A 115,343-nucleotide genomic window follows, 5' to 3' on the forward strand; every position below is an offset into this window, starting at 1 on the left:
CGCAATGCTATCGCCTAACTTAACGTCTGACATATCAAGCGTACCCGTTTCAACCGTGACGGTGATGTCTTCGCCCTTCGGCGTAATCGCAGCTAACTTGCCAACTGCTTCTACTATTCCTGTAAACATACTATTTCTTATCTAATTTCATTACGTTTTATGGTGGCGGTGATGCGAATGTCTACCCCAACCATACGAACGTCTGTAATGTTTAAATCTATGACGTCAGCCATAGCGCTTAACCCTAAAGCACCGATAAGCCCCCGACCATCGCTGCCCATGAGTTTTGGCGCAAGGTAAACAATGAGCTCATCTACAAGATTAGCCTTTATCATCGCACTCGCTAGCGTAGCTCCAGCTTCAACCCATAAGTGATTGATATGGTGCTCATCCGAGATACGTTTTAATGTCGTTGATAAGTCAATTTGGTCAGCGCTGTCCAATAGAGGGATACAGTCTCCATCAGAGCGAACAATAACTCGCTCTCCATCGGTATGGAACAGCTTGAGCGCATCAGTTAAACGGTTCTGACGATCTAAGATTACACGTACTGGTTGACGAAGCTCTTCTTGTAAATACTGCGCTTGAACACTATTAGGTAAGTCATCCCAGCGCACGTTGAGTGATGCATTATCATCAATCACCGTTTTGCTAGTAGAAAGAATGCCACCACTCATTGCTCGATAACGCTGCACATCTTGGCGGGCCGTTGGGGAGGTGATCCATTGGCTCTGACCATTATTGAGTGCGCTTTGCCCATCCAAACTGGCCGCCATTTTTAATTGAACAAACGGCATGCCTGTACGCATGTACTTTATAAAACCAGGGTTAAGGGCAAGGGCATCTTGCTCTAACAAGCCGATTTGAACTTCAATTCCGGCATCACGTAACATCTGGATGCCGCGACCTGCAACTTTCGGGTTTGGGTCTACCATGGCGCAAACCACACGTGCCACTTTCGCTTTAATCAGCTCTTCGGCACATGGCGGTGTACGGCCGTAATGAGAGCAAGGTTCTAGCGTCACATAAGCGGTTGCACCAACTGCTTTTTCACCCGCCATGCGCATCGCGTGCACTTCGGCATGCGGCTCACCAGCACGATGGTGATAGCCTTCACCGACAATTTCTTCATCACGAACGATGACACACCCTACATTTGGATTAGGGGCGGTGGTATAAATGCCACGTTTCGCTAACTTAATAGCTCGTGACATCATGGCGAAATCTAAATCAGAAAACGCGCTTTCAGGAGTGTGTTGAGTCATGAGCTACTCAGTCTTCTAGGCGGGCAATCTCTTCGCCAAACTCGCGAATATCTTCAAAGCTGCGGTAAACGGAAGCGAAACGAATGTAAGCCACCTTATCGAGCTCTTTGAGCTGGTCCATGACTAAATTACCAATCATTTCACTCGGAACCTCTCGCTCACCCGTCGCACGCAGTTGTGATTTGATCATACTGATCGCTAACTCTATAGAATCGGCACTCACTGGGCGTTTCTCTAAAGCGCGTTGAATACCGCCAACCATTTTATCTTCATCAAATGGTTCACGGTTGCCATTCGATTTGATCACTTTAGGCATCACTAACTCTGCGCTTTCAAACGTAGTGAAACGCTCGCTACACGCCAAGCACTGACGGCGACGTCGAACTTGATGGCCATCAGCCACTAAGCGGGAATCAATAACTTTGGTATCGTTCTCGGAACAAAAAGGACAATGCATATCACCTCCATATCTATACCAAAATAACCTCATGAGCAATCACGGATAACCACGCGTTCATGGTTATACGGACTCTATTAAAGCTATTTGGGTATAACGCTTTCAAACCGAAATAAAAGCTCATGTAGTGTAGCGGAATTGGTATGTTAGACAAAACAAAAAGGGGCGCAAAGGCCCCTTTTTCACTCAAGATCTCGTCGAATGTGTTAACTGCGTGCTAAGTAGTTCGCTTTACCAACCCACTTGTAGCTAGTTAGCTCTTCTAAGCCCATCGGACCGCGTGCATGTAGCTTTTGCGTAGATACTGCGACTTCTGCGCCAAGGCCAAATTGCGCACCGTCTGTAAAGCGCGTTGAAGCATTCACATAAACCGCCGCCGAACCGACAGAATTGATGAACAGTTCTGAGTTTTCCAAACTATTGGTCATGATCGCATCTGAGTGGCTCGCGTTATGGACACGCATATGAACAATGGCATCTTTCACATCAGACACAACTTTTACACCAAGAGTGTAGCTCAACCATTCCGTATCAAAGTCACCTTCAACAGCATCGCGAATTTGTGTTGCTTGAGGCATCAGTGCTTTTGCCTTAGGCTCTGTCACGAAGGTCACTTTATCGTTCATGCGCTCTACGATCATTGGTAGGAATTGCGCTGCAATTTTTTCATGCACGAGCAGCGTATCTAATGAGTTACACGCAGATGGACGTTGAACTTTAGAGTTCTCAACCACATTCAGGGATTTCTCTAGATCAGCGGATTCGTCGACAAAGATATGGCTGATACCAAAGCCACCAATAATCACCGGAATCGTGCTGTTTTCTTTACACATTTTGTGTAGGCCAGCACCACCGCGTGGAATGATCATGTCGACGTAATCGTCCAACTTAAGCAATTGAGAAACAAGCTCACGATCTGGTTTTTCAATGTACTGCACAGAAGCGGCTGGAAGGTTCGCCTTTGCGAGCGCAGACTGAATAACCTTCACTAATTCCATATTCGAGAAAAAGGTCTCTTTGCCACCACGTAAAATGCTTGCGTTGCCGGTTTTCAAGCACAACGCTGCGATATCAATGGTTACGTTTGGACGCGCTTCATAAATTACGCCCACGACACCAAGCGGCACGCGACGACGAGACAGTGACATCCCATTTTCCAGTACCTTACTGTCTATTTCGCTGCCTACAGGATCGTTCAAGCTAATGACGTTGCGAACATCATTCGCAATTGCAGTCAATCGTTCTTCATTAAGCAAAAGGCGATCGAGCAGCGCATCGGTTAAACCCGCTTCACGGCCAAGTTCGATGTCTTTAGCGTTTGCCGCCAAAATAGCAGCAGAGTTTGCTTCTAGCTCATCAGCAATGATGGCTAATGCTTGGTTTTTTTGCGCAGTTGACGCTGTCGCTAATTCGAAAGCTGCATCTTTAGCAGCTTTACCCATATTCGTTAAATCCACTTTGCTTCCCTCTAATTCTATTCCTGAATGACGACCAAATCATCGCGGTGAATCACCTCAGAGCCATAATCATGACCCAAAATAGAGATGATATCTTTACTGTGCTTACCCGTAATTTTAGTTAGGTCATCACTTGAGTAGGCGCTGATGCCACGAGCCACCAACTTACCGTGAGCGTTTGTTACACGCGCCACTTCGCCTCGTGCGAAGTCACCACTAACTTTGATGACCCCTTTAGCAAGTAGGCTACTGCCCTTGCCGACCACAGCATTGACTGCACCATCATCAATAATGATGTCGCCCGATGCCGCAGGTCCCGCTAGAATCCAGCGTTTACGGTTCTCTAAGGCTTCAGCGCAAGGTAGGAAGCGCGTGCCCTGAGGTTCAGCACTTAAAGAGTCAAAGATAACATTCGGCGCACTACCAGCAGCAATAATAACCTCTATACCTGCGCGGCGAGCGATGTCTGCGGCTTGCAGCTTCGTTGCCATACCACCAGTACCCAATGTTGTACCGCTTCCACCTGCGATTTTACGCAGCGTATCGTCGATGGTTTTTACTTCCTTGATAAGCTCTGCGTTCGGATCTCTACGAGGGTCAGCAGTAAACAGACCTTTTTGGTCCGTTAAAAGCAAGAGCTTATCTGCACCACATAAAATGCCTACCAAAGCGGAAAGGTTGTCGTTATCGCCAACTTTAATCTCGCTAGTCGCAACGGCATCATTTTCGTTTACGATAGGAACAATATCGTTCGCAACGAGCGCATTAATAGTGTCACGCGCGTTAAGGAATCGCTCACGATCTTCTAAATCGGCACGGGTTAGTAGCATTTGGCCGATCTTGATACCATAAATACCAAACAAAGACTCCCATGTTTGAATCAAGCGACTCTGCCCCACCGCGGCAAGTAACTGCTTACTCGCCATCTCGTTGGGCAATGCGGGGTAACCAAGATGCTCACGGCCTGCTGCAATCGCACCAGACGAAACCATTACGATTGAATGGCCTTGTTTTTTAAGCTCAGCACACTGGCGTGCTAACTCAACCATGTGTGCACGGTCGAGTGCCAGAGTGCCGCCTGTCAGCACACTTGTACCCAGTTTCACAACGACAGTTTGTGGTTGTGAAACAACTGCATTTTGTTGATTCGTTGTCATGATGTCTTCTGAAGTGAAAAACAAATAAAGAGAGGATGTTTTAACAATCAAATAGGGAATTAACAAGAGAAAAGGTGCGTTTTCGCACCTTTTTGTTTGGCATTAAATGAAAACAACCAAATTAAGCGAAATCGAAAGACTCCGTGTGATATTCGACTTCTAATTTGAAGTGTTCTTCTAAAGTATCAACCAGCTTTTGATGGAATGTGCTCTGCGTGAGATACACTTCCTCTACCACTTTTTTGGGAAGGGCTTCAGATACCCATTGCCCTTCTTTGTTGTACTTGCCAATATGATATTTAGCAGTAAAGCCTCCCTCGATGGATTCCAAATCCATCCACCAGCCCCAAAATTCACGCTTCTCAGGCGATTTTTTGTCGTCTACACATACAGATAAACAATCAAAATAATAGCGCCCTTCTTGCGATTGTGGTTCGCGCAGGTAAGGCCCTATCGCCTTCAACTTTGACATCAAGCGAAAGTGAGTCGGGCCCTGAGTCGTCTCTGACATATGAATCTCCGTTTTCATAGTTAAAAGTAAACACCCAAGAATGATTATTATTTTTAATTATCATGAGCTTATTTTTTGCTCAGATATATCACTCTTAACTAATTTAGGAGAATTGTCACCCTAATAATTCATCTTCTAGCCACTTTATGGCTAAATCGAGGGATTGCTCATATCCTTTTGTAATTGTTTTGGAACTGATTTTTTTTGCTCTACCATACTGGCTAAATAGAGCAACAAGTTGATTATCACTGTGTGGCGACACTGGATCGCCTTCAAGACTCAAAGCCAAAATAGGCACTTTGGTTTTTCGACTGCTCAGGAAGCCCTGAACCTTCAATGACCACGCCATCATCTGACCAGCCATGCTATTAATATCAACCGCATTTTTCCCCAAACGGGAAGCCAAAAGATCTAAATACATCTTCGGCATTTTTTGTAACTTCTGAGGGGAAGTAAAAATATCATGTACGGGTGCGCCTAGAGCGACACAAGCTTTGATCTTTTCCTGCTCGACAAAAGAGAGTCTGATCATGGCATTACCACCAAAACGAAACCCAACTAACCCCACTTTGTGATGATCAACCCAAGGTAGCGAGTAAAGCTCATTCAATACCGCTTGATGTAGGCAACTTGAATTCTCGGTCAAGGGCCAATGAGAGCTATGCCCTACTGAAGGCATGTCTACGGTTAACATCGCAATATCTCGCGGTGCAAGACGATTACGGAACAAACGCCACATGTCGGTTTGTAGAGTATCCAAACCAGCGCTCACCATGACCACAGGCAACTGTTTATCCGTTCTTGGTAAATGGAGGTTCGCGATGATTTTGCGATTTTGGTAAGGCACTTCAATTTGCTTGATGGTGTACTTAGTTTTTTCTGCGCCGTCAGAATACGCTTTGTTTGCCAGTACTTGAGCCTGCGATGCCAAATTGTCATTTTTTAAATGTGGGTAGCCTGCAATACTAAAACACAAAGAAGCAGTGAAGAGTTCATCCGCTGCCTCTTCTCCTTGCATTTCATTTGCTCGCTTCTGATGATCCATACCAAGCTTGATCCACTCAAATGTCCAGTTACCACTGTGATAACCCATTACAGTGTCTAACCAATCATCATTGGTTCGCGAGTGAGAAGATGAAGCAATTTTAGACAGTACGCCTTCCATTTCGATCGGAGACAATCCTTGCCAAGCCCATTGCAAGCGACGCAAATGACGATACCAAGCACGATCACCTTGCGCTTCTCGTTCATCAAGTATTTTTTTACTGGTCGGCATGTACTGGGTAAGCGCGGAGGTTTCTTTTGCTTGCTTATGTTTCACGAACAAAGTTTCGGAAAGATTTTTACTGACGTCTTCAGACATAGGAAGAACCCTAGGCTATTAGCATGATTTAATATCATAATAAAAAAAATGCCCCTATAAAGGGGCATTTCTCAATATTCTTTAACCGCGCTTATTTTTGCTTGCGGTTTACTGGCTCAGCATACTGGATTGACATATCCCAAGGCTGCTCGATCCAAGTGTCTTGAGCAATATCTACAACGTAATCATCCAGCAGCTCTTTGCCTGATGGTTTCGCACACACAGCGATCATTTTCGCTTTTGGATACATCTCACGTAGTTTGCGCGCTGTATCACCACTGTCTACTAGGTCTTCAACGATTAGGTAACCTTCGCCATCACCTTCAGGTGCTTTTAGTACCGTCATGTCGCGCTGATGATCATGGTCGTAGCTTGAAATACAGATTGTATCAACGTAACGAATACCCAGTTCACGAGCCAAAATAGCGCCAGGAACCAAACCGCCGCGGCTTACCGCCCAAATTCCTTTCCATTGCTCAGCTGGCATTTGTTTTTCAGCCAGTTCACGGCAGTAAGTCTGCATTGCATCCCAAGTGATAATGAATTTTTTACTCATTGTAATAACCTAATAATTTGAAAATATGCATCCTCAAAATCTAGCGAAGTCACTCAAAAGCGGAATGCTCACTAACTTCTCCAAAATGTTTGGAGACGAGGATTTCAAGCTGCGCAAACGATTATTCTACCGAAACACACCGCTAATACCAACGGTGATATCAAAATTCTCTGCCTATTCCGCAGAAAAACCGTCTTCTGTGAACAACGTAAAAAAGAAAAAGCCAGCGTGAATAAATCCACACTGGCTTTTTGCTCGAGAAATTAACCGACGAGGTATTTAACGATGAAGATGGCTGACATCACCCATACACTCATCGACACTTCACGGCCCTTACCGCTGAATAACTTGATCGCCGCGTATGCGATAAAGCCTAACGTGATACCTTCTGCAATCGAGAATGTTAGCGGCATAACTAAACAAGTCACAACAACTGGGGACGCTTCAGTTAGGTCACGCCAATCAATGCTTACTAGCCCAGACAGCATCAAGATCGCCACATAGAATAGCGCACCTGACGTTGCATAAGCAGGGATCATACCCGCAAGTGGTGAGAACAATAGAGCAAGTAGGAAGAGTACACCAACAACCACGGCTGTTAGACCAGTACGCCCACCCGCAGCCACACCAGAAACGCTTTCAATATAAGATGTCGTGTTAGAAGTACCAAGTAATGCACCTACTGACGTTGCTGTTGAGTCTGCAAGTAACGCTTTGTTTAAACGAGGGATGTTGCCATTCTCATCAGTTAGACCTGCTTTTTGAGAAACGCCAACGAGCGTACCTGCGGTGTCAAATAAATCGACAAATAGGAAAGCAAATACGACGGAAATCATGCCTACTTCAAACAAACCAGAGAAATCCAGTTGCATGAAAGTTGGCGCAATGCTTGGTGGCGTTGACATAATACCGCCCCACTGCACATCACCAAATAGAAGACCAAGCGCTGTAACGCCAAGAATAGCGATCATCACCGCACCTTTCACACCACGGTGAACCAATGCAATCGTAAGAAAGAAGCCAATCGCGGCCAATACAGATGGCAATGATGTGATCTCTCCCATAGAAACTAATGTCGCTGGGTTATCAACGACGATACCTGCATTTTTTAATGCGATAAACGCTAAGAAAAGACCAATACCAGCTGAAATACCTGTTCGTAGAGAATGCGGGATCGAGTTAATAATCCACTCACGGATCTTAAATACGCTTAAAAGAATGAACAGAAGGCCAGAAACAAATACAGCCGCCAACGCAACTTGCCACGTATAACCCATTCCTAATACAACAGAGTAAGTAAAAAATGCGTTCAGGCCCATTCCTGGTGCCTGTGCGATTGGGTAATTGGCAACAAATCCCATGATAAAACAGCCGATTGCGGCAGCAAGACAAGTTGCGACAAAAATGGCGCCACGGTCCATACCGGTATCCGACAGGATCGCTGGGTTTACAAAAATAATGTAAGCCATAGTTAGGAAGGTCGTAACACCTGCAATGATCTCAGTGCGCACATTTGTGCCATTTTCACTGAGTTTAAAAAGCCTCTCGAGCATGATCGAATCCTGTAAAGGTAAAAAGTAAACGGTTGCGTAATCGATTGGCGGGAATTATAAAGTTATCAAATAGCAAATTCTAGATAGAATCTTCACTCTAATGCGTTTTTTTTCTTTGGATATGAAACACATTCTCTAACCCATCAAAGCAAGTAAAGAAATATATTCTTATAAAACAATAGGTAACCCAGATAACACAGTTCTCTAAAAGAGAATAAAAACTGAGCAATGTACTAAACTTTCAGATGAAAAAGGCCCATTTTAAACATGGTATCTAACAGATTTGATGGAAAAGTCGATAAAACCGAAGAATGGGGAATAGAAGAAGGCTTTGATGGCAATAAGTGAGTCAGGAAGAGAAAATAGAGATAAAAAAACGCCACCCAATTTGGGTGGCGGTGAATCATGTCAGCACTATCACTGAAAAAAAATTCCAATTTATAGGGGTGAACAAACTGTTCGAGTCACATGCGTTGACTTCACTTAGTAGCCAAAGCTTGTTGGGTATACAAAGTTACCGGTGTAAACAGACTTGCTATTCCAGAACATTGTACTTGGTAAACCTTTCATAACTATCACCTTTTAAATCAATTAAACATTCGTTGATTTCTCGGTTCCTTGGAGGCGATAAAACGGACTCATCCTTTGAGCATTTCATTCTTCTCTCAGAAGCTGGTTACAAATATACCACAAAGAAATTTAATTACAAGCATTTTAGTGATTGGAATCACAAAAAATACATAAATTGACCTTTATCAAAGTTTATATGTAATTAAATTACAATTTTATGAATTGAAAAATAAAGCCACTTTCAGAATGTATGATAGAGAACACATAGTGCTTGTTATTGTATTCACAAACTGTGACAGTTCTGAGAGAAATCCTTGTGATCGCGACTACTCGTACTCCTTATCTGGTGGTATGCTAACGGCAATTTGAAGGCCAAATCGTCTAGCATTTAATGCTACCTTGACAACATTTTTACGGTATATATTTGGCAAAGCACATCAAAAGGAGTCCTCCGTGTCTGAGTTCCATTCTGAGATCAGTACCTTATCACCTGCTCCACTTTGGCAGTTTTTCGATAAGATTTGTTCTATCCCTCATCCATCGAAACATGAAGAAGCATTAGCACAGTACATTATCAACTGGGCAACAGAGCAAGGCTTTGACGTTCGCCGTGATCCAACCGGTAACGTGTTCATCAAAAAGCCCGCGACACCAGGAATGGAGAATAAGAAGGCTGTTGTACTTCAAGCACACATCGACATGGTGCCGCAGAAAAACGAAGACACTGAACACGACTTCACCAAAGATCCAATCCAACCTTACATCGATGGCGAATGGGTAACTGCGAAAGGCACGACGCTTGGTGCAGATAACGGTATTGGTATGGCTTCTTGCCTTGCTGTATTGGCATCTAAAGATATTAAGCACGGTCCACTCGAAGTTCTGCTGACGATTGATGAAGAAGCAGGCATGACTGGCGCATTTGGCCTTGAAGCTGGTTGGTTAGAGGGTGAGATTCTTCTAAATACAGACTCTGAGCAAGAAGGCGAAGTCTACATGGGTTGTGCAGGTGGCGTTGATGGCACCATGACTTTCGATATTTCTCGAGAATCAACGCCTGCAGGTTTTGTAACACGCCAACTGACGCTGAAAGGCCTAAAAGGTGGTCACTCAGGTTGTGACATTCACACAGGTCGCGGTAATGCCAACAAATTACTTGGTCGTTTCCTTGCCGGTCATGCTCAAGAGCTTGATTTACGTTTAGTCGAATTCCGTGGTGGTAGCTTACGTAATGCAATCCCTCGCGAAGCGTTTGTTACTGTCGCGCTTCCTGTCGAAAACCAAGACAAACTTGCTGAGCTGTTCAACCACTACACTGAGCTGCTTAAAACTGAATTGGGTAAAATCGAAACAGGTATCGTAACCTTTAATGAAGCGATCACGACTGACGCGCAAGTATTTTCAATCGCCGATCAGCAACGATTCATTGCGGCACTTAACGCTTGTCCAAACGGCGTAATCCGTATGAGTGATGAGGTGGAAGGCGTTGTTGAAACTTCTCTAAACGTTGGTGTGATCAGCACAGAAGAAAATAAAGTCACCGTGCTTTGCTTGATTCGTTCTCTCATTGACTCTGGCCGTAGCCAAGTGGAAAGCATGCTGCGCTCGATTACTGAGCTAGCAGGCGCACAAATTCAGTTCTCAGGCGCTTACCCTGGCTGGAAGCCAGATGCAGATTCCGAGATCATGGCAATTTTCCGTGATATGTATGAAGGCATTTACGGTCATAAGCCGAACATCATGGTCATCCATGCTGGTCTTGAGTGTGGCCTATTTAAAGAACCATACCCACACATGGATATGGTTTCTTTCGGTCCAACAATAAAATTCCCTCACTCTCCAGATGAGAAAGTGAAGATTGATACTGTTCAGTTGTACTGGGATCAGATGGTCGCGCTTTTAGAAGCGATTCCAGAGAAAGCATAATTCAATCACGAAAAATGACAAAGGGTGCCATACGGCACCCTTTTTTTGGTTTAGTTGAACCCAACTACACACGGTTTTGCGCGTAAGCGGCTAATTCATCCATTGAGGTTTGTGCAGCAACTTCACCATCAATGTAGTAAGTAACAAACTCACCATCGCGTACACCCATGAGTGTCGCCTTTTCACCGTTACTGTAAGTAATATCCATTTGAACAGTGTTCTCATCGATTTGCTGCATTCGCCCCTGCTCAATGACACGGTTATCCGCTAATGGTGCGATTGGTGCCGTCGTTAACGACTTATCTAACTGGTGATTGACATCAATGTAAGTATCTACCTTTGTATCGAAGATATGTGGCTTACCATTTAACGGGTTCTTACCCGTCCAAAATTCTAGAGAGTTAAACACGATATAATCCGCTGCGATCGCGACACCATAAACAGGCGCTAAAAGCATATTTAGACCACCTCGAGCGTAACGGTTGTCAACAGCTTTCAAGTTAAACCCCATAACATAACCTGTCACGGCATTACTACCTACGCAACCTGAAAGTGAAACTGCTACCGCAGTCAATGCACCAATTTTAGCAATTGCCTTTTTCATCAAAACCTCTAGTTAGAAAGTGTGAAACCTCAAATTCGGCGCGGATATTATCGGATAAAAAGTAGGGTTAAAAGTCCGTTTTTTTGTCCTCCATGAACAGTATTATTTTTAATACAGTCACATTTTTTAAGGCTATTATTGCGCACTCTTCTCTATGTCTTGTTATGTATTAAACTGATAGAAAAGATCATATTGAAAACAAAAACTTCACACATACCAAAATTTCACGCATGACGATTAAAGTAATTTGTCGTGTCCTTAATGAGAATGATTAGTGCGATTTTGCAGCAATTGTTACATTGCTGATGACGCATTTGACAGAGATGGTTTATGGCCAGAAGTAAAAAAAGCAAAGTATTTGAGCTCTTAGGACATCAAATACAACCAGGACAACGATTAGAGATCGAATTTGAAGCAGCGAAGCTATATACACATTCGCCTTTATCTATTCCTGTGGAAATCATCCATGGGAAACAAGAAGGACCAGTGTTAATGGTGAATGCCGCTATCCATGGTGATGAGCTTAATGGCGTAGAAATCGTTCGTCAGATCATTAACCAACTGGATCCACAAAAACTGAAAGGCACTGTCATTGCAGTACCTATCGTTAACGTTTTTGGTTTCATCCATAAATCTCGTTACTTGCCCGACCGACGAGATCTCAACCGTTGCTTTCCTGGCAGTGAAAAAGGCGCACTTGCATCTCGTATGGCACACGGGTTCTTTAACAACATTGCCAAGCGTTGTGACTACATTTTGGATCTACACACAGGGGCCATTCATCGCACGAACTTGCCACAGATCCGCGCAAACTTAAGCAACTCAGAAACTCTGCGTATTGCTCAAGCATTTGCAACGCCAGTGATTGTTGATTCAGCATTGCGTGATGGCTCTTTACGCAGTGAAGCAGAAAAATGCGATATTCCAGTGCTCACCTACGAAGCTGGCGAAGCATTGCGTTTTGATCCACTTTCGATCAGCGCTGGTGTACTCGGGGTTCGGCGCGTAATGCAAGCCATTGGTATGTTGCGAGCGAGCAGGAAAAAGCTGCCTGAGCCTATCATAGCGAAGTCCACCAGCTGGGTTCGCGCGTCAGGTAACGGCATTTTGCGTACTGTCGTTAATCTAGGAGACAAAGTAGAACAGGGTGAAACGCTCGCTTATATTAGCTCTCCTCTTGGTCATGACGAGATAGAACTAAAAGCCCCGAAGCGTGGTTTGGTTATCGGTCAACAAACATTACCATTGGTGAACGAAGGCGATGCAATTTTCCACCTTGCCTATTTTAACCAAGGTGATAATGCTTTAGAGCAAGCAGTCGAAAGCTATATTGAAGGCCTCACTGAATTCGATGCCGAGCCGCTGACCACCGGACAGATACCGTTAGAAACTCAGTAATTCCTACCAAGTAGGCGCCTGATTAGCTCAAAAGGAGCAACAGTGCTCGCACTATCTTGTTTAAAGCCAATAAGCTCAGCGTCCATGATGCTGGGCTTTTTGTTTTATGTACGCTAACGATACTTATCGTAGTTTCCACGAATGGATAAAAAACTTTACAATCCGTCGCAAAAACACATTTGATAATTAATCTCATTATCATTTATTAATCGTAATAATGTTCTTATAATCCGAGCTTCATAAAAACACTATAAATCATCAATATGAAACGATTAAAAAGTCATCCACTCAAAGTAAATCTCATTTCACTGGCTTTGCTCTTCCCTCTTTATTCATATGCCGAGACAGCGCCAAATGAAGAGCTTGAAGTCATAGGCGTTCGTTATGCCAAACCTATTACCATTGCTGAGCCTGCGCAAACCACCATTAATTGGTCAGAGATTGAAGAGCAACAGTACTCTAATTTTGCCTCAATGATCGATGCCGTTCCCGGTGCATCAATAGATGGTGGCGGTCGTTCTGGTGGCGAACGTATTAACATTCGTGGTTTTGATGATCCAAGCGATATCGCCGTGTTTGTCGATGGCGCTCCAATTGGCTTTCAACAATACCGCTACGGTACCTTCTTTTTTGATCCGTTCTTAATTGGCGAAGCAGAAATTATCAAGGGCGCGCACGACTATCGAGCACTCAACGGGAAGTTTGGTGGCTCCATTCGCATTAAAACCAAAAGTGTCGATGATCTCCTGTACGGCGAAAGAAACTTTGGTGCTCGCATCTCAAGTGCATACAACACCAACGGCGATGAGAACGCCTACACGCTAACACTCTATGGTAAAAACGATACTGGTTTTTATTTTCTAGCGAATGGCTCGGTAAAAGATTCTGATGACATTAAAGTCGGAGGTGGTGAAACGCTGGATTACTCAGGTTATGAGCAAGAAAACATGCTCGTAAAGGTCGGTTATGAAAACAACGATCACGAGTTTGAAATTAGCCACACTCGCTACAAAGATGAAGGTCGTAAACCTTGGGCTAACCGCCGCGGAAAAATGCCTAACATCACCGAATACAATATCAAGAAATACGGCTCATTAGAAAAAGCCCAATACGCTTACACCGTCGATAACAAATACACGGACAACACCACGACCATCTCTTACCACTACATGCCGACTAACCCGTATATTGATTTCAATATCAAAATGGCACGTTCCGAAAACGATCGTCATTGGGTTCGCCCTGACGTAGCATTCGAGAAAATGTTCGTTTCTGTTGGCAGTTACGGTCATGAGTCATGGCTGAGTTACGAGCGTGATTACGTTGATGTGTTTAACCAAGCGCAATTCGGAGATCACACTCTAGTCACTGGGCTTCAATATCAAAAAACCGATAGAGACTCGTTAGTATTCAACGCATCATACGACAGTAATGAAGCGAAAAACTACGGTTGGTACACCCCTTACTACGAACCATCTGGCACGCAGTCAATTTATGCCGCTTACATTGCTGATCACTATCAAGCAACAGACCGCCTAACAATCACACCTTCTCTGCGTTACGAATACATCAAGAGTGAAGGAAAAGGGAACGCAGCGCCGGATTATAATGATCCAGCTGCCGGACATGACTATGGTGAAACGACGCATAAAGGCTTTAGCCCACGTTTGGATATCGACTTTGATGCGAGCAATAATACGCGTTTAAACGCCTCCTACGCCTACGCTTTAAAAGCACCAACCGTTGATAACATCTACTCAGTGCAATATGCGCGAGCTACCGCTACGGCTACTGCTTTGAATCTGGACGTGTCTCGTATCCATGCTTATCAAGCAAGCGTTATCAACTTAACGGAAGGGCTGGTGAACTCTCGCGATAACCTCGCAACAGAGTTAACTATGTTCTATAACGATGTTAGCGACACAGTTGATATACGAACGGGCGAAAACCTCGACAAAAATACTACTGAGTTACAAAGCTGGAATACAAACCTAGATGGCTTTAAAAACTATGGCTTTGAGCTAATTTCACAATACCGGATTGAAGATTTCTACAGTAATTTCTCAGCAAGTTACATTCGCGGCAAAAACAAAGGTAGCCTATCTGACTCTACAGGTTCAGATGATGATCATCCTGATGTACCGCCATTAAACATTAATCTGGGTTTGGGTTACGAATGGATTCCTGGTTTACGTACGGGCTGGGAAGTCCGTTGGTATGATGCGCAAACCAAAACCAAGGCAAGCGGTAATAATTTAAAAGTGAAATCGCCAAGTGAGCAATACACGCTACAAAACGCTTACGTGGTTTGGGAAATACAACAAGTCGAAGGCTTGAGCGTTGGCGCGGTTGTGAAAAACTTAACCGATCGTTACTACGAAGCATACCTATCTAATGGCGTGCCTTCGCCTGGTCGCGAAGTCAAACTGCACCTCACTTATCAATACTAACCATACCTAAAAGATGCAGGGCAGACATTAACTGCCCTGTTATATCGTATCCAATGGCCATAATTGCACGCCGTTTTATTTATCAGTATTATCATTTCCTTTTGCTTGCATACACATTATGAACAATCTAAAAACACGGCTTCTTCTGATTTGCTTCTTCCCTGTAGGTAGCCTAGCGCAAGCTTCTGAGAACATTGCAGACTACTTACAAGAACAAAGCAAGCACCAAGTTTCAGAAGATTTTTACGCACAGCCAACAGCAAATAACCTGAATCTAGATGCAAAAACTAACTCTTTAACTTGGCACGAAGATGGTAAGCCGGATCACTGTCGTTACGCCAAGCAGCCCAAAGACGTCGCAACACATTTCGACTACGGTGAAGCAAACGATCTATCTGACGGCTTACAACACTTTGATTTACCGGAAAGACATTCTGCAAAGGTCAAATCGACACATCGCACTTATGCTAATAACCCTCACCTTCTTCCTGGCAATAAACAATTTGCAGCCCCTGAAGACGGCACGTTTAGCTTGTCCGTATCGTCGGATTGTTTTTAGCCGATATAAATAAAAAATGCCCTGAGACAAAACTCAGGGCATTTTCACTATTTGTTTGATGGGTAACGTCACCATCTCACCGATTTAAACTTATTCTTCGTCAGTGTCTACTTCGGTTTCACGTGCTTTGCGGGCTTCTTCTTTACGAACTTTTGCCGCTAGTTGTTCTGCTTCGCGCTCTTGACGTTGCGCTGCTTTACGCTCGTTACGAACCACTTGGTTTTGGATAAATCCAGCCAGTTCTTGTTCAGCCCAAGCTTGTGCTTTCTCTTCGCTGTCAAAGCCTGTTTCACGCTTTGATACTACAGTCTTACGAGATGTCACTTGGCGAGTGATTTCTGCGCTCCAGCCGTTACGTTTTTCAGTGACGCGGATAGCAAATTTTGGATTCTTAGACATTTCTTTAATTTCCTAAGGGATTTAGGGATCAATCAGGGATTCGGTCAACTTGATAACTCCATCTAAGCTGAGCTGTTTAACACCATCCCTTGGTAAGCGCGGTATTAGAGCATAAAAGTAATCTAAACGCTGCAAGTTTTTACGCTAGATAATAGATGACAAAGAAGAGGCAGAACAAAGCAACGTTTCGCCAAGTCACTAGAAAGAGCGACGAAGAAAAAAGAGTGATAAGAAAAAAGAAAGCGCTGGTCTCTCAACCAACGCTTTACTTAAGCTAGATTAACCTTGGTTAATTAACCGATATTCTTACGGGCATTTTGGAACATACGCATCCAAGCGCCATTTTCACCCCAACCTTCCGGAGCCCAAGAATTTGCAACTGTGCGGAATACGCGCTCTGGGTGAGGCATCATGATAGTTACGCGACCGTCTGCTGTTGTTAAACCGGTAATCGCGTTTGGCGAACCATTCGGGTTGTTCGGGTATTGTTGTGTTGGGTTACCGAGGTTATCCACGTAACGAACCGCAACCGTACCTGATGCTTCAATCGCTGCTAGGTGCTCTGTATCACGTACTTCTACACGCCCTTCTCCGTGGGAAACCGCGATTGGCATGCGCGAACCAGCCATGCCGTCGAAGAATACAGAATCAGATTTCTGTACTTCGACTAGGCTAAAGCGCGCTTCAAAACGCTCAGATTCGTTGCGAACAAAACGTGGCCACAAGTCTGCACCAGGGATCAGTTCTTTCAAGTTCGACAGCATCTGACAGCCGTTACACACACCTAAAGAGAACGTCTCTTCACGGTTGAAGAACGCTTGGAACTGCTCACGTGCTTGTGCGTTAAACAGGATAGACTTAGCCCAACCTTCACCCGCACCTAGTACGTCGCCGTAAGAGAAGCCACCACAAGCTACTAGGCCATGGTATTCATCCAGTACCGCTTGGCCTGTTAGGATATCGCTCATATGGATGTCGGTTGCTTCAAAGCCTGCTCTGTCAAACGCTGCTGCCATTTCGACGTGGGAGTTAACGCCCTGCTCACGTAGAATTGCCATCTTAGGTTTAGCACCTTTCGCAATGTACGGTGCTGCAACGTCTTCATTTACGTCGAAGCTGAGCTTAACGTTTAGACCCGGGTCAGAGTTGTCTTTCTTAGCTTCGTGCTCTTGGTCTGCACACGCTGGGTTATCACGTAGGCTTTGCATCTTATGCGTTGTTTCAGCCCAGATAACGCGTAGTTCGGTACGTGAACGTTCAAGCACAACTGCATCACCAGAAGTGATAACAAAGTCGTCTGAAGCTTCAACAGAACCAATCACATGTGAGCATGCCTCTAAGCCGTTTGCCGCCAGAGTAGATAGAACTGAATCTAGATCATCATTCTTAACTTGAACAACCGCACCTAGCTCTTCGTTAAATAGAACGGCCAGCGCATCGTCACCCAGCTCTGCGATGTTCGCTTTTACGCCACAGTGACCCGCGAATGCCATCTCAGCCAGTGTAACAAACAGACCGCCGTCGCCTTTATCGTGGTAAGCCACTAGCTTGTCATCACGTACTAACGCTTGCATTGCATCAAAGAAGCCTTTTAGCTGCTCTGCATTATCTACGTCAGCAGGTTTGTCACCCAGCTGTTTGTATACTTGTGCCAATGCTGTCGCACCTAAGCGGTTTTTGCCGTTACCCAAGTCAACAAGAACTAGAGAAGTCTTTCCTTTGTCAGTGCGTAGTTGTGGAGTCACGGTCTTACGTACGTCTTCCACACGGCCAAATGCCGTGATAACTAACGACAGTGGAGAAGTGACTTCTTTGCTCTCGCCGTTTTCTTCCCACTTGGTTTTCATCGACATGGAGTCTTTACCAACTGGGATAGTCAAACCTAACGCAGGACACAATTCTTCACCAACCGCTTTCACTGCTTCGTAAAGACCCGCATCTTCACCTGGGTGACCCGCTGGAGACATCCAGTTCGCAGACAGTTTAATGTGTTTAATATCACCGATGTCTGTTGCCGCAATGTTCGTTAGTGACTCACCAACGGCTAGGCGAGCCGATGCTCCAAAGTCTAGTAATGCCACTGGCGTGCGCTCACCCATCGACATTGCTTCGCCATGGTAAGTGTCGTAGCTTGCCGCTGTTACTGCGCAGTTTGCTACTGGTACCTGCCAAGGACCAACCATTTGATCACGAGCAACCAGACCCGTTACTGTTCGGTCACCGATAGTAATTAGGAATGTTTTTTCTGCAATAGCAGGAAGACGAAGTACGCGATCCACCGCTTCATTAAGCTCAATACCATCACGAACAATGGCAGGGCTTTCCACTTTTAGTGTGGTTGCGTCACGGTGCATCTTCGGTGGCTTACCAAGCAGGATATCCATTGGCATATCGATTGGCGTATTGTCGAAGTGAGAATCTTCTAGCGTTAGATGACGCTCTTCTGTCGCCACACCCACCACTGCATACGGTGCGCGTTCACGCTTACAGATTGCGTCGAATGCTTCCATGTTTTCTGGCGCTACCGCTAGAACGTAACGTTCCTGTGATTCGTTACACCAGATTTCCAGTGGGCTCATGCCCGGCTCATCGTTTGGTACATCGCGTAATTGGAACTTACCGCCACGCTCACCGTCGTCGACAAGTTCAGGCAATGCGTTAGAGATACCGCCTGCACCCACATCGTGGATAAATGCGATTGGGTTGTCGTCGCCTAACTGCCAACAACGGTCGATCACTTCCTGACAGCGACGTTCCATCTCTGGGTTTTCACGCTGTACTGAAGCAAAGTCCAGATCTTCTGCTGACTGACCAGATGCCATGGAAGATGCCGCGCCACCACCAAGACCGATGTTCATTGCCGGACCACCAAGTACGATGAGGCTCGCACCCACTGGAATCTCTTTCTTCTGTACGTGTTCATCGCGGATGTTACCCATACCACCAGCAATCATGATTGGTTTGTGGTAACCACGAATTTCTTCACCCGCATGAGAAGTGACTTTTTCTTCGTAAGTACGGAAGTAACCCAATAGATTTGGACGACCAAATTCGTTGTTGAATGCCGCGCCTCCTAGAGGACCTTCAAGCATGATGTCTAACGCATTCACAATACGACCCGGCTTGCCGAAGTCGGTTTCCCATGGCTGTTCAAAACCAGGAATACGTAAGTTAGAGGTTGTAAAACCAACCAGACCCGCTTTTGGCTTACCGCCGATACCCGTCGCGCCTTCGTCACGGATTTCACCGCCTGAGCCAGTCGATGCGCCCGGCCATGGAGAGATTGCCGTTGGGTGGTTGTGCGTTTCTACCTTCATCAAGATGTGCGTATCTTCATGGTGGTACGTGTATTGACGAGATTTAGGGTCAGGGAAGAAACGCCCCGCTTTAGAACCTGTCATAACGGCTGCGTTGTCTTTGTATGCAGACAGCACATAGTCAGGTGTCGTTTCAAAAGTGTTTTTGATCATTTTGAACAAAGACTTAGGTTGATCTACCCCGTCGATAGTCCAATCTGCGTTAAAAATTTTGTGGCGACAATGCTCTGAGTTCGCCTGAGCAAACATCATCAATTCAATGTCGTTTGGGTTACGCCCAAGCTTAGTAAAGTTCTCTACCAAGTAATCAATTTCATCTTCTGCGAGTGCCAAGCCAAGGGAAACGTTTGCCTCTTCAAGCGCAAGACGACCGCCAGCTAAGATATCAACATGTGCGACAGGCTTAGGCTCTGCAACAGTAAATAATGCTGATGCGGCTTCAAATTCTGTGAATACTGTTTCCATCATGCGGTCGTGAATTAACGCTTTAACAGCATCAGCTTGAGCTTCTGATAGAACAACTGAAGATTCGACATAATAAGCCGTACCACGCTCTAGACGTTTCACTTTCTCCAGACCACAGTTAACAGCGATATCGGTAGATTTAGAAGACCAAGGCGAGATAGTGCCAGGACGAGGCGTGACAAGAAGTAGAAGACCTTCAGGCTCATGCTCTTCGATGGTGGGGCCGTAAGTTAGTAACTTTTCAAGTTTTTCTAACTCTTGGTCATCAAGGTCTGACTTTAGATCGGCAAAGTGCATAAACTCGGCATAAATGCCAGTTACAGGCAGATCTTGTTCACGACAAAGTTCCAGTAGTTTATTAACACGAAACTCAGAAAGAGCTGGGGAGCCACGCAAAATTCTCATGTGCTTAGGTCTCTTATGCAATTGATTAAGGTGATATTGGAATAAATTCAGACACTTAAAATAAGCCCTGTCGAACCTATGCCGATTCCACCTCGTCATTGCGAGCGCATTATATAGTAATTGTTTTTGTGATGTAACACCAAAAGCAACCGTTTGCGTCATTTTTTTTGTCAAATTTGAATTACAACTAAAATGTCGATAAAACACACAATGTCACGTTATAAGTGTGTGATTCACTTTGCCCCATGAGCTCGCTTTGATATAAAGGCAAATAGAAATTTTCCAAGATGTACCTATTAATGCAAATAAGTCACTTCAACCGGCTCAAGCGCAGTGCTCTAATTTTAGTTTCTGTTCTTTTGCTCTCTGCTTGCCAGATTGAGTCGGAGCCCAAAAGTGAATTTGAAAAAATTCAAGAACGTGGTGTGCTTCGTGTTGGCACGCTAAACAATCAGCTTTCCTACTACATAGGTCCCGATGGTCCCGCAGGGTTGGATTACGAATTGGCGCGTCAGTTTGCGGAGCAGCTCGGCGTCAAACTCGAGATTAAACCAGCCTTTCGCCAGGCTGAGCTTTTTCCTGCTCTTAAGAAAGGAGATATCGATATCATCGCTACGGGTTTAAATCAAACGTCACAAGCAGTCAAACGATTTAGACCAGGCCCTGCCTATTATTATGTAAGCCAACAAGTGGTATATAAAAAAGGGCAACTTCGACCACGTGATATCGAACAACTCATTGAATACCAAGCCTCGAAAGACGACGAGTCCGACGAAGATACAAATGCAGGCGCTCAAACATTAAAGATCGTTGAACAATCGCAATATGTTCCGACCCTAACAGCGTTAAAGAAGCAGTATCCAGAACTTCAGTTTGAAATTGTTGGTGATGCTGACACGAGAGACTTACTCAAATACGTATCGAAGGGTGAGTTACGTTTTACTGTGACTGATTCGGTGGAACTTTCCCTAGCTCAACGCCTTTACCCCGATCTTGCGCTCGCGTTCGAACTTACAGAAGATCAACCTGTGTCTTGGTTTACTCGACGTTCTGAAGACGAAAGCTTGTATGCAATGCTGATAGAGTTTTTCGGTAACATCAAACAATCAGGAGAACTGTCCACCCTCGAAGAGAAGTACATTGGTCATATTGAAGCATTTGACTACGTTGATACTCGCGCATTCATTCGAGCTCTGGATGACAAATTGCCTAAGTGGGCACCTTTATTCCAAAAGTACAGCGAAGAGTTCGACTGGCGCTTAATTGCAGCATTGGCGTATCAAGAGTCACACTGGAAACCAACAGCAAAATCGCCAACGGGTGTTAGGGGGATGATGATGCTGACTCTGCCAACGGCGAAAAGCGTCGGGGTAACAAACCGTTTAGACCCTGAGCAATCTGTTCGTGGTGGTGTCGAGTACTTACGTCGCATTGTAGGTCGCGTGCCTGATAGCATCAACGAGCATGAAAAAATATGGTTTGCGTTAGCTTCATACAATATTGGTTACGGCCACATGATGGACGCACGACGACTCACCAAAGCACAAGGTGGCGATCCGAACGCTTGGGCCGATGTAAAAGATAGGCTGCCTTTACTGCGTCAGAAGCGCTATTACAGCCAAACTCGCTATGGGTACGCCAGAGGCGATGAAGCGCGTAATTACGTAGAAAATATTCGACGTTACTACCAATCCATCATTGGTCATGTCAGCCAACAGCCAGCGATTGATGAGAATAGCGATGACTTGCAAGTGATTCCGCCGCTCAACCCCGACATTTTGATATCGGGCGCAGTAGAGACCGTCGTAGAACAAGTCTCTGGCGCTTCTGACGTCACGGTTGAAGAAGACACCGAACAAGAAAGCATTGAAGAATAAACCCGCGGTAAACTAAAAAATGACGAGCCTATGAAGCTCGTCATTTTTGTTGAGTCCTAACGAAAACTTATCTAGACTCCAATATTCTGAGTGACACCAACCACACTCAACCATTCCTTTGGTTGGTCGCCTTTTCTTCATCGTTAGTAAAACTGATTGCTTTGTAACAGATTACTTTACAACCACATGGTTTAGCTCACTTGATGAAGCGGCGCTTTCGGCTACACTCTGCCGAAATAACGTCACTCCTATTATTAAGCATCGTATTGAAATTGTTTGCTGGCTCTGTGCAATGCAGAAGTCAAATGAAGAACGTTTAAACCATACAATGTTTAGTGCGATTATCGAGCCTATTGCCAAGCATCGATGAGCCGCACTTTACTGGTATAAGTCTTGTCTGCAGGAGGTTTTGAATATGAGAAGACGTAGAGTGCAGTCAAAGCGTTTAAATAACACAGTAGCTGCTATCCGACGTAAACGTAAACTGACATGTATGAAAAAGAAAGTAAGTTCACGTAATCGTGTTTTTGTACATTTAGTCAATCACTAGTGCGTCCAAGCAAACATCTACCACGTTGTAGGTGTTTGCTAGCCCTCACTACTCCTACTACCTTGTTCGCTCTCTCCATTTTCTAATGCTTTTTGTGCTTGCTTCTTCGCTTTAATTTCCTTTCGGCGGCGCTTAAAAAACGCTTGTAGCTGAGTACGGCACTCATCTTCTAGCAGCCCCTTTTCAATTAAGGCGTAATGGTAAGCGGCTTGACTTTCAAACAAATTAAGCACTGTTCCTGCTGCTCCAGCTTTTAAATCTGGCGCTCCAAAAACAACCCGCTTAACGCGGCTATGCAATAAGGCTCCGGCACACATTGGGCATGGCTCAAGTGTTACATATAACGTCGTATCCAGAAGGCGGTAATTTTCTAGCTTTTGGCCTGCTTTACGCAGCGTTTGGATCTCAGCATGTGCGGTAGCGTCATTAGTACCAATAGAGCGATTCCACCCCTCAGCGATAATTTCACCATCTTTGACAAGCACTGCGCCAACAGGTACTTCCCCCTCAGCTTCTGCTTGCTCAGCAAGCTCCATCGCTCTGCGCATAAACAATTCATCTTGAGGGGAAAACGGATGGTTAGACAAAGGAGGCTCCAAAGAAACAAAAAACGATTGAAGTCAGGAATTTTATCACCAACTTCGGTTTCACTACAGCAACACATCACGGGACAAAGTCTGCAACTCCAAAAAACTAGTTACAAGACCTATCGATGTTCGTTTTACGAGAACAAAAAAACGCAGATCGAAGACCTGCGCTTTTTGGCTGCCAATTAGCGGCTTTCACACCCTACACGTTTTTACATTGTGTAAGTGTAAGGAGCTTGAATGCCTAGCGGGATACCTACCATCCAATAAGCAACTAGGAAGATAGACCAACCGATCAGCATTGCGATCGAGAATGGCATCATTAGTGACGCAAGCGTACCGATACCAGCCGACTTCACATAACGCTGACAGTAAACCACAACAAGAGGGAAAAATACCATTAGAGGCGAAATGATGTTCGATACAGAGTCACCCACACGGTAAGCCGCCTGAGACAGCTCAGGCGAGATACCAACCGCCATTAGCATTGGCACTAGGATTGGACCAATTAAAGCCCATTTTGCCGATGCCGAACCAATAAGTAGGTTTACAGACGCGGTTAGAAGGATCATACCGATGATGGTCACTTCACCTGGTAGGTTCATCGCTTTTAAGCCTTCTGCGCCATACAACGCTAGCATCGTACCGATGTTTGACTGAGCAAATGCAGATAGGAACTGAGCACAGAAGAACGACATAACAATGTATGCGCCCATGGTTGACATAGTATCAGCCATCGCTTTGATAATGTCGTTGCTGGTCTTGAACGTTCCAGACACTTTACCGTAAACGTAACCAGGAATGATAAACAGAATAAAGATCAACGGCACGATAGATTTCATTATCGGTGCTGAGAAGGCTGTAATTTCACCTTCAGGCGAGCGAAGTGCTGATGTTTCTGGAATTAACGCTGCAACAAGTAAAGCAATACCCGCCATCATTGCCCAACCTGCATAACGGAATGCTTTTGATTCCAGTTCAGTAAATGAACCTAGGTTTGGCGCGGTTTCCGCATCATCATCAATTGGCATTTTTGATAAACGAGGCTCGATGATTTTCTCTGTCACGTACCAACCAATCCCCACAATAATGATAGAGGATAGGCCAGTGAAGAAGATGTTCGCTAATGGGTTAACCACATATTCAGGATCAAGAACCTGCGCCGCAGTTTGCGTAAAGCCAGCCAATAGCGGATCGATACCTGAAGGGATAAAGTTTGCAGAGAAGCCACCAGATACACCTGCAAATGCTGCCGCAATACCTGCTAAAGGGTGACGACCTGCCGCATGGAAGATAATACCGCCAAGAGGAATAACCAGAACATAGCCTGCATCTGCCGCAGTATGCGATACAATGGCAACCAAAATAAGCATTGGAGTAAGAAGCTTAGCTGGCGTGAAGTTCAGCATCTTCTTAAGACCCGTCGTAATAAAACCCGAAGAATCTGCAACACCCACACCTAGCATTGCGACAAGTACGATACCCAGTGGCGCAAAGCCAGTAAACGTCGTCACCATGTTAGCAAGGAAACTTGCTAGCGCTTCGCCCGTAAGTAAGTTGGTGATAGTAAGAGCTTCGCCCGTTCGAGGGTTTGGAAGATCGAATGATACATTCGACAAAAGTGCTGACGCCGCCCAAGTAATGATCAATGCCCAGAAGAACAAAATCGCAGGATCAGGAATTTTGTTACCTGTCCTCTCGATAAAGTTTAAAAAGCGCTCCATCCCGCTCGGCTTCGATGATGGTGCCTTATTTACAGCTTGGTTACTCATGGTAACTCCATAGTGAATGATGTTGGTGCCAAGGCCTATTTGAATAATTATAACGACCTACTATCCAACGAGTATTCTAGTAAACACTAATGGAGAAAGCACAAGGTTCTAGATTTTTTTTCATAATTGGAGACATATTTTGCAAAAACACCACTTCAATTAAACATAATAAAAACAGTAGAACATCAACTCAATTAACAGTTCAAAAACCATTTATTAACCGTGACAAATCCGGTATCAAACAGGAGTTACATCCGCATTTGTCTCAGCCCATGTATGCAATTGAACTTAGTTTTCGAATTCACTGTATTGTGAGATCATCGTTTTAAGCTGAACTGATCGCGTCTCGCCGATTCTATCCTTCCAGCTAGAGGTAATGGTGATAGTTTTCAGTGTTCCTGAAACCGTGGCAGCTGGAACTTCCCACTCGACGACATAAGATCCAGTAACAGAAGAGCCTGTTGCAATAGAAGCAAAATTTGCAGGTGTGATGGTAGACATCGCCGCAGAAGCACCACGCGTCCGGAACCATTCGAGCTGGTTTTCTGCTAGACGAAGTGCTTCAATACTTTTTATGGCATATTCGGATTCGCGTTCTAGATATACGTTTAGCTTCGTTAAACCTAGAGCCCCAACACCGATAAGTAGAAAAGAAATTAGAACTTCAAGAAGGTTAAAACCTTTTTGTTTAGAGATCATTCCAGGAGCCTTTTTTCCATCTAGGAATTGCATGCGCATTCCTTGAATTGTCTATCACATCTTTATTGTATCTAAAGTCCAAAGAATCGAAGAAAACCGCTGCCTGATCTTCACTATCAAAATATTGACCACCAGATACCGTAAAAGAACCATGCTGATAATAAGAAGCTATTGTCCTGTATGAGTCTTCTACAACACTTGGCACATGATTTAGGTGAGCATTGGCTTCGAACCCAACCCAATCCGCTGTTGTCGGGGTATAATCATGATTGAAATGAAACAAGACCCCTTTAAACTTATTTGATGTAGCGCCGGAGCTCGGTGGTCCCATCACGGAGAAAAGACCATCATGAATGAGCACTGTTACGCCATTGGTCGATGATGTAGCATTCACTAAATCATTGTATTCCGATTGCTTGATTTCACAGCTCCCTTCCACCCATAAATGATGCTTCCCTGACTGAATTTCTGCTGTTAAAGCAGCACCACAATTAGGTATACCATCAGCCACTGAGCCCGTCATAACATGAAATACACCATTATCTCGGACATCGTTATGCTCTTCAGCCTTTACTCCAAAGAAGGATTCAAATGGCTTTAAATCTGTATCTTGAGTAAAATCATCACCAGCACCAACCCCGCCAACACTAGATGAGAGATGACGGTTTGCCGTCGTGTTTGCACAATCTTTATTTGTAGGGTTGTTAAAATCGGCATAGGGAGACTCTCCATGAATTACGCCTTTATTATCAACTGAAGAGGAGTAAAAGCGCTTTTTATACCTTAACGCAATACACTCCCATCCATCGCTGCTCAATTCCCCTGGGTCTGGAGTAGAGAACGTTGCACTAGAATGAAAATAAATGTCGGCACTAGACTGCATTGCACCATAACTCAAGTTACCTCCCAAAATAATCTCCTTACTAATGCTTGTAAATCCAACATTAGAAGTAACCAAATACCCATTGGAAGTACTCGTAAAATTCGGAATCGTCCAAAGCCCTGAGCCACAATCTGTTATTACGGCAGGTACAATATTATTAACTCTAAATTGCGCCCATGCACATTCAACACCTCCTTCCGCTAACCAATGTGCTTGTCGAGATTTTATTTCGTTTTGCGCAACTTTTATTTGAAAAAATACACCTTTGGATGATGCTAATGATGCAATTAAAGCAAGTAATAAAAGTATAGAAGTCACAAGCAAAGTGGTATAACCGGAATAGCTATATTTAGATGTCATTGCCAATTCCTTTGTTTGATAGAAAACTCCGCAACTTCACTAAAGACTCCATCAATCGTTTTCAAACCTAACTTAACGCTCGTGACCGAACTTACATTTCCTCCATTAGTCACTGTTTCTGAACTAACGGTGAATTGGGTAACTTGGAAAATATCATCATCAAATAGAGAACGACAAAAATCTATACCATCAAAAGATAATATTTGTGTTTGAGACACAACGCCTTTTTCACATATAAAAAACCGAGTATCTCTCTTCTCATACTTAATATTTCGATAGTCTTCATTGGCAGCTGAGTCCTCTTTAAAATACACAAGCCCTACAGAAGAGGCGCCGCTCAGCATTATGGTTCCTGTAGCTCCGGATAATTTGAGTGAACTACCGTTCCCACCATCATAACCTGCCCTTTGAATATCTTCTTTCATAACAGATAAAGTGATATTCAGACCTTGCAATAAATTTAGCTCTAAGCTTTTTTCCTTTGCTGTTTTTTGTAAACTCAAGAATATAGAGCCCACTACACTAAGGACAATTAATCCAATTAAAGAACTAATCATCAATTCGATTAAAGAGCTACCTATTTGATAACGTTTGTTAGCACTGACGGTAATCATATAACTTAGCTCCAGAGTTACTACAAATTTTAATCCTTCCGGGAGGGTTGGAGAGCTTTGCTTGTAGTTTTATGTTTTGAGCATTGGTTGGGAAAAACTCTATATTTCCTCCTTGGGGTCGTCCACGGACCTCGTCGAAGCTTATTTTTTGATTATCGTAGCTGTGCTTCAAAGATAATTCAGAGTAGGCGGAGCCGGAAAGGCTTAAAATTACGCCCCCAGAGCCGCTAGACGAGTTAGTTAACTGTAGAGACCATGCACCTTGACTGACAACGACGTTTTTAGCCATAGAGAAATGTATATATAACTTTTGATTTCTCATTACCGCCTCGGACTTACTTTGGCTTAGAAAGCCAGCTAATTCAGTTGCTAATCGCTGCATTTGCACAGTTTGTGAAACACGGCTAAAGCTTGGAGCTGCAAACGCCAATATAATACTCAGTACAGCAACAGTAATAAGAAGCTCCAACAACGTAAACCCGCGAGGCATTTCCCAAATTCCTATGTAAACGGCAAAAGGGCCGTAATTCATCTTGCACAGATGCTATCACCTGCCAAAAATAGGCGGAAAAGTGAAAAGGAAACTACTCGTGATGATTCGAATTTCTCGTTGTAACGGCTACAAAAAAGGATTGAGAGGGATGACATTGATCGAATTACTGGTAGCTGTAGTGATTGTCGGGATCATTGCTGCAGTCGCATACCCCTCTTACACTAATCATGTAATCAAGTCTCATAGGACGGTTGCCTTGAGCGATCTTAGTCGAATTCAGCTAGAGCTAGAGACATCTTATGATGGTGGGTACGACTGGAGTCATATTCTCTCTGGAGGCACATGCACTCTATGTGACTCAGACACAAATAGATTTTCTTTCGATATTGCGAGCTCTGCAAGTACGGCCTATACCATTACAGCAACAGCAAAATCGGCTCTGGGACAAGACGACGACGAGTGCTTGACTGGTTCTAAAACGATTACTTTAACGTCAACAAATGTCGAAGAACCAAGTGATTGCTGGAATTAGGAAGAACACCGAGATGCAAAAAGGCCTGCATTTTAGCAGGCCTTTGTATTTGTGCTTTTCACCAACGTCTTAGCTGGTTAAATCATCAAAGAACTTTTTCACACCGTTGAAAAAGCCTTCTGATTTAGGCTTGTGCTTTGTCGCCGCTTCACCACCACAAGACTCTTCAAACTCTTTGAGCAGTTCTTTTTGGCGTGAGCTTAGGTTTACTGGTGTTTCAACAACCAACTTAACAATAAGATCACCAACACCGCCACCGCGAACGCCTTTCACACCTTTACCACGCATACGGAACATACGACCTGTTTGCGTTTCTGAAGGCACTTTTAGGCTTACGCGACCATCTAGGGTTGGTACTTCAACTTCACCACCTAGAGCTGCCATCGCAAAGCTTACTGGCACTTCACAGTATAGGTTGTTGCCATCACGCTCGAAGATATGGTGCTCTTTCACGTGCACTTGTACATACAAGTCACCCGCTGGTGCTCCCATTTCTCCCGCTTCACCTTCGCCAGATAGACGAATACGGTCGCCAGTATCAACACCTGCTGGGATCTTAACGTTAAGTGTTTTTGTTTTCTGCTTACGACCTTGACCATGACACTCATTACAAGGGTCTTTAATGATTTTACCTTTGCCGTGACAGGTAGGACAGGTTTGTTGCACTGCGAAGAAGCCCTGGCGCATCTGTACTTGACCATGACCATGACAGGTACCACATGTTTCAGCAGATGAACCTTTCTTCGCGCCACTACCATCACAGGTATCACAGTGTACTAGTGTCGGTACTTCGATCTCTTTCGTTACACCACGAACCGCTTCTTCTAGCGTCAATTCCATGTTGTAACGTAGGTCAGCACCTCGCTGGGCACGGTGGCCACCACCGCCACGACGACCACCACCAAAGATGTCACCGAATACATCGCCAAAGATGTCGCCGAAATCAGCACCGCCGCCGCCAAAGCCGCCGCCACCGAAACCACCGCCGCCTTGTTCAAAAGCTGCATGACCGTATTGGTCGTACGCCGCTTTCTTTTGAGGGTCGGTCAGAACTTCGTACGCTTCTTTTACTTCTTTAAACTTGTCCGCCGCAGAATCATCACCCTGGTTTCGGTCTGGGTGGAATTTCATCGCTAGACGCTTATACGCCTTTTTGATATCGCGCTCTGAGGCATCACGGCTTACGCCTAATACTTCGTAAAAATCACGTTTTGACATGTTCTTCGTCACCAGTTAATTACTACAAACGGCATCGATTCACCGCTTGGTGTTTGTATCGTTCTAGGTAAGTGCACTTGTCTGCAACATACTTAACTAGAAAGACAGCGTTTACAAACAGACGGGCGTAAGAGTTGCCCCAAACGCCCGCACACGAAGTCTTATCGACCCCAGATGGCTATGCAGCCATCTGGTTAAGAAATATTATTTCTTGTCGTCTTTAACTTCTTCGAACTCAGCATCTACAACGTCGTCTTCTTTAGACTGTGCACCTGCGTCAGCACCTTGTGCTTGCTGCGCTTGAGCTTGTTGTTGAGCGATTTCCATCAGCTTTTGAGAAGCAGTCATTAGTGCTTGAACTTTAGCATCGATAGCTTCTTTGTCTTCGCCTTTACGTGCTGTTTCTAGCTCAGAAATTGCTGCTTCAATCTTCTCTTTCTCTTCTGCAGGTAGCGCTTCACCAGCTTCTTCTACTTGCTTACGAGTACCGTGAATCATTTGGTCAGCTTGGTTACGTGCAGTTGCTAGCTCTTCGAACTTCTTGTCCGCTTCTTTGTTAGCTTCTGCTTCTTGAACCATTTTCTCGATGTCTTCATCGCTTAGACCGCCAGAAGCTTGGATAGTGATCTTCTGCTCTTTACCAGTCTGCTTGTCTTTCGCAGATACGTGTAGGATACCGTCCGCATCAAGGTCAAACGTAACCTCGATTTGTGGCATACCACGTGGTGCAGGCTGGATGCCTTCTAGGTTAAATTGGCCTAGAGACTTGTTGTACATCGCTTGCTTACGCTCACCTTGTAGAACGTGGATAGTTACCGCGCTCTGGTTGTCTTCCGCTGTAGAGAAAACTTGGTTCGCTTTAGTTGGGATAGTTGTGTTCTTCTCAACTAACTTAGTCATCACGCCACCCATTGTCTCGATACCTAGAGACAGTGGAGTTACGTCTAGTAGTAGTACGTCTTTAACGTCACCAGCAAGTACACCACCTTGAACTGCAGCACCCATTGCTACTGCTTCGTCAGGGTTTACGTCACGGCGCGCTTCTTTACCAAAGAACTCAGCAACTTTCGCTTGAACCATTGGCATACGAGTCTGACCACCAACTAGGATTACGTCAGTGATGTCGTTTACTGATAGGTCAGCGTCAGCTAGAGCTACTTTTAATGGTTCAAGAGAGCGTTGTACTAGGTCTTCAACTAGAGATTCTAGTTTTGCACGAGTCACTTTAATGTTCATGTGCTTAGGACCAGTTGCATCTGCAGTAACGTAAGGTAGGTTTACGTCTGTTTGAGAAGTAGAAGAAAGCTCGATTTTCGCTTTCTCTGCTGCTTCTTTAACACGCTGCATTGCTAGTGGGTCGTTTTTAAGGTTGATGCCTTGCTCTTTGTTGAACTCATCAACCAAGTAGTTGATTAGACGGTTATCAAAGTCTTCACCACCTAGGTGAGTATCACCGTTAGTTGCTAGAACTTCGAATGTTTTCTCGCCTTCAACTTCATCGATTTCGATGATTGAAATATCGAATGTACCACCACCAAGGTCGTATACCGCGATAGTGCGATCGCCGCCTTTCTTATCAAGACCGTAAGCTAGCGCAGCTGCTGTTGGTTCGTTGATGATACGTTTAACTTCTAGACCTGCGATACGGCCAGCATCTTTTGTCGCTTGACGCTGAGCATCGTTAAAGTAAGCAGGTACTGTGATAACTGCGCCAGTTACTTCCTCACCAAGGAAGTCTTCAGCAGTTTTCTTCATTTTCTTAAGAACTTCAGCAGAAACCTGAGGAGCTGCCATTTTTTGGCCTTTCGCTTCTACCCAAGCATCACCGTTGTCAGCCTTAACGATTTTGTAAGGCATGATTTCGATGTCACGCTGAACTTCTTCGTCTTCAAAACGACGACCGATTAGACGCTTAATTGCAAATAGCGTGTTTTCTGGGTTAGTTACTGCTTGACGTTTCGCTGGTTGACCTACTAGCGTCTCACCGTCAGTGTAAGCAATAACCGATGCAGTAGTACGTTCGCCCTCTGCGTTTTCAATTACACGTGGTTTGTCGCCGTCTAATACAGCAACACATGAGTTAGTAGTACCTAAGTCAATACCAATGATTTTACCCATCTAGCTATCTCCGAATAAATTCTATTTTCGTTTGGTTATAACCCCAATGTGGGGGGAGGAGAATCGGGTTTCAACCCTTGCTCACAAACAAAAATAATCAATGTTTGCTTCTCTATGCCACATAGATAAGGGCGGCAAAATGCTTTTCAAGGGCAGAATTAAAAAAAAGCGTCTTTTTTCGAAATTTATGTGTTTCTTTCTGATTAGTTGGGAACTCGTCACACTGCTGTAGCGCAACAAAACGTCATTTCCCAGATAAATTTATTTATGCCCGACTCTTCCTAAATAAAAAACGAGCTCATAAGAGCTCGCTTCAATATTAGGGTTAAAATAAATTATTCAAGGTATTAGGCGTTCGCTTGAGCAGGCTCAGCATCAACACCTTCTTCTTTACCTATCTCACCTTCTGTTTTTGCAACAATGGTGTTCACTGCCGTGTCGCCGACAACGTTAGATGATGTACAGAACATATCATTAATACGGTCGACCGCTGCAATGATTGCCAAACCTTCAGGTGGTAAGCCTAACTGGTGAAGCAAAACACCTACCATTACCACGCCGCCCCCAGGAACGCCGCCAGCACCAATAGATAACAGAAGAATAGTTAAGCCAAGTGTGAAGATGTCTGCGGTGTTAATTGGCTGGCCAAAAGCGTTCGCAACAAACATCGTTGCTAGAGCAATATAGATAGACACACCAGACATATTCATCGTTGCGCCCAGTGGTACACCGAAGCCAGCAACCGATTTAGAGACCTGAAGCTTTTCTGTCAGTGTGCGCATCGTTACCGGGATAGTCGCGTTTGAGCTTGCGGTAGATAGAGAGAAAAGAATCTGCTCACGAGTTGCACGTAGGAAAGTCTTTGGAGAAGTTCCTGTCGCAATACTCACTGCCATTGGGTAGAAGAAGAAGATCCAGAACACCAACATCGCAACCACCAAAGCCACGTAACCGGCAACGGACATTAATGTATTGGCGTTTAGCGTTGCACCTAGTTGAATCATTAGTGCGAACACACCATATGGTGCAAGACTCATCACTAATCCAACCAATTTCATCATGATTTCATTTGCCATTTTGAATGTGCGAATAGCTGGGCCACCACGAGAATCCAAAGCTTGAATTGCAAGCCCCGTCAAAATTGCCATAAAGATGATTTGCAGCATGTCGCCGCTAGCAAACGCTTGTACAGGATTGCTAGGAACAATGTTAACAACTAAAGAGAAAATGTCCGGCGTCTCTGTCGTTGTCAGCTGTACAGCCTCAGATACCGTTCCTGCTAGATTAGCGCCCGCTCCTGGCTGGAAGATCAAGCCGACAGTCAAAGCCGCCGTAATCGCAATGATGGTGTTAAGAATGTAAAGGGTAAAAGTTTTTCCACCAAGACGACCAAATGCACTGATATCTTTCAAGTCAACAATGCCGCATACGATTGAAACGTAAACTAAAGGAACAACAAGCAATTTGATCAGTGAGACGAACATGCCGCCAACACCTTCTGCTGCTCCAAGTAGGTATGTATCAAAAATCGCAATACCGCTAAATAAGTACTGAATTGCTGTCCCCAGCACAAGGCCGGCAAACAAGCCTATAAAAATCTTACTAGAAAGCGATTTATCCATTATAAATCTCCGATATGTTGTGTTTACTATTTACATTTTTGTAGTTATATATGCTTACTTTTAAAGTATTAGTCGCAAATCATACACACCGAAGTTACAAAATAAAGTGATAATTTACATTTTTGTTAACGAAATTGTTTTAGAAAAAATGACTATATTTACATTCCTATGCAGAACAAACATTCACACAGCGAATGATTACAATCACTTATAGCCCTTTCCGTTAATAAACACGCAGCGAGATGAGAGAAAATCTCCTATAGGAAAATAATTAACCAATAGGAAAAAATATGAAGGGGATCAAATTTTCATTTATCGATATACAACGAAGTTCGATGCAGTCATTTATGTTTAAAACAAAAAAGCGCCCATCAAAAATGATGGGCACTTTTATATTTAAAAAACAGGGAGTTAAAGTTACTTAGCAACCATTACCATTGCCGGACGAATCACACGACCGTTTAGTTCGTAACCTTTTTGCATAACAAACATAACAGTGTTTGATTCATGATCAGGGCTCTCCTGAATCGACATCGCTTGATGGAACTCTGGATTGAATGCTTCACCTTCAGGGTTGATTGCTTTCAAGCCAAATTTCGCGACAACGTCTACAAACGTTTTATGTGTTAGTTCAACGCCTTCTAGGAACGGCTTCACAGTTTCATTCTCTGTATCTGCCGCTTGAATTGCACGCTCTAGGTTATCAATAACAGGAAGCAGCTCTTCTGCAAACTTGTTCAACGCAAACTTACGTGCTTTATCGATCTCTTGCTCAGTGCGACGACGCATGTTTTCTACTTCAGCTTTAGAACGCAACACCGCATCTTGTTGCTCTTTTACTTTTGCCTCGCTAGACAATAGTGCCGCTTCTAGTTGAGCAATCTTAGCGTCTGTCTCATCACCAAGCTCTTCAAGCTCAGCTTCAACTTCTTGTGCTTCAGCTTCTACTTTTTCAGCCTCTTCGATGATTTGATCAAGCTCTTCTTCTGTAACTTTGTTTTCTTCGTTGCTCATGATATCTCCAGAATTCAACATAATGCCCTTAAAGCCATGCGCGTTTTTGCGGGCTTTAACCACATAAAAATTCGCATATTTAGGTGACTTGCCATTATTATGGGGATGAAGATTCCTGATTCAAGCCTCTTTAATGCGGAAATGCTATGAAAAATCCATGTAACGTGATCGCGATTATCGGAAAACCAAGAGATCAACAAGCAATTCAAACTCATAAAGAGTTGTACCAATGGTTGACCTCTGAGGGCTATAAAGTATTCATTGACGATCGCCTTGCCGCAATACTGGATGATATCCCACAGAGTCAGTTTGCTAGCTTAGTTGAACTAGGAAAAAATGCCGATCTAGCCATTGTGGTTGGTGGCGATGGCAACATGCTAGGTGCAGCAAGAATTTTATCCCGATTTGATGTACCAGTTATAGGCGTGAACCGCGGAAATTTGGGCTTCTTAACTGACTTGAACCCAGACGACTTCCAAGCGTCTCTGCAAGCGGTACTCGACGGTGAGTACATTGAAGAGGAGCGTTTTCTTTTAGAGGCGGAAGTACACCGCCACGGACAAATAAAGAGCCATAACGCTGCGCTAAACGAAGCCGTACTTCACCCAGGGCAAATTGCTCATATGATTGAATTTGAAGTGTATATTGATGAAAGCTTCGCCTTCTCTTTACGGGCCGACGGTTTGATTGTCTCCACTCCGACTGGCTCGACGGCATATTCACTTTCTGGCGGCGGCCCAATTCTTTCTCCTAGCTTGAATGCCATTTCACTCGTGCCAATGTTCCCTCATACATTGTCGAGTCGACCTTTGGTGGTTGATGGAAAACGTCGAATTAAATTGGTGGTATCACCAGAAAACCGTGGAACACAAGAAGTTAGCTGTGATGGACAAGTCTCACTTCCAGTTACCCCTGGCGACGAAATTCACATCTATCAAAGTCCAAATGTACTAAAGCTCATCCATCCAAAAGACTACAGCTACTATCACGTCTTACGGAATAAGCTTGGCTGGTCTAGTAAATTGTTCTAACACTTGTTACTCAGGGCAATAACTTCAATAAAAAAGCCAGCAGCTTAATTGCTACTGGCTTTTGGCTTTCTTAGACAAGAAATAGACACAAAGTAGTGAGGCGACACGATATTTGTCATCATTAAAGAGAAGCTTATAAATTTTGATCCTGTGGGCAAACTTTACACAAAAGATAGAAAAGCAAATTCAATGATCTATGTCCGGTGATATTCTCACCATGAATAGAGTATTAACTCTATTTCATACAATCAATAAAGGACATATTATGAAGAAAACCATCATTCTGTCTGTTCTCAGTACATTAGCACTTATTGGCTGCCAATCAGAGGAAACGCAAGTCAACAGTGTGTCCAATGCAAAAGCGGAAGATATCACTAAGACGAAACGGGCCCTAGCTCAACAATTGAGTGAGAATTATGCTGCCATTGAACCCATGCTGAGAAGAGATATTACTCCGCAACAGACTAACGTGTCTGTATCAGCATTTGTTAAGCAAAACCCTAACTCAGAGTTCAGCCGCCAGCTTGTACAAGCTGACACTCAAATTCGTAGCTGGAAAGGTATTTCTGAATACTCTGATCAGTTGTTAGAAGTTCGCTTGGCAAATGAAGCCATGATAACAGCATGGCAAAGTGGCGAGGTCGAGCCATTATTTGCATTTGAACCAAGTGGTGATGATGAGAATTGGCAATACATCGAAGCATTTGATGTGTATGGCAACATCCATCAACTCGATGTTTACCAGCTCCCTGAGGTACCTGTACTTGTCGTTGATAACAATAGCTCTGCAGAGCTAAAAGCAGGCTTGCAAGCTATGCAAGCTGAGATGAAAAAACTCGGTCAACCAGCTTTAGTTCAACCATATATTGCTGATGAACAACGCCAAAATACACCGCTATTGTCAAGTAGCGCAGTGGGCGAAGCGGCTCCAATTCAAACCACGCAGTTGAAAAAGATCCGTCTAGCCGATGACAAAGAACCTTGGATCTCTGGCAAGGCAGAAATCTACGCTATCGTAACGGGCGTCAATCCAAGTCGTGATGAACCTACTCTCGATTTGGTGGAGCTTCCATACTTAGACTACGATAACCAAGATTACTATCCAAATCAGATCATTATTCACTGGTCTCGTTACCGCTGGGGTGCGGCAGACATTGTGCTCATGGAGCAAGATGACGGCACAGACTATAAACAATTGGCAAAACTCCTTGTTCAAGTTGCCGAAGAAGTATTGAAAGCGATTCCAGATCCAGAAGTTCAGGCTTACGCGATTATTCCGCAAATCACGAACAAGATCATCGACACTATCCCTGATGGTGTACTCACGAATGATGATGACTTCGTCGACGTTTACTACACTCTAATGCAAGACACTTTATACGTGGATCACCCAGGTGCAGGTGTGAATGCAGTCGTCACACTAGAACCACTAACGATTAACCCAACTCGTCCGTAACCTGTTCAACTTTAATGAGTCGTTGTAATCACATCGGCTCATTTTTCCCACTTCATCACAAAAAAACAGCCTACAAAGAAAATTTTCCTTACCCGACTTTACTGTATAAAGAAACAGTATATACTGTTCTCTTATACAGTATTGTTCAGTTATACAGGTAAATAAAATGCTGGCTCATCTAAGTGTTAATAATTTTGCGATTGTTAAGTCTTTACAACTCGAGCTTTCTAAGGGCATGACCACCATTACAGGTGAAACAGGCGCGGGTAAATCCATTGCTATTGATGCTTTAGGGCTCTGCTTAGGCGGACGAGCCGATGCCGGCATGGTGCGACAAGGTGAAGAGAAAACCGAAGTTAGCGCCGCTTTTTTATTGGACAACAACTTACATGCAACACGTTGGTTAGAAGATAACGATCTGCTAGATGGCAGTGAGTGTATTTTGCGTCGTATTATCACAAAAGAAGGCCGCTCAAGAGCCTTCATTAATGGCAGCCCTGTTCCACTATCACAGCTCAAATCTCTAGGGCAGCTACTTATCAATATCCATGGGCAGCACGCTCATCATCAATTGATGAGAAGTGAGCACCAAATGGCCATGCTCGACCAATATGCTGGGCATTTAAACCTACTAAAAAGCACACGAAGTGCTTACCAGCATTGGCGTCAGGCGGATAATAACCTCAAGCAGCTAAAAGAAAATAGCCAGCAAAACCAGGCGCAAAAACAGTTGCTTGAATACCAAATCAAAGAACTGAATGAGTTATCGCTAGGTGAAGAAGAATTTGCAGAGCTCGAGCAAGAGCACAAACGACTATCCAACAGTGGTGAACTCGCCACTACCTGTCAGCAAGCCATCGAACTTATTTACGAAGGTGAAGAAGTCAATGCGCTTGGTATTTTGCAATCGGCCAATCACTCCCTAATTCAATTAGCCGAATTAGATGAAAAGCTATCTGAGCTACCTAACATGCTGTCAGAAGCAATGATTCAACTTGAAGAAACGAAGAATGAATTACGCAGCTACTTAGATGGCATCGATGTTGATCCAGCTCGTATGGCTTATGTAGAAGAACGTTTTTCTAAAGTGATGTCTGTAGCTCGTAAACACCACGTAATGCCAGAAGAACTCTACCAGCATCATCAAGATCTTCTGGCCCAAGTAGAAGCGTTAGATTGCTCCGATGAACGTTTAGATGAACTTGCTCAAGAAGTAGAACACAAGTACCAAAGCTTTCTAACACAAGCAGAAAAACTGCACAAATCACGCAGCCGTTACGCAAAAGAACTGAACAAACTGATCACACAAAGCATGCACGAATTGAGCATGGAGAAAGCAGTATTCAGTATCGAAGTTAGCAATGACAACACGCACCCATCGCCGCTTGGCATGGACAGCGTGTGCTTCTTAGTATCGACCAACCCGGGACAACCATTGCAACCTATAGCAAAAGTTGCGTCAGGCGGTGAGCTATCACGTATCTCTCTAGCTATCCAAGTGATCACCGCTCAGAAAGTAGATACACCAAGTTTAATCTTCGATGAAGTGGACGTAGGTATTAGTGGCCCAACAGCTGCCGTAGTGGGCAAAATGCTACGCAAGCTTGGCGAATCTACTCAAGTATTGTGTGTCACTCACCTCCCTCAAGTTGCCGGATGCGGCCATCAACAAATGTTTGTTGCTAAGCAAACCAAAGCAGGCCAAACCGAAACCCAAATGCACGCATTAGATGAACAACAACGTGTGGCAGAATTAGCTCGCTTACTTGGTGGTAGTCAAATAACCGACTCAACGTTGGCAAACGCAAAAGAACTGCTTATCGCCGCTTAATAAATCGACAAGGGATGAGATATGGATATCAGAGCAATACACAAAACCAACTGCTTAGATCTCATCCCTATTTTTATTGAGTTAGAACATTACTACTTCAAAGAAAAAGCTTCATCAAAACACGATCTGGTCCATTATCTAAAGAGCCAAGTCTTCTCTGAACATTCTGGTGTTAATATCATTGCGGTTTACGATAATGATGACGTCGTAGGCTTTGCATCTTATACCGTCATGTTCCCTGCCCCAAAACTCTCAGGGCAGATGTACTTAAAAGATCTGTTCGTATCTTCGAAGGTTCGAGGAAAAGGGGTTGGTCTCAAGTTAATGAAGTATCTGGCATCTTTGGCGATCAAGTGTGGATGCCAAAGGTTGGACTGGACAGCTGAAAGTAGTAACCCTACCGCAGGTCAGTTTTACCGCTCAATTGGTGCAACACTAATTCATGAAAAAGAGTATTATCGTTTTTCAGGTGATGCATTACGCGAATTCGCCAAAACCGACTAACGAGTCACTAGGCTTGGCTCACCGCTGAAAGCGTCCATCACCCTATCTCCGATTGAAATGTGCTCTTCGTCACCTAACTAATACGTCATGTGGTGACATTTACCGCCTAATATCGGTGAATAAATGCAACTCAACTCAAAATTCGTTGTCAGATTGTCTACCATACGACGCATAGCTTTTTACATCTGCGTCGAGCTTGTTTATTATCAGCGCAGTATTTTAAAGGTTACTAAGAAATTATTATGCAATTAAAGAAGTGGTTAGTTGCCGTACCATTAGCAATGACATTGCTGACAGGATGTTCGGTATTGGAAAGACTGGTTTATCGTATTGATATCAACCAAGGCAACTATGTAGAACAAAGTGCGGTTGATAAATTAAAGTTTGGGATGACTAAAGCACAGGTTCGCTTCGTATTAGGGTCGCCAATGCTTATTGAAAACGGCTATCCAAACACTTGGTATTACATCTATCATCATACTCCTGGCCATGGCGAACCAGTACAGAAAGATCTGATTGTAAACTTTAATGACCAAGGCACACTCGCAGACATCAGTGGTGACTTTCCAAAAAGTGACGCATTTTACGAGCAAATTCAGTAAACTGACTTTTGCAAAAAAACCTCCCGTTTGGGAGGTTTTTTATTATATAGAAATCACGTTAGTCAAACTTTGAGTAACTCACATGAGCTATTGGGTTTATATTAATCCTGCTTATTTTTACGTACAGAACTAGGCTTGCCACCGGTGACTGGGTCTGCACTTCCCTCGGCTTTAGCCTGCTCCGCCCTTTTACGGCGAATCTCTTTCGGATCGGCGAGTAACGGACGATAAATCTCTATTCGGTCTCGATCTCGAACGGTCGCATCCAACTTCACGTTACGACTAAACACACCCACTTTGTTCTTGGACAAATCAATTTCAGGGTACAACTCCAATACACCGGATTGTCGAATGATCTCTTCTACCGTTGCGTGATTATTTACCACTAAGTTAAATACACGCTGTTCATGAGGAAGAGCATAGACAACCTCAACGTGAATCATATCTGACTCAATACTCATAACACTCGTAGACCTGTTTTGCGCGTTTAGTAAATGCATTTACCATATTACTAGTAAGCTCGTTAAAAATCTTACCGAAGGCCATCTCAATCATTTTACTTGAGAATTCAAACTCAAGCTTTAGTTCAACCTTGCAAGCTTGCTCATCTAGCGCGGTAAAAATCCAACCACCACGCAACGTCTTAAACGGGCCATCCACCAAGTTCATCATAATTGCCTGACCGGGGATCAACTCATTTGAAGTCGTAAACGTTTTGCTGATTCCAGCCTTCGCCACATCGACAGAAGCCACCATACCATTCCCCGAAGACTCAATGATTCTAGAGCCCGAGCAACCAGGCAGAAATTCAGGGTATTTAGCAACATCATTAACCAGATTGAACATCTGTTCGGCGCTAAAAGACACAAGCGCAGAACGGCTGACTTGCTTCATACATACTCCTATCGATACATGTACAGATTTAAAGCTACTCGCCAATTTTACTTTTATTCCACGATTGCGCAAATAAAAGGATTTCCTATCCGATATCCAACCCGTATAATGACGCTATTATGGCAAAGAAAAAAACGAAACAAAAAGCGGGTAGCAATACTATCGCGCTGAATAAAAAAGCTCGCCACGAGTATTTCATCGATGATGAAATCGAAGCTGGCTTGGAGCTCCAAGGTTGGGAAGTGAAAGCCCTTCGCCAAGGTAAAGCCAATATTTCTGAAAGTTACGTATTTATGCGTGACGGTGAAGCCTTTGTGAGTGGCATGACAATCACTCCTTTAAATCAGGCATCGACACACGTTGTGGCGAATCCTACACGTGTGCGTAAACTACTAATGAGTCGTCGTGAGCTGGATAATCTATTCGGACGTGTAAACCGTGAAGGTATGACATTAACGGCCCTCTCACTGTACTGGTCTCGCTCTTGGGTGAAACTAAAAATTGGCGTAGCAAAAGGTAAAAAGCTGCACGATAAACGTACGGATCTAAAAGAAAAAGACTGGGCAAGAGAAAAAGCACGCGTAATGAAGAGCGCGCTGCGTTAATCTTGACCACTTAAACGCATAGTACTGGACAGCCAATGCTTTTCTGTTACTATGCGAATATTACCTGGGGCTGATTTAGGATTCGACGGGAATTCAGAAGTCTGAGGTGCATGCCGAGGTGCGGTAGGCCTCGTTAACAAACCGCAAAAAAATAGTCGCAAACGACGAAAACTACGCACTAGCAGCTTAATAACCTGCTAAGAGCTCTCTCGCCCTAGCTTCCGCACGTAAGACGGGGATCAACGAGGGATCAAACCCAAACGCGCTAGCCCGGATTCTCCCGCCTGAGAGATGAACGGCGAATTTTAATTCAGGCTAGTCATTCATTAGCGTGTCGGTTCGCAGGTGGGTGGCGAAATTAAAGATCGACTAAGCATGTAGTACCAATGATGAACGGTTTTCGGACGCGGGTTCAACTCCCGCCAGCTCCACCAAACGTTTGGAAAAGGCCACCTTCGGGTGGCCTTTTTTGTATCAACTAAAATAGTCTCTTTTTTCAAACATTCATGCTTTCTGAAATCTTACTACATAGATTACCGCATACCTTTGGCCCATGTAGGTTTACAAACTCGTTGAGTATTAATCAGTAAACAAGAAGTTCATAAGTACTAATCAAAAAGGCAGAGAGCATGGTACTAAAAGCCCTGCAACTTAAAAGTTTTCTGCTTACCTATCCTTTCTAAGAGATAACTAGATCTAAGTCTAAAGCCTATACTCATCTCCCTCGATGAATTGATTGATGCATTCATTGTTAGTCCCTACTCGCTTGTTTCATTACAGCTCTATCGATGTAATGACTACAAATAGTAGTTACAAAAAATAATGTAACTCTAATTACAAAATTAACCTTAGATATTGAATAGAAACACAACATATATAGATTTTTAAATTTCAAAATGAAAGTATTGTTGTGAAAAATTAAGTTGCTGGAATTATTACCGTCATATTAGTGAGCATTGTAATGAATTTTGAAGAAAGTAAATTGAATGACGAACACGTTAATCAATACACACCGAAAATCAATGGTGTGTTAACAAAGAAAGGAAAACCACTTAGTAGCCTGAAGGTTAGCCTTAGTATTGGTTTAAGCACCTCAGGGAAATCAATAGACTTATCAACATTCACAGACAGTACTGGTCGCTTTGAATTTTCTCCAGTCTATGAAAATAAAAACATCATAAGCACTCCTCTTATTGAGCACTATGTAACTATTGTTTTAGTCGCAGAACTCAGTAATGATGAAAGTACTATTATTTGGGAAGGAAGCTTTGATGGTTATAAAATAGAGGATTACGTAAAAAATAACATGGCTAACCTTTCTTGTGACACTGAGAACCCTCTTAAGTACTTTGCTTTTTCAATTGATGATGAAGAAAACGATGACTACTACGTGAACAGTCAATGTAACTTATTTGGTTATATAGACTCTGACTTGTATGGAAATTAAATAATGCACTCATGATGCAACTCCAGTTCCTATGTCTCCTCTTTGGCCATTTACTCACGGTGGTATTGAGTATCGGCTAGATGGAAGTTCTGGCATCTACTTCTGCGCTCATGGACTAGGAAAAAAATCTGTTCCGGGTTATGTCAATACCGCTACAAGTAATGAGTGGTCGGCACTACAACCCAAATCTCAAGCTTACCTAGAACGCAACGTATTTCTTGACTTCAACAATAGATATAATGCTCGGATGACTGATGGTTGGGTAAGTAAAATAGTCTCTTCAACTTTGACTTTACTAAGAATTTCAGGTCTGGGTCATATAATACAACAGATGCGACCGTAGGCCTTACTGCTTGGGATCAACTAGCTAAAGCTATGGCGTACATTTCAAAACTAAAAAACGAGTATACAGAACACGTCCGCGGTATTTTAGGTCACATGAATGTAATGTCAGGTAGCGCAGCGATCGACCTATCGAGTATTACTTATAGAGTGATAAAACTTTGTTTTTCGAGACTAGTAAGAAGGTTAGACAGTCATGTTAGAAATGCTCTAAATATAGTAGCGTGACAGTAAAAGACACTAACAATTATTCTAAAAACCGCTCTATTATCCTCAACTAGATTGAGTTCAGAAAAAGCGAAGCTATTTAGGCTTCGCTTTTTATTAGGGCTTAGAGTTGTTAACAATATTAAAATCTATATTCCACACCTAGTGATGCTTGGTTAAAGTCTGTTTCCGTGTTTGCACCGTTCGCGACATTCTCCGCATTGAGTTCTACGTCGTACCACATATATTCTGCGTTAACTAAGAAGTTATCAGTAACTTTAAAACCAACACCGGCACCAGCGAATACACCTTCATCATCTTTGTTGCCTTGGAAGCCCGCAACGTTGTAATCCGTCGAGTACCACATTTGACCGCCTTTTGCGTAAAGGTCGACACGATCAGCAATGGGAGCGGTAACTTTTAGAGCCGCTGTATAGCCGTCCGTTTCGGCATTTGCTAGGTTATTACCATAGCTACCGAAATCAATGTAACCACCTTCCAACGCTAAGTAAGGATTAAAACGGTAACCAACTAAACCTTGAATAACATCGCTGTCATCATCAAAGTCATCTTGTCCATCAACTTTTAAGTAACCGTAGTTGGCGCCAACATATACACCATGATCGTTGGAGTCCGCAGCATGTGATAAAGTACTAAACGTTGCTAAAGAAAAAAGGCTAATCAAAGTAACAACATTGCTTTTCATTTCGTTCTCCTAATATAAGTTCCATTGAAGGTTCGAATAGTAAAGAGCAAATGCAATGCCAACTTTAAATTAATGAAAAATATATTTAATTTTATAGAATACTGACAATACTCTAAAGATCGCCGAACAAAAATAGAAAAAAAGAGCTGTCTGTTTACTTTATATAAACAATACTAAATTGAGGTTAATCGCTGATGTGAAAAAGATTCTTGTTAATTTGTAGATTTTTCAAAGAAATTAAATAAACATCTAAAATACTCTTGTAGATTAATCAGTCAAAAAAATGCTTAGCTAGTTTTTATAAGAAAGGAAGCTAATCACACATACGTTGCATCTTACTTTGCTTCAAGCCGTGAATACTCTACTCTTTGCCTAAGCAGAGTTTAATGGAACTGAAGTATGTTAAAAGGCAGTGAATACCCTTCTATTCGAGCATTAAGGACGTTTGTCGCGGTCTCTAATTACCTCAGTTTCTCTAAAGCAGCGGATGCACTATGTATTACGCAAAGCGCAGTAAGCAAACAAATCGCATCGCTGGAGCAATTGGTGGGTTTACCTTTAATACAAAGAGGGGCGAGTGGTATTGAGTTAACCGAAGAAGGCAAGCGTTATCTGCCGCAAGTCACAGAAGCTTTGGAGCTTATTCAGCATGCAACTGCCAACTTAATCCAGTCAGATTCAAAGCAAGAATTACTCACCGTGGACGTAACCCCTTCTTTTGCCAGTCTTTGGTTGATACCTAATATTGATGACTTCCACCAGCAACATCCTAACATCCGAGTAAGAGTCTGTACCGGGGATGGGAACGTCAAAGATTCGAGCAACGAAAGTGATTTACATATTCGCTGCCTTCCATTATCCACACATTATGAATACAGCCACTTACTGTGCGAAGAAACATTGTTATTAGTCGGTTGCACAAATGTTCCTGCAATTGAGAGTGTGCACGCTGTTAGTAATTATCCGTTTATACCTCAAATCACTCGCCCTCAGCTATGGGAGCAATTTAAAGCTGTCTACACTGTAGAATCTCCCGTTACCTATCAACCTGTAGGCGTCGAACATTTTTACCTAGCTTGCGAAGCTGTCAGAATGGGAAAAGGGCTCGCCTTGCTTCCCGATTTTATGGCGCAGTATTCGATTTTAAGAGGGGACATTCAGCATGTTCTCAACCTTTCTTTACAGAGCGGTTATGGTTATTACGTGATGATTCCAAATTATCGACTTTCAGCTAAAAAAGTAGCGGTGTTTCACGAATGGCTGAAGAGCAAGCTAAGTTAATGTTGTTTCTTTAAGCTCGTTTAGGTAAACCAAAACAACTCAAAGACTTCGGTATCTGTCTGCTCAAATTTATGGCATTCTCATCCATACTATTTAAAAAGGATAAATGGATAGTAGGATATGGACAGCAACACGCCAAGACTCTCTTTACGCACCATTGAGCCGACCGATTACCCAGAGCTCGCGGAATTAATGGACCTTGTTTTTCCTGATGTTGGTGGCTCATGGCCACGCCTGACCATCATGGATCTCATTCATCAGTTTCCTGATGGACAAATCTGTATTGAGGATAACGGAAAAATTGTCGGCGCAGCGCTAACAATCAAAGTGGACTACAACCGATTTTCACTTCCTCACCTATACACCGACATCATCACCGAGAACAACGTCATCCAAAACCAAGTGACCGGTGACGCCATGTATGGTCTCGATGTATTTGTTCACCCGGACTACCGTGGGCTGCGTTTAGGTCGCCGTCTGTATGATGCGCGTAAAGAACTTTGCCGGAGTAAAAACTTCAAAGCAATTTTAGCCGGTGGCCGCATCCCGAATTACCACAAATATGCTGACGAATTGAGCGTGGCTGAATACATCGACAAGATAAAACGCCGTGAGCTTCACGATCCTATTTTGTCTTTTCAGCTTGCAAATGACTTCGATGTAAAGCGTATTATGCGTGGTTACTTGCCAGAGGATAGCGCTTCTAAAGGTTACGCGACACTGCTGGAGTGGGATAACTTTTTCTACGAAGAGGATATTCAATCCGTACACGATGTAGAAAAAACACTGATTCGGATTGGTGTCGTCCAGTGGCAAATGCGCGCGATGAATGACCTGGAGGATTTGCTCGATCAGGCTGAGTTCTTCATCTCTTCTCTTGCGAACTATAAAGCCGATTTCGCCCTATTCCCTGAGTTCTTTAACGCACCGCTGATGGGCTTGCAAAACGACAAAAATTCCGTTGAAGCAATCCGCTTTTTGGCTAGCTTTACAGACGAGATCAAAAACCGTTTCTCGCAGATGGCGGTCACCTACAACATCAACATTATTGCAGGCAGTATGCCCGTTATCGAAGATGGCAAACTGTATAATGTGGCCTACTTGCTGCAACGAGATGGTGAAATTAACGCTCAATATAAAATCCACATCACGCCTCATGAACAAAGAGACTGGGTGATCGACGGTGGTGACAATGTTCAAGTGTTCGAAACCGATGCGGGCAAAGTCGGCATACTGATTTGTTATGACAGCGAATTCCCTGAATTGGGAAGAATGTTAGCAGAACAAGGCGCACAAATTGTATTCGTTCCTTTCTGGACGGACACAAAAAATGGCTATCAACGAGTACGAATTTGTTCCCAATCGCGTGCCATTGAAAACGAATGCTATGTTGCAATTGGTGGCAGTGTTGGTAACTTACCTCGTGTTGATAACGTGGACATCCAGTACGCACAATCTGCCGTATTCTCACCGTCGGATATCTACTTCCCGCACGATGCGACCTTGACAGAAGCAAGCGCCAACACCGAAATGATGATCTTCGCCGATGTTGATTTGACTAAGTTGAAGCAACTTAATACCGAGGGTTCAGTAACCAACTTACGTCACCGACGCCTTGATTTGTATGGCGCATTCACCAAAGCCAAAGAGTCATAAGGATCTCCCTAGTTCGCCGCTACCAAAGAGCGTGGCGGCGAGTAAAGCCAGCTGCAGGTTGATTCTGCGCAATTATCAGAGGCATGTCAGTTTTTCTCAACGGTGAGAAACAAGAATTGACCCAATAGGACATTCGGAGTATCACTCCAACTTCGTTCCGCTTTTATTAGGGGAAAGCTTTTGGAACATATTAACGAACTTCTCGTGTCAATGAAGCCTTTGCTTGAGCAATACGGCTACGTTGCGCTGATTGTCAGTATATTTCTAGAAGGGATAGGTATCCCGATGCCTGGTCAATCACTGATGATCGCGGCATCTTTGCTCTCGTCAGAACAAGTCATGAACCTAAGTATGGTAATGATGGTATCGTGGCTGAGCTGCTTTTTGGGTAATACCTGTGGTTACCTAATCGGCTATTACTTTGAAGGCTGGTTGGATAAAAAAGGCTACATTTCCGGCCCGAAGATGCAAACGCTTCAATTGACTATCCAGAAATACGGCCCTACGTGCTTGGTCGTCAGCCGCTTTATTGAAGGAATGAAACAATTTATGCCTCTTGCATGTGGTATCGCGAAAATGCCACGTAGAGAGTTTTTGCTCGGTAACGCCCTCGCGGCGACGGTTTGGGTATTGGTATTCAGCTTGTTAACTCACTTTGCATTTGAGCATTTAAGCGTGTTGAGCAACCTGTACACCGAATACAAATATCTGGTATGGGCATTTGCTGCTGTCTTATTTACGTGGATGGTTTTAGGTATTGTTAAACGCAAAAAAGCCAAATCAATGCAATAACAACAGTCTCTTCATTAGCGCATAACTAAAGCTCGTGGTATCAGTGAGATACGCAACACGAGCTTTTATCTTTTTCTTTACGTGTAAAATTTAAACAGCCATTTAGACGTCTAGACGTTGACAATGTAGAAATGTGATATTAGTCTGCTCTTCTCTCTTATCATTAACATTGTCGTTTACATGTCCGGTTCCCAACAAACTACTAAAACAGTTGCACCGTCTGCGGTCGCACTGATCCCATTAATTGTATTCCTTGCGCTATTTATTGGCGTAGGCACTTACTTATCTTTGCAAGGCGTGGAATTTGCCTTCTACCAGCTGCCTGCACCCATCGCGGTATTACCAGCCATCATCATTGCGTTTCTTTTAAGTAAAGAGAAACTTAACCGCTCAATCGAACACTTCATGCGTGGTGTTGGCCACCCAGACATCATCGCAATGTGTATGATCTATCTGCTTGCTGGTGCCTTTGCTGCGGTAGCAAAAGCCTCTGGCGGTGTTGATGCAACAGTAAACCTTGGTTTATCCGCTATTCCAACCAGCATGATTTTACCGGGCATTTTTCTGATTTCTGCTTTTATCGCAACAGCAATGGGGACTTCGATGGGTACCATCGCAGCCGTTGCCCCTGTAGCGTTGGGTATTGCTGAATCAGCAGGAATGAGCTTACCGTTAACCGCAGGCGTTGTGCTGAGCGGCGCTATGTTTGGTGATAACCTTTCTATCATCTCTGACACCACCATCGCGGCGACACGCTCTCAAGGTTGTGAGATGAAAGACAAGTTTAAAGAGAACATTCGTATTGCTTTACCTGCGGCGTTGATCGCGATTGCAGTGTTCGCTTTCAACAGTACCGCGACTCAAGTGCCTGCAACTGGCGATATTGAGTGGCTAAAAGTCTTGCCGTACATCACTATTTTGATCCTAGCGGTATCTGGTGTAAATGTGTTTGTGGTTCTGTCGATTGGCATTCTTTTGGCTGGCGGCGTGAGCTTGGCATCGATTGACAATTACGGACTGACTAATCTAGCCCAAGACGTTTACAAAGGCTTTGGTAACATGCAAGAGATCTTCTTGTTATCCATGCTGATTGGTGGTTTGAGTGAACTAATGCGTCGCCAAGGTGGTCTTGCTTTTCTAACAAATTTCGTTAGTAGCCTTATCCACGCGTTTGGCTCTAGCCACTCTAAGCATGCGAACAGTCGTGCAAGCGAGCTAGGTATTGCAGGTTTGGTTTCAATGGTCAATGGCTGTACGGCAAACAACACCGTAGCCATCATTGTATCGGGCAGCGTTGCTCGCCAACTGGCGGAAGAGAATAATGTCTCTCCTCGCCGCTCAGCAAGCTTGTTAGACATTTTCTCATGCGTGGTGCAAGGCGTGTTGCCTTACGGTGCTCAAGTACTGCTGCTAGGTTCCGTGTTCAACCTCTCGCCACTTGAAGTAGTTGCCAATTCTTACTACTGTTTTGCATTAGCGATAGCGGCTGTTGTCGCGGTGTTTATCAAACATCCCGCTCGTCAACCTGTAGCGCAAACTGAGAACTAACGACAAATACCGAAAAGGCTCCGATGGAGCCTTTTTACTTTCCTTTCTTCTTTTTTTCTTTTCCGCGAGCAGATTTACTTCAAAGCTGAACGCAAACTTTGCGCACTGTGTAAAGGAATCGCAAAGCGATGCGCCACATCGCGTAGAGCTTCCACCTGAGCCGCGTTACTGATTGCTAATTCGCCTGCCACATCGACGTGGTTATTCTCAAACCCCACTCTCACATCGAATCCAAGTAACATCGCACTCGCTAAACAGTCTTGCTCTCGCGCGCCAAAAGCACAAATGGCACATCGAATTTCTTCCTCGACAAAATGCGCCAAATTCAAACCTCGTAAATCCCATGGCGAAGACTGTTGAGCTTGGTGATAACGCCCTAACACCACTAATGCATGCTGATACGTTTTAGGTAACACGCCCGCATCACGCAGTTGGAAATAACGTTCAATGTCGGTTGCATCGTAGAGAATAATTTGGCTCACGATGTTGTTTTCTGCCACCCAATGGAAAAAGGCATGCCCTTCTTTCTCACTTGCTCGATCAGGGATTAACTCCCTCAATGCGAAAGAAGCCGCTTCTGGTTTCACAGCTTTAACTAACGCCATCTGTTGTGGCGGAGAATACAAGCCCACCGCCTCTGTGGTGAGCTGTACCATCATGTTTTGTCCCACCGCTTCTTTCACGGCATGGTAAATTGCCATGTTGTCGTCGATGTCTAATGAATGACGTCCGTTGGCGTCTCTAGCATGCAAATGGATCATGGCAGCCCCTGCCGTTTGACAAGCGATAGCCTCTGCAACCAGTTCGTCTGTTGTCATGGGTAAGCTGGCGTGATCGTGCTTAGTTTTTCTTGCACCGTTTGGGGCCACGATAATAGCGATAGGCTCTCGTATACATCGATTTTCTAATTCCATTCCTTCGCTACCTCTTTTAGCGTTAATGAGAGTTTGCCAACTAGCTCATCAATATGGTGAGGCTGAATAATGAATGGCGGCGCAAGCAAGATATGGTGCCCATTAACGCCATCAATCGTTCCGCCCATTGGATAGCACATTAAGCCATTTTCCATTGCTCGCTGTTTGATGCGTTTGTCTGCCAATGTGGCTTTACTCAGAGGCGCCTTGCTTTCTTGATCCGCCACCAGCTCAATGCCAAAAAACAAACCTTTACCACGAATGTCGCCAATGTACGGTAAATGGGCCAATGCAGAAGTAAGCTCATTACGCAGCAAAGCACTTTGCCGATTCACCGCCGTTAACAAATTATCTTGGAAGATGGTTTGAATGGTCGCCACGGCAGCAGCGCACGCCACAGGGTGCGCCATAAAAGTATGACCATGTTGGAAAAAACCGCTTCCATCAGCAATAGCTTGATAGACTCGATCATTCGCAACCACCGCGCCAATAGGTTGATAACCCGCACCAAGCCCTTTAGCCATACACACCAGATCGGGTTCTGCCTCTTCTTGCTCAAACGCAAAAAAACTGCCACTGCGTCCAACGCCACACATGACTTCATCCAAGATCAATAACACATCGTATTGGTCGCATATTTCGCGAATACGCTTGAAATAGCCTTGCGTTGCAGGCACAGCTCCAGCGGTGGCACCCACAATGGGCTCGGCGACAAAAGCCATGACATTATCAGCCCCCAACTCAAGAATTTTTGCCTCTAGCTCATTCGCCGCTCGCAATGAGTAATCCAATTCCGACTCATGACTCTGCTGATAACGATAAGCATAGCAAGGGGCGATATGATGGCTCGGGTGTAAGATGGGTTTGAACGGTTCACGTCGCCATTCATTACCTCCGACAGCCAAAGCCCCCAAGGTATTGCCGTGATAACTTTGCTGACGCGCGATGAATTGCTTTTTCTCTGGCTTACCTGATTCCACGAAATACTGCCGCGCCATTTTTAGTGCCGACTCCACCGCTTCTGATCCTCCACTGACTAAGTACACATGGTTGAACTGTTCAGGCATGTGCTGACAAATCAATTCTGCTAGGCGCTCACTGTTGTCACTAGTAAAAAATCCAGTATGAGCAAATGGCACTCGCTCGATCTGTTCCAACATGGCTTTTTTAACGGCGTGATGACTGTGGCCAAGGTTTGATACCGCAGCACCACCACAAGCATCGAGATACTGCTTTCCATGCTTATCGAATAGATAAACACCTTCACCTCTATCGATGATTGGTAGCGTGGCATGGCAATGACGGTGAAATACGTAAGACATTTGAGTCCCTTCCAATGTGTAATACTTGCACACATAATCAGGAACAAACCCAAACGTGACAAGAGAATAAATCTCACCCTCTATGAGCTTTTGGAATACCACAAACCAAAAACACCAAAACCCTTGATATTTAAACAATAAAATAAAAATAGGCCAGCTTTTTTAAAGGCTGGCCTATGGGTAACCCAAAGCTAAAAACAGAATCGTTTTACGCGTTTAGTGCCTGTTCTAAATCGGCTAGAATATCGTCAATATGTTCAATACCCACCGATAAACGAATCATCTCTGGAGACACACCAGCTTGTTTTTGTTCTGCTTCGCTCAATTGACGATGAGTCGTCGATGCAGGATGGCAAGCCAATGATTTTGCATCGCCAATGTTCACCAAACGCTTAAAGATTTTCAAAGCATCATAAAAACGCACACCAGCGTCATAACCATCTTTTAAACCAAACGACAAAATCGCAGAAGGCTTACCTTTCATGTATTTTTCGGCGAGATGGAAGTGTTCAGAACTTGGCAATCCGGCATAACTTACCCAACTGACTTTGTCATTCTGTTCCAAGAATTCAGCCACTTTGAGTGTGTTCTCGGTATGGCGCTCCATACGCAGCGGTAACGTTTCTAACCCTTGCATAAGCATAAATGCATTCATCGGTGATAATGCTGCTCCGGTATTACGCAGTGGTACGGTACGCGCACGCCCGATAAACGCCGCCTCACCAAACGCTTCGGTATACACCACGCCGTGGTAAGAAGGTTCTGGTTGGTTGAAAACAGGAAAGCGGTCTTTGTGCTGTGCCCAAGGGAATTTACCGGAATCCACAATCACGCCACCTAATGTGGTGCCATGCCCACCAACGTATTTAGTGAGAGAGTGAACTACGATATCCGCACCAAATTCGATGGGTTTGCAAAGCACTGGCGTCGCAACGGTGTTATCCACAATCACAGGTACGCCTTGTGCATGAGCAAGCTCCGCCACACGTTCTAAATCGATGATATTACCCGCAGGGTTACCAATGCTCTCGCAGTACACCGCTTTGGTATTTTCATCAATTAATTCGGCCAAACTTTCTGGCTTGTCATCTTTAGCAAACTTCACCTGAATACCTTGATTTGGGAGCATGTGCGCAAACAAGGTATAAGTACCGCCATAAAGTTGCGGCGTAGAAACGATGTTATCGCCCGCTTGCGCTAACGTCAGAATCGCATAGTTAATCGCTGCACTCCCCGCACTCACGACCAATCCAGCAATGCCGCCTTCTAACGCTGCCATGCGTTTTTCCAGCACGTCATTAGTCGGATTCATGATGCGAGTGTAGATATTCCCCGGCACTTCCAAGTTAAACAGATCAGCGCCGTGCTGCGCGTTATCAAACTCGTACGCGACCGTTTGATAAATCGGTGTCGCGACAGATTTGGTGGTCGGGTCAGTTTCGTAACCAAAATGGATAGATAGCGTTTCGTCTTTCATGTTCTTCCCTGTCTTTCATCACTCAAATAGCGGCAAGCAAAGCACTTACCTTGCTTATAAAACTTATATTGCCCAATTTTTCAACAAATAACGTAGGGATGAATCACAGAGATAAAACGCTAATTCAACTGTCCAAGTAACCAGTGACGAAACGTTTCTGTCGCATTCGTACGTGTGTTCATGATCAAGTAATACCCTGCATTGGCAGGAATCGGTTTGAATGGAGAAACCAAACGCTCTGTCGTCAATTCATCCTCAATCAATGCCATTCGAGCCATCGCAATCCCAACGCCAGCTTCGGCTGCAGACATCGCCATATCCGTTCGATTAAAAAAGTGTCCGATATCGGTTTTAAAATCCAACCCCATCGCTGACGCCCAATATAGCCACTCATAGTCACGCGTCGCTTTTTCCCATGGCATCGCATCGTGTAGTAGCGTCGCCTCTTGCCATTGCTTCACTGGCATTGAGTTTTTTTGCTCACCAAACAACGTTTTTAGCCAGCCATGATCCTCAAGGTATTTTGGACTCATCACCGGTAGCAGATGCTCATCCAAAATCAGCTCCGCGTTAGCATTTCTATAAGGATGAAGACCATAGTCAATTGCGACGTCATAGTCTTTTATCTCACTATTTACCAGCGCACCTTCCGCAAAGATTTGTACTTGGATATCCGGATTATCATGATGGAAGCTTTCGAGCTTTGGGACTAACCATTTGAAAGCAAAAGAAGGCGTCAACTTCAAACGAATTTCATTGGTTTGCTTTTCTACTTTGAGCTCATCAAGCAATTTGCTCAGTTCCGAAAAGTGAAACTGCGTCGCTTGGTGTAACTGAGTGCCTTTTACGGTTAAACGAATACCGCGAGAGTGGCGTTCAAATAAAGTAAAACCTAATAACGCTTCTAAATGAATAATTTGTTGGCTTATGGCACCAGTGGTGAGGTGTAAATGTCTTGCGGCACCAGTAAAGCTGCTGTACTCCGCGACTTGGCTAAATAGGCACAAACCACTTATCAGATTACTTTTCATCCTTGAGCCTATAGTTTTTCTAAACACTGTGTGTAATTTATATCGATTGTTAATAAAAGGTAAAGAAAAGAAACTGAGCACTCTGATAAATGTGTGGAGTGCATCAATGGAAGTCATCGTATTAGGCAGCGGCGTTATCGGCTTAACCTCTGCTTGGTATTTATCTCAAGCAGGCTATCAAGTTACCGTCATTGACCGCCAACCAAGCAGTGCCATGGAAACGAGCTTCGCCAATGCCGGGCAGATCTCGTATGGCTATTCTTCGCCTTGGGCTGCGCCTGGTGTTCCTGTTAAAGCCATTAAGTGGTTAATGGAAGAGCATGCTCCACTTAAAATCAAACCCACTCTGAATGCCGACATGATCCGCTGGGCGAGTAAAATGGTCGCGAACTGCACCCTACCTCGCTATCAAGTTAACAAGGCTCGCATGCTTTCGATCGCTAACCACAGCCGTATTTGCTTAGAACAGTTACGCCAAGAACACGCCATTGAGTATCAAGGACGTCAGTTTGGGACCTTGCAAGTATTCCGAACACATCAACAGCTGCAAGCTATTGAAAAGGACATGCAGCTCCTTGAACAAAGCGGAACCCGATTTAAGCTAATGGACGTCGAACAATGTATTGAACAAGAGCCAGGGCTTGCACTTGTGAAAGACAAACTGGTTGGTGGCTTGCATCTACCTGATGACGAAACGGGCGATTGCCATCAATTTTGCCAACAACTAACGGAGCTTGCTAAGGCACACGGTGTCCGATTTGAGTTCGATACTGAAGTAAGCAATTGGGTTACAGTAGGTAAAAAGATCATAGGTGTCCAAACGAACCGAGGACAATTTAAAGCAGACCAATATGTGGTGGCCTCTGGCAGCTACTCTACAGCGCTACTCAAGCAACTCGATATTGATATTCCGGTCTACCCTGTCAAAGGCTATTCACTCACCATCCCGATGGAAGATGAACACTTCTCTCCTCGATCTACTGTGATGGATGAAACCTATAAAGTCGCTATGACTCGATTTGATGACCGAATTCGCGTAGCTGGCACCGCAGAATTAGCAGGGTTTGATGCTTCCCTTCCACAAAAGCGCAAAAACACCATCGAAATGGTCATCCGTGATCTTTTTCCTCGTTGTGGTGACTTCAGCCAAGCTGAGTTTTGGAGCGGCTTTAGGCCAATGACGCCTGATGGCACACCAATTATCGGCGCGACTAAATACGATAACCTTTTTACTAACACCGGACACGGAACTCTGGGCTGGACGATGGCTTGTGGTTCAGGTCAATTGCTAGCAAGCGTAATGAAAGGTGAAAAAACAAAAGTGATGGATAATGCGGAGCTTAACCTTTGTCGTTACACCTGAGGACATGACTGAACAAAAAACAGGCAGACACTTACTCCACAAAATACATAACCACTGGCATTTTTAACTCATCAAAATCGCAGCACATTTAAATGACAATGTGCTGCATAATTAATCATCAGGCAAATCTTCTACCTAAAAGGAGCAAATAAGCAACAAGAACCAAATTTTAACAACTACTCTCCATTCTGTGTTCATCATCACGCTACAAAGGATTTGTAGCCAAAAAAGTTAACAATTGCATTACATAAAGGGTAATGTATTGTGTGAAAAACAACCACAAACACAACTAACAGGGAAAATACTCATGCAGTCATTAGTTGATTTTCTGAATGGAATTATTTGGAGCCCGGTACTGATCTATTTGTGCCTTGGCGCAGGTTTGTTCTATTCAATCATGACGCGTTTTGTACAAATTCGTCACTTCTTTGAGATGTGGCGCTTATTACTTTCAGGGAAGAGTTCAACAAAAGGGATATCATCATTTCAGGCACTTGCCGTTTCACTGTCTGGCCGTGTAGGTACAGGTAACATTGCTGGTGTTGCTGCTGCTATCGGTTTCGGTGGCCCAGGCGCCGTATTCTGGATGTGGGTCGTAGCCTTCTTTGGCGCTGCAACCGCATACGCAGAATCAACACTTGCACAAATTTATAAAGAAGAAGACGAAGGCGAGTTCCGTGGTGGCCCTGCTTACTATATTGAGAAAGCAATGGGACAAAAATGGTACGCTTGGATCTTTGCTATCGCGACCATCTTTGCTTGTGGTGTTCTACTTCCTGGCGTTCAATCGAACAGTATCGGTAACGCAGTAGAAGCCGCATTTGGCTCAGGTGACATGATTGAAACCGCTATTGGTACCTTCAGTTTTGCTAAAATTTTCACTGGTACGGTTGTTTGTGTCATTTTGGCTTTCATCATTTTTGGTGGCGTAAAGCGTATCGCGAACTTTACCCAAGTCGTTGTGCCATTTATGGCGTTAGCTTACATCATTACTGCGTTTGTCATCATCCTTCTAAACATTGGTGAGGTTCCACGCATTTTCGGCATGATCATTGGTGACGCGTTCACACCAATGGCAGGCGTTGGTGCAGCAATCGGCTGGGGTGTAAAACGTGGTGTCTACTCCAACGAAGCAGGTCAAGGTACTGGTCCTCACGCAGCAGCAGCAGCGAGTGTTGATCACCCAGCTCAGCAAGGTCTTGTTCAATCTTTCTCTATTTACATCGATACACTACTTGTGTGTTCAGCAACCGCGTTCATGATTCTTATCACTGGCGCGTACAACGTAAATGGTGCGATTGAAGGTACATTCCTGGTTCAAAACCTACCAGCGGATATTGGTGCAAATGGTCCTGTGTTTACACAGATGGCGATCGAAAGCGCACTACCTGGCGTGGGTAAACCATTCATCGCAATCGCTCTATTCTTCTTCGCGTTTACGACCATTCTGGCTTACTACTACATTGCAGAAACGAACATTGCTTACATTCGTCGTACGTTCAAAGTAAATGGACTGATGTTTATTCTGAAAGTCATCATTATTTCATCCGTGTTCTACGGAACCGTGAAAACCGCCAACTTAGCATGGGCGATGGGTGATGTAGGTGTAGGACTGATGGCGTGGCTAAACATCATCGGTATTTTGATCATCTTCTTTATGTCGAAGCCTGCACTCAAAGCATTGAACGACTACGAAGAGCAACAAAAACGTGGTGTGACCGATTTTACATTTAACCCTGTTGCACTGGGCATTAAAGGCGCAGATTACTGGGAAGATAAGTACCGACGTAAAACGGGTAAAGCACCAACGGCAGACAGCAATAGCGCAGAAACTGTTGAGCAACCATCAACATAGCGTTATCACATAAATAAGAAAAAGCAGTGGTCCGATTGAGGACATAAAAAAGGGGGATTAACCAATGGTTAATCCCCCTTTCTTCATTATGAGTAACAGCTTAGGCGATAACCGCTTCAACTTTACGAGCGATTTTTGCTTTACCGACAGGTAACACTTCACGACCAAATTCGTTGTTCAGTACTTGTGCCATTGCGAAGTAAATTGCACTTGCGCCACAGAAGATACCCTCGAAGCCAGCGATAGCACCGATCACTTCGCTACCAGTGAAATCACGAGCAGCAAGCAAGAAGAACAGGATAGTTAGAGAGCCAAATACCACTTGCTTCGCTGTTGGGTAACATAGAGAACCAATGAACATGAAACCAGTGAAGATGCCCCAAAGCGCTAGGTACCAACCCATAAAGCTTGCAGGGCTTGCAGGAAGACCCATGTGAGGCATTACGATTAGACCAACCAATGTTAGCCAAAATAGACCGTAAGAAGTAAACGCAGTTGTGCCGAATGTATCACCGCGTTTAAAGCACATGATGCCAACGATTACTTGGCTAAGGCCACCGTAAAAGATGCCCATCGCTAGAATCATAGAGTCAATTGGGAAAAATCCTGCATTATGAATATTGAGCAGAATAGTGGTCATACCGAAACCCATAAGACCTAGCGGTGCTGGGTTAGCCAGTTTTGTCGACATGTACAAATACCTTTTTTCAAAAATGTTGATAAAAAATGCGCGCGAATTTTAATGGGCTCCAGAACAAAAGAGAAAAGCTGTTATTGAAAACTTAGATTCCATAAATAAACCACTACATATATAAAAAAAGACCCTGCAAAAAAGCAGAGTCTTTATAGATGGTTAGGTTGTTTTTTACTCGATCACTGACAAGAAATCTCGTCCCAGAACCAGTTGCTTTGCGTTGGGCTTTCCCACACTCCTGGGCCATTTTTCGCAACAAAACATTTGTTTTGGTACGTCACTTTATCGCCGTTAGCGACTTGCGTTACACCCGGCTCCCACTGAATAAAATTGCCTGTCACTGGTGGTTCTGGCTCGGTTACTGGCGGCTCTGGCTCAGTCACCGGTGGTTCAGGTTCCGTTGTAGGCGGCTCCGTAGGAGTGCCTGAAACCAGCTTCCAAGGGTCTCCTTTCGTTGGCTCATTACCTTGTGACCACCATTTCGCTTCGTAAACAGCACCTTGGTAAGAAACTTGATCACCCGTGTTATATACTTTGCCAGAATCCCAAGCTGCCACACCACCTACAGGCGGATCGACCGGATCCACTGGGTCTAACTTGTCAACTACACGAACTTCTGGCCAACCCGCATGAGATTGGTAGAAGTTAGTTACACATTTCTCATAGTCACCCGCAACTAGCGCAGAGTAAGCCGTTTGGAAACCAACAAGTTCACATTCAAAAGAGTGGCCTCCCGGACGATCTGAGTAGTATTTCCAGTTCCCATCCCAGTTGGTGTACAACACGTCTGTCGCACCATTCAGATTTAAGCTGCCGTAAGGCGTCTGCTGCCAACAGGTATTGGTCTCATCGGCTTCAATTGGAATTTGATAATGAGCGGCAAGTCCTTCCCAATAGCGAATACGGTTAACAGGTTGACCTTTATCTTTGTTTTGCTCTCCACACTCAATACCACCATTGATCACGTTGATGGTGGTACCAAAGCCGTAACCAATGCCAGCATCAAGCTCACGCTGTGAAGGCACCCAAGTACGGTCAATCACATGTAGCATTGCAGGTTTCGGTGCTTGTGGGGTTAGGAAGAACCAGATAGCCGATGCTAAGTTCAGCCACGAATCCGCAACCAAGCCTGGATTTTTCAGCAATACAGATGCATCGCCATCAAACATCACTTCAGAGAACGCGCCATAGTTAAAATGGTAAGAAAGCTGCTTTGCACCACGTCCAAAGTAACCTTGTCCAGACTCACATGGCCAGCGTTTGTTTTGCCAGTCATTTTGACCACAACCTGTTGTGTAACCTTCTTGCCCTTCAGACCATCCCATTTCTCGCACATGAACCAAAGCTTGCTGCCACTCTTCCAACCCTAGCGGATTATCCGATACGTTATCAATCGAAATATGGCCACCGGTTTCTTGTGCAAAGTGAGCAAACGCTGTCACGATCGATTTTTTACAAATTGCATCCGAATCACGACCGTCTGTGTACTCACCACAGAATGCAGGGAACTTACCAATTGCACGTAGGAAACGCGTGTAAGTGTATTCAGGTGCCGCCATTTGAGTCAGGAAGTCCCACTCACTTTCGGGGAATACACGCTCTACACGCTTCACGTTTTCTGGGTTGGTTGTCGCCCCTGGAACAATCGCTTCAACCACTGAGTTCGGGCGTGTCTCTAATGCTTGTGACCAAATGGCATACATAGGATCAGAAGTTTTGCTTTGCTCTACGGCTTGAACGTCACCACGAGCAATAACATAACCATTCGGATTTTGCGGATCGGGCTGAATATTCATACTCGCATTCACTTGTGCTGCTAAGACACAACTCAATGCAAGAGGAAGATGTTTGAGTGCAAACATGTCTAGTCTCCGGATTTCAACAATACAATATACGAGGAATAACTAGACATATAGTGGATCATATATACGAAACACCGAGCCAAGTACGTTGATTCTGCGAGACAAAATGAATAAATAGGTCCTCACACACATTTTGTCACAAGAAAAATGTTACCTTGACTCAAAAGAAAAGCGGAGACCCTGTGAGCCTCCGCTTTGTGATGTTTCTCTCTTTATTGTTCTGCCGAAACCACCTCTAGCTTCGCGGTTGACTTTTGTTTAGACAGCACAAAATAAACCACACACTGAGAAATAATTGCGGCAAGCACAATCACTGGTGAGGCGTTGATTCCAGCTAAAAGAAAACACCCTAATGCGATCATTCCATTGAGTAATGCGTAAGGCAATTGTGTACGGAAGTGCTCATACTGTTCACACCCCGCTCCTGTCGACGACAAAATCGTAGTTTCAGAGATGGGAGAACAGTGATCGCCAAACAAGCCACCAGATAATACCGCACCAATACAAACCAACAGTGGTGCATCAATCGCAACGGCAGTTGGGATCACTAATGGCATCATGATGGCAAACGTCCCCCAAGATGATCCCGTAGCGAACGAGATAATACCGGCCAGTAAAAACGCAACCGCTGGCAATAACCAGTAAGGGAAACCGGCTTGAGCTTGTTCAGCAATGTATGCAGCTGCACCTAATTCTTTCCCAACCGAGCTAAGCGCCCAAGCCAATACCAGAATCACCGCCACTGACATCATGTTTGACATCCCTTTCAGATAAACCTGAATACCATCCGAAAGCTTTCTTACGCCATAAAACGCCATCAGCGCAATTAAAGTGAAGGCCGCGAAGAAATATGCAGAAGAAAGTGCAGCCCTAAACGTTGATCCTGCCACTTTTTGAAATGGAAAACCGTGTGGCACGAGGATGGTACATAGAACCACCAGCATAACGAGCAAAGGTGCCCATACAAAACTAGATTTTGCATTTTTATGCGTAAACACATTCATAGACTCCTGCACTTTCCCAAAGTCGGAGCCCTGCTCTGCTAGTTGTTCAGCCTTCGCCATCGGTCCGAAATCTAATTTGAAGAAAGAGACAATCGGCACAATCGCGATCGCAAGAAAGGCGTAAAACTGATACGGGATCGCGCCAATGAAAGCATCCCAATCACTCATACTGACATTCAGGGCAGTAAACTCTTTTTGAATCAATCCCATGATGTAAACGCCCCATCCGATAAAAGGGATCAAGATTGCGACGGGAGAGGAAGTAGAGTCGATAATAAAAGCTAATTTTTGGCGTGATACTTTTAACTTATCAAATAAAGGGCGAAAAACAGGACCAACAATCAGCGGTGTACCAAGGTCAGAGAAGAAAATAACCACACCACCGAACCATACGGACAGTTGAGCTTGGCACTTACTCGCCACCCATTGAGTGACCTTTTTAGCAAACGCCACACCACCGCCAGATTTCTCCATCAAGGCAACAAAGCCACCAATAAAGACCAAGAGCAAAATGACGCCCGCATTGTAGCTGTCAGTTAATTGCGGCAGTAGATAGCTTTTCATCAATGCACTAAACGAGTCTAGTGGCCCTTTTTCGACAAATGTCCCTTCAAGCATAGCGACACCACTCACCACACCGGCGAATAAACCAACAACGACATTTCTTGTGGTCAGCGCGAGGAAAAGAGTAATAAGGATGGGAATGAGAGAGGTAACGTCAGCCTGTTCCATAGCAATACCGTTTATGATAATTAAACAATTAAAATGAATATATATTTAATTTAACCGCATGTATATATCTCTCACAAAAAAGTTGAGCCACCTCTTCACAAACTTGAAGTACAAAAAAACCAGCCCGAAGGCTGGTTCTTATAAACTCAACTGTCTAGAGGAAAATTATTCCCACTCGATAGTCGCTGGTGGCTTACCAGAAATGTCGTAAACAACACGAGAAATGCCATCAACTTCGTTGATAATACGGTTAGATACCTTACCTAGGAAGTCGTATGGTAGGTGCGCCCAGTGTGCCGTCATAAAGTCGATGGTTTCTACTGCACGCAGTGACACAACCCAATCGTACTTACGGCCATCGCCCATTACACCAACAGAACGTACTGGTAGGAATACCGTGAACGCTTGAGATACTTTGTTGTATAGATCAGCTGCGTGAAGCTCTTCAATAAAGATAGCATCAGCACGGCGTAGCAAGTCACAGTACTCTTTCTTGATTTCACCAAGAACACGAACACCTAGACCAGGACCCGGGAATGGGTGGCGGTAAAGCATGTTGTAAGGCAGGCCTAATTCTAGACCAATCTTACGAACTTCATCTTTGAACAACTCACGTAGTGGCTCAACAAGACCCATTTCCATGTCATCTGGAAGACCGCCCACGTTGTGGTGCGATTTGATCACGTGCGCTTTACCAGTCTTAGATGCAGCTGACTCGATTACATCAGGGTAAATCGTACCTTGAGCTAGCCATTTCGCGTTTTTCAGCTTCTTAGACTCTTCATCGAATACATCTACGAATACGTGACCGATAGTCTTACGCTTCTCTTCTGGGTCAGACTTGCCTTCAAGTGCTTTTAGGAAGCGTTCTTCAGCGTCAACTTTGATGATGTTCAAACCAAATTGGTCGCCGAACATATCCATTACTTGTTGACCTTCGTTTAGACGAAGTAAACCGTTATCAACAAATACACACGTTAGCTTGTCGCCGATTGCACGGTGAACTAGCATCGCGACTACCGATGAATCAACACCACCAGATAGACCTAGGATAACTTCGTCGTCACCCACTTGCTCTTTAATACGAGCAACCGCGTCTTCGATGATAGATTCAGAAGTCCATAGACGTTCACAGCCACATACGCCAAGAACAAAGTTCTCAAGCATTTGTAGGCCACCTTTTGTGTGTGTCACTTCTGGGTGGAACTGAACGCCGTAGTATTTCTTCTCTTCATTCGCCATCGCAGCGTAAGGACAAGTGTCTGTCTCACCAACTTTTACGAAATCGGCTGGGATCTCTACTACTTTGTCGCCATGGCTCATCCAAACGTCTTGAGTTGCTTCAAGGTCTTTAAATAGAGCACATTCACCAGAAACTTTAACCTGAGCGTAGCCAAACTCACGTTCGTTAGAGCCCGCCACTTTGCCTCCTAGCTGTTCCGCCATGGTTTGCATGCCGTAACATACGCCAAGCAAAGGAACACCAGAATCAAACACATATTGAGGCGCGCGTGGAGAGTTCTCTTCCGTTACGCTTTCTGGACCGCCAGATAGGATAATGCCATCTGGGTTGAATTCGCGAATATCCGCTTCTTCTACATCCCAGCTCCATAGTTCACAGTAAACGCCGATTTCACGTACGCGGCGTGCTACTAATTGAGTGTACTGAGAACCGAAGTCCAAGATCAGAATACGTTGGTCATGGATATTTTTAGTCATTTTGAGCAGTCTTTTTAAGGCTAAGTGATTAAAACCGAGGCGAGTGTACTCGCCTCTTCTTAATGCTTCAAGGAAAAAGCAAACGTTTCCGTTAGGTAATTAGTTCCCTAGACGGTAGTTCGGTGCTTCCTTAGTAATTTGAACATCGTGTACATGAGACTCTTGCATACCAGCACCAGAGATACGTACAAATTCAGCTTTCGTACGCATATCTTCGATAGTTGCAGAACCAGTTAGACCCATGCTTGAACGTAGACCACCCATTTGTTGGTGTACGATCTCTTTTAGACGGCCTTTGTATGCGATACGACCTTCGATACCTTCTGGTACTAGCTTGTCCGCTGCGTTGTCAGACTGGAAGTAACGGTCAGAAGAACCTTGAGACATAGCACCAAGAGAACCCATGCCACGGTAAGACTTGTAAGAACGGCCGTTGTATAGAATCACTTCACCCGGCGCTTCTTCAGTACCTGCAAACATAGAACCAACCATCACACATGATGCGCCAGCTACGATTGCTTTACAGATATCACCTGAGAAACGGATACCACCGTCAGCAATAACCGGAATACCATAATCATTAGCCACTTCTGCCGCATCTGCGATTGCAGTGATTTGTGGAACTCCCACACCCGTTACAATACGAGTTGTACAGATAGAACCAGGGCCGATACCCACTTTCACTGCGCTTACGCCAGCTTCGATTAGTGCTTTAGCACCAGCACCTGTTGCTACGTTACCACCGATGATGTCTAGATCTGGGTAAGCAGCGCGAGTTTCGCGGATGCGGTTTAGTACACCTTCAGAATGTCCGTGTGAAGAGTCGATAAGTAGAATGTCAACGCCTGCTTCAACTAGAGCAGCAACACGCTCTTCGTTACCAGCGCCAGCACCAACGGCTGCGCCAACACGTAGGCGACCACGCTCATCTTTACATGCGTTTGGTTTACGTTCTGCTTTGTGGAAGTCTTTCGCAGTAATCATACCGGTTAGTTGGAACTCATCATTCACAACCAATACTTTCTCTACACGAGCTTCGTGCATTTTCTCTTGCACTTCTTCTCGTGTTGCACCTTCTTTAACTGCTGCCAACTTCTCTTTTGGCGTCATTACTGAAGATACTTTCTTAGAAAGGTCCGTCACAAAACGAACGTCACGACCAGTGATAATACCAACAAGCTCATTGCTCTCAGTGACAACAGGGAAACCTGCAAAACCATGCTTTTCAGTGAGTGCAACAACATCAGCGATGGTCGCGTCAGGGTTTACAGTAACCGCGTCAGTTACCATACCAGCTTCGAACTTCTTAACTTTACGAACTTCGGCTGCCTGCTGCTCAATAGACATGTTCTTGTGGATAAAGCCAATGCCACCCTCTTGCGCTAGCGCAATTGCTAGACGAGCTTCAGTAACAGTGTCCATAGACGCTGAAATCATTGGGATGTTTAGGGTGATGTTCTTAGTTAGCTGAGTGCGAAGATCAGCTGTGTTTGGGAGAACGGTGGAGTGTGCTGGCACAAGTAGTACGTCATCGAATGTCAGCGCTTCTTTGGCAATTCTTAGCATTTGCAATATCTCACAATTAGAGGAGTAAAAAGAACAATCCAATCTCATCGTTTCGCATAATGAGGGTAACCTGCGTTAGCAACTAGCTACATTTGGATTAGATATTGCGGAGGGATTATACGGTTAACGCAATCGCTTGACCACAAATTTTTTAATTTTTTTCTTGCAATTACCCCCTTGCTATGTATTATATTGCCGCTAATTTCCATACTCACGTCTAAGAGATTAGCTGTGCTCTCCAAGACCAATCAAAACATCTTTACTGTTTCTCGTCTCAACGCAGAAGTTCGTTTACTCCTTGAAAACGAAATGGGGATCGTTTGGCTCGTCGGAGAGATATCCAACTTTTCAGCTCCTGTCTCTGGTCACTGGTACCTCACTCTTAAAGACTCTCGCGCTCAAGTTAAATGTGCCATGTTTCGTGGTAACAATCGCCGCGTTACTTTCAAACCCGCTAACGGTAATCAAGTCCTAGTAAAAGCTCGTCTGTCTCTTTATGAGCCTCGCGGTGACTACCAATTGATCATCGAAAGCATGCAACCGGAAGGTGATGGCCGTCTTCAACAAGAGTTTGAAGAGCTGAAAATGAAGCTTGCAGCAGAAGGGTTGTTCGCGCAAATCAATAAGCAATCTTTGCCTGAGCACCCTAAACGTGTTGGCGTCATCACATCGAAAACTGGTGCCGCGCTTTACGATATCTTAGACGTATTGAAACGTCGTGATCCTTCCCTACCTGTTGTGATTTATCCGACAGTGGTACAAGGTGAGGACGCAGCCATTCAAATTGCACAAGCCATTGGTCGCGCTAACAGCCGTGATGAATGTGATGTACTAATTGTGGGCCGAGGTGGTGGTTCATTAGAAGACTTATGGTGCTTTAACAACGAGATATTAGCTCGCACGATTGCAGCAAGCCAAATTCCTATTATTAGCGCCGTTGGACATGAAGTTGACGTGACAATAGCTGATTTTGTCGCCGACGTACGCGCGCCTACTCCATCAGCAGCCGCTGAGCTAGTAAGCCGTGATAACAGCCACAAAGATCAAGCTTTAGTTACCCGCCAGCATAAGTTAGCGAGCGCGATGCGTTACTACCTAGCACAACAAAAGCAGCAATCTGCTCAATTAGTGCACCGTCTAGAGAGACAGCACCCAAGCTATCGCTTGCAACGTCAGACGCAACAGTTAGATGAGTTGGACATGCGCTTACAGCGAGCGATGAGTCGTTTTATTGCCTTGCGTCAACAGCGAATCGAGCGTCAACATTATCGGCTGCAATTAAATTCTCCTGTAACACGCCTTGCCGAGCAGAAGTCGAAGCTAGAACGTGTTGAGCAAAAGCTCATGGATGCAATGGATCGCAAATTACTGACTATGCGCCATCAACTCGCGATTGCCGCAGAAAAGTTGGACACCGTCAGCCCACTAGCGACATTGAAACGAGGTTACTCAATTACTCAAACTGAGCAAGGTAAAGTAATTACGCAATCTTCAGATGTAAAGTCGGGAGATGTATTGATTACCCGGTTAGCCGAAGGTGACGTTCGTTCTACCGTTAACTGAATACAAACTCTGGTTAACTGACTTTCTGGAACTCAAATCGGACACGTGATTTTGATTTGAGTTCATTACACACATTACAAAAGTAACTCGCAGCACCGCATGCTTGCAGCTTCTCCAGCTCCGCCTCACAATCAGGGCAAAAACCTACCTTTTTAAAATCCGATTCACACTGTGCACAATGGTATTGTCCTGTCCATTCCAGTTCGACATTGCAAGTCGGGCAAATGTTCTGCTGCATATCCCGTTCCTCTCTCTAAACTAAGCAATTTCGAGTAACGCATGCTACTCAAAATAACGAACAAGTGTGTTGATCTTCATCACCGCCCCAACAAGTTTCACGAGGCGTTAACCATACTTGATACGTAGGATCTTATACTGATCGTCTGATATTTACTCCTTGATCAGCGATCACCCCTTAAAAGAATATTTATATAACCACACACCGAAAGCATAAGTTACATATTCTGCATTCCAATTTAAGACAGAATAAAAAACCCTAGAGAGATTTAATTAAACGAAAAAACAGAATTTAATAAAAAGATCTTATTCAAAAAGCAGTGTTTACATTGGTGTGCATTTCGATAGTTTGAGCGTCGAGCTTAACGAGTTTAACTTGGATAAAAGCAAACTCATTTAAATGGCTCGCATGCGTTCCACCACAAGGGATTACCGCTAATTGACCTTCCCCTAAATCGCACTTCCAATAGCGAGAATCCGTTAATCTATCGCCGTGGCATTCCATGGTGATCATCGCATCTCTTTGAAGCCATTCAACCAGTTGGCCATTCACTTTTTCTGCAATCGCCTGGAGGTCATTCAGCATATCTGCACTGTTTAATCCTCTTTTACGGAGTGTTTTGCCTAAACGGTACGTATCGAGGCACTTGTCTGGAGTGACATAACTAGTAACTTGCGCATAGCTATTAAAGTCATAATAACCATGTGGGTCTTTGCGGTCTGCGTCTTTTCGCCAATAGTCTTCCGATAGTACTTTATTCAACGCCAAATACGCTAAATGTCCTGCAGTGTGGCCTCGACTCACAGCATTTTGATAGTCTTTATCTACCGCTAATGTTACCAAGTCATTAATTGCAAATGATTCCGTACGTGATAAAACATGCACGACGACAAACACCCAACCTTCAGCATCACGCTTTACAGGGATGTCACTACCCACATACAAAGCACCACTCTCCTGCTCCACTGCTCCAACTTGGCAATCAACTACGTCATGCTCAGACCCATTCACCTTCAACGTTCCTTTATCTGCAGGGTGATCCGGCCATATGTGACTAACGGGATGGAACGGCGTGACATCTGTAATAACGTAAGTCACTTCTTCCGTATATTGAACGAGCTGTATTTGTGCTTCTAATTGCCATGTTTGATGACAAAAACGAGTCTTTGTTGCTGTGATAGTCATTTTTACGATTACTTTTGATAAAAAAATACCCAAGTAGAAACTTGGGTATTCGAATTTCATTATTTATTGCGGTTTTTCACCATCGACATCATACGCTTACGTTTACGCTCTTGTGATAGCGTAAGCTTATTCGTACGGTTCTCGTATGGGTTATCACTGTTGTGGAAGTTAATGCGAATCGGTGTTCCCATAATTTCCAGAGACTTACGGAAGTAGTTCATCAGATAACGTTTATACGAATCTGGCAATTCACGAACCATGTTACCGTGGATAACAACGATCGGTGGGTTGTAACCACCTGCGTGTGCGTATTTGAGTTTGATACGACGACCACGAACCATTGGCGGTTGGTGATCATCCACAGCCATCTTCATGATACGCGTCAGTACTGACGTACCCACACGCGTTGTCGCCGAGTTATATGCTTCTTGGATAGATTCAAACAAGTGACCAACGCCAGTACCGTGCAGCGCAGAGATAAAGTGGATACGCGCGAAGTCGACGAATCCTAGACGGCGGTCCAGTTCTTTCTTCACGCTTTCTTTCACGTCACTGTCTAGACCATCCCACTTGTTAACGGCGATGACAATTGAGCGGCCAGCATTCAGTGCAAAACCAAGCAAGCTTAGGTCTTGGTCTGAAATATTTTCACGTGCATCAATCACCAGTAGAACGACGTTTGCATCTTCTACCGCTTTCAGCGTCTTAACAACAGAGAACTTTTCAACCGTTTCATTGATACGACCACGACGACGAACACCTGCGGTATCAATTAGTACGTATTCGCGTCCATCACGCTCCATCGGGATGTAGATAGAATCGCGCGTTGTACCAGGCATATCGTATACAACCACACGTTCTTCACCCAGAATACGGTTAGTCAGTGTCGATTTACCTACGTTAGGACGACCGATGATCGCCAACTTAATCGGCTGCTCTTGAAGGCGTTTGAACTCTGCTTCTGCGTCTTCTTCAGTGTAATCTTCAACAAGAGGCTCTTCGTCTTCGAATCCAGTCAGGTCTTCAATCTCACCTTCTTCAGATTCACTTGTTAGTAGATCATCAAAGAATGGAGATAAAGCACGCTCAAGCAAAGCGGTCACACCACGGCCATGAGCGGCCGCAATCTGGTACATATCATCCACGCCGAGCTGCCAAAAGTCAGCACACGCCGCATCGGCATCAATACCATCGATTTTGTTTACTACCAGCATCGCTGGCTTTTCAATTTTACGCAGATGCGCAGCAATTGCTTCATCTGAAGGTGTCAGACCAGCACGACCGTCAACAAGGAACAATACAACATCAGCCTCATCAATCGCGGCTAATGACTGTTCTGCCATCTTTGTTTCCACGCCTTCTTCTGTGCCATCGATACCACCAGTATCAATCACAATGAATTCGTGCTCTTCACCAAGTCTCGCCTGGCCATATTTACGGTCTCGCGTTAGGCCTGGAAAGTCCGCAACCAACGCGTCACGAGTGCGAGTCAATCGGTTAAATAGTGTAGATTTACCTACGTTCGGACGCCCTACTAGAGCTACAACAGGTACCATAACAACCTCTACAATAATCTTTCTTCTGTAGTTATAGGTAACGACTTGCTCGATGCCAAATCAAACCAGCTTTTTACCTATAACCACGTCAGGGTTAATAAATTCAAACAACAAAACGGCTCCTAGCTGTCACCAGCCAGGAGCCGAATGTGAATTATATCACGATATTATTCGTTAATGGTTAGTTTCTTTACATCGCCGTTGCGAGTTGTAATCACATAACCATCCGACAATAACGTCGGGCCAACTGCCAAGCCACTATCATCGACAAACTGCTGCGCAACAAATTCGCCCGTTGAACGATCCATCCAGTGAAGGTAACCAAGCGTGTCACCGACAACGAGATAATTGCCAACAATAACTGGCGCTGTAAGTTGTCGGTGCTCAAGCAAGCTGTTTTCCCACAACTCAGTTCCGCTTCGTGAATCAACGGCAACAACATGATCTTTTTCCGTTATCACAAAGATGCGACTACCATCTGTAGAAATGTCTGTCGCAGATGAGTAATTACGCTTCCAAATCGGGTTCGCTGAACGCAAGTCAATAGCGATAAGTTGGCCATTGTATCCAATGGTGAAAAGAGTACCGCCTAGCACAATTGGCGATGAATCAACATCAACCAAACGATCAATTTCTGTCGCGCCTTTTGGCGTACCAACAGGCTGTTGCCAAATCAACTGACCACGCTCAACGATAGCAGCTGCGAGTCGGCCATTTGCCGTTCCCCAAAATACACCGCCGCCAATTGCAGTCGGAGTACTGTCGCCACGTAAAGTTAAGTTCGGCACTTCTGTGCTCAATGCCCAGCGTTGCTCACCTGTACTCTCATTAAGGGCAATCAGCATGCCTCGGCTAGTATTGATGATAATAAGGCCTGAATCTGCAACTGGCTTCGCCAGTACCTCACCACCAACTTTTACACGCCAAACAATTTCACCTGTTTCTTGGTCAAGAGAGATGACTTCACCATTCTCAGAGCCAATGTAAAGGTTTCCGTATGCCGCTGTGATACCACCAGAGAGACGAGCAATGACATCTTCTTCTAGGTCCGTTTGCCAACGTTGTTTACCGTTTTCAGGATCCAGCGCTTTTACTAAGCCATCACGACTTGCCACGAACAATGTATCATTCGCAAATACAGGGGATAGTTTTGAAAAGTAATGACCAACACCATCGCCAACCGATGTGCTCCACTCACTACTGGTTGTAAACTGACTGTCTACCTGAGGTAGTGGCGCCATTACAATGGTGTCTTTCTCACCTGCACAACCGGCAAGTACTCCCATTGTTAACGCCCCTAGCAAGGCTTTCTTAAAGACTCTTTTCATCCAATGCGGTCCTTATTTCGCCAGATCGTCCAATTTCATTTGTAGTGTCGGGCTTGCATCTGCCGCTTGCTGAGCTTCAGTATACGCAGCGTACGCAGCATCTTTGTCACCTTGGCGAATCGCAATATCGCCACGAAGTTCAGCAATACGACCTGTCCATGCTGTATCAGTGACGTTACTTAGCTCTGCCGTTGCAGCGTCGAAGTTACCCATTTCCGTCTCAATACGCGCAATGCGGTAACTAATCAATGGTAACAACGCAGCATCTTGAGTGTTGCTTTGCGCCCACTTCAGTTGCTCCAATGCAGCAGAAAGGTCTTGAGCTTCAACTTGTGCTTTAGCAAGTTGTAGCGCAGCCAATACTGAATATTCTTTTACTTCATTTGACTCAATGAAAGCTTTCACGTCAGCTTGAGCATCAGTGCCTTTGTCTTGCAAAGCATTCATTGCTGTCGTGTAGCTTTGAGAAGCTGCTTCACTCGCCTGAATCACAGAATCCTGGTAGTAACGCCAGCCGAATAGACCACCTAAACCAACAACCGCACCGATGATGACGGCTTTGCCGTTTTCCTTCCACCAGTCTTTAATGGCTTCAACTTGTTGTTCTTCAGTATCGTAAAGTTCCACTTCCTGTCCTCTTAAAACATGTAAATGGCAGCTTAGCTGCCATTGTTCCTATTTCGTTTAAAGGCTCCACATTTGGGAGCCTTAGCTTACGAACTAGGATGTAATTTTGTTAGATTACTAAAAGACTTAAATCAGTGCTGCGATCTTTTCTGCAACTTCTGCTTGGTTGTAAGTCTCTTGCTCACCACCAGCTAAGTCTTTCAGTACTACGGTATTATCCGCAACTTCGTTTTCGCCCAGAACCAATGCTACAACAGCACCAACTTTGTCTGCGCGTTTAAACTGTTTCTTGAAGTTACCGCCACCGAAGTGATTCATCACACGAACGCCTGGAACAGACTCGCGAAGCTGTTCTGCTAGCTTCATTCCTGCCATCATGGTGCCTTCACCCGCTGTGACTACGTACACGTCAACACTGCGACGAACGTCGGTCAGTTCCAACGTTTCTAGCATCAGTACTAGACGCTCTAGGCCCATTGCAAAGCCAACCGCTGGTGTTGGTTTACCACCTAATTGCTCTACAAGGCCATCGTAACGACCACCGCCACATACAGTGCCTTGAGCACCTAGGCTCTCAGTGATCCACTCAAATACCGTGCGATTGTAGTAATCCAGACCACGAACTAGACGTTCGTTAACTGTGTATTTGATACCTGCGGCGTCTAAAAGTTCACATAGACCTGCGAAGTGTGCTTTAGATTCTTCACCCAAGTAATCTGAAAGGCGAGGCGCATCACCTAAAATAGCTTGAACGTCTGGGTTCTTCGTATCCAGAACACGCAATGGGTTCGTGTGCATGCGACGCTTACAATCTTCATCTAGCACATCAATATGTTGCTCAAGGAATGCAACCAGTGCAGTACGGTAGTCTGCGCGGTCTTCTTGAGAACCGATAGAGTTCAGCTCAAGACGGACATGCTCATTGATACCTAGCTCACGCCATAGACGCGCCGTCATCATGATAAGCTCTGCATCAACATCTGGACCATTTAGACCAAACACCTCAACACCACACTGGTGGAATTGACGGTAACGACCTTTCTGCGGACGTTCATGGCGGAACATAGGCCCCATGTACCACAGACGCTGTTCATCACGGTTGATCAGGCTGTTTTGGATACATGAACGTACACAACCCGCCGTACCTTCTGGGCGAAGTGTTAGGCTGTCGCCGTTACGGTCATCAAAAGTGTACATTTCTTTTGAAACGACGTCTGTTTCTTCACCAACAGCGCGGCTGAATAGGTTTGTTTCTTCAACGATTGGCATGCGCACTTCGTTATAACCGTATGCGCTAATTACATTTTTCACTGTGTTTTCTAATTTTTGCCACAGTGGCGACTGAGTTGGGAGGCAATCGTTCATGCCTCGAATTGCTTGAATTGTTTTTGCCACAATACTTACCGTAATTCTCGTTGAGATTAATCTTGTACTTTAACTTCGATGCGGTTTTCGCCATTCATCATAGCTGCTTTCGCACGGATCTTAGCTTCTAGCTTATTCACAAGGTCATCGTTATCAAAGCGCTCTTTCTGGCGTTTACCATCTTCGTAGAATGCGCTCTTCTTGTTACTACCTGCTAGACCTAAGTGAGAAACTTCTGCTTCACCAGGGCCGTTTACCACACAACCGATGATAGACACATCCATTGGCGTGATGATGTCTTCTAAACGTTGCTCCAGTGCATTCACCGTACCAATCACATCGAATTCTTGGCGTGAGCAGCTTGGGCACGCAATAAAGTTGATGCCTCGAGAGCGAATGCGCAGAGATTTAAGGATGTCAAAACCGACTTTGATTTCTTCAACTGGATCGGCAGCCAAAGAGATACGCAGCGTATCGCCTATCCCTTCAGATAACAGCATACCTAAGCCAACAGATGACTTAACAGCGCCAGCTCGAGCACCACCCGCCTCTGTGATACCTAAATGAAGAGGCTGATCGATTTTCTTCGCCAGCAGACGATATGAATCCACCGCAAGAAAAACGTCTGAAGCTTTCACGCTAACTTTAAATTGGTCAAAGTTAAGACGATCGAGATGGTCTACGTGACGCATCGCCGATTCAACCAAGGCTTCTGGCGTTGGCTCACCGTATTTCATCTGTAGGTCTTTTTCCAAAGATCCACCATTGACACCAATACGGATCGGGATGTTTTTATCGCGAGCGCAATCGACAACAGCGCGAATGCGTTCTTCATTGCCGATGTTACCTGGGTTGATACGTAAACAGTCAACTCCGTACTCCGCAACTTTCAGCGCGATACGATAGTCGAAATGAATATCAGCCACTAATGGTACAGAAACTTGCTGTTTAATCAGTTTGAAAGCTTCTGCTGCGTCCATCGTAGGTACAGAAACTCGAACGATATCTGCGCCGACTTTTTCTAGTGCTCGGATTTGAGCGACTGTCGCTTCTACGTCAGTCGTGCGAGTGTTAGTCATTGACTGTACTGCAATTGGCGCACCATCACCAATTGGCACATCACCCACATAAATACGCGTCGATTTACGACGAATAATTGGAGATTCGTGTTGCATAATTTTTTATAACGGTAGAGTGAATCTAGCTACTTTGCCTGAAGTATACCCAGAAAGGTCGACAGGTTCACTTGCAAATGTCATTGTAACCCCTTCCGGTGCGCCCAATATCACTTTAAATGGCGCTTTTCCGGTAAGTTCTACATCTTGTCCTGGCTTATGAGTACCACTTACCAGCGTTTTACCATTGGTGTCTTTTACTTGAATCCAACAGTCCGCTTTAAACTTCATAGTAAGAAGTGTCATGCCTTCAGGTACTACTGGCGCAGGCTGTTCCTCTTCCGCCGCTTCAATCACGGCAACAGGTTCTTCAGAATCTACGCTTGTTGTATTTTCAGTTTCAGTCAGCAAAGGATCCGCCCCTTGCTCAACGGATGCTTCAGTCGATTCAGCAACGCCTTCATTAGTTGAAGCAACTTCTTCAGGAGTGCTTGCGATTAACTCTTCAGCCGTCATCAAATCGATATCAGCTAATTCTTGAGCAGTGGGCTGCGGCGCTTCAACACTTGAATCCGTTACTTCCTTAGTTAGGCTATTCTCTTGTTGGTTTTGCCACCACCATGCCGCTGAAATGCCAATAATGACCAGCCCGATAACCCAAGTAAGGAGCATAATACGGCTATTGTGCTTCTCGTCTTTTGTTTTACGAGAGAAGCTTTGCATTTCAATTTCTTGCTCTTGAGGCTGAGCATCGGCAGTCTGCTCTAACGCCGTCAAAACCACCTTCTCATCAAGACCTACGAATTTAGCGTAAGAGCGTAAGTAACCACGTGTAAATGTCGCGACTTGTTGAGATTCAAATCGGTTATTTTCAATATCTTCAATCACAGAAATGCGAAGCCTCAGGCGATCGGCAACTTGCTTTTGGCTCATTCCCAAGGATTCACGTTTGTTTTTCAGTAATGTGCCAGCTTCAATAGAGAGTGGCACTTCATTCGTATTTTCGTGTTCTGTCATAATGGCGGTATTTAATCTGTTTTAGTGGCTAACGTGGTCATGTATTTTCGTTATTGTTCTTAAGCCTCTTTAAAGATAGCTAGCCTAAACGCGTTAACCAAAAATAATAGTTTTAAGAAACTCTCAGCGATCTGAGTGCGAATACCCGTTTTGCAAAAATCAGCAAAACGTATGTGAGAAAGTGCTGAGAATTATCGGTGTCATCGTTAGTGTTACATATCATGATAAGCGAATGCGCAACGAAGACAAAAACTCTTTACACTCAAACTAACAGATAGCTCAAGCTTTTGTCCAAACTTTGACAAAGGAATTCGAAATTATACCCAAATAACCTTAAGTTGAAGAGTGATAGTCCCAAATCTTGGCGAAAATGTCCTAAACAATAAACAAAATAGCCAGAGCGAATGGCTCTGGCTATTTTTGAATTCCGGTCGTTTATACAGCTTTCACTTCAATGGTATCGGCACCGCGTGACGCTTTCAGCATTGCCGTACGTTTAGTTCGGTCAATTACATCACCGACCAACTGACCACATGCGGCATCAATGTCATCACCACGCGTTTTACGAACCGTAACTGTGTGCTCGTATTGCATCAATGTTTTTTGGAAGCGATCAATACGTGAGTTACTTGGTTTCTTGTAAGGTGAACCTGGGTACGGGTTAAACGGAATCAAGTTAATCTTACATGGTGTGTCTTTCATCAATTCAGCCAGCTCGCGTGCATGGTCCATGTCATCGTTCACATGATCAAGCAACACGTACTCGACTGTTACCTTGCCACGGTTTGCATTCGATGAAGCAATGTAACGACGAACGGATGCTAGGAAATCTTGAATATCCCAACGATCGTTAATTGGCATGATTTCACTACGCAGCTTATCGTTTGGCGCATGAAGAGAGATCGCCAACGCAACGTCGATTTTGCCCGTCATCTGATCAAGACCAGAAACCACACCTGATGTTGATACGGTTACGCGACGCTTCGACAAACCAAAGCCAAGGTCATCCAACATTAACTCCAGTGCTGGAATCAAGTTCTTCATATTAAGAAGCGGCTCACCCATGCCCATCATCACCACGTTCGTAATTGGGCGACGGCCTGTTTCTTTCTCAAGACCAATTTCACGTGCAGCACGCCACACCTGACCGATGATCTCTGAAACTTTCAAGTTACGGTTAAAGCCCTGCTGTGCTGTTGAGCAGAACTTACATTCCAATGCACAACCTACTTGAGAAGATACACAAAGCGTTGCGCGATCATCTTCTGGAATGTAAACCGTTTCTACATCCTGATCACCAACCTTCATTGCCCACTTGATCGTGCCGTCTGAAGAATGCTGGGCTTCTGCTACAGTTGGAGCTTTAATTTCACACTTGTGTAAAAGCTTTTCGCGCAGCTTCTTGTTGATGTTTGTCATTTTTTCGAAGTCATCTACACCGAAATGGTAGATCCACTTCATAACCTGATCAGCACGAAACGCTTTCTCGCCAAGTTCTTCCGCGAAAAACTGACGCATGCCTTTGCGATCAAAGTCGAGTAGATTGATTTTTTCAGTGGTCATGTTGCCTCTCAATGACTGAAACAAGAATAAGGGCGCGAATTGTACAGCCTTTATGCAGCTACAACAAGGGGTGTAAGACCCTGAGTTTGCTAAGGCATTAAAATAAAAACGATTAAATTTTAATCAGACTTTACGGTGAGAATAATGATTAGACAACCGACAACAAAAGCGTAGAAGTGGTACAGAGAAAACAGTGAGAACAAACACACGTAACTAAGCTTTCACCTCTGTAAAATGCTCAGATTAGCCAATATCTTCGCGAATAATTACGAATGAACTCGCCGGTGAAATGGAGAATGCGGAATAAAAAACCTCGGACAATTCCGAGGTTATTACGAACTAGATCATCACGCAAAAGTGATGCATGAACGAGTTAGCGAGAGAAAACTTCTGATTCAGGGAAGAAAAACTCAATTTCACGAGCGGCAGACTCAGGGCTATCTGAACCATGAACTGAATTGTGACGCATGCTGAGTGCGTAATCAGCACGCAAAGTGCCACATGCCGCGTCCTCTGGGTTGGTTTTACCCATTAGCTCGCGGTAACGTGCAATCGCATTTTCGCCTTCCAATACCTGAACCATAATAGGACCAGATGTCATGAACTCTTTTAGAGGAGGGAAAAACTCTTTACCTTCATGCTCTGCATAAAAGCCGCTTGCCTGATCTTCTGTCAGGTGAACCATTTTGGCAGCGATGATACGTAGGCCAGCCTTTTCAATACGATTGTAGATTTCACCAATTAGGTTTCGCTCTACAGCATCAGGCTTAATGATTGAAAATGTTCTTTCTAGAGCCATAAAATTTCCTTTCTGTACTTGTAATAATAGTTGTGCTTTTAAAGTGACTTACTGGGTAAGAGCAGCACTCAAACAAGAGAGTGCTGCAATCAATCTTATTTTCCAGCTTGCTCATTGAGGAAACGAGCAAGTGTACGAACACCCATACCCGTTGCTCCCGCAGCCCATTTATCAGAAGCGGCTTTACGATACGTACCCGCACAGTCGAAATGTAACCAGCCTTTTTTGTAGTCCTCAACGAAGTAAGACAAGAATGCAGCTGCAGTACTTGCACCCGGAGAATAATCACCAGAGCTGATATTCGATAAATCGGCAAAATTAGATGGCAGCATTTCTCGATGGAAATCAGCAAGTGGTAGCGGCCACAAGCCTTCTTTTTCCTGGTTTGCCGCCGTAAGCGCTTGATGCGATAGCTCATCATCAAAGCTCATTAGCGCATGGTAATCGTTACCTAACGCATTCTTCGCTGCGCCTGTTAGCGTCGCGCAGTCAATAATTAACTCAGGCTTTTGCTCACTGGCGTAGATAAGACCGTCTGCAAGCACCAAGCGACCTTCCGCGTCGGTATTCATAATCTCAACGGTTTTGCCGTTTTTGTAAGTGATGATGTCGCCAAGCTTAAGGGCACGGCCAGAAACCATGTTCTCAGCACAACACAAGATCAGTTTTACGCGCTTGTTCAAACCGCGTAAGATAGCTAACCCTAGGCCACCAGTGATAGTACCCGAGCCACCCATATCTGCTTTCATTGCACTCATGAAGTTAGAAGGCTTCAAGCTGTAACCACCGGAATCAAAGGTGATGCCTTTACCCACAAGACATGCGAATACAGGTGCGTTTTCGTCACCAGTTGGGTTGTAGTCTAACTGAAGCATCGCAGAAGTACGCTCAGAACCACGGCCTACTGCGTAAATACCTTCCCAACCTTCTGCCAACAAGTCTTTGTCTTTGACGATACGTGCTGTCACCGTGCCTTTCGGCGCAACAGATTTGATGAATTCAGCAGCCATTGTCGCTAGCTGACGAGGAGCAACTTCTTCTGCCGTTTTGTTGATAATATCGCGGGTAAAATCAGTCGAAGTAATACGAGCTTGAAGCTCTGCTTGATCTTCATCAGACAATGCTGCCCACTCAACTGAGCCATGTTTTTTAGGGTTACGGAACCCTTGGTGGAAAGCCCATACGCTCTCTAGATCCCAGTTATCACCAGAAAGAAAAATAGAACGAATTCCTTGGCCATCTAGCTGACGAGCTGCACGTTGAATTGCGCCGAGATCATGACCTTGACCTAAGTGAATAGTTGCGCCGTTTTCAGCGAATGAAAGCAGTGCTTTTTCACCCCAATGTGGTGCTGCCGACTCTTGACTTAAAAATACAGACATCTGTGTAGACATGGTTTCTCCTTGTCTTATAGCAGCGTTGCCTACGCTGCTTCTTTTTAATAACTCACGGATGTTAGCATTATGTAGGGCAAAAATGTCAATTGGATAAAAAAACGGACCTAAAGGTCCGCTTTTTTTAGTAAGAATTGTTAACTAGGCTGTGTTTTACAGACTTAGTCTGCTTCGTCCATCCAGCACATGATAACGGCTTCTAGAATCTTTTCATTAGAACGGTTTGGCTCATCGTCAAACTCATCTAACTCCATGATCCATTGATGAAGATCGGTAAAACGCACTGTTTTTGGATCGACATCTGGAAACTTGTCACAAAGTTCAATCGCGATATCGCGAGAATCTGTCCATTTCATTGCTCATCTTCCTTTTGCTTCTTCCCTATATTGGGAAGATAGTTTTAGTGATCTTCTGAAGCGTGGTTTAGTGTGTATTTAGGAATTTCTACCACCAAGTCTTCATCAGCAATTCTCGCCTGACACCCTAGGCGTGACTCAGGCTCTAGACCCCACGCTTTATCTAGCATGTCGTCTTCTAGTTCTTCACTTTCTTCTAGTGAATCAAAACCTTCACGGATGATTACGTGGCAGGTAGTACACGCACATGACTTCTCACACGCATGTTCAATACCGATACCGTTTTTTAGCGCTACGTCTAGAACGGTGTCACCAGAGTTTGCTTCCAACACTGCACCTTCTGGGCACAAATCGTCGTGTGGTAATACAATAATCTTAGGCATAACTACTTATCTCTTATATATCGTCTACTGATTGACCTGACAACGCAGCTCGAATCGATTTATCCATACGGCGTGATGCGAAATCTTGGCTCGCTTTATCGGTATCTTTAATGCCTTGCTCTATCGCATCTGCATCATCACCATTACGCAGCTCAATCAAGGCTTCGATGGCTTTAATCAAGTTTTGTTTCTCTTGTTCTGATAGTAAGTCATCACCATCAGCTTGCATCGCTGCAATCAAACCTTCTATCACTCGGTCGGCTTCAACACGCTGCTCAGCTAAGGCACGAGCTTGCATGTCTTCTTTTGCGTGCGTCATTGAATCACGCAACATATCCGCCACTTCATTGTCACTTAAGCCGTAAGAAGGTTTTACTTGAATCTCTGATTGAACACCAGTGCTCTTCTCCATTGCCGTAACAGAAAGAAGGCCATCTGCGTCAACTTGGTAAGTCACGCGAATATGTGCCGCACCCGCTGCCATCGGAGGAATACCTTTTAACGAGAAGCGAGCAAGTGAACGACAGTCATCAACCATTTCACGTTCACCTTGTACCACATGAACACTCATCGCCGTTTGGCCATCTTTGAATGTGGTAAATTCTTGCGCACGCGCAACGGGAATCGTAGTGTTGCGGGGGATGATCTTCTCGACCAAACCACCCATGGTTTCAATACCGAGCGACAGTGGAATCACATCAAGAAGCAACATTTCAGAGTCAGGTTTGTTACCCGCTAGGATATCAGCTTGAATACCCGCACCGATTGCGACGACTTCATCTGGGTTAATGCTTGTCAGTGGTGTACGGCCAAAGAATTCGCCAACCATTTCTCGTACAAGCAATGTGCGTGTTGAGCCACCGACCATGACTACTTCAAGTACATCTTCCGCATCTACATCCGCATCTTTCAGCGCACGGCGGCAAGACATCAGGGTTTTCTTCACTAGCGGACGAATCAGATCTTCGAACTGCTCGCGAGTCACGGTGCCTTTCCAACCAAAAACGTCAACGTCAACACTGTCTTGCTCAGAGAAAGCAATCTTAGCTTCAGTAGCAATGTTCAACAGTGTACGGTTCTTTTCTGCAGAAAGCGGAGCTTCTAGACCCGCTTGCTCCATTAAATAATCGGCAAATAGATGGTCGAAGTCGTCACCGCCTAATGCAGAATCGCCACCTGTTGCTAATACTTCAAATACGCCTTTCGATAAACGTAGGATAGAGATATCAAAAGTACCGCCACCTAGATCGTAAACCGCAATCACACCTTCTTGACCAGAGTCTAGGCCATAAGCAATTGCCGCAGCGGTTGGTTCATTAAGTAGACGGAGAACATGAAGACCAGCTAATTTCGCCGCATCTTTTGTACCTGCACGTTGCGCGTCATCAAAGTAAGCAGGAACGGTAATAACGACACCTGCTAACTCACCACCTAACGTATCTTCAGCTCGCTTACCCAATACTTTTAGGATGTCCGCAGATACTTCAATCGGGTTTTTGTCACCTTGAGGTGTTTGCAGAATTGGCAGGCCGTTTTCACTCTCTTTAAAACGATAAGGAAGTGAAGAGTAACGGGACTGAATGTCCTTTAATGAACGACCGATCAAACGTTTTACAGAGATAATCGTGTTCTCTGGTTCAAACTCTGCTTTGGCTTTGGCTTCGTGGCCGACCGTTAACGTTTCCTCAGCGTAATTAACGACTGAAGGTAAAATAGTACGGCCCTGCTCGTCCGCAAGTGGAGTTGCATCGCCGCTACGTACAGAAGCAACCAAAGAGTTGGTAGTACCTAAGTCGATACCCGCTGCTAACTTATGCTCATGAGGTGCCGAGCTTTGGCCCGGTTCTGCGATTTGAAGTAGTGCCATGATAGGTCCTTGTCACGCTTACTAGCCGAGGAGTTTGTCTTCGACTAGCTCAATTTCGTTCTTTAGTTTGGCAATGAATTTTAGCTTACGAACTCGGTCTGCGGCTTCAGCCCATAGACCATCATCAAGCTCTTGCTCGACGCTTGCCAGATGCTGTTTGTACATTTTGCTGACCTTAGAATCGAAGTCAAAAAGCGCCGATTCGGGATCGGAGCTGTCAGCAATCTCTTCCAGTTCTTCGCGCAGTTCCATTTGCTCCATTAAGAACATCGGATCTTGCATTGTTTGCTGTTCACCTCGGATCTCAACACCTTGCTCTGCGAGGATATACTCGGCGCGAGAAATAGGATTTTTCAGAACTTGATAGGCATCGTTGATTTGCGCCGCCTTTTGCACCGCCATCAAACGGTCACGTTCTGAGCCCGTTGCAAAGTTATCCGGGTGGAAGCGTTTTTGTAGTTCTCGGAACTGAGAAGAAAGAAGGCTACCATCCAGCTTAAACTGACTTGGTAGCCCAAATAATTCAAAGTGATTCATTAAGTTCGGGTCCTAGTAAAGCCTTCCGGACTCGTTTGCCCAGAAGGACAATCAATTAGACGTTGAAGCTTTCACCACAACCACATTCACTTTTCGCGTTAGGGTTGTTGAATTCAAAACCTTCATTCAACCCTTCTTTCACGTAATCCAATTCAGTACCATCTAGGTACACTAAGCTCTTTTGATCGATGATAATTTTCACTCCAGAGAGTTCAAATACTTCGTCTTCTTCATTGAGCTCATCAACAAACTCAAGTACGTATGCCATGCCGGAACAACCAGTCGTCTTCACTCCAAGACGTAAACCGATACCTTTGCCTCGGTTATCTAGGAATGCTCTTACGCGACTTGCCGCTGATTCTGTCATTGTGATGGCCATACTGCACCTTAGTCTGTCTAAATTTCGATTGGAATGGGAGCGTCAAAGCTCCCATTATATTACGGAATAATTATTCTTGGTGTTTTTTCTTGTAGTCAGCAACCGCTGCTTTGATTGCATCTTCAGCAAGAATAGAACAGTGAACTTTCACTGGTGGAAGCTCTAGCTCTTCAGCAATCTCAGAGTTTTTAATTGCTGCCGCTTCATCAACTGACTTACCTTTTACCCACTCAGTTACTAGTGAGCTTGATGCGATTGCACTACCACAACCGTATGTTTTGAACTTCGCATCTTCGATGATACCTTCAGGTGTCACTTTGATTTGAAGCTTCATTACGTCACCACACGCAGGAGCGCCAACCATGCCGCTACCTACTGATGGATCTTCTTTATCGAATGAACCAACGTTACGTGGGTTCTCGTAGTGATCAATTACTTTTTCGCTGTATGCCATGATAAATTACCTCGAATCCTCTATTTCAATCCCTGAGATTAATGGTGAGCCCATTCAACAGTGCTCAAATCAATCCCTTCTTTGTACATATCCCATAGAGGAGACATGTCGCGTAGCTTAGTCACTGCAACGCGGATTTGTTCAATTGCGTAATCAATTTCTTCTTCAGTCGTGAAACGACCAAACGAGAAACGAACCGAGCTGTGAGCCAATTCGTCATCCATGCCTAGGGCACGAAGAACGTAAGAAGGCTCAAGGCTTGCAGACGTACAAGCACTACCAGAAGATACCGCTAGATCTTTAAGCGACATTAGTAGTGATTCACCTTCTACGAATGCGAAACTGATGTTTAGGTTGTGTGGTACACGCTGCTCAAAGTCACCGTTTACCGTCACTGCTTCTAAGTCTTTCACGCCATCAAAAAGACGGTTACGAAGCGCTAAAGCATGATCGTAATCTTTTTGCATGTCTTCTTTTGCAATGCGGAATGCTTCACCCATACCTACGATTTGGTGAGTAGGTAGTGTACCAGAGCGGAAACCACGCTCATGACCGCCACCGTGCATTTGCGCTTCAAGACGAATACGAGGCTTACGACGTACGTAAAGTGCACCGATACCTTTAGGGCCGTATACTTTGTGAGCAGAAAGTGAAATTAGATCAACTTTCATCTCTTGAACGTCGATTGGTAATTTACCTGCAGATTGCGCAGCGTCCACGTGGAAAACAATTTTACGCTCACGGCACAGTTCGCCGATCGCTGTAATGTCTTGAACCACACCAATCTCGTTGTTTACATGCATAATAGACACAAGCACGGTGTCATCACGCATGGCTGCTCTAAGCTTCTCTAGATCGATCAAGCCATTTGATTCTGGCTCAAGGTAAGTCACTTCAAAGCCTTCACGCTCAAGTTGACGACATGGGTCAAGAACGGCTTTGTGCTCTGTTTTACAAGTGATTACGTGCTTGCCTTTCTTCGAGTAAAAGTGCGCTGCACCTTTAATCGCAAGGTTGTCTGATTCTGTCGCACCAGATGTAAATACGATTTCGCGAGGATCTGCATTTAGAAGGTCAGCAATTTGCTCACGAGCAGTATCGACCGCTTCTTCTGCCTGCCAGCCGTAACGGTGCGAACGTGACGCTGGGTTGCCAAATGTGCCATCCATTGTCATGTACTGAACCATTTTTTCAGCAACACGTGGATCAACTGGACATGTAGCGGAATAATCAAGATAAATCGGCAGTTTCATTCTCTACTCCAATGTAAAAAGCTGACCGCTAAGAGCGGACGTTTACACCGATGGGCGCGGCGGTTGTATTTTTGTTTGATAGCCCATGGGTTACCGCCAGATCAATGTCCTGACGATCAGAAATTTCGAGTACTTCATTGTCTGTCATCAACTCACCAAGAGTGATGTTATTCAAGAAGTCACTAATGCGAGAGCTTAGGTCACGCCACAGCGTGTGAGTAAGGCAACGTGTTCCACCTTGGCAATCTCCTTTACCTTGGCATTTGGTTGCATCTACTGACTCATCAACGGCAGCAATCACGGTACCAATAGCGATACTGTGAGCGTCGGCACCAAGTCGGTAACCACCACCAGGACCACGAACGCTGGCAACGAGACCTGCTTTACGCAATTTTGAAAATAGCTGCTCTAAGTAAGAGAGCGAGATCCCTTGACGCTCTGAAATATCAGCCAGAGGTACAGGGTTTTGTTGCGAATGCAGTGCCACATCCAGCATGGCTGTCACCGCATATCTTCCTTTAGATGTAAGTTTCATACCACACCGTATCCACATGGTTTGTAATGGTTAAGATTTTTCCATACCTGAGTAATTTGGTCAAGTATTTATTTGACCATTTTACTCAGGTATTCATCCTCACATCTAAAGTGGTTATTATTCACTCAGAACTTCTTTTCTATCGAAGTCAAAACGCCTCGTAGAATATTAAGTTCTTGGGTTTCTGGTCGAGCACGAGAGAACAAACGGCGCAACTTATTCATCACCTGTCCAGGTTGCTCTTTGTTAATAAACTGGGTCTCAACCATCACCTTTTCAAGATGCTCGAAGAACAATTCGAGTTCTCGATGACGCGGGTATTCTTCCGATTCATTTGGGGAAAACTGGCTTTGCTCTAAGTTCAAGTGTGCAACTCGCACTTCGTAACTGAGAGTTTGTACAGCCATCGCTAGGTTAAGCGAGCTGTACTCAGGATTAGCGGGAATACAAACATGGTAGTGGCACTTTTGTAGCTCTTCGTTTGTCAAACCAGTTCTTTCTCGGCCAAACACGAGCGCAACCGGATGCTTTCGGCCTTCAACTGCAAATTTCTCACCGCATTCACGTGGCTCGAGCATTGGCCATTCTAATGTACGAGAGCGGGCGCTAGAACCCACAACAAGGCCACAATCTTCAACTGCTTCTTCTAATGTGCCGACAATCTTTGCATTTTGAGCAATATCACCAGCACCCGCAGCTAAAGCAAGAGTTTGTTCATCCACTTCACATTGTGGATCGACTAATACTAGTTGGTTTAAACCCATCACTTTCATTGCTCGAGCTGCTGAGCCAATATTGCCTGAATGAGAGGTACCTACGAGTACAATTTTTACTTGATCCAACATCTGTGTTTGCTACCTAAATTAAAACCGCAGAATGTTATCATAGTTTTTTAAGACACCCTAGAGGCAAGCAGACCTCTCTTCTCATTCTTGGTTATTGTTCTCGTCCGCAGTATGATCTGTACACTCAGTCGGCCGCAATTAGAGTAAAAAATAACCACTTCCCTTTTTGATTATCTCTGGTATACTCGCCGCCGCTTTCATTTGTTCTTTAACATCCGTTGGGAAATTCGTATGCATCCAATGCTAAACATTGCTATTCGCGCTGCGCGAAAGGCAGGCAATCATATTGCTAAATCATTAGAAAACACTGATAAAGTAGAATCTACTCTTAAAGGCACTAATGACTTTGTCACTAACGTAGACAAAGAAGCAGAATACATCATCATCGATACTATCAAGCAGTCTTACCCTGAGCACTGTATCGTTGCTGAAGAACAAGGTCTTATCGAAGGTAAAGATAAAGACGTACAATGGATCATCGACCCACTGGATGGCACCACTAACTTTGTAAAAGGTTACCCAACTTTCGCGGTTTCTATCGCTGTTCGTATTAAGGGCAAAACTGAAGTTGCTTGTGTTTACGATCCAATGCAAAACGAGCTATTCACTGCACAACGCGGTGCCGGCGCTCAACTAAACAGTGCACGTATTCGTGTTGCTCAACTAAAAGACCTTCAAGGTACTGTTCTAGCAACAGGCTTCCCATTCAAGCAGAAACAACACGCTGAGTCTTACATCAAGATCGTTGGTGCGCTATTCACTGAATGTGCTGATTTCCGTCGTAGCGGCTCTGCTGCTCTTGACCTTTGTTACGTGGCTGCTGGCCGTGTTGATGGTTACTTCGAGCTAGGCCTAAAACCTTGGGATATGGCAGCAGGTGAGCTTATTGCTCGTGAAGCTGGCGCAATCCTAACAGACTTTGCTGGCGGCACTGACTACATGAAGTCTGGTAACATCGTTGCTTCAAGCGCTCGTGGCGTAAAATCTATCCTTAAGCACATCCGCGAAAACGGTAACAGCGCGATCCTTAAGTAAGATTTGAAAGTCATATATAGCCCGTCACGCTGATGACTTTAGAAAGCCCCGCTCATTGAGCGGGGCTTTTTTATTTCGAACAATCAGCCTGTTTGTAGAAACGGTCGTAGTCAGATAAGTGGTCTATTTTTACGTGCTTAACCTTCCATATTTGTTCCTTCATTAAAAACTGCAGCGAAACCGTGACTGGCTGGTATACATCACCAAAGCCGTTTACAGAAAGACATCCAACTCCTCCATCCTCACTGTACTCTTCAAAGTAAGACAGCTCTGTAACCAAACTTGATGGGATAGATGATAAAAATGGAAATTGATGACCAAATTTTATTGGGTGAGACTTAATACTGTTCAGCTCTTCAATCGATAGATTTGGTCCTGCCATAGCTTCTACCACCTCTATATACTGCATCTTGTATAAATTATTACGTATATCAAGGTAAGTATCGTGGAGTGGACTTGCGATGCAGGGCGTTGAAACACTTAGTAAAACCGGAATAGGTAGAATTCTATTTAGCATAACCAACTAAACCCCAGCTTCACGGAGCGCTTGATCAATTTTACTCGGCTTAAATCTGTACTTACAAAGCCCCCACTCGCACTGCTCTAAAAGCTCACGGACATTTACCTGCCCAGTAACTCCAAAGGAAACAACACCAAAAAGAGAAACACTCCCACTGTATGTCAAAACACCATCACGAGTAGTTTTAAAAGTAACAGAAACGGCTTTTAATTTTATGCCCAGCTCTTCAACCATTTCTTTTGAAACTTCAAACTTAGTAAATCCAAGCTCACCAGATAAAGTTACTTTACCTGACTCATCAACTGCTAACTTGAACCTTTTCCCTCCAGTAACTAGCTTGGTGGTAACACCTTTATTGTGCTTGTAAGAAATCTCTACAAACTTCAGTAACTGTACTTTTATTTCAGCTTGCCTTGACATTATTTCCTCCCGAAATTGTTGAACATACTTCCGATATTCAACTCAATCAAAAAACTACAATTCAAGCTGGAAGTACCTCAAAAAAAAATGAAACTTTCAAATCTATCAGGCATAAAAAAACCGCTGATTGTTCAGCGGTTTTTGTTTTCGGTTCTCAATCTGCCTTATGGCATTTCGTCGAACTCTGCACCCTCTTTTTCTACTTGAGGTGGCATCAAGTGCTCTTTCTGGATACCCAGTTTTAGAGCCAGTGCTGATGCTACGTAGATAGAAGAGTAAGTACCTACAGTGATACCGAGTAAAAGTGCGGTTGCAAAGCCGTGAATCATAGCACCACCCTGCATGAACAGTGCAATTACCACGAACAACGTCGTACCAGATGTAATCAATGTACGGCTCAACGTTTGAGTGATTGAGGCGTCCATAATGTCTGAAGGTTCACCCTTACGCATCTTACGGAAGTTTTCACGAATCCGGTCAAATACAACGATGGTATCGTTGAGTGAGTAGCCCACAACCGTCAGTAGCGCAGCTACGATAGTCAGGTCAACTTCAATTTGTAGAAACGAGAAGACACCTAGCGTGATAATTATATCGTGAGCCAATGCCATTACCGCACCAGCCGCTAGACGCCATTCAAATCGCATCGATACATAAAGCAGAATACAGATCAGCGATACCAAGATCGCTAGACCACCAGCTTCTGTTAGCTCATCACCAACGTTGGGACCTACGAACTCAATACGACGCATTTCTACGCTTTCGCCAGTACCATCTTTGATAGCACCAATGATTTGGTTACCTAGCGTTTCACCAGAAACGTCATCACGTGGACGAAGACGAACCATGACTTCACGAGCACTACCGAAGTTTTGTACTGTCGCATCGCCAAAGCCTTTTGAATCTAGTGCTGCACGAATCTCTTCAAGGTTTGCTGGCTGTTCAAAACCGACCTCGATAAGAGTACCGCCAGTGAAATCTAGACCCCAATTAAGCCACTTGGTTGACAAAGTGAAGATAGAAGCAGCAATCATTATAATTGAAAAAACGAATGCTACTTTCGACCAACGCATAAAGCCGATCGTCTTCTCTGCTTTTAGAATTTGAAACATATTAATTCCCAGCCTTAGATCGACAATTTATCAACGCGTTTGCCACCGTAGATCAGGTTCACGATACAACGTGTACCAATAATGGCGGTGAACATTGAAGTTAAGATACCGATAGATAGAGTAACTGCGAAACCTTTCACCGCACCTGTACCGACCGCAAATAGAATGATTGCAGTAATTAGTGTTGTGATGTTCGCATCAGCAATCGTGCTGAATGCATTCGCGTAACCTTGGTGAATCGCTTGTTGTGGACTACGTCCATCACGAATTTCTTCACGGATACGCTCGAAGATCAGTACGTTCGCATCAACCGCCATACCGACTGTTAACACGATACCGGCTATCCCCGGAAGCGTCATGGTAGCGCCTGGAATCATCGACATAACACCAATGATAAGCACTAAGTTTGCCATTAGAGCAATGTTTGCAATCAAACCAAAGCCGCGGTAGTAAAGCAGCGTAAATAGCATTACGGCAACCATACCCCAGATACATGCTTGGATACCCATATCGATGTTTTGCTGGCCCATTGATGGACCAATGGTACGTTCTTCAACGATAGAGATAGGTGCAATCAGTGCACCAGCACGTAGTAAAAGTGCTAGGTTGTGTGCTTCTGCAGCAGAGTCGATACCTGTGATACGGAAGTTACGACCAAGAGCCGATTGAATCGTTGCTTGGTTGATGACTTCTTCATGCTTATCCAGAATAACTTTGCCTTCAGGCGTACGACGGCCACTGTCTTTGTATTCTGCAAACACGGTAGCCATTAGCTTACCAATGTTCTTCTTAGAGAACGCAGACATCTTATTACCACCTTCGCTGTCTAGCGAGATGTTAACTTGTGGACGACCATATTCATCAACACTTGAGCTTGCATCTGTGATGCTTTGACCGCCAAGAATAACGCGCTTCTTAAGCACAACTGGGCGACCATCACGGTCCATCTTGATTTCACTACCTGCTGGCGCACGACCATTTGCCGCTGCCGATAGGTCAGCTTTATCATCAACTTCACGGAATTCAAGCGTTGCCGTAGCTCCGAGAATTTCTTTTGCACGAGCAGTGTCTTGAACACCAGGCAGTTCAACTACAATGCGACTAGCACCTTGACGTTGAACCAATGGTTCCGCAACACCTAGTTCGTTGACACGATTACGTAAAATCGTAATGTTTTGCTCAACAGCATAGTTACGGATCTCTTGTAAACGTTGCTCAGTAAAGGTTGCAGTAAGAGCGTAACGGCCATTTGAATCAGAATCGACAAAAATCATGTCCGGGTGATTCTTTTCTAGCGTTGCTTTCGCTTCTGCTAATTGCTCTTCGTTACGCAACAACACTTCTACCGCTTCTTTTCCAGAAGGGCGGATTGCACGGTAACGAATCTTGGCGTCACGAAGTTCGCTACGGAAAGCTTCTTCTTGTTGACCAACAAGCTTTTCCATCGCTGCATCCATATCCACTTCCATTAAGAAGTGAACACCACCGCGAAGGTCAAGACCTAGCTTCAATGGTGACGCGCCAATCGCTTCTAGCCAATCGGGTGTAGAAGGTGCAAGGTTAAGTGCAACAATTGTGTCTTTGCCTAGCGCTTCGCTGATGACATCACGAGCACTGATTTGTGTGTCAGTGTCGTTAAAACGAACAAGAATTGATCCATCTTCGAGAGCAATGGATTTATGAGAAAGTTGCTCTTTGTTAAGAGCAGTAGTGACAGCATCCAGCGTTGACATATCTACAGAGGCGCCACGCGCCCCTGTAACTTGAATAGCCGGATCTTCACCGTAGATATTTGGAAGTGCGTATAACGCAGCGGTGATGATGGCAAAAAGCACCATCAAGTACTTCCATAATGGATAACGGTTTAGCACAGCGAGGATCCTTTAGCTGTTTTATAGAGACTTAAGCGTACCTTTTGGTAGCACTGCAGTGATGAAGTCTTTCTTGATTACTACTTCATTGTTCGCGTTAAGCTCAATTGAAATGTAGTCATTGTCTTCAGCAATCTTAGTGATTTTACCCACTAGGCCACCGCTAGTTAAAACTTCGTCGCCTTTGCCCATAGAAGCCATTAGGTTTTTGTGTTCTTTTACGCGTTTCGCTTGTGGGCGGTAAATCATGAAGTAAAAGATCACTGCGAACATGCCAAGCATGATTAGCATTTCAAAACCACCGCCTGCTGGCGCGCCTTCTGCTGCTGCGTGAGCCTGAGAAATAAACATTAAAACATCCTCATTATATTTTATTGATAATCAAACAAATTGGGCTTTCGCATTTTAGATTCAAGTCTGAGAGTAACTAATAGAGATCGCTCTCTCAAAAATAACGTGCGTTAGCCTACTTTATTAGCAAAAGCCTCTGGCGACATGCCAAAGGCTTTAATTCTTTTAGTTTTTCAATTACTGCTCTTTTGCTAGTGGCGGCACTTCACGGCCACGACGCTCATAGAACTCAGTAACAAATTCATCGAAGCGATCTTCATCAATTGCTTTACGAATGCTTTCCATCAGACGCTGGTAGTAACGCAGGTTATGGATTGTATTCAAGCGAGCGCCTAAGATTTCATTACAACGCTCTAAATGGTGAAGGTACGACTTGCTGTAGTTTTGACAAGTGTAACAGTCACAATGCGGATCCAATGGTGTTGTATCCGTTTTATGTTTCGCATTACGGATCTTGATCACACCACCAGTCACAAATAAGTGACCATTACGTGCGTTACGCGTTGGCATTACACAGTCAAACATGTCGATACCACGACGAACACCTTCAACCAAGTCTTCTGGCTTACCTACGCCCATCAAGTAGCGAGGTTTGTCTTCAGGAAGTTGAGGACAAGTATGCTCAAGAATACGGTGCATGTCTTCTTTAGGCTCACCTACTGCCAAACCACCAACCGCGTAACCGTCAAAACCGATTTCCGTTAGGCCTTTTACCGACACATCACGTAAATCTTCGTAAACACCACCTTGGACAATACCAAATAGGTTGTTCGGGTTTTCTAGCTTCTCGAAGTGGTCACGTGAACGCTGTGCCCAGCGTAATGACATTTCCATCGATTTCTTCGCTTCATCGTGTGTCGCTGGGTAAGGCGTACACTCGTCAAAAATCATAACGATGTCAGAGCCCAGGTCTTTTTGAATTTCCATCGACTTTTCTGCGTCCATGAAAATCTTGTCACCGTTTACTGGGTTACGAAAGTGAACACCCTCTTCAGTGATCGTACGCATCTTACCAAGGCTGAATACTTGGAAGCCGCCTGAATCAGTAAGAATAGGACCGTGCCAGTTCATAAAATCGTGCAGGTCACCGTGCATTTTCATCACTTCTTGACCAGGACGTAGCCACAGGTGGAACGTATTACCTAGCAGAATTTCTGCACCAGTACCTTTTACTTCTTCTGGTGTCATACCTTTAACGGTACCGTAAGTACCTACTGGCATGAACGCAGGAGTTTGAACAGTGCCGCGTTCGAAAGTCAGTTGACCACGACGTGCATTGCCGTTTTTCTTCTTAAGATCGAATTTTAATTTCACGATGCCTCCGGGTGTCAGAGAAACAGTCTGACTGAGTGTTTAGGGCTCTACCCTACTTTAAGGAGCGGTCGCTTTTCCTTGCGAGAGACAAAGCAATGGATGCTTTATTTCCTAGCTTACTGCTAGCACTCGTAAATCTATTTTTAACTACGCCGTTTTCTTCTTGATGAACATTGAATCGCCATACGAGAAGAAACGGTATTTGTTTTCCACCGCATGTTTGTAAGCATTCATGGTGTTCTCGTATCCAGCAAATGCACTCACCAACATGATCAGTGTTGATTCAGGCAAGTGGAAGTTTGTGATCAAGCAATCCACCAACTGATATTCGTAACCAGGGAAAATAAAGATTTCTGTATCGCCAAAGAATGGGGCCAGCTCAGTCCCTTTTTGCAATGCGTCTTGCGCTGCACTTTCAAGTGAACGCACAGATGTTGTACCAACAGCAATAATTCGTCCGCCACGCGCTTTCGTCGCTTTAATTGCTTCGACGACTTCTTGCGGTACTTCTACGTACTCGGCATGCATGTGGTGATCGTTGATATTTTCCACTTTTACTGGCTGGAATGTACCCGCCCCAACGTGCAAAGTAACGTAAGCAAACTCTGCACCTTTCGCTTTGATTTTCTCCAAGAGAACATCATCAAAGTGAAGGCCCGCTGTCGGTGCCGCAACCGCACCTGGCTTTTGATTATATACCGTTTGGTAACGCTCTTTATCTGCATCTTCGTCTGGACGGTCGATGTAAGGAGGAAGCGGCATATGGCCGATTTCTTCCAGAATTTCTAGTACCGTCTTATCAGAACTAAATTTCAGTTCAAATAAAGCATCATGGCGTGCAACCATTTCTGCTGAATATTCATCATTCTCGCCAACAATAATGGTTGTACCTGGTTTTGGTGATTTAGAGCAACGAACGTGCGCGAGGATGCTTTTCTCATCCAACATGCGCTCCACTAGCACTTCTAATTTACCGCCCGACTCCTTGCGGCCAAAAAGACGAGCAGGAATAACACGAGTATTATTAAACACCACTAAGTCACCGGGTTGAACTTGGCCCAATACATCAATAAATGTGCCATCAATGAGCTCTCCGGTATTGCCGTCCATTTGCAGCAGTCGGCTAGCGGTACGCTCTGGTTGAGGGTAGCGAGCGATGAGTTCATCTGGAAGGTCGAAATGGAAATCTGATACTTGCATGTTACTTGTCTTATCTATTGGTCAAATCACGTCTAGGCGACGATAAAATTGCGACGAGTTTTTCGCAGCAGACTAGTATATGTTTACATGCTGCAATAGCAAGCAAATCACCAGAATATAGCAGTAAAAGCCATGGTGAAGAGTGTAATAAAACGTGAAAAGCCTCGATTACTTGGCACTATTTTTAATTTGAGCCCAAAAGAGAAAACATGAAAAAAGCAAAGCAGCGTATACCGCTGCTTATTAGTTTGGCATTCCAATCGCCCTATCAAACCTCACGCTTTCGCCACAAGAATAACGGCACGAATAAACCCAATAACCAAAACCCTAGACTGCCACCTTCATCATCTGAGCCTTTGAAATCACAGTTATTGGTCGCAATGCCATCGTGACACTCTTTATTGTCACCACTTTCATTGTTAGCACTTTTGATAAAATTCGGCGCAATGATGTAACGACTTGGTGGCGCATCGGCAGTGATGTAAGACTGTACCCAGTCGTAATAGTGGCTCACCTTGGTGTAGAAACTTGGGATCGTCAAAGAGCCACACGTTGGTAGAATAAGGGGGCCGCCACTAACAATACCAATTTGTTTGCCGGTCGCCACATCGACCAACGGGCCACCACTGTCACCTTTACATGCAGAGTTGCCATATTGAGTATGGCTATCTGGCTCCAATACATGGTTTTGTGTTGGTAGCGTACAAATTTTGGTTTGGTTGTCTCTTGAATCAATGATCCCCGGAAAACTGCTGCCAATTTCTAAACGCTCATAACATTTGTCGATGGGTAAAAATGTGCTAATGGTGGTTTTGAGCGTATTAGAAGGTTCAGAAGCATCCGGCTGAGTAGCCCCCCATCCAAACACTTGCACATTTTCGACACGTTGATTGGTCAGGTAATTATCGTTCCAATCCGCCGCCAAACGTGCTTCGATACTCTCCATGTCAACTTTACTCGCTAGGTCAGCAAAGCTCGCGTTTGCCACTGGGCGCGTGAGATACAGCAACGCGATGTCTGAATCTAAACCGGTTTGGATAGGTTTCACGTTGCCATTACTGTCGGTCTCAGCTTTTGAAATCCGGGTGTAATCCGGATGAACCACAACGTGAGACACCGGATAGAAGTTATCAAGCCCTGCAGAATTAAGTTCATACACATTCGCATTCACCGACAACTCACCCGGCGGGGTCACATAGTAGGTTGCTTCATTGGTTCCTTGTCCCATCACCACACAGTGCGCTGCAGTCAGTACCCATTGCTCTGTCAGCATCGTTCCCCCACACAGCGGAAACTCTGCCATATTACTTGCTCGCAAAGTAACGCGGTCAACAGGATCGGTTTGTTCATCTCCTAACACAATCGCCTGTGTTGATGGCACACTGAATGCCGCCACTGCCAGCGCAATAAGTTTGTTACACGTTGTTCGTTTCATCTAGGTTGCTGTCTTCAATTTGGTAAGCCTGGACGTATCTTCTTCGAGAGAAGAATCTTGGAAAATCCAGCGAATAAAAATGTGCGATTCAATTCATTGGATTACCTTGGGGACACATTCAATATCAACTAAAAATGCCAACTGACTCGCACACAAACCGACTTATTCAAATTAATAAAAACACCAATAAAACACAGATTACGCAGCCCATCAGCATTGTGCTATTTAATTGATGAAAAACGAGTTAGCTCCCAGATATACAGAAAAATATTCTCTATATTTAAGAGAAGGACAATGCCGCTGGAGGTCTCTATGATCAAGGTTGAAGACATGATGACTCGTAATCCTCATACCTTACTGCGCACGCACACCTTGCGTGATGCAAAAAGCATGATGGATGCGCTTGATATTCGACACATTCCGGTTGTTGATGCCAATAACCACTTACAAGGCTTGGTGACTCAACGCGACATTCTTGCTGCTCAAGAATCGAGCTTGCACCCAGATGAGGCTGAACAATCTTTTACTTTAGACACACCGCTCTACGAAATGATGCACACCAATATCATGACGGCAGAGCCTATCGCGGGGCTCAAAGAGAGCGCTATCTATATGCAAAAGCATAAAGTTGGCTGTCTACCTGTTGTCACCAAAGGTCGATTGGTCGGCATTATTACTGATAGTGACTTCGTGACGATTGCGATTAACTTATTGGAACTACAAGAAGAAGTGGAACCTGAAGAAATCGAGCAGGAAGAATAGTACGCAAGCGTATTCTCTTTGTTGTAAGTTTCGTTTTTACACCGGTTAAACGAAAAAAGAGCGGCAGGGTTGCCGCTCAAAATGCCATTACTGACGCTGATTAAGGAAGTGTTTCTCTGCCAATTAGAATTGGTCTTCTTCGGTCGAACCTGTCAATGCTGTCACTGAAGAGTTACCACCTTGGATAGTATTGGTCATTCTATCGAAGTAACCTGTACCTACTTCTTGTTGGTGCGCAACAAACGTATAACCTTTTTCAGCCGCTTGGAATTCAGGACGCTGAACTTTCTCAACATAATGACGCATACCTTCACCTTGAGCGTAAGCGTGTGCCAGTTCAAACATGTTGAACCACATGTTGTGAATGCCTGCTAGCGTGATGAATTGGTACTTGTAGCCCATGTCTGCAAGCTCTTGTTGGAACTTAGCAATGGTTTCTGCATCTAGGTTTTTCTCCCAGTTGAATGAAGGCGAGCAGTTGTACGCCAACAATTGATCTGGGTATTCAGCGTGAATTGCTTCTGCAAACTTACGTGCTTCTTCCAAACATGGCGTAGCCGTTTCACACCAAATCAAGTCTGCATATGGTGCGTAAGCCAGACCGCGAGAAATCGCTTGGTCGATACCCGCGCGAACGCGGTAGAAACCTTCTTGAGTGCGCTCACCTTCAATAAAGTCTTTATCATATGGGTCGCAATCTGAAGTAATGAGATCCGCCGCATTCGCATCAGTACGAGCAATAACTAATGTTGTTGTTCCCGCTACGTCAGCAGCCAAACGAGCTGCAACGAGCTTTTGTACCGCTTCTTGCGTAGGAACTAATACCTTACCACCCATATGACCACACTTTTTCACCGATGCTAACTGGTCTTCAAAGTGAACGCCCGCGGCACCGGCTTCGATCATCGATTTCATTAGTTCGTAAGCGTTAAGCACACCACCAAAGCCCGCTTCCGCATCCGCTACGATAGGTAGGAAGTAATCAATACCACCTTCATCTTCAGGCGTCTTACCAGCAGCCCACTGAATTTGGTCTGCACGACGGAATGAGTTGTTGATACGCTTTACTACTGACGGTACAGAATCTACTGGGTAAAGAGATTGGTCTGGATACATCGTCGAAGCGGTGTTGTTATCCGCCGCTACCTGCCAGCCTGACAGATAGATCGCTTCAATACCTGCCTTAGCTTGTTGAACGGCTTGACCACCCGTTAGCGCACCAAGACAGTTTACGTAACCTTTTTTCGCACTACCGTTGACCAGTGACCAAAGTTTGTCTGCACCACGTTGTGCAATTGTGTTTGCAGGCACCATAGAGCCACGCAGTTCCACCACTTCCTCGGCAGTGTAAGTACGCTTCACATTTTTCCAGCGTGGGTTAGTTGCCCAGTCTTTTTCCAGAGCTTCAATTTGTTGGCGGCGAGTTAAGTTAGTCATTGGTCTATCCCTCTTTATAATTTGCACTTTATGCGTGTGCGTTGAGTTTCCGTTCTCAGGCAGTACTTCCCTATCTGCCTTGAAAATCCTTCACGTTATTGGTGTTACAGTTATTCTTTATTAATCCAGGTAGTCATAACCAGGAACTGTCAAAAAGTTGGTCAGTTCATCGCTCGTCGTGAGCCTTGCCATTAAGTCTGCTGCTTCTTCAAATCGACCCGCATGGTAGCGCTGCTCGCCAATTTCTTGCTTCACGACTTCAATCTCCTCTTTGAGATAGAGCTCGAACAGCTCTTTAGTGACCTTTAATCCGTTGTCTAGCGACTTGCCGTGTTGAATCCATTGCCAGATAGAGGCGCGTGAGATTTCTGCCGTTGCTGCGTCTTCCATCAGTCCGTAAATCGGCACACAACCATTGCCAGAAATCCAAGCTTCGATGTATTGCAGCGCAACGCGAATATTGTGGCGCATTCCGCCTTCAGTGCGCTCGCTTTCACAAGGCTCAAGCAGTTCAGCTGCTGTAATAGGCGCATCCTCTGCACGGCTCACATCCAACTGGTTGGTGCGTTCACCCAGCACAGCACTAAAGACTTCCATAGCAGTGTCAGCCAAACCTGGATGAGCCACCCAAGTACCGTCGTGGCCGTTGTTAGCTTCTAACGATTTGTCAGTCTGGATCTTGTCTAATACTTTTTGATTCTCTTTCGGGTCTTTAGCTGGGATAAATGCGGCCATTCCTCCCATCGCGAAAGCACCTCGTTTATGGCAAGTACGTACCAATAATCGCGAGTAAGCGTTTAAGAATGGCTTGTCCATCGTTACCACTTGGCGATCTGGCAGTACTCGGTCTGAGTGTTTTTTCAATGTTTTGATATAGCTAAAGATGTAATCCCAGCGACCACAGTTCAAACCAACGATGTGTTCTTTAAGCGAGAACAGAATCTCGTCCATTTCGAATACCGCTGGTAAGGTTTCAATCAGCACAGTCGCTTTGATCGTGCCTGTATCCAAACCGAAGTAGTCTTCCGTGAAATGGAACACTTCGCTCCACCACTTCGCTTCGTGATGCGATTGCAGTTTTGGAAGGTAGAAATAAGGGCCACTGCCTTTTTGAAGTAACGCTTTGTAGTTGTTATAGAAATACAGAGCGAAATCGAATAGCGCACCTGGAGTGATCTGACCGTGCCACGTAACGTGTTTTTCTTTTAAATGAAGGCCGCGAACACGGCAGATCAACACCGCTGGGTCATCTTCCAGCTGATAATGTTTGCCATTGCCAGGATTGGTGTAACTGATGGTGCCATTAACAGCATCGCGCAAGTTAATTTGACCATCCAGCACTTTACTCCATGCAGGAGACATTGAATCTTCGAAGTCTGCCATGAACACTTTTACATTCGCATTCAGTGCGTTAATCACCATCTTGCGGTCAGTTGGTCCGGTAATCTCCACACGGCGATCTTGCAGATCTTGTGGGATTCCTAGGATCTTCCAACTTCCTTCACGGATGTCTTGTGTCTCTGGTAGAAAATCTGGTAGCTCACCAGCATCAATACGTGCTTGCTTCTCTTCTCTTGCTTCTAGCAACTGTTCAACACGTCCGGCAAATTTTTCACACAGTAGAGATAAAAAGGTTTGGGCTTCAACAGGGAAAATTGCTTGATGTTCTGGAGCAACGACTCCATTCACCTCAAGCATGCCTTGGGTTTGCTTTAGTTGTTGTGTTTTTTGTTCTGTCTGAGCAAGCATAATCATTCATCCTTAACGTGCTTTATCAATCTTGGGCAGTCAGCGTAAAGCTACATTTGTAAGTTATGAACAACAAATTACATCCTTTAACTTTGTGTTCAACTCGTCTAGCCATGTCGATAGATTGCGTAATGCTACGTGTATTTTCAATCTAGACATAAGTCGTATCGGCCTTTAAATAAGCTATATCAACAAGGGGTTTAGTGAAACCCCCAATATAAACAAAACAGAAAATTCAAAGTTTTATTCCGCAAGGTAAAAACCATCTATCAAGCGCTTTATTCTGTAAGTTATTACGTAATAAAATTACATTAAATTTAAAGTCGTTTTATCATTTCAAACAAGCGTATGAATATAGACTGGTAAACAAACACCTTGTATTCACAAGGGCTGAAGAGATGTATTTAAACAGGGGTCAAACAAGGTATGCAGGGCTTTGTGTAAAATTAACATTGTGAAATTTCACTATTTTATGAAAGCTTCATCAAAGAAGAGCTGTAAAATTTTACAAGTCAAAGTTTACCAACAGAATAAAATACTAGAAAGCGCACTGTTTCCAGTGCGCTTTTAGATAAATAATGGAGAAGTAAGGGCTAATACTAATAGCTAAAGCAGCTCTGAAACGACTTCTGCAAGTTGATTAAATGTTTTCGTTCTTGACGAGCTCGGACGCCAAACTAAGCCGATTTCGCGATAAGCTTGTTTACCAGGAGGATCGATCACGACTAAATTCTGGTTATGCAGCAAGCCATGGTCGATAGCCATTTGAGGAATGAACGTTGTTCCCAAACCATTCGCAACCATTTGCACCAGTGTATGGAGGCTGGTTGCCGTAAACGGATTGATTTTTTCTTTGTCTGTTAATTTACACGCTGATACCGCATGTTCCGTTAAGCAATGTTCTTTCTCTAGTAGAAAGACGGATTCGTCAGGTAAATCCGCGTAACGAATCGGCACAGGGACCGATTGGGCTTGATTAGCGCTTATAACCATTCGAAACGGATCCTTACCCACTACTCGGCTTTCCATCCCATCAATTTCGACTGGTAACGCTAAAATAAGCACATCCAGCTCACCATGTCTGAGCGCTTGAAGTAAGTTTGTCGTCGTGTCTTCTCTTAATAAAAGATTCAGTTGTGGAAAACGGTAGTTCACCTCTTGTACCAAATCACACAGTAAAAACGGAGCAATTGTTGGTATACATCCTACTTTTAGCTGGCCTTGCATATCGTCGCCTTGGCACATACGTCCAAGCTCGACCAAATCTTGCCCTTTTGCTAACAGCTCTCGCCCCTGCTTTACTACCATTTCTCCTGTTTGGGTAAAAACCAGTGGACTTTTCTTATCTTTCTTTTCATATAAGGGACAACCAATCAATTCCTCTAAGTTTTGAATACCCTTACTTAAAGTCGACTGACTGACAAAACAACGCTCTGCAGCGTCACTAAAATGTCTTGTTTCATGCAGTGTGACTAAATAGTGTAACTGCTTCAAACTGGGCCATTTATTCATAATTGTATTTGTATCTACCGCCGTTCCAGTGATCGAGTTAAGAGTTTTGTTATTATCGTTTTTTTCGATTAACTCAATCTATTTATTTCGCTTTTTTCAATACTACAATCTGTACTATAGTTTGTCTCGTACAAACACGAACCAAACCGACACAACTGAATTCGGTTTGGAGCTAACCATACTTTTTAGGAGCAAAAAAATGGTACTAGTAGGTCGTCAAGCCCCTGATTTTACTGCAGCAGCTGTTCTAGGTAACGGTGAAATCGTTGAAAACTTCAACTTTGCAGAGTTCACTAAAGGTAAGAAAGCAGTAGTATTCTTCTACCCACTAGATTTCACTTTCGTTTGCCCATCTGAGCTAATCGCATTCGACAACCGTCTAGCTGACTTCCAAGCTAAAGGTGTTGAAGTAATCGGTGTTTCTATCGATTCTCAGTTCTCTCACAACGCATGGCGTAACACTGCTATCGAAGATGGCGGTATCGGTCAAGTTAAGTACCCACTAGTTGCTGACGTTAAGCACGAAATCTGTAAAGCTTACGACGTTGAGCACCCAGAAGCAGGCGTTGCTTTCCGTGGTTCTTTCCTAATCGACGAAGAAGGCGTTGTACGTCACCAAGTAGTTAACGACCTACCACTAGGCCGTAACATCGACGAAATGCTACGCATGGTTGACGCTCTTAACTTCCACCAGAAGCACGGCGAAGTATGTCCTGCACAATGGGAAGAAGGTAAAGCAGGTATGGACGCATCTCCAAAAGGTGTTGCAGCGTTCCTATCTGAGCACGCAGCTGACCTAGGCAAAAAATAATAGACCTTCACCCTAGCTCAACGGGTGTGATGGTTGGATGTATATAAAGCAATAAGCTAATGCGGAAAACCGCAAACGCCAATCAGTCTAAGTAAAGTCCTATCAAAGCCCAGAGCCTCTGCTCTGGGCTTTCTTTTTCCTTCAGATAAACCGCCAAAATGAGGTAACGCTTTAGCGTAAACTTTACCTCTATTTATCATCCCCTCCATACAGATTCTGCTTACTGGCCCTGTTAATATCTTAGCCACAACACTTATTTGTAACGTTAGCAGGATGAATGAACGTGGTTACTCACCTAGAAGTCTGTATTGATAATATTGAATCTCTGCACTACGCCATTGCTGGCGGCGCCACTCGGATTGAACTTTGCTCCTCTTTGGCTTTAGGCGGACTAACACCCAGTTATGGCTTTATGCAGCAAGCGGCTAAGCTTTCTAGTGTTCCAGTTTATGCCATGATCCGCCCACGCCAAGGTGACTTCTTCTACAATGCAGAAGAGATCGAAATGATGCGTTGGGATATTGAAGCAGCTCACCAATCAGGCTTGAGCGGTGTCGTGTTCGGCGTGCTCACTCAAGACGGTGATATTCATATGCCTTACGCGGCTACGCTGTGTGAATTTGCTCAAGCGCTTGGCTTAGGCGTGACCTTCCATCGTGCCTTTGACCAGTGTCGTGACGCTGAAAAAGCTTTGGAAGAAGTGATCAGCTTAGGTTGTGAACGTATTTTAACCTCCGGTCTTGCGCCTTCAGCACCACAAGGGATCGATGTGCTTAGAGCTTTGGTTAAGCAAGCCCAAGGGCGCATAGCAATCATGGCGGGGGCTGGCGTTAATGCGAGTAACGTACGTGCGTTAGTAGAAGACACTCAAGTTCCTGAAATCCATCTGTCAGGCAAAACCACACGCCCTAGCCAAATGACCTTTGTTGCCGAACAAAGCAAAATGGGCGCACCCGATGTCGATGATTTTTTAATCCCCATCACAAGTACACAAGCCATTACCGATGTCGTAGCAGCTCTCAAATAGACCACCGTAACCTCACGCGCATAGCTTTTGAGTGCTAACATATTGTTTATCAAGGAGTGAGGAAAGGTGTATGTCTAAATTGAAGAAAAAGGAATACGAAAAGGAGCTCAAAAACCTTCAAGTTGAGCTCGTAAAACTTCAAGAGTGGGTCAAACACAAAGGGTTAAAGGTAGTGGTTTTATTTGAAGGACGTGATGCTGCGGGCAAAGGCGGAGTGATAAAGCGAATTACAGAAAAGCTAAACCCGCGTGTTTGTCGCGTGGTCGCTCTGCCTGCACCGACAGAAAAAGAAAAAACGCAATGGTACTTCCAACGTTACGTCGCTCATTTACCATCTGCTGGTGAAATCGTTTTATTTGACCGAAGTTGGTATAACCGAGCGGGTGTCGAAAAAGTCATGGGGTTCTGTACGCCTGATGAATACGAAGAGTTTTTACGCTCTTGTCCTGAATTCGAAAGAATGTTGCAACGCTCTGGGGTTATTCTGATTAAGTATTGGTTTTCGGTTTCAGACGAAGAGCAGGAAAAACGTTTTCTAGGTCGAATTAATACGCCGATCAAACGTTGGAAATTCAGCCCAATGGATTTGGAGTCACGTCATCGCTGGGCGGAGTATTCGGAAGCAAAAGATAAGATGTTTGCCTATACAGACACGAAAAACTGCCCTTGGTGGGTCGTCCCTTCTGATGACAAAAAGAAAGCGCGCTTGAACTGTATCAGTCATTTACTAAGCCAGATTGATTACAAAGCACTTGAGTACTCACCCATCGAATTACCTGAACTCAATAAAGAAGGTTACGTCAGAGCGCCCATTGATGATCAGACCTTCGTTCCTGATAAATATTGACGTGCTTTCCTTCTCTCTAATAAATAGACCAGCCTAAAAGCTGGTCTATTTATTGAAGTCAGTTACTTCAGTACGTCATCAATACTTTGATCACCTAGATGGCGTACATCTTTCCCTTTCACGAAGTAAATAATGTATTCACAGATGTTCTGGCAGCGGTCCCCCACGCGTTCAATCGCGCGTGCCGACCACATCACTTGCAGAATATTAGGGATATTTTTTGGATCTTCCATCATGTAAGTCATCAACTGACGAATCACCGCTTCATACTCGGCGTCTAGTTTGTCATCTTGTTTATGCACCTCTGCTGCCGCTTCTACATCCATGCGGGCAAACGCATCTAAAACCTGATGCAGCATATTAATTGCCTGACGGCAGAGAGGCTCTAACGACACTTGGAATTGTCGTTCTTTTGATGATGGGCTTTCAATGGCAACGTAAGCAATGCGTGTCGCCACATCACCGATGCGTTCTAAATCCGTGATCGTTTTGATGATAGCCATGATTAAGCGCAAGTCTTTTGCCGTTGGCTGACGCTTAGCAATAATGCGTGTACAAGCGTCATCGATCGAGACTTCCATCGCATTCACTTTATGATCGTCACGCACAACCTTACGCGCCAGTTCGATGTCTTCTTTATGCAAGGCTTGAATAGCATACGAAAGCTGCTGTTCTACCAAGCCCCCCATGGTTAATACATGAGTACGAATCGATTCTAGCTCTACGTTAAATTGTCCTGAAATATGACGTCCAAAGTGCATGATGTTCCTTATTCCGTATAGAGTCGCGACTTAACCGTAGCGACCCGTAATGTAATCTTCGGTCTGTTTCTTCATTGGCGAAGTGAAGATCGAGTCCGCGTCAGAGTATTCAATTAACTTACCCATATGAATGAATGCAGTATGATCGCTCACTCTCGCCGCTTGTTGCATGTTATGGGTAACGATAACGACAGTATATTGAGTCTTCAGCTCATTGATAAGCTCTTCAATAGTTAAAGTTGAGATTGGATCCAACGCTGATGTTGGCTCGTCCAATAACAGGACTTCCGGCTCAATCGCCACCGCGCGCGCAATGACCAAGCGTTGTTGCTGACCACCAGATAAGCCAAATGCGTTCTCATGCAAGCGGTCTTTTACCTCATCCCACAACGCCGCCGAGCGCAAGGATCGCTCCACTGCGTCATCTAAACTGCGGCTGTTTTTTACACCTTGTAAGCGTAAGCCATAAACTACGTTTTCATAAATAGACTTAGGAAATGGATTGGGTCTTTGAAACACCATCCCCACTCGGCGTCGAAGTGTCGCAACATCGACATTAGGATGATAAACATTCTTGCCATGGAGACGCACTTTACCTGTGACTCGACACCCTTCCACTAAGTCGTTCATACGATTGATGCAACGTAATAACGTCGACTTTCCACACCCTGAAGGACCGATAAAAGCGGTGACTCGCCCTTTGGGAATTCGCATCGAAATATCATGCAGCGCCTGAGTTTGACCATAGAACAGATTAAGGTTCTCGATTGAGATTGCTGTTTGTTCATCCGTTAAATTATGAACGTCCAATGGTGGCTCATAACCTAATGTACTATCAAAATTAAACATACTTAATCTTGTCCTAACGTTCTGTATTTTTCTCGTAAATTATTGCGAATACTGATTGCTGTTAAGTTTAGCCCGACAATCACTGTCACGAGTAAGAAAGAGGTAGCATAAACTAATGGTCGCGCCGCTTCGATGTTGGAGGTTTGAAAGCCAACATCGTAAATGTGAAAACCTAAATGCATGAACTTTCTATCCAAATGCACATAAGGGAATTGTCCGTCAACCGGTAAACTGGATGCCAATTTCACGACTCCCACCAGCATCAGTGGCGCTACTTCGCCAGCTGCACGTGCAATCGCAAGGATCAAACCTGTGATAATAGCTGGCGTCGCCATAGGTAAAACCACGCGCCATAGCGTTTCGAACTGAGTTGCACCAAGCGCCAGAGAGCCATGTCGTACTGAACTCGGAATACGAGTTAAACCTTCTTCAGTCGTCACAATCACAACTGGAAGCGTCAGCACGGCAAGAGTTAGTGCAGACCATAACAACCCCGGCGTACCAAAGGTTGGTGCCGGTAGCTTCTCCGCATAGAATACGTTGTCGATAGAGGCACCTATCGTATAAACGAAGAAGCCTAAACCAAACACGCCATAAACAATCGATGGAACACCCGCTAGGTTTATAACTGCAATACGAATCACTCTGGTTAGAGCGTTATTCTTAGCGTATTCATGTAGATAGATAGCGGCGATCACCCCGAGTGGCATCACAATGATCGACATGATGAGTACTAAGAAAACCGTACCAAATATCGCAGGGAACACGCCTCCTTCGGAGTTAGACTCTCTTGGATCTTCAGATAAAAACTTCCAAACCTGTTTTCCCCAATGCATGACTTTATCAGGCAGTGACATTTGGTTTGGATACCAGTAGTCCAAAATGTCTTCGAGCGGAATCGATACTTGTGACCCCGTCATATCCTCGACAATCAAGGCATAGTCAGAGAGCTGAAGTCGTAAACCATCAAGTTGTAAATCTAACGTCGCAAGCGCTTTTTCTATCTGCTCTTTTTTCGTCTGATTTTCCTTTAAGAAGCTTTCTGTCAGCGTGTCATTCAATTCATGCTTGCGCTTTTCTAATCGCAACTGCTCTAGCTTCCAACCAAGCTCTTTAAGCTGATCGACCACCAAAGAATCAATCTCATGGCGCAGAGTTTCTGCATCATCAAGCTTTTTATTTAGTACCGATTGAATATCACTGGTGTATATATTATCGCCATCTTGAAACGCCACCAGCTTACCAAAGAAATAACCACCGCTACTGCGCTCTATCACCGCCCACTCTTCTGGCGTCGTGGGCTCATCCAACTGCATTTGCAATACGGAGATAAAATCGGCGGGATACAACTCTCGGTTGGCGATTTTGATACTGAGTCGCGTGGCAAAATCTTCATCGTCTTCTAACTGTTGTGCTGCGCTTTCAGGCAAATAACTCTTCGGTACAAAGCTGCGCTCATACACTTGACCAATCAGAATAGTATTTTCATGTAGCACTTCGCCTTGTACAGGTGTCAGCGCTGCAACATTCCACTGATACAAGGGCGCTGGCCAAAAGTAAGTCAGGCCTTTCCAGCCGATAAGGAGTAACAACCCTAATACCGACAACAAACTGATGCTGACTGCACCGCCTGTTAGCCATATCCACGGTGCGCCAGAACGAATCCAATTTAACACGTTATTACTCGCTCTTTATTCAAACCATTATTACAACGCACGGTACTTATCTCTCAGTCTCTGACGAACCCACTCCGCAAGCGCGTTTACTGCAAACGTAAACACAAATAAAATCAATGCAGCTAGGAACAGCAGGCGATAATGCGAACTTCCAACTTCCGACTCTGGCAACTCAACGGCGATGGTCGCCGACAGGCTGCGCAATCCTTCCAAAATATTCCAATCCATTAATGGCGTATTGCCCGTTGCCATTAACACAATCATGGTTTCGCCAACAGCGCGTCCCAGGCCCATCATAATGGCAGAAAAAATACCTGGGCTTGCAGTAAGCAAGACAACATAGATTAAAGTTTGCCAAGGCGTGGCCCCTAATGCCAAAGAGCCATCCGATAAATGCTTCGGTACAGAGAAAATGGCATCTTCGGCAATGGTAAAAATCGTCGGGATAACAGCAAACCCCATCGCTAACCCCACCACCAATGCATTGCGTTGATCGTAACCAATACCATGCTCGGTTAAGAATAAGCGCATATCGCCACCAAAGAACGTCTGCTCAATCGTAGGCGAAATCCACACTCCAAGCCCAATCAGTACCAATATGACAGGCATGAGCACTAAAGCATGCCAACCATTAGGCAGACGATTCCGCAAAGGTTGCGGTATTAATGCCCATAGCCCGCCCATAATCATGGTGCTCAAGGGCAAAACAAACAGCATAACGACGATGGTAATCAGGTGATCTTCGACAATAGGCGCGAACCACAGCCCCGCGAGGAAACCAATGATCACCGTCGGCAGTGCTTCCATTAGCTCAATCGACGGTTTTACGACACGACGCATACGTGTCGACATAAAGTAAGCCGTATAAATAGCACCTAGCACTGCGAGCGGCACTGAAAACAGCATCGCAAACATCGCCGCTTTTATCGTCCCAAATGCAATAGGTACTAGGCTGAACTTAGCCTCAAAGTTATCGCTCGCCGAAGTCGATTGCCACACAAATTCAGGCTCAGGATACCCTTCGTACCACACTTCTTGCCATAATGAAGACAATGAAATTTCCGGATAGGCATTGTCCACTTCCGCAACATTTAACGCATTATTTTGCCAAGTGATTAAGTAGCGTTCATTGTTAGACATTGCTGCGATTGCGGGCGCTTGATTGTACGCACGCTTAAACAACACCAGTTTTTCACTGGTTGTATAATGGCTTTGCAACGTGCCGTTGGTGTAAAAGCTATAAAATCCTTTTCGATGAGAATCCGGCAACAAATACTTAAGCTCTGATGCCAATTTAAAATCACGAATATGCGTTAACGTGCGTTTTTCGTCTTGCAGCGTATCAAACCATTGCGACACCCGACCATCGTTGTGCGTCACCAAAAGCGAGTAAGCACCAGCCAATAAGTCTATCGTACGAACGGAATGCTTCTTATCACCTTGAGTGAGATCGACCACCTCCCGTACAGCAAATTTACGTGCGGTTTTCTTTAACACTATCAACTCAGAGCCATCGCGCAAATAAAGCGTTTCACCGTCAGGTGTCAACAACATTTGCTGAGGCGTATTAAAGCCTGAAGAGAACGTAAAATCGATCGTTGTAGGAGACGTACCCAAAGACGAAGCCACTTGCCAGCGAGCTTTCACTTCACCGCTTTGCGTCTGCCAAACAACCGTTGGTAAGGGCGTCGAAGCTGCAAATACAAACTGAGTCACAGGATCTTGAGGCATACTCAGCGTCAGATCCATGCTGGTGTCTAGCTCAATCACTTCCGGAGGACGTGTATTTTCTCTCAATGTGGCATTAAATTCTGGCTTGAAAAGGTTCGCTTTACCCTGCCCATCAACAAATCCATACCAACCTAGCCCAGGAGCAGATTGAGAGAAAGCAACGGTTTTCTGGACGATTTGCTGTGTATACACCGCAGGTTTCGTAGGATCGTCCATCGACAAATATTGAATCTCACCACTTTGGGTTAGAACGAACGCGAGCTGAGCGTAATCATCCACTGAAATCGCAAGTGGTGTTTCAATATGAGTAGCTCGAATGGCTTGGTTGGTTTTGATCTCCGCATCAGAAAAAAGCGGAATGATCACCATAGCGAGGTAGACAAAGATCAAAATAAGCGCCGCGAGTACGCCGACACCACCGGATGTCACTGCAAGTCGAACTAAACGATCTTTTATCAGTCGTTTCTTATCTTTTTCCTGCAATGAAAACTCGGCTTGTGCCATTTAAATCTCTACCTTTTTTGACTTAGTACTAGAATATGTCGTTAAGATGACAATTATATTACAGATCACATTAAACACCTGAAAAGAATACAACTCTTATGCAATGCGTGGTATGAAATAAATCTGTAATGAAAATCTCATAATGTTCTCACTCATCCATTTTTCCAAGATGAGTACGTATTACTTCACTTTTGGCTAGGTAAGGTTATGAGCGCAGAAAAACTCTATATAGAAAAAGAACTGAGTTGGTTGTCTTTCAACGAACGAGTATTACAAGAAGCTGCCGATAAAACCGTCCCTTTGATCGAACGTATTCGCTTTCTTGGGATCTTTTCCAACAATTTAGATGAATTTTACAAAGTACGCTTTGCGGACGTGAAGCGCAGAATCCTAATCAGCCAAGAGCGCGGTGGCAGTGATAGCCCTAAACGACTGTTAACCAAAATGCAGTCGAAAGCACTAAAGCTTAACGAACAATTTGATGAGCTTTACAGCGAGTTGATTCGAGAAATGGCGCGACGTCGCATTTTCTTGGTCAACGAGCAACAACTGGATGAATCGCAACAAAAGTGGATCGCGAAATACTTCCGTAGAGAGGTAATGCCGCATATCACTCCCCTCCTAATGAAAGACGAGATCGATGTTCTGCAATTTCTCAAAGACGAGTACGCTTACATCGCCGTAGAACTGCGTAAAGAAGAACATTACCAGTACGCTCTGATCGAAATTCCGACCGATCACCTTCCCCGCTTTGTGATGGTACCAGAACAGAAAGGAAAGCGTCGAAAAACCATCATCTTACTTGATAATATTATCCGCCACTGTTTGGACGAGCTGTTCAAAGGCTTTTTTGATTATGATGAGCTTAGCGGCTATGCGATGAAAATGACGCGTGACGCTGAATACGATTTACGCAATGAAATCGAGTACAGCTTGCTTGAACAAATGTCAGAGGGTGTCAATCAGCGACTGACAGCAAAGCCCGTTCGCTTCGTCTACGAACGCGATATGCCGCCTCAAATGTTAGAGTTTCTGTGTAACAAACTTAATATCTCTAACTACGATAACCTTATCCCCGGCGGACGCTATCACAACTTTAAAGACTTCATCGGCTTTCCAAATGTTGGACGAGAGTATCTTGAAAATAAACCTCTCCCGCCAATGAAATGTGCCGATTTCGAAGGTTATGCCAACAGCTTTGACGCGATTAAAGCGAAAGATATTCTGCTCTATTATCCCTACCACACTTTTGACCACATTAGTGAGTTAGTGCGCCAAGCCTCCTTCGATCCCAAAGTACTTAGTATCAAGATTAACATTTATCGCGTCGCGAAAGATTCTCGCTTGATGAACTCTTTAATTGATGCAGTGCACAACGGCAAAAATGTCACTGTGGTCGTCGAACTGCAAGCTCGCTTTGATGAAGAAGCCAATATCGAATGGTCAAAAGTATTAACCGAAGCGGGTGTGCACGTCATCTTTGGTGCGCCTGGTCTTAAGATTCACTCAAAGCTACTGATGATTAGCCGCCGCGAAGGTGAAGAAATTATTCGCTACGCACACATCGGCACAGGCAACTTCCATGAGAAGACGGCACGAATTTATACCGACTTCTCCCTGCTTACGGCAGATCAAGAAATCACTAATGAAGTCCGTAATGTCTTCGGTTACATTGAGAATCCATACCGACCAGTGAAGTTCAATCACCTTATGGTATCTCCTCGTAATTCTCGAACCCAAATCTACCGCTTAATTGATAATGAAATTGCGAATGCCAAGCTAGGGAAAAAAGCCGCTCTTACGATCAAGGTCAATAACCTAGTCGATAAAGGCATCGTCAATAAGCTTTATGGAGCAAGTACTTCCGGTGTAAAAATAAACATGATCATTCGAGGTATGTGCTCATTAGTACCGGGCATTGAGGGGATCAGCGACAATATTCGCATCATCAGTATTGTTGACCGCTTTCTTGAGCACCCTCGCGTGGTGATCACCCACAATGATGGCGATCCGCAAGTTTATATCTCCTCCGCAGACTGGATGACAAGAAATATTGATCACCGTATCGAGGTAGCAGTACCAGTCCGTGATCCACGTTTGAAACAGAGAATTATTGATATAACGAATATCCATTTTACCGATACAGTAAAGGCTCGTTTAATAGATAAAGAAATGAGTAACGCTTACGTACCACGAGGTAATCGCAAAAAAGTTCGCTCTCAAATCGCTATCTATGACTATCTTAAAAATATAGAAAAGCAAACTAGAAAACAAAATTCAGATGCCTCAAATACTTGAACAAGATACTCGCTACATTGCCGCGATAGACCTCGGCTCAAACAGTTTCCATATGGTGGTGGCCAAAGTTGTCGGCAGTGACCTACAACTGGTTAGTCGTCATAAACAACGTGTTCGCTTAGCATCAGGACTCGACAGTGAATTGAACTTAAGTCACGCCGCAATGGAGCGTGCGCTAGAATGCTTAGCCATGTTCGCTGAGAGGCTGCAAGGGCTTGATGAGTCAAATGTACGTATCGCCGCCACACACACACTAAGACGCGCTAAAAATGCCCACCTTTTCATTGAGCGTGCGAAAGAAGTGATGCCTTTCCCGATAGAAATTATCCCTGGAGAAGAAGAAGCCCGCCTGATTTACTTAGGCGTCGCGCACACTCAAGTAGAATCCAACTCCAAACTAGTCATCGATATCGGAGGCGGCAGTACCGAGATGATTATTGGACAAGAATTTGAGCCTGAGCTTCTCAACAGTAAACAGATGGGATGCGTCAGTTTTACAGAGCAATACTTTAAAAACGGCAAACTGTCAGGAAAAAACTTCAGCAAGGCGATGTTAGCGGCCGAACAAAAACTCGAGTCCATCGCTTCAACATATCGTAAAAAGGGCTGGGATATTGCTCTCGGCTCATCAGGAACCATCAAGGCGATTCAAGAAGTGCTAGTAGGATTAGGTTTTGAAGATGGCCTGATCACAGCGAGTCGACTGGATACACTTATCGAAACTCTGTGTAAATTTGATTCCATTGAAGATATTGAACTGGCGGGTCTAACAGAAGAACGCAAACCCGTATTCGCAGCAGGCGTAGCGATTTTGTCCGCGATTTTCAAAGCGCTTCGCATTGAGCAAATGTTTTTCTCCGATGGTGCTCTACGCGAAGGCCTGTTGTACGAAATGGAAGAGCGTTTTGCGCGCTCCGATATTCGTATGCGCACCACAGAAAATTTAGCCAACAAGCACCGGGTCGACTTAGAGCATGCCGCTCGTGTGAAGGGGCATGCACGTGAGATGTTATGTCAGGTACGCTCTGAACTAGGCATTAAGAAAAAGAGTGAGTTATTTGACTTACTAGAGTGGGCAGCGTTGCTTCATGAAGTCGGATTAAGTATCAACTTGCGTAGTTTCCATCGCCACTCTTTTTATATTCTGTTGCACTCCACCCTACAAGGCTTCAACCGTGAGCAGCAATTAGTGCTCGCAACATTAGCTCGCTTCCAGCGTAAAGCGCTCAAATTGCAAGAACTACCAGATTTCAATCTCTATAAACAGAGTGACGTTATAAGCCTCATCAAAATATTACGACTTTCTATCGTATTAAATGGGCAGCGTAATGAAGATCCATTGCCTGATATCACCTTATCTATCAAAAATGACGAATGGATTCTCACCTGCACAGATGAAGCATGGCTAGAAAACAATAAATTACTTCACGCGGATTTACAGGAAGAACAAGAACGTTGGGACAGCGCGAAGTGGACACTCACTTTCTGATCTCGTACTCTTCATACTTAAATAAAAAGTCGGCTTACAGGCCGACTTTTTTTAACTCTTCTTCTGCAAAGTCTGCCGTAATGGGCACATAACCATCTTTCTCAACCAACGCTTGTCCCTGAGCAGAAAAGATAAAGCGAATAAACTCAGCTTCAATTGGTGTTAATGGGTAATCAGGATGCTTATTCACGTAAACATATAAGTAACGTGATAGTGGGTACTTACCGCTAACAATATGTTCTCGCGTTGGAGTCACATAGTCATTTCCCATTTTAGCTACAGGGACTAAGCGCACGCCTGCCACTCGATAACCGACACCGGAATAACCAATTCCACTGATGGTTGACGCTACAGCTTGCACAACTGACGCGGAGCCTGGCTGCTCGTTAACTCGGGTCTTGAAATCGCCGCCACACAAGGCATTGCTTTTGAAGTAACCGTAAGTTCCAGAAACGGAGTTACGACCAAACAACTGGACGTTTCGCTTTGCCCACTGTGATTCAAGACCGAGTTGCTGCCAGTTTGTGACAAATTGACTTTCACCACAGCGCAGCGTGGCAGAAAACAAAGCATCTAACTGACTAAAGTTAAGCCCTTGAATTGGATTATCTTGATGAACAAAAATACCGATTGCATCGATGGCGACCCTGAGCGCAGTTGGCTTGTAGCCATGTTCACGTTCAAACGCTTCAACCTCCCTTAAGCGCATAGGGCGGCTCATGGGACCAAACTGAGCTGTTTGTTCGGTCAATGCTGGGGGGGCAGTAGAAGAGCCAGATGCTTGGACTTGCGCATTAATATTCGGGTAAATGGATTTAAACTCTTCAACCCAAAGCGTTGTCATACCCGCAAGTGTATCGGAGCCAACAGAGAGCAAGTTTCCGACAATCCCCGTCGTTTTATGATAAGTCGGCAATGGTTTATCTTGAGCGGCAGCAATACAAGAACAAACAAGCGCGAATAAACTGAATGTTTTTGCCAATCGTAAAGCCATTATTTCACCACCAAACGCTCAGGTAATACGAAAGAAAACTTACTGCCCACACCTACTTCACTGTGAATTTCTAAATGAGAGTCATGGTGACTCAGCGCGTGTTTTACAATGGCTAGCCCTAAACCACTTCCACCAGTATCACGTGATCTTGCTTTATCCACTCGATAAAAACGCTCAGTAAGTCGATGGAGGTGCTGAGGTTCAATACCATCACCACTATCTTCCACCTCTAAGCATGCGCCTTGAGAGGTCTGGAACCAACGAACATTAATGTTCGCACCAGGCGGTGTGTATTTGACGGCATTATAAACGAGGTTAGAGATAGCACTACGTAACTGGTCATCATCGCCCAGCACGCGTAGGCTAACATCAACATCAAATTTCAATTTATGTTGGTTGTCCCCACTAAGGCTAACCGCCTCTTTTTCTAACACTTCAAGCATCGCGGGCACATTCACGACTTCCTCAAGCTCATGCATAGGTGCCGCTTCAATTTTAGATAGTGTCAGTAGTTGGTTCACCAAACTGTTCATGCGGTTAAGCTGCTCCGTCATGACACCATGAGCTTTGCTCCACATTGGACCCACGACCATATCAGGGTCTTCAGTCATCTCCAAATAACCTTGTAGCACCGTCATTGGTGTACGCAGTTCATGAGATACGTTGGCAAAGAAGTTGCGACGCATTCCCTCAAGTTGTTTTAATTGGCTCACATCACGCACTACCATCAAGTGCTCACCCTCGGTATACGGTACGATACGCAATTCCAGCATCCGTTCGACGTTGAGTGGTGAACGCATTTCTAATGGCTCTGAGAAGTCTTTCTTGTTGAGGTACTTGATAAAATCAGGTGTACGAATGAGATTGGAGATAGGTTGACCTGAATCTTCTGGCCAATGGAAGCCCAGTAAGTGCTGAGCCAGCTTGTTGCACCAAACAATATTGCCTTCAGCACGGAATACCACTACCGCATCGGGTAGCGACTCTGCACCATTTCGGAATCGACGAATAAGATTAGTAAGCTCTTTTCGTTTGCGGCGTTGGCGCTGTTGTAAGCGATACAACCCATTGAACAAAGATTCCCAGTTACCGCTACCAGACGGTGGCGTGAGGCGTTTTTCATCCCATAACCAAGAAGATAAACGTACTTGGTTATGCAAATGCCACACAAGCTGCAATGCCGTAGCTGCCAAAAGCAACCACGGCATATAACCGAATATCCAACCTACTATCACCCATGGGGTGTAAAAAAAAGCCAGCTCCCAGGCCAGCTTTTTCCACGTTAATCTTTCAACCACTCATAACTCCAGAAATGGTACCGATAAGCTGCGTGTTAATTTATGCCTTCGTCGAGAAGCGATATCCAGCACCACGAACAGTTTGGATCAGCTTATCATGCCCTGCAGCTTCCAATGCTTTACGCAGGCGGCGAATGTGAACATCGACCGTACGGTCTTCGACATACACGTTAGTGCCCCAAACATTGTTTAATAGCTGCTCACGGCTGTATACGCGTTCTTGATGCGTCATGAAAAAATGAAGCATCTTAAATTCTGTTGGGCCCATGTCTAATGGCGCATCATTAGCCGTAACACGGTGCGATACAGGGTCAAGCTTTAATCCCTGTACATCAATTACATCTTCTAGTGCAGTAGGGGTTACGCGACGAATCACCGCTTTTAAGCGTGCAACCAACTCTTTAGGAGAGAATGGCTTGGTAATGTAGTCATCCGCACCGACTTCTAAACCGCGCACTTTATCTTCTTCTTCACCACGAGCGGTAAGCATCACAACTGGAATGTTGCGCGTTAATTCCTCTCGCTTCATATGTTTGATGAAGTTAATGCCACTACCGCCTGGTAACATCCAATCCAGTAAAACTAAATCAGGGAAGGGTTCAGCCAGTTTGGTTACTGCAGTATCGTAATCTTCCGCTTCTACCGCTTGGTAACCTTTCTGCTCAAGTACGAAGCACAGCATTTCGCGAATAGGAGCTTCGTCTTCAACAACCAGAATCCTTCTAGACATAATTGAGTAACCTTATGTTCGTTGAGCTAATGAATTTAAGAGACAAAGCGCCTCTCTAT

98 protein-coding genes, 1 other RNA gene and 2 pseudogenes (1 of these 101 only partly in view) are annotated in these 115,343 nt (G+C 44.6%); 28 read left to right on the forward strand and 73 right to left on the reverse strand.

The features are described 5' to 3' along the window. The 9 genes from R8O10_RS09790 to R8O10_RS09830 all read right to left on the reverse strand — a co-directional run. Nucleotides 1-129, reverse strand: the 5' end (the start) of a protein-coding gene (locus R8O10_RS09790) for a riboflavin synthase (protein WP_005381574.1). The gene continues 525 nt to the left of window position 1, outside the view; only the first 129 of its 654 coding nucleotides appear in the window; it begins with the start codon at nt 127-129; the stop codon falls past the left edge of the window. Between the two features lie 8 nt (nt 130-137). After that, entirely contained in the window at nt 138-1,265 is a 1,128-nt protein-coding gene (gene ribD, locus R8O10_RS09795) for a bifunctional diaminohydroxyphosphoribosylaminopyrimidine deaminase/5-amino-6-(5-phosphoribosylamino)uracil reductase RibD (protein ID WP_318191347.1), read from the reverse strand. A 7-nt stretch (nt 1,266-1,272) separates the two neighbouring features. Beyond that, nucleotides 1,273-1,722: a transcriptional regulator NrdR gene (gene nrdR / locus R8O10_RS09800; RefSeq protein ID WP_005381578.1), complete on the reverse strand. Its 450-nt coding sequence runs from the start codon at nt 1,720-1,722 to the stop codon at nt 1,273-1,275. Between the two features lie 206 nt (nt 1,723-1,928). Then, a complete protein-coding gene (locus tag R8O10_RS09805) occupies nt 1,929-3,179 on the reverse strand; it encodes a glutamate-5-semialdehyde dehydrogenase (protein WP_054730326.1) in 1,251 nt (416 codons plus the stop codon). Nucleotides 3,180-3,196: 17 nt separating this feature from the next. Further along, nucleotides 3,197-4,336, reverse strand: coding sequence for a glutamate 5-kinase (proB, locus tag R8O10_RS09810; protein WP_017820604.1), 1,140 nt, complete (start codon nt 4,334-4,336; stop codon nt 3,197-3,199). Between the two features lie 121 nt (nt 4,337-4,457). Then, nucleotides 4,458-4,847, reverse strand: a complete 390-nt coding sequence (crl, locus tag R8O10_RS09815; RefSeq protein WP_005381584.1) for a sigma factor-binding protein Crl — start codon at nt 4,845-4,847, stop codon at nt 4,458-4,460. 115 nt (nt 4,848-4,962) lie between these two features. Next, the gene (gene frsA / locus R8O10_RS09820) at nt 4,963-6,210 is read right to left on the reverse strand and encodes an esterase FrsA (protein WP_005381586.1); all 1,248 of its coding nucleotides are present in this window, start codon (nt 6,208-6,210) and stop codon (nt 4,963-4,965) included. Between the two features lie 91 nt (nt 6,211-6,301). Continuing rightward, on the reverse strand, nt 6,302-6,766 hold the full coding sequence (gene tet(34), locus R8O10_RS09825) for an oxytetracycline resistance phosphoribosyltransferase domain-containing protein Tet(34) (RefSeq protein ID WP_005381590.1): 465 nt from the start codon (nt 6,764-6,766) through the stop codon (nt 6,302-6,304). 263 nt (nt 6,767-7,029) lie between these two features. After that, a complete protein-coding gene (locus tag R8O10_RS09830; protein ID WP_005381592.1) occupies nt 7,030-8,319 on the reverse strand; it encodes an NCS2 family permease in 1,290 nt (429 codons plus the stop codon). Nucleotides 8,320-9,342: 1,023 nt separating this feature from the next. Here R8O10_RS09830 and R8O10_RS09835 point away from each other — a divergent pair. After that, the gene (locus R8O10_RS09835) at nt 9,343-10,815 is read left to right on the forward strand and encodes an aminoacyl-histidine dipeptidase (RefSeq protein WP_005381594.1); all 1,473 of its coding nucleotides are present in this window, start codon (nt 9,343-9,345) and stop codon (nt 10,813-10,815) included. Nucleotides 10,816-10,879: 64 nt separating this feature from the next. Here the strand turns inward: R8O10_RS09835 and R8O10_RS09840 are convergent, their stop codons facing one another. Beyond that, entirely contained in the window at nt 10,880-11,419 is a 540-nt protein-coding gene (locus R8O10_RS09840) for a DUF3332 domain-containing protein (RefSeq protein WP_005381596.1), read from the reverse strand. A 330-nt stretch (nt 11,420-11,749) separates the two neighbouring features. Here R8O10_RS09840 and R8O10_RS09845 point away from each other — a divergent pair, with 330 nt between their 5' ends. The 3 genes from R8O10_RS09845 to R8O10_RS09855 all read left to right on the forward strand — a co-directional run bounded on the left by R8O10_RS09845 (nt 11,750) and on the right by R8O10_RS09855 (nt 15,826). Continuing rightward, nucleotides 11,750-12,817 (forward strand): succinylglutamate desuccinylase/aspartoacylase family protein, encoded by a 1,068-nt coding sequence (locus R8O10_RS09845; RefSeq protein ID WP_017635689.1) that lies wholly within the window; start codon nt 11,750-11,752, stop codon nt 12,815-12,817. A gap of 263 nt (nt 12,818-13,080) precedes the next feature. Continuing rightward, nucleotides 13,081-15,267, forward strand: coding sequence for a TonB-dependent receptor domain-containing protein (locus R8O10_RS09850; protein ID WP_318111798.1), 2,187 nt, complete (start codon nt 13,081-13,083; stop codon nt 15,265-15,267). 118 nt (nt 15,268-15,385) lie between these two features. After that, the gene (locus R8O10_RS09855; RefSeq protein WP_005381599.1) at nt 15,386-15,826 is read left to right on the forward strand and encodes a hypothetical protein; all 441 of its coding nucleotides are present in this window, start codon (nt 15,386-15,388) and stop codon (nt 15,824-15,826) included. Between the two features lie 90 nt (nt 15,827-15,916). Here the strand turns inward: R8O10_RS09855 and R8O10_RS09860 are convergent, their stop codons facing one another. Both R8O10_RS09860 and purL read right to left on the reverse strand, forming a co-directional pair. Further along, on the reverse strand, nt 15,917-16,225 hold the full coding sequence (locus R8O10_RS09860; RefSeq protein ID WP_025998700.1) for a DUF3622 domain-containing protein: 309 nt from the start codon (nt 16,223-16,225) through the stop codon (nt 15,917-15,919). Between the two features lie 293 nt (nt 16,226-16,518). Next, on the reverse strand, nt 16,519-20,412 hold the full coding sequence (purL, locus tag R8O10_RS09865; RefSeq protein WP_318191348.1) for a phosphoribosylformylglycinamidine synthase: 3,894 nt from the start codon (nt 20,410-20,412) through the stop codon (nt 16,519-16,521). Between the two features lie 299 nt (nt 20,413-20,711). Between purL and mltF the strand changes: the two genes are divergently transcribed. After that, nucleotides 20,712-22,289, forward strand: a complete 1,578-nt coding sequence (gene mltF / locus R8O10_RS09870; RefSeq protein ID WP_025998701.1) for a membrane-bound lytic murein transglycosylase MltF — start codon at nt 20,712-20,714, stop codon at nt 22,287-22,289. Nucleotides 22,290-22,877: 588 nt separating this feature from the next. Here mltF and tadA read toward each other — a convergent pair. From tadA to R8O10_RS09900, 6 genes are all read right to left on the reverse strand, one after another. Continuing rightward, on the reverse strand, nt 22,878-23,426 hold the full coding sequence (gene tadA, locus R8O10_RS09875; protein WP_082240141.1) for a tRNA adenosine(34) deaminase TadA: 549 nt from the start codon (nt 23,424-23,426) through the stop codon (nt 22,878-22,880). A 212-nt stretch (nt 23,427-23,638) separates the two neighbouring features. Next, nucleotides 23,639-25,198, reverse strand: a complete 1,560-nt coding sequence (locus tag R8O10_RS09880) for an AbgT family transporter (RefSeq protein ID WP_017635695.1) — start codon at nt 25,196-25,198, stop codon at nt 23,639-23,641. Nucleotides 25,199-25,486: 288 nt separating this feature from the next. After that, nucleotides 25,487-25,897, reverse strand: coding sequence for a prepilin-type N-terminal cleavage/methylation domain-containing protein (locus R8O10_RS09885; RefSeq protein ID WP_005381606.1), 411 nt, complete (start codon nt 25,895-25,897; stop codon nt 25,487-25,489). Further along, nucleotides 25,887-27,140, reverse strand: coding sequence for a hypothetical protein (locus R8O10_RS09890; RefSeq protein WP_005381607.1), 1,254 nt, complete (start codon nt 27,138-27,140; stop codon nt 25,887-25,889). Before R8O10_RS09890 ends, R8O10_RS09885 begins: the two co-directional genes overlap by 11 nt. Next, complete coding sequence (locus tag R8O10_RS09895; RefSeq protein WP_005381615.1) at nt 27,137-27,754, reverse strand: PilW family protein; 618 nt, start codon at nt 27,752-27,754, stop codon at nt 27,137-27,139. Before R8O10_RS09895 ends, R8O10_RS09890 begins: the two co-directional genes overlap by 4 nt. Further along, a complete protein-coding gene (locus tag R8O10_RS09900) occupies nt 27,735-28,244 on the reverse strand; it encodes a GspH/FimT family pseudopilin (protein WP_005381616.1) in 510 nt (169 codons plus the stop codon). The genes R8O10_RS09895 and R8O10_RS09900 overlap by 20 nt, the downstream gene beginning before the upstream one ends. A gap of 103 nt (nt 28,245-28,347) precedes the next feature. Between R8O10_RS09900 and R8O10_RS09905 the strand changes: the two genes are divergently transcribed. Then, on the forward strand, nt 28,348-28,779 hold the full coding sequence (locus tag R8O10_RS09905; RefSeq protein ID WP_017820588.1) for a type IV pilin protein: 432 nt from the start codon (nt 28,348-28,350) through the stop codon (nt 28,777-28,779). Nucleotides 28,780-28,848: 69 nt separating this feature from the next. Here the strand turns inward: R8O10_RS09905 and dnaJ are convergent, their stop codons facing one another. The 4 genes from dnaJ to grpE all read right to left on the reverse strand — a co-directional run bounded on the left by dnaJ (nt 28,849) and on the right by grpE (nt 34,751). Continuing rightward, entirely contained in the window at nt 28,849-29,997 is a 1,149-nt protein-coding gene (dnaJ, locus tag R8O10_RS09910; protein WP_005381620.1) for a molecular chaperone DnaJ, read from the reverse strand. Nucleotides 29,998-30,201: 204 nt separating this feature from the next. After that, entirely contained in the window at nt 30,202-32,115 is a 1,914-nt protein-coding gene (dnaK, locus tag R8O10_RS09915; RefSeq protein ID WP_005381623.1) for a molecular chaperone DnaK, read from the reverse strand. A 347-nt stretch (nt 32,116-32,462) separates the two neighbouring features. Beyond that, the gene (locus R8O10_RS09920; protein ID WP_005381625.1) at nt 32,463-33,737 is read right to left on the reverse strand and encodes a dicarboxylate/amino acid:cation symporter; all 1,275 of its coding nucleotides are present in this window, start codon (nt 33,735-33,737) and stop codon (nt 32,463-32,465) included. A 417-nt stretch (nt 33,738-34,154) separates the two neighbouring features. Beyond that, nucleotides 34,155-34,751 (reverse strand): nucleotide exchange factor GrpE, encoded by a 597-nt coding sequence (gene grpE / locus R8O10_RS09925; RefSeq protein WP_021034134.1) that lies wholly within the window; start codon nt 34,749-34,751, stop codon nt 34,155-34,157. 146 nt (nt 34,752-34,897) lie between these two features. On the opposite strand from grpE, the gene nadK reads away from it, so the two are divergent. From nadK to bamE, 5 genes are all read left to right on the forward strand, one after another. After that, nucleotides 34,898-35,782, forward strand: a complete 885-nt coding sequence (nadK, locus tag R8O10_RS09930; protein WP_005381631.1) for an NAD(+) kinase — start codon at nt 34,898-34,900, stop codon at nt 35,780-35,782. Nucleotides 35,783-36,047: 265 nt separating this feature from the next. Then, nucleotides 36,048-37,238: a DUF3103 domain-containing protein gene (locus R8O10_RS09935; RefSeq protein WP_080960088.1), complete on the forward strand. Its 1,191-nt coding sequence runs from the start codon at nt 36,048-36,050 to the stop codon at nt 37,236-37,238. Nucleotides 37,239-37,404: 166 nt separating this feature from the next. Continuing rightward, nucleotides 37,405-39,069 (forward strand): DNA repair protein RecN, encoded by a 1,665-nt coding sequence (recN, locus tag R8O10_RS09940; RefSeq protein ID WP_047102122.1) that lies wholly within the window; start codon nt 37,405-37,407, stop codon nt 39,067-39,069. Between the two features lie 21 nt (nt 39,070-39,090). After that, nucleotides 39,091-39,573 carry a GNAT family N-acetyltransferase gene (locus R8O10_RS09945; RefSeq protein WP_005381636.1) on the forward strand — a complete coding sequence of 161 codons (483 nt, stop codon included), beginning with the start codon at nt 39,091-39,093 and terminating at the stop codon, nt 39,571-39,573. A 242-nt stretch (nt 39,574-39,815) separates the two neighbouring features. After that, nucleotides 39,816-40,175, forward strand: a complete 360-nt coding sequence (gene bamE / locus R8O10_RS09950) for an outer membrane protein assembly factor BamE (protein ID WP_017820585.1) — start codon at nt 39,816-39,818, stop codon at nt 40,173-40,175. A 101-nt stretch (nt 40,176-40,276) separates the two neighbouring features. On the opposite strand, the gene R8O10_RS09955 is transcribed toward bamE, so the two are convergent. Next, nucleotides 40,277-40,636 carry an RnfH family protein gene (locus R8O10_RS09955; RefSeq protein WP_005381640.1) on the reverse strand — a complete coding sequence of 120 codons (360 nt, stop codon included), beginning with the start codon at nt 40,634-40,636 and terminating at the stop codon, nt 40,277-40,279. Next, nucleotides 40,626-41,069 carry an SRPBCC family protein gene (locus R8O10_RS09960; RefSeq protein WP_005381641.1) on the reverse strand — a complete coding sequence of 148 codons (444 nt, stop codon included), beginning with the start codon at nt 41,067-41,069 and terminating at the stop codon, nt 40,626-40,628. The genes R8O10_RS09955 and R8O10_RS09960 overlap by 11 nt, the downstream gene beginning before the upstream one ends. Before the next feature lie 119 nt (nt 41,070-41,188). Between R8O10_RS09960 and smpB the strand changes: the two genes are divergently transcribed. From smpB to R8O10_RS09975, 3 genes are all read left to right on the forward strand, one after another. Then, nucleotides 41,189-41,674, forward strand: coding sequence for an SsrA-binding protein SmpB (gene smpB, locus R8O10_RS09965; RefSeq protein ID WP_005381642.1), 486 nt, complete (start codon nt 41,189-41,191; stop codon nt 41,672-41,674). 66 nt (nt 41,675-41,740) lie between these two features. Beyond that, nucleotides 41,741-42,108: a transfer-messenger RNA gene (gene ssrA / locus R8O10_RS09970) on the forward strand. A 527-nt stretch (nt 42,109-42,635) separates the two neighbouring features. Next, a complete protein-coding gene (locus R8O10_RS09975; protein ID WP_047102125.1) occupies nt 42,636-43,121 on the forward strand; it encodes a DUF6795 domain-containing protein in 486 nt (161 codons plus the stop codon). Between the two features lie 691 nt (nt 43,122-43,812). On the opposite strand, the gene R8O10_RS09980 is transcribed toward R8O10_RS09975, so the two are convergent. Then, nucleotides 43,813-44,376, reverse strand: a complete 564-nt coding sequence (locus R8O10_RS09980; RefSeq protein ID WP_005381668.1) for a porin family protein — start codon at nt 44,374-44,376, stop codon at nt 43,813-43,815. A 399-nt stretch (nt 44,377-44,775) separates the two neighbouring features. Here R8O10_RS09980 and R8O10_RS09985 point away from each other — a divergent pair, with 399 nt between their 5' ends. From R8O10_RS09985 to R8O10_RS10000, 4 genes are all read left to right on the forward strand, one after another. Continuing rightward, the gene (locus R8O10_RS09985) at nt 44,776-45,657 is read left to right on the forward strand and encodes a LysR family transcriptional regulator (RefSeq protein ID WP_318191349.1); all 882 of its coding nucleotides are present in this window, start codon (nt 44,776-44,778) and stop codon (nt 45,655-45,657) included. A 120-nt stretch (nt 45,658-45,777) separates the two neighbouring features. Next, nucleotides 45,778-47,313 (forward strand): bifunctional GNAT family N-acetyltransferase/carbon-nitrogen hydrolase family protein, encoded by a 1,536-nt coding sequence (locus R8O10_RS09990; RefSeq protein WP_318191350.1) that lies wholly within the window; start codon nt 45,778-45,780, stop codon nt 47,311-47,313. A 204-nt stretch (nt 47,314-47,517) separates the two neighbouring features. Beyond that, nucleotides 47,518-48,105: a DedA family protein gene (locus R8O10_RS09995; protein ID WP_005381671.1), complete on the forward strand. Its 588-nt coding sequence runs from the start codon at nt 47,518-47,520 to the stop codon at nt 48,103-48,105. Between the two features lie 180 nt (nt 48,106-48,285). Further along, entirely contained in the window at nt 48,286-49,653 is a 1,368-nt protein-coding gene (locus tag R8O10_RS10000) for a Na+/H+ antiporter NhaC family protein (RefSeq protein WP_005381672.1), read from the forward strand. Nucleotides 49,654-49,727: 74 nt separating this feature from the next. On the opposite strand, the gene R8O10_RS10005 is transcribed toward R8O10_RS10000, so the two are convergent. From R8O10_RS10005 to R8O10_RS10020, 4 genes are all read right to left on the reverse strand, one after another. Beyond that, nucleotides 49,728-50,567 carry a 3-keto-5-aminohexanoate cleavage protein gene (locus R8O10_RS10005; RefSeq protein WP_318191351.1) on the reverse strand — a complete coding sequence of 280 codons (840 nt, stop codon included), beginning with the start codon at nt 50,565-50,567 and terminating at the stop codon, nt 49,728-49,730. Continuing rightward, nucleotides 50,558-51,889: an aspartate aminotransferase family protein gene (locus R8O10_RS10010; protein ID WP_137281745.1), complete on the reverse strand. Its 1,332-nt coding sequence runs from the start codon at nt 51,887-51,889 to the stop codon at nt 50,558-50,560. Before R8O10_RS10010 ends, R8O10_RS10005 begins: the two co-directional genes overlap by 10 nt. A gap of 208 nt (nt 51,890-52,097) precedes the next feature. Continuing rightward, nucleotides 52,098-53,366 (reverse strand): O-acetylhomoserine aminocarboxypropyltransferase/cysteine synthase family protein, encoded by a 1,269-nt coding sequence (locus R8O10_RS10015; protein ID WP_005381677.1) that lies wholly within the window; start codon nt 53,364-53,366, stop codon nt 52,098-52,100. 119 nt (nt 53,367-53,485) lie between these two features. Beyond that, on the reverse strand, nt 53,486-54,397 hold the full coding sequence (locus R8O10_RS10020) for a LysR substrate-binding domain-containing protein (RefSeq protein ID WP_137281744.1): 912 nt from the start codon (nt 54,395-54,397) through the stop codon (nt 53,486-53,488). 106 nt (nt 54,398-54,503) lie between these two features. On the opposite strand from R8O10_RS10020, the gene R8O10_RS10025 reads away from it, so the two are divergent. After that, nucleotides 54,504-55,760, forward strand: a complete 1,257-nt coding sequence (locus R8O10_RS10025; RefSeq protein ID WP_318191352.1) for a D-amino acid dehydrogenase — start codon at nt 54,504-54,506, stop codon at nt 55,758-55,760. 307 nt (nt 55,761-56,067) lie between these two features. Beyond that, entirely contained in the window at nt 56,068-57,615 is a 1,548-nt protein-coding gene (locus tag R8O10_RS10030) for an alanine/glycine:cation symporter family protein (protein WP_005381681.1), read from the forward strand. Nucleotides 57,616-57,715: 100 nt separating this feature from the next. On the opposite strand, the gene R8O10_RS10035 is transcribed toward R8O10_RS10030, so the two are convergent. The 5 genes from R8O10_RS10035 to guaB form a co-directional block, all read right to left on the reverse strand. Then, nucleotides 57,716-58,306 (reverse strand): acetate uptake transporter, encoded by a 591-nt coding sequence (locus tag R8O10_RS10035; RefSeq protein ID WP_005381682.1) that lies wholly within the window; start codon nt 58,304-58,306, stop codon nt 57,716-57,718. A gap of 182 nt (nt 58,307-58,488) precedes the next feature. Beyond that, nucleotides 58,489-60,171 carry a chitinase gene (locus R8O10_RS10040; RefSeq protein ID WP_005381683.1) on the reverse strand — a complete coding sequence of 561 codons (1,683 nt, stop codon included), beginning with the start codon at nt 60,169-60,171 and terminating at the stop codon, nt 58,489-58,491. Nucleotides 60,172-60,383: 212 nt separating this feature from the next. After that, nucleotides 60,384-61,907, reverse strand: coding sequence for a Na+/H+ antiporter NhaC family protein (locus R8O10_RS10045; protein ID WP_182039362.1), 1,524 nt, complete (start codon nt 61,905-61,907; stop codon nt 60,384-60,386). Nucleotides 61,908-62,072: 165 nt separating this feature from the next. Then, on the reverse strand, nt 62,073-63,626 hold the full coding sequence (gene guaA, locus R8O10_RS10050; protein ID WP_005381685.1) for a glutamine-hydrolyzing GMP synthase: 1,554 nt from the start codon (nt 63,624-63,626) through the stop codon (nt 62,073-62,075). A gap of 99 nt (nt 63,627-63,725) precedes the next feature. Then, nucleotides 63,726-65,192 carry an IMP dehydrogenase gene (guaB, locus tag R8O10_RS10055; RefSeq protein WP_017633908.1) on the reverse strand — a complete coding sequence of 489 codons (1,467 nt, stop codon included), beginning with the start codon at nt 65,190-65,192 and terminating at the stop codon, nt 63,726-63,728. 231 nt (nt 65,193-65,423) lie between these two features. Between guaB and xseA the strand changes: the two genes are divergently transcribed. After that, nucleotides 65,424-66,755: an exodeoxyribonuclease VII large subunit gene (gene xseA / locus R8O10_RS10060; RefSeq protein ID WP_017633909.1), complete on the forward strand. Its 1,332-nt coding sequence runs from the start codon at nt 65,424-65,426 to the stop codon at nt 66,753-66,755. Between the two features lie 13 nt (nt 66,756-66,768). Here the strand turns inward: xseA and R8O10_RS10065 are convergent, their stop codons facing one another. From R8O10_RS10065 to trmJ, 20 genes are all read right to left on the reverse strand, one after another. After that, nucleotides 66,769-66,993, reverse strand: coding sequence for a zinc ribbon domain-containing protein (locus R8O10_RS10065; protein WP_005381691.1), 225 nt, complete (start codon nt 66,991-66,993; stop codon nt 66,769-66,771). 309 nt (nt 66,994-67,302) lie between these two features. After that, on the reverse strand, nt 67,303-68,178 hold the full coding sequence (locus R8O10_RS10070; RefSeq protein ID WP_213915320.1) for an alanyl-tRNA editing protein: 876 nt from the start codon (nt 68,176-68,178) through the stop codon (nt 67,303-67,305). A 59-nt stretch (nt 68,179-68,237) separates the two neighbouring features. After that, nucleotides 68,238-69,734, reverse strand: coding sequence for a ribosome biogenesis GTPase Der (gene der, locus R8O10_RS10075; protein WP_017820569.1), 1,497 nt, complete (start codon nt 69,732-69,734; stop codon nt 68,238-68,240). A gap of 167 nt (nt 69,735-69,901) precedes the next feature. Next, nucleotides 69,902-71,062, reverse strand: a complete 1,161-nt coding sequence (gene bamB / locus R8O10_RS10080; RefSeq protein WP_005381696.1) for an outer membrane protein assembly factor BamB — start codon at nt 71,060-71,062, stop codon at nt 69,902-69,904. 12 nt (nt 71,063-71,074) lie between these two features. After that, nucleotides 71,075-71,689 (reverse strand): YfgM family protein, encoded by a 615-nt coding sequence (locus R8O10_RS10085; RefSeq protein ID WP_005381697.1) that lies wholly within the window; start codon nt 71,687-71,689, stop codon nt 71,075-71,077. A gap of 126 nt (nt 71,690-71,815) precedes the next feature. Beyond that, nucleotides 71,816-73,084: a histidine--tRNA ligase gene (gene hisS / locus R8O10_RS10090; protein WP_005381698.1), complete on the reverse strand. Its 1,269-nt coding sequence runs from the start codon at nt 73,082-73,084 to the stop codon at nt 71,816-71,818. Nucleotides 73,085-73,110: 26 nt separating this feature from the next. Continuing rightward, nucleotides 73,111-74,229, reverse strand: a complete 1,119-nt coding sequence (ispG, locus tag R8O10_RS10095; RefSeq protein ID WP_005381699.1) for a flavodoxin-dependent (E)-4-hydroxy-3-methylbut-2-enyl-diphosphate synthase — start codon at nt 74,227-74,229, stop codon at nt 73,111-73,113. A 6-nt stretch (nt 74,230-74,235) separates the two neighbouring features. Then, complete coding sequence (gene rodZ, locus R8O10_RS10100) at nt 74,236-75,186, reverse strand: cytoskeleton protein RodZ (RefSeq protein ID WP_005381700.1); 951 nt, start codon at nt 75,184-75,186, stop codon at nt 74,236-74,238. A gap of 435 nt (nt 75,187-75,621) precedes the next feature. Continuing rightward, nucleotides 75,622-76,749, reverse strand: coding sequence for a bifunctional tRNA (adenosine(37)-C2)-methyltransferase TrmG/ribosomal RNA large subunit methyltransferase RlmN (locus tag R8O10_RS10105; protein ID WP_017633913.1), 1,128 nt, complete (start codon nt 76,747-76,749; stop codon nt 75,622-75,624). A 373-nt stretch (nt 76,750-77,122) separates the two neighbouring features. After that, nucleotides 77,123-77,548, reverse strand: a complete 426-nt coding sequence (gene ndk, locus R8O10_RS10110; protein ID WP_005381702.1) for a nucleoside-diphosphate kinase — start codon at nt 77,546-77,548, stop codon at nt 77,123-77,125. Between the two features lie 95 nt (nt 77,549-77,643). Next, nucleotides 77,644-78,942, reverse strand: coding sequence for an aminopeptidase PepB (gene pepB / locus R8O10_RS10115; protein WP_054575091.1), 1,299 nt, complete (start codon nt 78,940-78,942; stop codon nt 77,644-77,646). A 161-nt stretch (nt 78,943-79,103) separates the two neighbouring features. Next, nucleotides 79,104-79,298, reverse strand: a complete 195-nt coding sequence (gene iscX / locus R8O10_RS10120; protein WP_005381711.1) for a Fe-S cluster assembly protein IscX — start codon at nt 79,296-79,298, stop codon at nt 79,104-79,106. 44 nt (nt 79,299-79,342) lie between these two features. Next, the gene (gene fdx / locus R8O10_RS10125; protein WP_005381713.1) at nt 79,343-79,681 is read right to left on the reverse strand and encodes an ISC system 2Fe-2S type ferredoxin; all 339 of its coding nucleotides are present in this window, start codon (nt 79,679-79,681) and stop codon (nt 79,343-79,345) included. A 13-nt stretch (nt 79,682-79,694) separates the two neighbouring features. Then, nucleotides 79,695-81,548, reverse strand: coding sequence for a Fe-S protein assembly chaperone HscA (hscA, locus tag R8O10_RS10130; protein WP_053302969.1), 1,854 nt, complete (start codon nt 81,546-81,548; stop codon nt 79,695-79,697). A 21-nt stretch (nt 81,549-81,569) separates the two neighbouring features. Further along, complete coding sequence (gene hscB / locus R8O10_RS10135; protein WP_017820566.1) at nt 81,570-82,085, reverse strand: co-chaperone HscB; 516 nt, start codon at nt 82,083-82,085, stop codon at nt 81,570-81,572. A gap of 55 nt (nt 82,086-82,140) precedes the next feature. After that, nucleotides 82,141-82,464: an iron-sulfur cluster assembly protein IscA gene (gene iscA, locus R8O10_RS10140; protein WP_005381717.1), complete on the reverse strand. Its 324-nt coding sequence runs from the start codon at nt 82,462-82,464 to the stop codon at nt 82,141-82,143. A gap of 70 nt (nt 82,465-82,534) precedes the next feature. Beyond that, the gene (gene iscU / locus R8O10_RS10145) at nt 82,535-82,918 is read right to left on the reverse strand and encodes a Fe-S cluster assembly scaffold IscU (protein WP_005381718.1); all 384 of its coding nucleotides are present in this window, start codon (nt 82,916-82,918) and stop codon (nt 82,535-82,537) included. Nucleotides 82,919-82,956: 38 nt separating this feature from the next. Then, nucleotides 82,957-84,171 (reverse strand): IscS subfamily cysteine desulfurase, encoded by a 1,215-nt coding sequence (locus R8O10_RS10150; protein ID WP_005381719.1) that lies wholly within the window; start codon nt 84,169-84,171, stop codon nt 82,957-82,959. Nucleotides 84,172-84,199: 28 nt separating this feature from the next. Beyond that, nucleotides 84,200-84,706, reverse strand: a complete 507-nt coding sequence (iscR, locus tag R8O10_RS10155; RefSeq protein ID WP_005381720.1) for a Fe-S cluster assembly transcriptional regulator IscR — start codon at nt 84,704-84,706, stop codon at nt 84,200-84,202. 125 nt (nt 84,707-84,831) lie between these two features. After that, nucleotides 84,832-85,551, reverse strand: coding sequence for a tRNA (cytosine(32)/uridine(32)-2'-O)-methyltransferase TrmJ (gene trmJ, locus R8O10_RS10160; protein ID WP_017633919.1), 720 nt, complete (start codon nt 85,549-85,551; stop codon nt 84,832-84,834). 231 nt (nt 85,552-85,782) lie between these two features. Here trmJ and suhB point away from each other — a divergent pair, with 231 nt between their 5' ends. After that, nucleotides 85,783-86,586, forward strand: a complete 804-nt coding sequence (suhB, locus tag R8O10_RS10165; protein ID WP_005381722.1) for an inositol-1-monophosphatase — start codon at nt 85,783-85,785, stop codon at nt 86,584-86,586. A 70-nt stretch (nt 86,587-86,656) separates the two neighbouring features. Here suhB and R8O10_RS10170 read toward each other — a convergent pair whose 3' ends face one another. The 8 genes from R8O10_RS10170 to R8O10_RS10205 all read right to left on the reverse strand — a co-directional run bounded on the left by R8O10_RS10170 (nt 86,657) and on the right by R8O10_RS10205 (nt 94,809). After that, the gene (locus tag R8O10_RS10170; RefSeq protein WP_017633920.1) at nt 86,657-86,968 is read right to left on the reverse strand and encodes a hypothetical protein; all 312 of its coding nucleotides are present in this window, start codon (nt 86,966-86,968) and stop codon (nt 86,657-86,659) included. Between the two features lie 141 nt (nt 86,969-87,109). Further along, the gene (locus R8O10_RS10175; RefSeq protein WP_017633921.1) at nt 87,110-87,526 is read right to left on the reverse strand and encodes a hypothetical protein; all 417 of its coding nucleotides are present in this window, start codon (nt 87,524-87,526) and stop codon (nt 87,110-87,112) included. A gap of 164 nt (nt 87,527-87,690) precedes the next feature. Next, nucleotides 87,691-88,638, reverse strand: coding sequence for a protein translocase subunit SecF (secF, locus tag R8O10_RS10180; protein WP_005383689.1), 948 nt, complete (start codon nt 88,636-88,638; stop codon nt 87,691-87,693). Nucleotides 88,639-88,652: 14 nt separating this feature from the next. Further along, nucleotides 88,653-90,509 carry a protein translocase subunit SecD gene (gene secD / locus R8O10_RS10185; RefSeq protein WP_005381724.1) on the reverse strand — a complete coding sequence of 619 codons (1,857 nt, stop codon included), beginning with the start codon at nt 90,507-90,509 and terminating at the stop codon, nt 88,653-88,655. Between the two features lie 21 nt (nt 90,510-90,530). After that, on the reverse strand, nt 90,531-90,860 hold the full coding sequence (yajC, locus tag R8O10_RS10190) for a preprotein translocase subunit YajC (RefSeq protein ID WP_005381725.1): 330 nt from the start codon (nt 90,858-90,860) through the stop codon (nt 90,531-90,533). A gap of 177 nt (nt 90,861-91,037) precedes the next feature. Next, nucleotides 91,038-92,174 (reverse strand): tRNA guanosine(34) transglycosylase Tgt, encoded by a 1,137-nt coding sequence (gene tgt / locus R8O10_RS10195; protein ID WP_005381727.1) that lies wholly within the window; start codon nt 92,172-92,174, stop codon nt 91,038-91,040. 147 nt (nt 92,175-92,321) lie between these two features. Continuing rightward, nucleotides 92,322-93,374: a tRNA preQ1(34) S-adenosylmethionine ribosyltransferase-isomerase QueA gene (gene queA / locus R8O10_RS10200; protein ID WP_132937061.1), complete on the reverse strand. Its 1,053-nt coding sequence runs from the start codon at nt 93,372-93,374 to the stop codon at nt 92,322-92,324. A gap of 268 nt (nt 93,375-93,642) precedes the next feature. Then, nucleotides 93,643-94,809: a trypsin-like serine protease gene (locus R8O10_RS10205; protein ID WP_042521159.1), complete on the reverse strand. Its 1,167-nt coding sequence runs from the start codon at nt 94,807-94,809 to the stop codon at nt 93,643-93,645. Between the two features lie 312 nt (nt 94,810-95,121). Between R8O10_RS10205 and R8O10_RS10210 the strand changes: the two genes are divergently transcribed. Next, nucleotides 95,122-95,571 carry a CBS domain-containing protein gene (locus tag R8O10_RS10210; protein WP_017820562.1) on the forward strand — a complete coding sequence of 150 codons (450 nt, stop codon included), beginning with the start codon at nt 95,122-95,124 and terminating at the stop codon, nt 95,569-95,571. 123 nt (nt 95,572-95,694) lie between these two features. Here the strand turns inward: R8O10_RS10210 and aceA are convergent, their stop codons facing one another. The 3 genes from aceA to R8O10_RS10225 form a co-directional block, all read right to left on the reverse strand. Continuing rightward, nucleotides 95,695-97,008, reverse strand: a complete 1,314-nt coding sequence (gene aceA / locus R8O10_RS10215; RefSeq protein ID WP_005381733.1) for an isocitrate lyase — start codon at nt 97,006-97,008, stop codon at nt 95,695-95,697. A 120-nt stretch (nt 97,009-97,128) separates the two neighbouring features. Beyond that, nucleotides 97,129-98,757: a malate synthase A gene (gene aceB, locus R8O10_RS10220; protein WP_318191353.1), complete on the reverse strand. Its 1,629-nt coding sequence runs from the start codon at nt 98,755-98,757 to the stop codon at nt 97,129-97,131. 606 nt (nt 98,758-99,363) lie between these two features. Next, nucleotides 99,364-100,269, reverse strand: coding sequence for a hydrogen peroxide-inducible genes activator (locus tag R8O10_RS10225; protein ID WP_005383681.1), 906 nt, complete (start codon nt 100,267-100,269; stop codon nt 99,364-99,366). Between the two features lie 199 nt (nt 100,270-100,468). On the opposite strand from R8O10_RS10225, the gene R8O10_RS10230 reads away from it, so the two are divergent. The 3 genes from R8O10_RS10230 (at nt 100,469) to ppk2 (ending at nt 102,954) form a co-directional block, all read left to right on the forward strand. Further along, nucleotides 100,469-101,080: a peroxiredoxin C gene (locus R8O10_RS10230; RefSeq protein ID WP_005381738.1), complete on the forward strand. Its 612-nt coding sequence runs from the start codon at nt 100,469-100,471 to the stop codon at nt 101,078-101,080. Between the two features lie 283 nt (nt 101,081-101,363). After that, the gene (locus tag R8O10_RS10235; RefSeq protein WP_412035161.1) at nt 101,364-102,107 is read left to right on the forward strand and encodes a copper homeostasis protein CutC; all 744 of its coding nucleotides are present in this window, start codon (nt 101,364-101,366) and stop codon (nt 102,105-102,107) included. Nucleotides 102,108-102,177: 70 nt separating this feature from the next. Further along, nucleotides 102,178-102,954 carry a polyphosphate kinase 2 gene (gene ppk2 / locus R8O10_RS10240; RefSeq protein WP_318191355.1) on the forward strand — a complete coding sequence of 259 codons (777 nt, stop codon included), beginning with the start codon at nt 102,178-102,180 and terminating at the stop codon, nt 102,952-102,954. A 62-nt stretch (nt 102,955-103,016) separates the two neighbouring features. On the opposite strand, the gene phoU is transcribed toward ppk2, so the two are convergent. The 5 genes and pseudogenes from phoU to R8O10_RS10260 all read right to left on the reverse strand — a co-directional run bounded on the left by phoU (nt 103,017) and on the right by R8O10_RS10260 (nt 108,475). Next, nucleotides 103,017-103,715 (reverse strand): phosphate signaling complex protein PhoU, encoded by a 699-nt coding sequence (phoU, locus tag R8O10_RS10245; RefSeq protein ID WP_005381744.1) that lies wholly within the window; start codon nt 103,713-103,715, stop codon nt 103,017-103,019. Between the two features lie 30 nt (nt 103,716-103,745). Continuing rightward, complete coding sequence (gene pstB / locus R8O10_RS10250; RefSeq protein ID WP_005381745.1) at nt 103,746-104,564, reverse strand: phosphate ABC transporter ATP-binding protein PstB; 819 nt, start codon at nt 104,562-104,564, stop codon at nt 103,746-103,748. Between the two features lie 2 nt (nt 104,565-104,566). Next, a pseudogene (gene pstA / locus R8O10_RS10255) lies at nt 104,567-105,943 on the reverse strand (phosphate ABC transporter permease PstA); the annotation flags it as partial. Between the two features lie 65 nt (nt 105,944-106,008). Further along, nucleotides 106,009-106,240 (reverse strand): annotated as a pseudogene (locus R8O10_RS27930) (phosphate ABC transporter, permease protein PstA); the annotation flags it as partial. A gap of 30 nt (nt 106,241-106,270) precedes the next feature. Next, entirely contained in the window at nt 106,271-108,475 is a 2,205-nt protein-coding gene (locus tag R8O10_RS10260; protein WP_318191356.1) for an ABC transporter permease subunit, read from the reverse strand. A gap of 207 nt (nt 108,476-108,682) precedes the next feature. Here R8O10_RS10260 and ppk1 point away from each other — a divergent pair, with 207 nt between their 5' ends. After that, nucleotides 108,683-110,773, forward strand: a complete 2,091-nt coding sequence (gene ppk1 / locus R8O10_RS10265) for a polyphosphate kinase 1 (protein WP_005381748.1) — start codon at nt 108,683-108,685, stop codon at nt 110,771-110,773. Next, nucleotides 110,757-112,262 (forward strand): exopolyphosphatase, encoded by a 1,506-nt coding sequence (ppx, locus tag R8O10_RS10270; protein ID WP_033905789.1) that lies wholly within the window; start codon nt 110,757-110,759, stop codon nt 112,260-112,262. Before ppk1 ends, ppx begins: the two co-directional genes overlap by 17 nt. 34 nt (nt 112,263-112,296) lie before the next feature. Here the strand turns inward: ppx and R8O10_RS10275 are convergent, their stop codons facing one another. From R8O10_RS10275 to phoB, 3 genes are read right to left on the reverse strand one after another with little or no spacing between them, the layout of a single operon-like run. After that, the gene (locus R8O10_RS10275; protein ID WP_053350235.1) at nt 112,297-113,256 is read right to left on the reverse strand and encodes a PstS family phosphate ABC transporter substrate-binding protein; all 960 of its coding nucleotides are present in this window, start codon (nt 113,254-113,256) and stop codon (nt 112,297-112,299) included. Further along, nucleotides 113,256-114,554: a phosphate regulon sensor histidine kinase PhoR gene (gene phoR / locus R8O10_RS10280; protein WP_318191357.1), complete on the reverse strand. Its 1,299-nt coding sequence runs from the start codon at nt 114,552-114,554 to the stop codon at nt 113,256-113,258. Before phoR ends, R8O10_RS10275 begins: the two co-directional genes overlap by 1 nt. Nucleotides 114,555-114,594: 40 nt before the next feature. Continuing rightward, a complete protein-coding gene (gene phoB, locus R8O10_RS10285) occupies nt 114,595-115,284 on the reverse strand; it encodes a phosphate regulon transcriptional regulator PhoB (RefSeq protein ID WP_005381752.1) in 690 nt (229 codons plus the stop codon). Nucleotides 115,285-115,343 lie beyond the last annotated feature (59 nt).

It is taken from the genome of Vibrio sp. 1727 (genome assembly GCF_033344415.1).
In the GTDB taxonomy this organism is placed as follows: Bacteria; Pseudomonadota; Gammaproteobacteria; order Enterobacterales; family Vibrionaceae; genus Vibrio; species Vibrio alginolyticus.

What these genes read in the sequence shown, in the direction of transcription:
- R8O10_RS10230 (WP_005381738.1), top strand. Translation starts at nt 100,469, where the DNA reads ATGGTACTAGTAGGTCGTCAAGCCCCTGATTTTACTGCAGCAGCTGTT.
- ribD (WP_318191347.1), bottom strand. Translation starts at nt 1,265, where the DNA reads ATGACTCAACACACTCCTGAAAGCGCGTTTTCTGATTTAGATTTCGCC.
- R8O10_RS09905 (WP_017820588.1), top strand. Translation starts at nt 28,348, where the DNA reads ATGATTCGAATTTCTCGTTGTAACGGCTACAAAAAAGGATTGAGAGGG.
- R8O10_RS10000 (WP_005381672.1), top strand. Translation starts at nt 48,286, where the DNA reads ATGTCCGGTTCCCAACAAACTACTAAAACAGTTGCACCGTCTGCGGTC.
- purL (WP_318191348.1), bottom strand. Translation starts at nt 20,412, where the DNA reads ATGAGAATTTTGCGTGGCTCCCCAGCTCTTTCTGAGTTTCGTGTTAAT.
- iscR (WP_005381720.1), bottom strand. Translation starts at nt 84,706, where the DNA reads ATGAAACTTACATCTAAAGGAAGATATGCGGTGACAGCCATGCTGGAT.
- R8O10_RS10105 (WP_017633913.1), bottom strand. Translation starts at nt 76,749, where the DNA reads ATGACCACTGAAAAAATCAATCTACTCGACTTTGATCGCAAAGGCATG.
- R8O10_RS10260 (WP_318191356.1), bottom strand. Translation starts at nt 108,475, where the DNA reads ATGGCACAAGCCGAGTTTTCATTGCAGGAAAAAGATAAGAAACGACTG.
- ppx (WP_033905789.1), top strand. Translation starts at nt 110,757, where the DNA reads ATGCCTCAAATACTTGAACAAGATACTCGCTACATTGCCGCGATAGAC.
- queA (WP_132937061.1), bottom strand. Translation starts at nt 93,374, where the DNA reads ATGCAAGTATCAGATTTCCATTTCGACCTTCCAGATGAACTCATCGCT.
- der (WP_017820569.1), bottom strand. Translation starts at nt 69,734, where the DNA reads ATGGTACCTGTTGTAGCTCTAGTAGGGCGTCCGAACGTAGGTAAATCT.
- R8O10_RS09990 (WP_318191350.1), top strand. Translation starts at nt 45,778, where the DNA reads ATGGACAGCAACACGCCAAGACTCTCTTTACGCACCATTGAGCCGACC.
- dnaK (WP_005381623.1), bottom strand. Translation starts at nt 32,115, where the DNA reads ATGGGTAAAATCATTGGTATTGACTTAGGTACTACTAACTCATGTGTT.
- R8O10_RS09850 (WP_318111798.1), top strand. Translation starts at nt 13,081, where the DNA reads ATGAAACGATTAAAAAGTCATCCACTCAAAGTAAATCTCATTTCACTG.
- R8O10_RS10010 (WP_137281745.1), bottom strand. Translation starts at nt 51,889, where the DNA reads ATGTCTTACGTATTTCACCGTCATTGCCATGCCACGCTACCAATCATC.
- ndk (WP_005381702.1), bottom strand. Translation starts at nt 77,548, where the DNA reads ATGGCTCTAGAAAGAACATTTTCAATCATTAAGCCTGATGCTGTAGAG.
- R8O10_RS10035 (WP_005381682.1), bottom strand. Translation starts at nt 58,306, where the DNA reads ATGTCGACAAAACTGGCTAACCCAGCACCGCTAGGTCTTATGGGTTTC.
- R8O10_RS09895 (WP_005381615.1), bottom strand. Translation starts at nt 27,754, where the DNA reads ATGATTACCGTCAGTGCTAACAAACGTTATCAAATAGGTAGCTCTTTA.
- R8O10_RS09840 (WP_005381596.1), bottom strand. Translation starts at nt 11,419, where the DNA reads ATGAAAAAGGCAATTGCTAAAATTGGTGCATTGACTGCGGTAGCAGTT.
- yajC (WP_005381725.1), bottom strand. Translation starts at nt 90,860, where the DNA reads ATGTTTATTTCTCAGGCTCACGCAGCAGCAGAAGGCGCGCCAGCAGGC.
- R8O10_RS10005 (WP_318191351.1), bottom strand. Translation starts at nt 50,567, where the DNA reads ATGGAATTAGAAAATCGATGTATACGAGAGCCTATCGCTATTATCGTG.
- hscB (WP_017820566.1), bottom strand. Translation starts at nt 82,085, where the DNA reads ATGAATCACTTTGAATTATTTGGGCTACCAAGTCAGTTTAAGCTGGAT.
- bamB (WP_005381696.1), bottom strand. Translation starts at nt 71,062, where the DNA reads ATGAAAAGAGTCTTTAAGAAAGCCTTGCTAGGGGCGTTAACAATGGGA.
- R8O10_RS09955 (WP_005381640.1), bottom strand. Translation starts at nt 40,636, where the DNA reads ATGAGTATTGAGTCAGATATGATTCACGTTGAGGTTGTCTATGCTCTT.
- guaB (WP_017633908.1), bottom strand. Translation starts at nt 65,192, where the DNA reads ATGCTAAGAATTGCCAAAGAAGCGCTGACATTCGATGACGTACTACTT.
- R8O10_RS10150 (WP_005381719.1), bottom strand. Translation starts at nt 84,171, where the DNA reads ATGAAACTGCCGATTTATCTTGATTATTCCGCTACATGTCCAGTTGAT.
- R8O10_RS10040 (WP_005381683.1), bottom strand. Translation starts at nt 60,171, where the DNA reads ATGTTTGCACTCAAACATCTTCCTCTTGCATTGAGTTGTGTCTTAGCA.
- smpB (WP_005381642.1), top strand. Translation starts at nt 41,189, where the DNA reads ATGGCAAAGAAAAAAACGAAACAAAAAGCGGGTAGCAATACTATCGCG.
- R8O10_RS09830 (WP_005381592.1), bottom strand. Translation starts at nt 8,319, where the DNA reads ATGCTCGAGAGGCTTTTTAAACTCAGTGAAAATGGCACAAATGTGCGC.
- iscX (WP_005381711.1), bottom strand. Translation starts at nt 79,298, where the DNA reads ATGAAATGGACAGATTCTCGCGATATCGCGATTGAACTTTGTGACAAG.
- iscA (WP_005381717.1), bottom strand. Translation starts at nt 82,464, where the DNA reads ATGGCCATCACAATGACAGAATCAGCGGCAAGTCGCGTAAGAGCATTC.
- ispG (WP_005381699.1), bottom strand. Translation starts at nt 74,229, where the DNA reads ATGCAACACGAATCTCCAATTATTCGTCGTAAATCGACGCGTATTTAT.
- recN (WP_047102122.1), top strand. Translation starts at nt 37,405, where the DNA reads ATGCTGGCTCATCTAAGTGTTAATAATTTTGCGATTGTTAAGTCTTTA.
- aceB (WP_318191353.1), bottom strand. Translation starts at nt 98,757, where the DNA reads ATGCTTGCTCAGACAGAACAAAAAACACAACAACTAAAGCAAACCCAA.
- R8O10_RS09985 (WP_318191349.1), top strand. Translation starts at nt 44,776, where the DNA reads ATGTTAAAAGGCAGTGAATACCCTTCTATTCGAGCATTAAGGACGTTT.
- R8O10_RS09935 (WP_080960088.1), top strand. Translation starts at nt 36,048, where the DNA reads ATGAAGAAAACCATCATTCTGTCTGTTCTCAGTACATTAGCACTTATT.
- R8O10_RS10210 (WP_017820562.1), top strand. Translation starts at nt 95,122, where the DNA reads ATGATCAAGGTTGAAGACATGATGACTCGTAATCCTCATACCTTACTG.
- ppk1 (WP_005381748.1), top strand. Translation starts at nt 108,683, where the DNA reads ATGAGCGCAGAAAAACTCTATATAGAAAAAGAACTGAGTTGGTTGTCT.
- R8O10_RS10020 (WP_137281744.1), bottom strand. Translation starts at nt 54,397, where the DNA reads ATGAAAAGTAATCTGATAAGTGGTTTGTGCCTATTTAGCCAAGTCGCG.
- secF (WP_005383689.1), bottom strand. Translation starts at nt 88,638, where the DNA reads ATGTTTCAAATTCTAAAAGCAGAGAAGACGATCGGCTTTATGCGTTGG.
- R8O10_RS09900 (WP_005381616.1), bottom strand. Translation starts at nt 28,244, where the DNA reads ATGCCTCGCGGGTTTACGTTGTTGGAGCTTCTTATTACTGTTGCTGTA.
- iscU (WP_005381718.1), bottom strand. Translation starts at nt 82,918, where the DNA reads ATGGCATACAGCGAAAAAGTAATTGATCACTACGAGAACCCACGTAAC.
- R8O10_RS09975 (WP_047102125.1), top strand. Translation starts at nt 42,636, where the DNA reads ATGAATTTTGAAGAAAGTAAATTGAATGACGAACACGTTAATCAATAC.
- R8O10_RS10070 (WP_213915320.1), bottom strand. Translation starts at nt 68,178, where the DNA reads ATGACTATCACAGCAACAAAGACTCGTTTTTGTCATCAAACATGGCAA.
- guaA (WP_005381685.1), bottom strand. Translation starts at nt 63,626, where the DNA reads ATGACTAAAAATATCCATGACCAACGTATTCTGATCTTGGACTTCGGT.
- ppk2 (WP_318191355.1), top strand. Translation starts at nt 102,178, where the DNA reads ATGTCTAAATTGAAGAAAAAGGAATACGAAAAGGAGCTCAAAAACCTT.
- R8O10_RS09860 (WP_025998700.1), bottom strand. Translation starts at nt 16,225, where the DNA reads ATGTCTAAGAATCCAAAATTTGCTATCCGCGTCACTGAAAAACGTAAC.
- grpE (WP_021034134.1), bottom strand. Translation starts at nt 34,751, where the DNA reads ATGAGCAACGAAGAAAACAAAGTTACAGAAGAAGAGCTTGATCAAATC.
- R8O10_RS10205 (WP_042521159.1), bottom strand. Translation starts at nt 94,809, where the DNA reads ATGAAACGAACAACGTGTAACAAACTTATTGCGCTGGCAGTGGCGGCA.
- R8O10_RS09920 (WP_005381625.1), bottom strand. Translation starts at nt 33,737, where the DNA reads ATGGATAAATCGCTTTCTAGTAAGATTTTTATAGGCTTGTTTGCCGGC.
- suhB (WP_005381722.1), top strand. Translation starts at nt 85,783, where the DNA reads ATGCATCCAATGCTAAACATTGCTATTCGCGCTGCGCGAAAGGCAGGC.
- rodZ (WP_005381700.1), bottom strand. Translation starts at nt 75,186, where the DNA reads ATGACAGAACACGAAAATACGAATGAAGTGCCACTCTCTATTGAAGCT.
- mltF (WP_025998701.1), top strand. Translation starts at nt 20,712, where the DNA reads ATGCAAATAAGTCACTTCAACCGGCTCAAGCGCAGTGCTCTAATTTTA.
- pstB (WP_005381745.1), bottom strand. Translation starts at nt 104,564, where the DNA reads ATGTTTAATTTTGATAGTACATTAGGTTATGAGCCACCATTGGACGTT.
- R8O10_RS10065 (WP_005381691.1), bottom strand. Translation starts at nt 66,993, where the DNA reads ATGCAGCAGAACATTTGCCCGACTTGCAATGTCGAACTGGAATGGACA.
- R8O10_RS10225 (WP_005383681.1), bottom strand. Translation starts at nt 100,269, where the DNA reads ATGAATAAATGGCCCAGTTTGAAGCAGTTACACTATTTAGTCACACTG.
- R8O10_RS10175 (WP_017633921.1), bottom strand. Translation starts at nt 87,526, where the DNA reads ATGTCAAGGCAAGCTGAAATAAAAGTACAGTTACTGAAGTTTGTAGAG.
- R8O10_RS09890 (WP_005381607.1), bottom strand. Translation starts at nt 27,140, where the DNA reads ATGACATCTAAATATAGCTATTCCGGTTATACCACTTTGCTTGTGACT.
- R8O10_RS09960 (WP_005381641.1), bottom strand. Translation starts at nt 41,069, where the DNA reads ATGAAGCAAGTCAGCCGTTCTGCGCTTGTGTCTTTTAGCGCCGAACAG.
- nrdR (WP_005381578.1), bottom strand. Translation starts at nt 1,722, where the DNA reads ATGCATTGTCCTTTTTGTTCCGAGAACGATACCAAAGTTATTGATTCC.
- dnaJ (WP_005381620.1), bottom strand. Translation starts at nt 29,997, where the DNA reads ATGTCAAAACGTGATTTTTACGAAGTATTAGGCGTAAGCCGTGATGCC.
- R8O10_RS10025 (WP_318191352.1), top strand. Translation starts at nt 54,504, where the DNA reads ATGGAAGTCATCGTATTAGGCAGCGGCGTTATCGGCTTAACCTCTGCT.
- bamE (WP_017820585.1), top strand. Translation starts at nt 39,816, where the DNA reads ATGCAATTAAAGAAGTGGTTAGTTGCCGTACCATTAGCAATGACATTG.
- R8O10_RS09980 (WP_005381668.1), bottom strand. Translation starts at nt 44,376, where the DNA reads ATGAAAAGCAATGTTGTTACTTTGATTAGCCTTTTTTCTTTAGCAACG.
- fdx (WP_005381713.1), bottom strand. Translation starts at nt 79,681, where the DNA reads ATGCCTAAGATTATTGTATTACCACACGACGATTTGTGCCCAGAAGGT.
- R8O10_RS10045 (WP_182039362.1), bottom strand. Translation starts at nt 61,907, where the DNA reads ATGGAACAGGCTGACGTTACCTCTCTCATTCCCATCCTTATTACTCTT.
- R8O10_RS10275 (WP_053350235.1), bottom strand. Translation starts at nt 113,256, where the DNA reads ATGGCTTTACGATTGGCAAAAACATTCAGTTTATTCGCGCTTGTTTGT.
- pepB (WP_054575091.1), bottom strand. Translation starts at nt 78,942, where the DNA reads ATGTCTACACAGATGTCTGTATTTTTAAGTCAAGAGTCGGCAGCACCA.
- R8O10_RS09880 (WP_017635695.1), bottom strand. Translation starts at nt 25,198, where the DNA reads ATGAGTAACCAAGCTGTAAATAAGGCACCATCATCGAAGCCGAGCGGG.
- aceA (WP_005381733.1), bottom strand. Translation starts at nt 97,008, where the DNA reads ATGACTAACTTAACTCGCCGCCAACAAATTGAAGCTCTGGAAAAAGAC.
- R8O10_RS09855 (WP_005381599.1), top strand. Translation starts at nt 15,386, where the DNA reads ATGAACAATCTAAAAACACGGCTTCTTCTGATTTGCTTCTTCCCTGTA.
- R8O10_RS09845 (WP_017635689.1), top strand. Translation starts at nt 11,750, where the DNA reads ATGGCCAGAAGTAAAAAAAGCAAAGTATTTGAGCTCTTAGGACATCAA.
- nadK (WP_005381631.1), top strand. Translation starts at nt 34,898, where the DNA reads ATGAAAAATCCATGTAACGTGATCGCGATTATCGGAAAACCAAGAGAT.
- R8O10_RS10030 (WP_005381681.1), top strand. Translation starts at nt 56,068, where the DNA reads ATGCAGTCATTAGTTGATTTTCTGAATGGAATTATTTGGAGCCCGGTA.
- R8O10_RS09945 (WP_005381636.1), top strand. Translation starts at nt 39,091, where the DNA reads ATGGATATCAGAGCAATACACAAAACCAACTGCTTAGATCTCATCCCT.
- crl (WP_005381584.1), bottom strand. Translation starts at nt 4,847, where the DNA reads ATGTCAGAGACGACTCAGGGCCCGACTCACTTTCGCTTGATGTCAAAG.
- frsA (WP_005381586.1), bottom strand. Translation starts at nt 6,210, where the DNA reads ATGTCTGAAGACGTCAGTAAAAATCTTTCCGAAACTTTGTTCGTGAAA.
- R8O10_RS09885 (WP_005381606.1), bottom strand. Translation starts at nt 25,897, where the DNA reads ATGATCTCTAAACAAAAAGGTTTTAACCTTCTTGAAGTTCTAATTTCT.
- hscA (WP_053302969.1), bottom strand. Translation starts at nt 81,548, where the DNA reads ATGGCACTACTTCAAATCGCAGAACCGGGCCAAAGCTCGGCACCTCAT.
- R8O10_RS10170 (WP_017633920.1), bottom strand. Translation starts at nt 86,968, where the DNA reads ATGGCAGGACCAAATCTATCGATTGAAGAGCTGAACAGTATTAAGTCT.
- phoB (WP_005381752.1), bottom strand. Translation starts at nt 115,284, where the DNA reads ATGTCTAGAAGGATTCTGGTTGTTGAAGACGAAGCTCCTATTCGCGAA.
- trmJ (WP_017633919.1), bottom strand. Translation starts at nt 85,551, where the DNA reads ATGTTGGATCAAGTAAAAATTGTACTCGTAGGTACCTCTCATTCAGGC.
- phoU (WP_005381744.1), bottom strand. Translation starts at nt 103,715, where the DNA reads ATGCACTTTGGACGTCATATTTCAGGACAATTTAACGTAGAGCTAGAA.
- proB (WP_017820604.1), bottom strand. Translation starts at nt 4,336, where the DNA reads ATGACAACGAATCAACAAAATGCAGTTGTTTCACAACCACAAACTGTC.
- R8O10_RS10015 (WP_005381677.1), bottom strand. Translation starts at nt 53,366, where the DNA reads ATGAAAGACGAAACGCTATCTATCCATTTTGGTTACGAAACTGACCCG.